Origin of the sequence: Actinoplanes hulinensis (assembly GCF_019429605.1) — a bacterium.
GTDB classification, from domain to species: domain Bacteria; phylum Actinomycetota; class Actinomycetes; order Mycobacteriales; family Micromonosporaceae; genus Actinoplanes; species Actinoplanes campanulatus.
Map to the genome: position 1 here is coordinate 220,014 of NZ_JAHXZI010000009.1, position 109,949 is coordinate 329,962.

The 109,949-nt window shown below is 70.8% G+C and carries 123 protein-coding genes and 1 riboswitch (2 of these 124 cut by a window edge); of the genes, 63 read left to right on the top strand and 60 right to left on the bottom strand.

Annotated elements, in window-relative coordinates:
* Positions 1-157, top strand: the 3' portion of a protein-coding gene (locus KZ829_RS18880) for a SigE family RNA polymerase sigma factor (RefSeq protein ID WP_308285561.1). Its footprint begins 338 nt before the window's first position; the window shows 157 of its 495 coding nt (coding positions 339-495); its start codon lies beyond the left edge, outside the window; it ends in the stop codon at positions 155-157.
* Positions 158-160: 3 nt separating this feature from the next.
* Positions 161-988 carry a hypothetical protein gene (locus tag KZ829_RS18885; RefSeq protein WP_220145229.1) on the top strand — a complete coding sequence of 276 codons (828 nt, stop codon included), beginning with the start codon at positions 161-163 and terminating at the stop codon, positions 986-988.
* 170 nt (positions 989-1,158) lie between these two features.
* Here the strand turns inward: KZ829_RS18885 and KZ829_RS18890 are convergent, their stop codons facing one another.
* Positions 1,159-2,115: a helix-turn-helix transcriptional regulator gene (locus KZ829_RS18890; RefSeq protein ID WP_220145230.1), complete on the bottom strand. Its 957-nt coding sequence runs from the start codon at positions 2,113-2,115 to the stop codon at positions 1,159-1,161.
* Between the two features lie 36 nt (positions 2,116-2,151).
* On the opposite strand from KZ829_RS18890, the gene KZ829_RS18895 reads away from it, so the two are divergent.
* Positions 2,152-2,607, top strand: coding sequence for a RidA family protein (locus tag KZ829_RS18895; RefSeq protein ID WP_308285562.1), 456 nt, complete (start codon positions 2,152-2,154; stop codon positions 2,605-2,607).
* An 81-nt stretch (positions 2,608-2,688) separates the two neighbouring features.
* Here the strand turns inward: KZ829_RS18895 and KZ829_RS18900 are convergent, their stop codons facing one another.
* The 6 genes from KZ829_RS18900 to KZ829_RS18925 form a co-directional block, all read right to left on the bottom strand.
* Positions 2,689-6,021 (bottom strand): MGH1-like glycoside hydrolase domain-containing protein, encoded by a 3,333-nt coding sequence (locus KZ829_RS18900; protein WP_246635845.1) that lies wholly within the window; start codon positions 6,019-6,021, stop codon positions 2,689-2,691.
* Positions 6,018-7,448 carry a glycoside hydrolase family 43 protein gene (locus KZ829_RS18905; RefSeq protein ID WP_220145231.1) on the bottom strand — a complete coding sequence of 477 codons (1,431 nt, stop codon included), beginning with the start codon at positions 7,446-7,448 and terminating at the stop codon, positions 6,018-6,020. The genes KZ829_RS18900 and KZ829_RS18905 overlap by 4 nt, the downstream gene beginning before the upstream one ends.
* Positions 7,449-7,512: 64 nt before the next feature.
* Positions 7,513-9,933 (bottom strand): beta-L-arabinofuranosidase domain-containing protein, encoded by a 2,421-nt coding sequence (locus tag KZ829_RS18910; protein WP_246635846.1) that lies wholly within the window; start codon positions 9,931-9,933, stop codon positions 7,513-7,515.
* Between the two features lie 363 nt (positions 9,934-10,296).
* Entirely contained in the window at positions 10,297-10,542 is a 246-nt protein-coding gene (locus tag KZ829_RS44900) for a hypothetical protein (protein WP_220145233.1), read from the bottom strand.
* A 1-nt stretch (position 10,543) separates the two neighbouring features.
* The gene (locus KZ829_RS44905; RefSeq protein WP_220145234.1) at positions 10,544-10,939 is read right to left on the bottom strand and encodes a maleylpyruvate isomerase N-terminal domain-containing protein; all 396 of its coding nucleotides are present in this window, start codon (positions 10,937-10,939) and stop codon (positions 10,544-10,546) included.
* Positions 10,940-10,950: 11 nt separating this feature from the next.
* Entirely contained in the window at positions 10,951-11,559 is a 609-nt protein-coding gene (locus KZ829_RS18925) for a TetR/AcrR family transcriptional regulator (protein ID WP_308285563.1), read from the bottom strand.
* 38 nt (positions 11,560-11,597) lie between these two features.
* Here KZ829_RS18925 and KZ829_RS18930 point away from each other — a divergent pair, with 38 nt between their 5' ends.
* Together KZ829_RS18930 and KZ829_RS18935 are read left to right on the top strand one after the other, a co-directional pair.
* Entirely contained in the window at positions 11,598-12,452 is an 855-nt protein-coding gene (locus tag KZ829_RS18930; protein WP_246635848.1) for a Vgb family protein, read from the top strand.
* A gap of 235 nt (positions 12,453-12,687) precedes the next feature.
* Positions 12,688-13,701 (top strand): hypothetical protein, encoded by a 1,014-nt coding sequence (locus KZ829_RS18935; RefSeq protein WP_220145236.1) that lies wholly within the window; start codon positions 12,688-12,690, stop codon positions 13,699-13,701.
* Here the strand turns inward: KZ829_RS18935 and KZ829_RS18940 are convergent.
* Together KZ829_RS18940 and KZ829_RS18945 are read right to left on the bottom strand one after the other, a co-directional pair.
* Positions 13,626-14,129: a hypothetical protein gene (locus KZ829_RS18940; protein WP_220145237.1), complete on the bottom strand. Its 504-nt coding sequence runs from the start codon at positions 14,127-14,129 to the stop codon at positions 13,626-13,628. The genes KZ829_RS18935 and KZ829_RS18940 overlap by 76 nt on opposite strands.
* 223 nt (positions 14,130-14,352) lie before the next feature.
* Positions 14,353-15,891: an MDR family MFS transporter gene (locus tag KZ829_RS18945; RefSeq protein ID WP_443611884.1), complete on the bottom strand. Its 1,539-nt coding sequence runs from the start codon at positions 15,889-15,891 to the stop codon at positions 14,353-14,355.
* Positions 15,892-16,099: 208 nt separating this feature from the next.
* Between KZ829_RS18945 and KZ829_RS18950 the strand changes: the two genes are divergently transcribed.
* Together KZ829_RS18950 and KZ829_RS18955 are read left to right on the top strand one after the other, a co-directional pair.
* Entirely contained in the window at positions 16,100-16,651 is a 552-nt protein-coding gene (locus KZ829_RS18950; RefSeq protein WP_220145238.1) for a TetR/AcrR family transcriptional regulator, read from the top strand.
* 483 nt (positions 16,652-17,134) lie between these two features.
* Positions 17,135-21,703 (top strand): discoidin domain-containing protein, encoded by a 4,569-nt coding sequence (locus tag KZ829_RS18955; RefSeq protein WP_220145239.1) that lies wholly within the window; start codon positions 17,135-17,137, stop codon positions 21,701-21,703.
* Positions 21,704-22,045: 342 nt separating this feature from the next.
* On the opposite strand, the gene KZ829_RS18960 is transcribed toward KZ829_RS18955, so the two are convergent.
* Both KZ829_RS18960 and KZ829_RS18965 read right to left on the bottom strand, forming a co-directional pair.
* Positions 22,046-22,528 carry an HAD domain-containing protein gene (locus KZ829_RS18960; protein ID WP_308285564.1) on the bottom strand — a complete coding sequence of 161 codons (483 nt, stop codon included), beginning with the start codon at positions 22,526-22,528 and terminating at the stop codon, positions 22,046-22,048.
* Positions 22,529-22,550: 22 nt separating this feature from the next.
* A complete protein-coding gene (locus KZ829_RS18965) occupies positions 22,551-23,129 on the bottom strand; it encodes a class I SAM-dependent methyltransferase (RefSeq protein ID WP_220145240.1) in 579 nt (192 codons plus the stop codon).
* An 86-nt stretch (positions 23,130-23,215) separates the two neighbouring features.
* On the opposite strand from KZ829_RS18965, the gene KZ829_RS18970 reads away from it, so the two are divergent.
* On the top strand, positions 23,216-24,073 hold the full coding sequence (locus KZ829_RS18970; RefSeq protein ID WP_220145241.1) for a helix-turn-helix transcriptional regulator: 858 nt from the start codon (positions 23,216-23,218) through the stop codon (positions 24,071-24,073).
* Here KZ829_RS18970 and KZ829_RS18975 read toward each other — a convergent pair.
* The 3 genes from KZ829_RS18975 to KZ829_RS43110 form a co-directional block, all read right to left on the bottom strand.
* Positions 24,070-24,639 (bottom strand): TIGR03086 family metal-binding protein, encoded by a 570-nt coding sequence (locus KZ829_RS18975; RefSeq protein ID WP_220145242.1) that lies wholly within the window; start codon positions 24,637-24,639, stop codon positions 24,070-24,072. The two genes, KZ829_RS18970 and KZ829_RS18975, sit on opposite strands and share 4 nt — an antisense overlap.
* A gap of 66 nt (positions 24,640-24,705) precedes the next feature.
* Entirely contained in the window at positions 24,706-25,194 is a 489-nt protein-coding gene (locus tag KZ829_RS18980) for a suppressor of fused domain protein (RefSeq protein ID WP_220145243.1), read from the bottom strand.
* Positions 25,191-26,357 carry a S8 family serine peptidase gene (locus KZ829_RS43110; protein WP_220145244.1) on the bottom strand — a complete coding sequence of 389 codons (1,167 nt, stop codon included), beginning with the start codon at positions 26,355-26,357 and terminating at the stop codon, positions 25,191-25,193. Before KZ829_RS43110 ends, KZ829_RS18980 begins: the two co-directional genes overlap by 4 nt.
* Positions 26,358-26,436: 79 nt before the next feature.
* A riboswitch (adenosylcobalamin (AdoCbl) riboswitch) is annotated at positions 26,437-26,587 on the top strand.
* A gap of 7 nt (positions 26,588-26,594) precedes the next feature.
* Here KZ829_RS43110 and KZ829_RS18990 point away from each other — a divergent pair.
* The 4 genes from KZ829_RS18990 to KZ829_RS19005 are packed head-to-tail and all read left to right on the top strand — an operon-like array spanning position 26,595 to position 28,499.
* A complete protein-coding gene (locus KZ829_RS18990) occupies positions 26,595-26,789 on the top strand; it encodes a CbtB domain-containing protein (RefSeq protein WP_220145245.1) in 195 nt (64 codons plus the stop codon).
* Positions 26,780-27,502, top strand: coding sequence for a CbtA family protein (locus KZ829_RS18995; protein ID WP_220145246.1), 723 nt, complete (start codon positions 26,780-26,782; stop codon positions 27,500-27,502). The genes KZ829_RS18990 and KZ829_RS18995 overlap by 10 nt, the downstream gene beginning before the upstream one ends.
* Positions 27,499-28,041, top strand: coding sequence for a histidine phosphatase family protein (locus tag KZ829_RS19000; protein WP_220145247.1), 543 nt, complete (start codon positions 27,499-27,501; stop codon positions 28,039-28,041). The genes KZ829_RS18995 and KZ829_RS19000 overlap by 4 nt, the downstream gene beginning before the upstream one ends.
* The gene (locus tag KZ829_RS19005; RefSeq protein WP_308285565.1) at positions 28,038-28,499 is read left to right on the top strand and encodes a GNAT family N-acetyltransferase; all 462 of its coding nucleotides are present in this window, start codon (positions 28,038-28,040) and stop codon (positions 28,497-28,499) included. Before KZ829_RS19000 ends, KZ829_RS19005 begins: the two co-directional genes overlap by 4 nt.
* 118 nt (positions 28,500-28,617) lie before the next feature.
* Here KZ829_RS19005 and KZ829_RS19010 read toward each other — a convergent pair whose 3' ends face one another.
* Positions 28,618-28,770 carry a hypothetical protein gene (locus tag KZ829_RS19010; protein WP_220145248.1) on the bottom strand — a complete coding sequence of 51 codons (153 nt, stop codon included), beginning with the start codon at positions 28,768-28,770 and terminating at the stop codon, positions 28,618-28,620.
* Between the two features lie 394 nt (positions 28,771-29,164).
* On the opposite strand from KZ829_RS19010, the gene KZ829_RS19015 reads away from it, so the two are divergent.
* The 3 genes from KZ829_RS19015 (at position 29,165) to KZ829_RS19025 (ending at position 31,247) form a co-directional block, all read left to right on the top strand.
* The gene (locus KZ829_RS19015) at positions 29,165-29,761 is read left to right on the top strand and encodes a DUF6193 family natural product biosynthesis protein (RefSeq protein ID WP_220145249.1); all 597 of its coding nucleotides are present in this window, start codon (positions 29,165-29,167) and stop codon (positions 29,759-29,761) included.
* Positions 29,762-30,033: 272 nt separating this feature from the next.
* Positions 30,034-30,960, top strand: coding sequence for a phytanoyl-CoA dioxygenase family protein (locus KZ829_RS19020; protein ID WP_220145250.1), 927 nt, complete (start codon positions 30,034-30,036; stop codon positions 30,958-30,960).
* Positions 30,961-31,049: 89 nt separating this feature from the next.
* Positions 31,050-31,247, top strand: coding sequence for a hypothetical protein (locus tag KZ829_RS19025; RefSeq protein WP_246635849.1), 198 nt, complete (start codon positions 31,050-31,052; stop codon positions 31,245-31,247).
* A 232-nt stretch (positions 31,248-31,479) separates the two neighbouring features.
* Here the strand turns inward: KZ829_RS19025 and KZ829_RS19030 are convergent, their stop codons facing one another.
* Positions 31,480-32,058, bottom strand: a complete 579-nt coding sequence (locus KZ829_RS19030; protein WP_220145251.1) for a TetR/AcrR family transcriptional regulator — start codon at positions 32,056-32,058, stop codon at positions 31,480-31,482.
* A gap of 100 nt (positions 32,059-32,158) precedes the next feature.
* On the opposite strand from KZ829_RS19030, the gene KZ829_RS19035 reads away from it, so the two are divergent.
* Both KZ829_RS19035 and KZ829_RS19040 read left to right on the top strand, forming a co-directional pair.
* A complete protein-coding gene (locus KZ829_RS19035) occupies positions 32,159-33,100 on the top strand; it encodes an SDR family NAD(P)-dependent oxidoreductase (protein ID WP_220145252.1) in 942 nt (313 codons plus the stop codon).
* Between the two features lie 18 nt (positions 33,101-33,118).
* Entirely contained in the window at positions 33,119-33,799 is a 681-nt protein-coding gene (locus KZ829_RS19040) for an NAD-dependent epimerase/dehydratase family protein (protein WP_220145253.1), read from the top strand.
* Positions 33,800-33,968: 169 nt separating this feature from the next.
* Here the strand turns inward: KZ829_RS19040 and KZ829_RS19045 are convergent, their stop codons facing one another.
* Positions 33,969-35,072 carry a hypothetical protein gene (locus tag KZ829_RS19045; protein ID WP_220145254.1) on the bottom strand — a complete coding sequence of 368 codons (1,104 nt, stop codon included), beginning with the start codon at positions 35,070-35,072 and terminating at the stop codon, positions 33,969-33,971.
* Positions 35,073-35,093: 21 nt separating this feature from the next.
* Entirely contained in the window at positions 35,094-35,855 is a 762-nt protein-coding gene (locus KZ829_RS19050) for a DUF4158 domain-containing protein (protein WP_220145255.1), read from the bottom strand.
* A 433-nt stretch (positions 35,856-36,288) separates the two neighbouring features.
* Between KZ829_RS19050 and KZ829_RS19055 the strand changes: the two genes are divergently transcribed.
* Both KZ829_RS19055 and KZ829_RS19060 read left to right on the top strand, forming a co-directional pair.
* Complete coding sequence (locus KZ829_RS19055) at positions 36,289-36,792, top strand: hypothetical protein (protein WP_220145256.1); 504 nt, start codon at positions 36,289-36,291, stop codon at positions 36,790-36,792.
* A 193-nt stretch (positions 36,793-36,985) separates the two neighbouring features.
* Positions 36,986-37,531: a hypothetical protein gene (locus KZ829_RS19060; protein ID WP_220145257.1), complete on the top strand. Its 546-nt coding sequence runs from the start codon at positions 36,986-36,988 to the stop codon at positions 37,529-37,531.
* A 332-nt stretch (positions 37,532-37,863) separates the two neighbouring features.
* Here KZ829_RS19060 and KZ829_RS19065 read toward each other — a convergent pair whose 3' ends face one another.
* The 3 genes from KZ829_RS19065 to KZ829_RS19075 form a co-directional block, all read right to left on the bottom strand.
* Positions 37,864-38,301 carry a DUF4259 domain-containing protein gene (locus KZ829_RS19065; RefSeq protein ID WP_220145258.1) on the bottom strand — a complete coding sequence of 146 codons (438 nt, stop codon included), beginning with the start codon at positions 38,299-38,301 and terminating at the stop codon, positions 37,864-37,866.
* Between the two features lie 41 nt (positions 38,302-38,342).
* Positions 38,343-39,053, bottom strand: a complete 711-nt coding sequence (locus KZ829_RS19070; protein WP_220145259.1) for a hypothetical protein — start codon at positions 39,051-39,053, stop codon at positions 38,343-38,345.
* 301 nt (positions 39,054-39,354) lie between these two features.
* On the bottom strand, positions 39,355-39,777 hold the full coding sequence (locus KZ829_RS19075) for a DUF4259 domain-containing protein (RefSeq protein WP_220145260.1): 423 nt from the start codon (positions 39,775-39,777) through the stop codon (positions 39,355-39,357).
* Positions 39,778-39,819: 42 nt separating this feature from the next.
* Here KZ829_RS19075 and KZ829_RS19080 point away from each other — a divergent pair, with 42 nt between their 5' ends.
* Together KZ829_RS19080 and KZ829_RS19085 are read left to right on the top strand one after the other, a co-directional pair.
* The gene (locus KZ829_RS19080) at positions 39,820-39,996 is read left to right on the top strand and encodes a hypothetical protein (protein WP_220145395.1); all 177 of its coding nucleotides are present in this window, start codon (positions 39,820-39,822) and stop codon (positions 39,994-39,996) included.
* Between the two features lie 452 nt (positions 39,997-40,448).
* Positions 40,449-40,937, top strand: coding sequence for a hypothetical protein (locus tag KZ829_RS19085; RefSeq protein WP_220145261.1), 489 nt, complete (start codon positions 40,449-40,451; stop codon positions 40,935-40,937).
* Between the two features lie 40 nt (positions 40,938-40,977).
* Here the strand turns inward: KZ829_RS19085 and KZ829_RS19090 are convergent, their stop codons facing one another.
* The 7 genes from KZ829_RS19090 to KZ829_RS19120 form a co-directional block, all read right to left on the bottom strand.
* A complete protein-coding gene (locus tag KZ829_RS19090) occupies positions 40,978-41,808 on the bottom strand; it encodes a nitroreductase/quinone reductase family protein (protein WP_220145262.1) in 831 nt (276 codons plus the stop codon).
* Positions 41,809-42,264: 456 nt separating this feature from the next.
* Positions 42,265-43,041, bottom strand: coding sequence for a sulfite exporter TauE/SafE family protein (locus KZ829_RS19095; RefSeq protein ID WP_220145263.1), 777 nt, complete (start codon positions 43,039-43,041; stop codon positions 42,265-42,267).
* A 69-nt stretch (positions 43,042-43,110) separates the two neighbouring features.
* On the bottom strand, positions 43,111-43,689 hold the full coding sequence (locus KZ829_RS19100; RefSeq protein WP_220145264.1) for a rhodanese-like domain-containing protein: 579 nt from the start codon (positions 43,687-43,689) through the stop codon (positions 43,111-43,113).
* A 40-nt stretch (positions 43,690-43,729) separates the two neighbouring features.
* The gene (locus KZ829_RS19105) at positions 43,730-45,124 is read right to left on the bottom strand and encodes an MBL fold metallo-hydrolase (RefSeq protein ID WP_308285566.1); all 1,395 of its coding nucleotides are present in this window, start codon (positions 45,122-45,124) and stop codon (positions 43,730-43,732) included.
* 76 nt (positions 45,125-45,200) lie between these two features.
* Positions 45,201-45,464 (bottom strand): metal-sensitive transcriptional regulator, encoded by a 264-nt coding sequence (locus KZ829_RS19110; RefSeq protein ID WP_223150701.1) that lies wholly within the window; start codon positions 45,462-45,464, stop codon positions 45,201-45,203.
* 148 nt (positions 45,465-45,612) lie between these two features.
* Positions 45,613-46,581, bottom strand: coding sequence for an aminoglycoside phosphotransferase family protein (locus KZ829_RS19115; protein ID WP_372453879.1), 969 nt, complete (start codon positions 46,579-46,581; stop codon positions 45,613-45,615).
* Positions 46,463-47,422 carry an EamA family transporter gene (locus KZ829_RS19120; RefSeq protein ID WP_246635850.1) on the bottom strand — a complete coding sequence of 320 codons (960 nt, stop codon included), beginning with the start codon at positions 47,420-47,422 and terminating at the stop codon, positions 46,463-46,465. Before KZ829_RS19120 ends, KZ829_RS19115 begins: the two co-directional genes overlap by 119 nt.
* A 70-nt stretch (positions 47,423-47,492) precedes the next feature.
* Here KZ829_RS19120 and KZ829_RS19125 point away from each other — a divergent pair, with 70 nt between their 5' ends.
* Positions 47,493-48,356 carry a LysR family transcriptional regulator gene (locus KZ829_RS19125; RefSeq protein ID WP_220145265.1) on the top strand — a complete coding sequence of 288 codons (864 nt, stop codon included), beginning with the start codon at positions 47,493-47,495 and terminating at the stop codon, positions 48,354-48,356.
* Positions 48,357-48,377: 21 nt separating this feature from the next.
* On the opposite strand, the gene KZ829_RS19130 is transcribed toward KZ829_RS19125, so the two are convergent.
* Complete coding sequence (locus tag KZ829_RS19130) at positions 48,378-49,325, bottom strand: DUF1152 domain-containing protein (protein WP_220145266.1); 948 nt, start codon at positions 49,323-49,325, stop codon at positions 48,378-48,380.
* Between the two features lie 89 nt (positions 49,326-49,414).
* Between KZ829_RS19130 and KZ829_RS19135 the strand changes: the two genes are divergently transcribed.
* Both KZ829_RS19135 and KZ829_RS19140 read left to right on the top strand, forming a co-directional pair.
* Entirely contained in the window at positions 49,415-49,888 is a 474-nt protein-coding gene (locus tag KZ829_RS19135; protein ID WP_220145267.1) for a GNAT family N-acetyltransferase, read from the top strand.
* Positions 49,885-50,397 carry a hypothetical protein gene (locus KZ829_RS19140; protein WP_220145268.1) on the top strand — a complete coding sequence of 171 codons (513 nt, stop codon included), beginning with the start codon at positions 49,885-49,887 and terminating at the stop codon, positions 50,395-50,397. The genes KZ829_RS19135 and KZ829_RS19140 overlap by 4 nt, the downstream gene beginning before the upstream one ends.
* On the opposite strand, the gene KZ829_RS19145 is transcribed toward KZ829_RS19140, so the two are convergent.
* From KZ829_RS19145 to KZ829_RS19155, 3 genes are read right to left on the bottom strand one after another with little or no spacing between them, the layout of a single operon-like run.
* The gene (locus tag KZ829_RS19145) at positions 50,336-50,986 is read right to left on the bottom strand and encodes a maleylpyruvate isomerase family mycothiol-dependent enzyme (RefSeq protein WP_308285567.1); all 651 of its coding nucleotides are present in this window, start codon (positions 50,984-50,986) and stop codon (positions 50,336-50,338) included. The two genes, KZ829_RS19140 and KZ829_RS19145, sit on opposite strands and share 62 nt — an antisense overlap.
* A 50-nt stretch (positions 50,987-51,036) precedes the next feature.
* The gene (locus KZ829_RS19150; RefSeq protein WP_220145270.1) at positions 51,037-51,915 is read right to left on the bottom strand and encodes a helix-turn-helix domain-containing protein; all 879 of its coding nucleotides are present in this window, start codon (positions 51,913-51,915) and stop codon (positions 51,037-51,039) included.
* A gap of 42 nt (positions 51,916-51,957) precedes the next feature.
* Positions 51,958-52,182, bottom strand: a complete 225-nt coding sequence (locus KZ829_RS19155; protein ID WP_308285568.1) for a hypothetical protein — start codon at positions 52,180-52,182, stop codon at positions 51,958-51,960.
* A gap of 288 nt (positions 52,183-52,470) precedes the next feature.
* On the opposite strand from KZ829_RS19155, the gene KZ829_RS19160 reads away from it, so the two are divergent.
* The 5 genes from KZ829_RS19160 (at position 52,471) to KZ829_RS19180 (ending at position 55,393) form a co-directional block, all read left to right on the top strand.
* Positions 52,471-52,692, top strand: a complete 222-nt coding sequence (locus KZ829_RS19160) for a hypothetical protein (protein ID WP_220145271.1) — start codon at positions 52,471-52,473, stop codon at positions 52,690-52,692.
* A 31-nt stretch (positions 52,693-52,723) separates the two neighbouring features.
* The gene (locus KZ829_RS19165) at positions 52,724-52,960 is read left to right on the top strand and encodes a hypothetical protein (RefSeq protein WP_220145272.1); all 237 of its coding nucleotides are present in this window, start codon (positions 52,724-52,726) and stop codon (positions 52,958-52,960) included.
* Between the two features lie 179 nt (positions 52,961-53,139).
* Positions 53,140-54,015: an alpha/beta fold hydrolase gene (locus tag KZ829_RS19170; protein ID WP_220145273.1), complete on the top strand. Its 876-nt coding sequence runs from the start codon at positions 53,140-53,142 to the stop codon at positions 54,013-54,015.
* 6 nt (positions 54,016-54,021) lie between these two features.
* Positions 54,022-54,675, top strand: a complete 654-nt coding sequence (locus tag KZ829_RS19175; protein ID WP_220145274.1) for an alpha/beta hydrolase — start codon at positions 54,022-54,024, stop codon at positions 54,673-54,675.
* Positions 54,676-54,766: 91 nt separating this feature from the next.
* On the top strand, positions 54,767-55,393 hold the full coding sequence (locus tag KZ829_RS19180; RefSeq protein WP_220145275.1) for a DUF6882 domain-containing protein: 627 nt from the start codon (positions 54,767-54,769) through the stop codon (positions 55,391-55,393).
* 138 nt (positions 55,394-55,531) lie between these two features.
* Here the strand turns inward: KZ829_RS19180 and KZ829_RS19185 are convergent, their stop codons facing one another.
* The gene (locus KZ829_RS19185) at positions 55,532-56,314 is read right to left on the bottom strand and encodes a hypothetical protein (RefSeq protein WP_220145276.1); all 783 of its coding nucleotides are present in this window, start codon (positions 56,312-56,314) and stop codon (positions 55,532-55,534) included.
* A gap of 157 nt (positions 56,315-56,471) precedes the next feature.
* On the opposite strand from KZ829_RS19185, the gene KZ829_RS19190 reads away from it, so the two are divergent.
* Positions 56,472-56,687: a helix-hairpin-helix domain-containing protein gene (locus KZ829_RS19190; RefSeq protein WP_220145277.1), complete on the top strand. Its 216-nt coding sequence runs from the start codon at positions 56,472-56,474 to the stop codon at positions 56,685-56,687.
* A gap of 1 nt (position 56,688) precedes the next feature.
* On the opposite strand, the gene KZ829_RS19195 is transcribed toward KZ829_RS19190, so the two are convergent.
* From KZ829_RS19195 to KZ829_RS19210, 4 genes are all read right to left on the bottom strand, one after another.
* Positions 56,689-57,165 (bottom strand): NUDIX hydrolase, encoded by a 477-nt coding sequence (locus tag KZ829_RS19195; protein ID WP_220145278.1) that lies wholly within the window; start codon positions 57,163-57,165, stop codon positions 56,689-56,691.
* Between the two features lie 124 nt (positions 57,166-57,289).
* Positions 57,290-57,892 carry a ribonuclease FAU-1 family protein gene (locus KZ829_RS19200; protein WP_220145279.1) on the bottom strand — a complete coding sequence of 201 codons (603 nt, stop codon included), beginning with the start codon at positions 57,890-57,892 and terminating at the stop codon, positions 57,290-57,292.
* Positions 57,893-58,013: 121 nt separating this feature from the next.
* Complete coding sequence (locus KZ829_RS19205) at positions 58,014-58,487, bottom strand: HIT family protein (RefSeq protein WP_308285569.1); 474 nt, start codon at positions 58,485-58,487, stop codon at positions 58,014-58,016.
* Positions 58,488-58,542: 55 nt separating this feature from the next.
* Positions 58,543-59,010, bottom strand: a complete 468-nt coding sequence (locus KZ829_RS19210) for a DUF1707 SHOCT-like domain-containing protein (protein WP_220145281.1) — start codon at positions 59,008-59,010, stop codon at positions 58,543-58,545.
* A gap of 92 nt (positions 59,011-59,102) precedes the next feature.
* On the opposite strand from KZ829_RS19210, the gene KZ829_RS19215 reads away from it, so the two are divergent.
* From KZ829_RS19215 to tnpB, 3 genes are read left to right on the top strand one after another with little or no spacing between them, the layout of a single operon-like run.
* Positions 59,103-59,681 (top strand): IS607 family transposase, encoded by a 579-nt coding sequence (locus KZ829_RS19215; RefSeq protein ID WP_220145282.1) that lies wholly within the window; start codon positions 59,103-59,105, stop codon positions 59,679-59,681.
* Positions 59,678-60,019: a helix-turn-helix domain-containing protein gene (locus tag KZ829_RS19220; RefSeq protein WP_220145283.1), complete on the top strand. Its 342-nt coding sequence runs from the start codon at positions 59,678-59,680 to the stop codon at positions 60,017-60,019. Before KZ829_RS19215 ends, KZ829_RS19220 begins: the two co-directional genes overlap by 4 nt.
* On the top strand, positions 59,934-61,058 hold the full coding sequence (gene tnpB / locus KZ829_RS19225) for an IS607 family element RNA-guided endonuclease TnpB (protein WP_308285570.1): 1,125 nt from the start codon (positions 59,934-59,936) through the stop codon (positions 61,056-61,058). Before KZ829_RS19220 ends, tnpB begins: the two co-directional genes overlap by 86 nt.
* 17 nt (positions 61,059-61,075) lie before the next feature.
* On the opposite strand, the gene KZ829_RS19230 is transcribed toward tnpB, so the two are convergent.
* Both KZ829_RS19230 and KZ829_RS19235 read right to left on the bottom strand, forming a co-directional pair.
* The gene (locus KZ829_RS19230; RefSeq protein ID WP_220145285.1) at positions 61,076-61,900 is read right to left on the bottom strand and encodes a hypothetical protein; all 825 of its coding nucleotides are present in this window, start codon (positions 61,898-61,900) and stop codon (positions 61,076-61,078) included.
* A gap of 53 nt (positions 61,901-61,953) precedes the next feature.
* A complete protein-coding gene (locus KZ829_RS19235) occupies positions 61,954-62,937 on the bottom strand; it encodes a hypothetical protein (RefSeq protein WP_220145286.1) in 984 nt (327 codons plus the stop codon).
* Positions 62,938-63,253: 316 nt separating this feature from the next.
* Between KZ829_RS19235 and KZ829_RS19240 the strand changes: the two genes are divergently transcribed.
* From KZ829_RS19240 to KZ829_RS19265, 6 genes are all read left to right on the top strand, one after another.
* Positions 63,254-63,790, top strand: coding sequence for a sigma-70 family RNA polymerase sigma factor (locus KZ829_RS19240; RefSeq protein ID WP_220145287.1), 537 nt, complete (start codon positions 63,254-63,256; stop codon positions 63,788-63,790).
* Positions 63,774-64,829, top strand: a complete 1,056-nt coding sequence (locus KZ829_RS19245) for a hypothetical protein (protein ID WP_220145288.1) — start codon at positions 63,774-63,776, stop codon at positions 64,827-64,829. The genes KZ829_RS19240 and KZ829_RS19245 overlap by 17 nt, the downstream gene beginning before the upstream one ends.
* A complete protein-coding gene (locus tag KZ829_RS19250; RefSeq protein WP_308285571.1) occupies positions 64,826-65,716 on the top strand; it encodes an ABC transporter ATP-binding protein in 891 nt (296 codons plus the stop codon). Before KZ829_RS19245 ends, KZ829_RS19250 begins: the two co-directional genes overlap by 4 nt.
* Positions 65,713-66,552, top strand: coding sequence for an ABC transporter permease (locus tag KZ829_RS19255; protein ID WP_220145290.1), 840 nt, complete (start codon positions 65,713-65,715; stop codon positions 66,550-66,552). Before KZ829_RS19250 ends, KZ829_RS19255 begins: the two co-directional genes overlap by 4 nt.
* A gap of 47 nt (positions 66,553-66,599) precedes the next feature.
* A complete protein-coding gene (lexA, locus tag KZ829_RS19260) occupies positions 66,600-67,229 on the top strand; it encodes a transcriptional repressor LexA (RefSeq protein ID WP_220145291.1) in 630 nt (209 codons plus the stop codon).
* A 184-nt stretch (positions 67,230-67,413) separates the two neighbouring features.
* Complete coding sequence (locus tag KZ829_RS19265; protein WP_246635852.1) at positions 67,414-68,295, top strand: tetratricopeptide repeat protein; 882 nt, start codon at positions 67,414-67,416, stop codon at positions 68,293-68,295.
* 20 nt (positions 68,296-68,315) lie between these two features.
* Here KZ829_RS19265 and KZ829_RS19270 read toward each other — a convergent pair whose 3' ends face one another.
* From KZ829_RS19270 to KZ829_RS19285, 4 genes are all read right to left on the bottom strand, one after another.
* Complete coding sequence (locus tag KZ829_RS19270) at positions 68,316-68,885, bottom strand: class I SAM-dependent methyltransferase (protein WP_220145292.1); 570 nt, start codon at positions 68,883-68,885, stop codon at positions 68,316-68,318.
* On the bottom strand, positions 68,885-69,169 hold the full coding sequence (locus KZ829_RS19275; protein ID WP_220145293.1) for a putative quinol monooxygenase: 285 nt from the start codon (positions 69,167-69,169) through the stop codon (positions 68,885-68,887). Before KZ829_RS19275 ends, KZ829_RS19270 begins: the two co-directional genes overlap by 1 nt.
* 88 nt (positions 69,170-69,257) lie before the next feature.
* Positions 69,258-70,931 carry a methyl-accepting chemotaxis protein gene (locus tag KZ829_RS19280; protein ID WP_246635853.1) on the bottom strand — a complete coding sequence of 558 codons (1,674 nt, stop codon included), beginning with the start codon at positions 70,929-70,931 and terminating at the stop codon, positions 69,258-69,260.
* 98 nt (positions 70,932-71,029) lie between these two features.
* Positions 71,030-71,776, bottom strand: coding sequence for a TetR/AcrR family transcriptional regulator C-terminal domain-containing protein (locus KZ829_RS19285; protein ID WP_220145294.1), 747 nt, complete (start codon positions 71,774-71,776; stop codon positions 71,030-71,032).
* A gap of 80 nt (positions 71,777-71,856) precedes the next feature.
* On the opposite strand from KZ829_RS19285, the gene KZ829_RS19290 reads away from it, so the two are divergent.
* Together KZ829_RS19290 and KZ829_RS19295 are read left to right on the top strand one after the other, a co-directional pair.
* Positions 71,857-72,765 carry an ATP-binding cassette domain-containing protein gene (locus tag KZ829_RS19290; RefSeq protein WP_220145295.1) on the top strand — a complete coding sequence of 303 codons (909 nt, stop codon included), beginning with the start codon at positions 71,857-71,859 and terminating at the stop codon, positions 72,763-72,765.
* A complete protein-coding gene (locus KZ829_RS19295) occupies positions 72,762-73,541 on the top strand; it encodes an ABC transporter permease (protein ID WP_220145296.1) in 780 nt (259 codons plus the stop codon). Before KZ829_RS19290 ends, KZ829_RS19295 begins: the two co-directional genes overlap by 4 nt.
* A 5-nt stretch (positions 73,542-73,546) precedes the next feature.
* On the opposite strand, the gene KZ829_RS19300 is transcribed toward KZ829_RS19295, so the two are convergent.
* Positions 73,547-74,638 (bottom strand): hypothetical protein, encoded by a 1,092-nt coding sequence (locus tag KZ829_RS19300; RefSeq protein WP_220145297.1) that lies wholly within the window; start codon positions 74,636-74,638, stop codon positions 73,547-73,549.
* Positions 74,639-74,766: 128 nt separating this feature from the next.
* Between KZ829_RS19300 and KZ829_RS19305 the strand changes: the two genes are divergently transcribed.
* The 4 genes from KZ829_RS19305 (at position 74,767) to KZ829_RS19320 (ending at position 79,154) form a co-directional block, all read left to right on the top strand.
* The gene (locus KZ829_RS19305; RefSeq protein WP_220145298.1) at positions 74,767-75,735 is read left to right on the top strand and encodes a hypothetical protein; all 969 of its coding nucleotides are present in this window, start codon (positions 74,767-74,769) and stop codon (positions 75,733-75,735) included.
* Positions 75,736-75,739: 4 nt separating this feature from the next.
* Positions 75,740-77,617, top strand: coding sequence for a caspase family protein (locus tag KZ829_RS19310; RefSeq protein ID WP_220145299.1), 1,878 nt, complete (start codon positions 75,740-75,742; stop codon positions 77,615-77,617).
* A 117-nt stretch (positions 77,618-77,734) separates the two neighbouring features.
* On the top strand, positions 77,735-78,076 hold the full coding sequence (locus tag KZ829_RS19315; RefSeq protein ID WP_220145300.1) for a hypothetical protein: 342 nt from the start codon (positions 77,735-77,737) through the stop codon (positions 78,074-78,076).
* A 64-nt stretch (positions 78,077-78,140) separates the two neighbouring features.
* Positions 78,141-79,154 carry a hypothetical protein gene (locus KZ829_RS19320; protein WP_220145301.1) on the top strand — a complete coding sequence of 338 codons (1,014 nt, stop codon included), beginning with the start codon at positions 78,141-78,143 and terminating at the stop codon, positions 79,152-79,154.
* Here the strand turns inward: KZ829_RS19320 and KZ829_RS19325 are convergent.
* Together KZ829_RS19325 and KZ829_RS19330 are read right to left on the bottom strand one after the other, a co-directional pair.
* The gene (locus KZ829_RS19325) at positions 79,132-79,776 is read right to left on the bottom strand and encodes a hypothetical protein (protein ID WP_220145302.1); all 645 of its coding nucleotides are present in this window, start codon (positions 79,774-79,776) and stop codon (positions 79,132-79,134) included. The genes KZ829_RS19320 and KZ829_RS19325 overlap by 23 nt on opposite strands.
* Positions 79,773-80,393: a lipoprotein gene (locus tag KZ829_RS19330; RefSeq protein ID WP_220145303.1), complete on the bottom strand. Its 621-nt coding sequence runs from the start codon at positions 80,391-80,393 to the stop codon at positions 79,773-79,775. Before KZ829_RS19330 ends, KZ829_RS19325 begins: the two co-directional genes overlap by 4 nt.
* A gap of 27 nt (positions 80,394-80,420) precedes the next feature.
* Here KZ829_RS19330 and KZ829_RS19335 point away from each other — a divergent pair, with 27 nt between their 5' ends.
* Complete coding sequence (locus tag KZ829_RS19335; protein WP_220145304.1) at positions 80,421-81,083, top strand: nuclear transport factor 2 family protein; 663 nt, start codon at positions 80,421-80,423, stop codon at positions 81,081-81,083.
* Positions 81,084-81,355: 272 nt separating this feature from the next.
* Here KZ829_RS19335 and KZ829_RS19340 read toward each other — a convergent pair whose 3' ends face one another.
* A complete protein-coding gene (locus tag KZ829_RS19340) occupies positions 81,356-82,012 on the bottom strand; it encodes an HAD family hydrolase (RefSeq protein ID WP_220145305.1) in 657 nt (218 codons plus the stop codon).
* Between KZ829_RS19340 and KZ829_RS19345 the strand changes: the two genes are divergently transcribed.
* On the top strand, positions 82,011-82,220 hold the full coding sequence (locus tag KZ829_RS19345) for an NAD-dependent epimerase/dehydratase family protein (protein WP_220145306.1): 210 nt from the start codon (positions 82,011-82,013) through the stop codon (positions 82,218-82,220). The genes KZ829_RS19340 and KZ829_RS19345 overlap by 2 nt on opposite strands.
* A gap of 62 nt (positions 82,221-82,282) precedes the next feature.
* Here KZ829_RS19345 and modA read toward each other — a convergent pair whose 3' ends face one another.
* On the bottom strand, positions 82,283-83,041 hold the full coding sequence (modA, locus tag KZ829_RS19350; RefSeq protein ID WP_220145389.1) for a molybdate ABC transporter substrate-binding protein: 759 nt from the start codon (positions 83,039-83,041) through the stop codon (positions 82,283-82,285).
* A 176-nt stretch (positions 83,042-83,217) separates the two neighbouring features.
* Between modA and KZ829_RS19355 the strand changes: the two genes are divergently transcribed.
* The gene (locus KZ829_RS19355) at positions 83,218-84,348 is read left to right on the top strand and encodes a molybdopterin molybdotransferase MoeA (RefSeq protein ID WP_220145307.1); all 1,131 of its coding nucleotides are present in this window, start codon (positions 83,218-83,220) and stop codon (positions 84,346-84,348) included.
* Between the two features lie 137 nt (positions 84,349-84,485).
* Here the strand turns inward: KZ829_RS19355 and KZ829_RS19360 are convergent, their stop codons facing one another.
* The 4 genes from KZ829_RS19360 to KZ829_RS19375 all read right to left on the bottom strand — a co-directional run bounded on the left by KZ829_RS19360 (position 84,486) and on the right by KZ829_RS19375 (position 90,183).
* Complete coding sequence (locus KZ829_RS19360) at positions 84,486-84,932, bottom strand: group II truncated hemoglobin (protein ID WP_220145308.1); 447 nt, start codon at positions 84,930-84,932, stop codon at positions 84,486-84,488.
* A 40-nt stretch (positions 84,933-84,972) separates the two neighbouring features.
* A complete protein-coding gene (locus tag KZ829_RS19365; RefSeq protein WP_220145309.1) occupies positions 84,973-86,121 on the bottom strand; it encodes a DUF8189 domain-containing protein in 1,149 nt (382 codons plus the stop codon).
* A 74-nt stretch (positions 86,122-86,195) separates the two neighbouring features.
* The gene (locus tag KZ829_RS19370) at positions 86,196-88,988 is read right to left on the bottom strand and encodes an AfsR/SARP family transcriptional regulator (protein ID WP_220145310.1); all 2,793 of its coding nucleotides are present in this window, start codon (positions 88,986-88,988) and stop codon (positions 86,196-86,198) included.
* Positions 88,989-89,100: 112 nt separating this feature from the next.
* Positions 89,101-90,183, bottom strand: a complete 1,083-nt coding sequence (locus KZ829_RS19375) for an alpha/beta fold hydrolase (protein WP_220145311.1) — start codon at positions 90,181-90,183, stop codon at positions 89,101-89,103.
* Positions 90,184-90,189: 6 nt separating this feature from the next.
* Here KZ829_RS19375 and KZ829_RS19380 point away from each other — a divergent pair, with 6 nt between their 5' ends.
* The 7 genes from KZ829_RS19380 (at position 90,190) to KZ829_RS19405 (ending at position 97,018) form a co-directional block, all read left to right on the top strand.
* On the top strand, positions 90,190-93,111 hold the full coding sequence (locus tag KZ829_RS19380) for a helix-turn-helix transcriptional regulator (protein WP_220145312.1): 2,922 nt from the start codon (positions 90,190-90,192) through the stop codon (positions 93,109-93,111).
* The gene (locus KZ829_RS19385; RefSeq protein ID WP_220145313.1) at positions 93,108-93,713 is read left to right on the top strand and encodes an HXXEE domain-containing protein; all 606 of its coding nucleotides are present in this window, start codon (positions 93,108-93,110) and stop codon (positions 93,711-93,713) included. The genes KZ829_RS19380 and KZ829_RS19385 overlap by 4 nt, the downstream gene beginning before the upstream one ends.
* Positions 93,714-93,796: 83 nt before the next feature.
* Complete coding sequence (locus KZ829_RS44040; RefSeq protein WP_281428165.1) at positions 93,797-93,925, top strand: hypothetical protein; 129 nt, start codon at positions 93,797-93,799, stop codon at positions 93,923-93,925.
* A complete protein-coding gene (locus KZ829_RS19390) occupies positions 93,925-94,440 on the top strand; it encodes a hypothetical protein (RefSeq protein ID WP_220145314.1) in 516 nt (171 codons plus the stop codon). Before KZ829_RS44040 ends, KZ829_RS19390 begins: the two co-directional genes overlap by 1 nt.
* A 300-nt stretch (positions 94,441-94,740) precedes the next feature.
* Positions 94,741-95,322: an RNA polymerase sigma factor gene (locus KZ829_RS19395; RefSeq protein WP_220145315.1), complete on the top strand. Its 582-nt coding sequence runs from the start codon at positions 94,741-94,743 to the stop codon at positions 95,320-95,322.
* A complete protein-coding gene (locus KZ829_RS19400; protein WP_220145316.1) occupies positions 95,315-95,767 on the top strand; it encodes a hypothetical protein in 453 nt (150 codons plus the stop codon). Before KZ829_RS19395 ends, KZ829_RS19400 begins: the two co-directional genes overlap by 8 nt.
* Before the next feature lie 21 nt (positions 95,768-95,788).
* On the top strand, positions 95,789-97,018 hold the full coding sequence (locus KZ829_RS19405; protein ID WP_220145317.1) for a S8 family peptidase: 1,230 nt from the start codon (positions 95,789-95,791) through the stop codon (positions 97,016-97,018).
* Here the strand turns inward: KZ829_RS19405 and KZ829_RS19410 are convergent.
* The gene (locus tag KZ829_RS19410; protein ID WP_220145318.1) at positions 97,015-99,609 is read right to left on the bottom strand and encodes a CHAT domain-containing protein; all 2,595 of its coding nucleotides are present in this window, start codon (positions 99,607-99,609) and stop codon (positions 97,015-97,017) included. The genes KZ829_RS19405 and KZ829_RS19410 overlap by 4 nt on opposite strands.
* Positions 99,610-99,719: 110 nt before the next feature.
* Between KZ829_RS19410 and KZ829_RS19415 the strand changes: the two genes are divergently transcribed.
* Positions 99,720-100,283 carry an O-methyltransferase gene (locus KZ829_RS19415; protein WP_220145319.1) on the top strand — a complete coding sequence of 188 codons (564 nt, stop codon included), beginning with the start codon at positions 99,720-99,722 and terminating at the stop codon, positions 100,281-100,283.
* Positions 100,283-100,891, top strand: coding sequence for a DUF4253 domain-containing protein (locus KZ829_RS19420; RefSeq protein ID WP_220145320.1), 609 nt, complete (start codon positions 100,283-100,285; stop codon positions 100,889-100,891). Before KZ829_RS19415 ends, KZ829_RS19420 begins: the two co-directional genes overlap by 1 nt.
* Positions 100,892-101,018: 127 nt before the next feature.
* On the opposite strand, the gene KZ829_RS19425 is transcribed toward KZ829_RS19420, so the two are convergent.
* Positions 101,019-101,765: an alpha/beta hydrolase fold domain-containing protein gene (locus KZ829_RS19425; protein ID WP_308285573.1), complete on the bottom strand. Its 747-nt coding sequence runs from the start codon at positions 101,763-101,765 to the stop codon at positions 101,019-101,021.
* A 163-nt stretch (positions 101,766-101,928) separates the two neighbouring features.
* On the bottom strand, positions 101,929-102,414 hold the full coding sequence (locus tag KZ829_RS19430) for a DUF1877 family protein (protein WP_220145322.1): 486 nt from the start codon (positions 102,412-102,414) through the stop codon (positions 101,929-101,931).
* A 130-nt stretch (positions 102,415-102,544) separates the two neighbouring features.
* Here KZ829_RS19430 and KZ829_RS19435 point away from each other — a divergent pair, with 130 nt between their 5' ends.
* Entirely contained in the window at positions 102,545-103,291 is a 747-nt protein-coding gene (locus tag KZ829_RS19435; protein WP_308285574.1) for an SAM-dependent methyltransferase, read from the top strand.
* Positions 103,292-103,411: 120 nt separating this feature from the next.
* On the opposite strand, the gene KZ829_RS19440 is transcribed toward KZ829_RS19435, so the two are convergent.
* Genes KZ829_RS19440 through KZ829_RS19450 form a run of 3 tightly spaced genes read right to left on the bottom strand, consistent with a single transcriptional unit; the run spans position 103,412 to position 104,785 of the window.
* A complete protein-coding gene (locus KZ829_RS19440) occupies positions 103,412-103,858 on the bottom strand; it encodes a nitroreductase family deazaflavin-dependent oxidoreductase (protein ID WP_220145323.1) in 447 nt (148 codons plus the stop codon).
* A 49-nt stretch (positions 103,859-103,907) separates the two neighbouring features.
* Positions 103,908-104,441, bottom strand: a complete 534-nt coding sequence (locus KZ829_RS19445) for a histidine phosphatase family protein (protein ID WP_220145324.1) — start codon at positions 104,439-104,441, stop codon at positions 103,908-103,910.
* Complete coding sequence (locus tag KZ829_RS19450; protein WP_220145325.1) at positions 104,438-104,785, bottom strand: DoxX family protein; 348 nt, start codon at positions 104,783-104,785, stop codon at positions 104,438-104,440. Before KZ829_RS19450 ends, KZ829_RS19445 begins: the two co-directional genes overlap by 4 nt.
* A 201-nt stretch (positions 104,786-104,986) precedes the next feature.
* Between KZ829_RS19450 and KZ829_RS19455 the strand changes: the two genes are divergently transcribed.
* The 3 genes from KZ829_RS19455 to KZ829_RS19465 all read left to right on the top strand — a co-directional run bounded on the left by KZ829_RS19455 (position 104,987) and on the right by KZ829_RS19465 (position 106,849).
* Positions 104,987-105,463 (top strand): macro domain-containing protein, encoded by a 477-nt coding sequence (locus KZ829_RS19455; protein ID WP_220145326.1) that lies wholly within the window; start codon positions 104,987-104,989, stop codon positions 105,461-105,463.
* A 44-nt stretch (positions 105,464-105,507) separates the two neighbouring features.
* Positions 105,508-106,179, top strand: a complete 672-nt coding sequence (locus tag KZ829_RS19460; RefSeq protein WP_220145327.1) for an alpha/beta fold hydrolase — start codon at positions 105,508-105,510, stop codon at positions 106,177-106,179.
* A gap of 118 nt (positions 106,180-106,297) precedes the next feature.
* Complete coding sequence (locus KZ829_RS19465) at positions 106,298-106,849, top strand: thymidine kinase (protein ID WP_188124545.1); 552 nt, start codon at positions 106,298-106,300, stop codon at positions 106,847-106,849.
* On the opposite strand, the gene KZ829_RS19470 is transcribed toward KZ829_RS19465, so the two are convergent.
* A complete protein-coding gene (locus tag KZ829_RS19470; RefSeq protein WP_220145328.1) occupies positions 106,846-107,577 on the bottom strand; it encodes a Rossmann-fold NAD(P)-binding domain-containing protein in 732 nt (243 codons plus the stop codon). The genes KZ829_RS19465 and KZ829_RS19470 overlap by 4 nt on opposite strands.
* A 47-nt stretch (positions 107,578-107,624) precedes the next feature.
* On the opposite strand from KZ829_RS19470, the gene KZ829_RS19475 reads away from it, so the two are divergent.
* Positions 107,625-108,035, top strand: coding sequence for a winged helix-turn-helix transcriptional regulator (locus tag KZ829_RS19475; protein WP_220145329.1), 411 nt, complete (start codon positions 107,625-107,627; stop codon positions 108,033-108,035).
* Positions 108,036-108,270: 235 nt separating this feature from the next.
* On the top strand, positions 108,271-108,663 hold the full coding sequence (locus KZ829_RS19480) for a VOC family protein (protein WP_220145330.1): 393 nt from the start codon (positions 108,271-108,273) through the stop codon (positions 108,661-108,663).
* Between the two features lie 264 nt (positions 108,664-108,927).
* Here KZ829_RS19480 and KZ829_RS19485 read toward each other — a convergent pair whose 3' ends face one another.
* A protein-coding gene (locus KZ829_RS19485) for an adenosine deaminase (RefSeq protein ID WP_220145331.1) crosses the window boundary here: on the bottom strand, positions 108,928-109,949 show its 3' portion. The gene runs 7 nt beyond the window's last position; 1,022 of the gene's 1,029 nt are visible here — the last part of the coding sequence; its start codon lies off the right edge, out of view; the stop codon is at positions 108,928-108,930.

Below are 109,949 nucleotides of genomic sequence, written 5' to 3' on the forward strand. Positions count from 1 at the left end.
GCGGGCCGCGGTGGTGCTGCGCTATCTGGAGGATCTGCCGGTCACGGAGGTCGCCGCCCTGCTCGGCATCACCGAGGGCACGGTCAAGAGCCAGACCGCAAGGGCCATTCAATCCATGCGTACGGCGTTGCACGGCGCCGCGCTCACCAGGGAGTAGCCGATGCGGGAAGTCGACATGCGAGAAGCGCTCGAGACGTACGCGAGTGACGGCGAACCGGCGATGGGCCTGACCGCCGCCGGGATCCTGACCGCGGGCCGGCGTTCGCGCCGTAACCGGCGGCTGGCCGGTGTCGCCGGCGCCGGGCTCGTGGCCGTGCTGGCCGGGATGGGTGGGGTCATGGTGTCCGGCACTGATGACACCGGTCCGGCGTTCGGGGCGGCCGGTCCGTGCCCGTTCCCGCCCGGCACTCGCCCGCCCGGGGCGTACGCGGCCGACAAGCCGCTGTCGCCGGAGCTGGTGGAGTGGGCCGCCACGAGCGTGACCTGTCATCTCAACGAGGAGCTGCCCCGCCTGCTGCCCAAGGCGCGATACGCCCAGGTGCCGGGTGTGGAGGCCGGGCCGTTGATCGGGTTCGGTCTCGGTGGCGAACCGCCGTGGGGTAACCGGGTGGATGCGCTGGCCCTGGTCCGCGACGCCGAGGGAACCGGCGACCTGACGGTCACCGTCGGCGTGGCGGACCCGTCGACGGGTGCCGAGGCGGAGGACGAGTGCCGGCGTACGCGGGTCGGGAGATGCACCGTGCGCAACGGCCCGGACGGGGTGACCGTGCTGGTGGGCACCGAGGCCGACGACACTCCCGCCGGCGAGCCGCGCAACTGGATCGTCCGGGTCTACCGGGGACACAGCGAGATCTATGTGCAGGCGTCGAACACCGATCGGCAGCCGGTCGACAGTGGCGCCCCGGCCAGGACGCGCCCGGAGCCGATCCTCTCCGAGGACCAGGCGGTGGCGCTGGCGCTCTCCCCGGAGCTGTTCCTGTTCCCCTGAGGACCACGGGCGAACGCTGAGGCCGGCATTCGCCCGCGGTCCTCAACCCTGACGTGGCTCAGCTGTGGAATCCCATGTGTGACCCGGGACGGGTTCGTGTCGCTGTGTGTCGGGGCAGCGGTAGCGGGGGACGGATTCGGGCAGTGGGGTGTGGTGACCGCGCTGTTTCTCTAGGCCGGAGTTCGGTAGCGGGAGGCGAGGGTGGTGGCTCGCTCGTGCAGGGCGGCGCGCAGAGACGGCGGGGCGAGGGCTTCGGCGGCGGTGCCGAGTTGCCACAGCGCCCAGACGGCGTGACGCAGGTCCTGGTAGGTGACGTCGAGGCGGAGCCGGCCGTCGGGGCCGGGGGCTTCGGCGCGGACGGCGACGGCGGTGGTGAGCAGGTCGTCGCGGCGGCTCGGGTCGACCAGGACCTGTACGGCGATGTGGTCGTCGGACAGGAACCGGGCGGACCGTTCCCGCCAGGCCCGGTCGAGGTCGACCCGGTCGTCTCGCTGGGCCGGTTCGGGGAGTTCCTCGGCGGCGAGGACGCGTGACAGCCGGTAGGTGCGGTCGGCGCCGTTGCGGGTGGCCAGCAGGTAGCCGCGGTCGCGGACGGTGACCAGGCCGATCGGGTCGACGGTGCGCCATTGCGGGGGCCGGCCGGTGGCGGCGTAGTGGATGCGCAGCCGGTGCCCGGCGAGCACGGCGCGCCGTACCTCGGTCAGGGTGGCGGTGGGGATCGGGTCGGTGACCGGGCGGCGCGACAGCAGGTCGGTTTCCGGTTCGACGAGCAACCGTTGGGCGGCGTCGCCGGCGAGGGCCTGGTGGCTTTCCGGGAGCGCGTCGACGATTTTGCGCATGGCGGAGGCGAGGGCCGGGCCGAGGCCGAGCCCGGATCCTGCGGTGAGCAGGGCGAGGGCTTCGTCGTGGTTGAGGCCGGTGAGTGGGGTGCGGAAGCCGGGGAGCAGGGCGAATCCGCCGTGGCGGCCGCGTTCGGTGTAGACCGGGACGCCGGCGGCGGACAGGGCTTCGATGTCGCGCAGCACGGTCCGGGTGGACACCTCCAGCTCGCGGGCCAGGGTGTCGGCGGTCAGGCGGCCGCGCCGGCGCAGCAGCAGGACGAGGGAGACCAGCCGGTCGGCGCGCATCCGCGAACCCTATCGGAATACATGACAGGAGGTGTCGTGATTGACGGGCAGGCTCGCCATTGCCCGTACGAAATGGAATGGAGCTTCAAGGTGGCAGTGCAGCGAGTGGCCGTCAATCCGTGGCCGTGGTCGGTGGCGTTGGGTTTCAACCAGGGTGAGCTGGTGTCCGGGCAGACCCGGACGCTGTATTGCTCGGGGCAGACGGCGATGGACGCCGACGGTAGGCCGCAGCATGACGGTGACATGGCCGCGCAGGTGACGACGTGTCTCGACAATCTGGAGGCCGTGTTGACGGCGGCGTCGATGTCGTTGACGAATGTGGTGCGGCTCAATGTGTACACCGTCAATGTTGACGAGTTGTTCCCGCACTACGGGGTGCTGGCGTCACGGCTTGCGGCGGCCGGGGTGGCGCCGGCCACGACCATGCTGCAGGTGACGCGGCTGGCGCTGCCCGGTCAGCTGGTGGAGCTGGAGGCGACGGCGGTCGGGTAGCCGATGTGGGCCAGGCCGGCGGCCGGCCGGGGTTGAGCCGGTGCCGCCCGGGACCGAACCGGCCCCGGGCGGCACGACCCGTCAGGGTGCGAAGGCTTTCACCTCCAGCAGGCCGACGGAGGCGGCGCCGCTGGTCAGGGCCACCCTCAGGCGGGTGGTGCCGACCGGGCCGAAGGTGACGGTGTTGTACTGGTTGGCGGCGATCGGGTAGCCGCTGGCGGACGGCACGTCGACGTAGGCGCTGCCGTCCCAGTACTGCAGTTTCCACGAGGCGGGCAGGTCGATGCCCTGGTTGTCGTCGAAGAAGTACACCTGCGCGGATCGCAGGTTCTGTGCGGTGGGCCAGGTGAGTTCGGCCCACTGCTGGCCCTGGTTGGGCCAGGTTCCCCAGCGCGGGTTGACGGTGTCGTTCGACGACGGTGGTTCGGCGCCGTCGTTGATGGCGGCGACGCTCTCCCACGCCGAGGTATAGGAGGCGCTGGGTGTGGCCGAGGCCGCGAGGTTGGGGTTCGGTGGCGGCACGGTGCCCTGCCCGTACACCTTCACTTCGGTGAGGCCGGTTTTCGGCGTACCGGAGGGTTGGGTGAATTGCAGGCGCAGCCTGGTGGTGTTGACCGCGGTGAAGGTGACCTTGTTCAGGTTCGCTTGCGGTGCGGCCGGTGTTTTCGCCTGTGAGGCGGTGTTCACCCAGGCGCTGCCGTTCCAGTACTGGACGTTGTAGGCGGTCGGTGGCCGGTAGCGGTTGGTGGCCCGGTCGTTGCGGAAGTGGATCCAGGCTTCGCTGACCGTGCGCTCGCTGCTGAAGGTGATGTCGTAGGTGTCGGTGGCGTTGGCGCTGCCGTAGCTGCCCCACAGCGGTGAGTTGGTGGGCAGGCCGTCGACGGCGCCGCCGGCCGACGTGCCGGAGGTGGTGTAGGAGGCGGACACGGTCGCGCCGCTGGCCAGATTCGGGCGGGTGGAGCTCAGGTCGACACCGGCCTTGGCGAAGACGTCGACCATGCGGCTGCTGCTCTGCACCACGTTCTGCGGTGCTTGCAGGGCCGGGAACGCGGTGCTGAACGCGACCGTGCCGGTGGTGGTGACCGCGCCGGTGGCCGGGTTGTAGGTGAACGGCGCCAGCTGGTTGAGCGTGGCGACGCGGGTGCCGTCGAGGTAGATGGAGTAGCCCTGCGGCACCCCGTTGTACCTGGTCACACCGTCGGACGGGTCGTCCCAGACGATCGACAGGTTGGCGTTGCGGTAGCGCAGGTTGTTGACCGCGAAGTGGCTCCACCCGATGTTGATCGGGGACAGCTGGATCTGGGTGTCGTTACGCGGCCGGAGCCCGGCGACGTCCTCGATGATCGTCCAGTTGCTGCTGCCGAGGATGTTGTGGTGGATCCACGACCGGTAGGTGACGGCGCTGCCGTTCCAGTCGGCCCAGAACTCGTTGGCGTCCGGCCAGTTGGTGTCGCCGCCGACGTACTGCGCCCAGGCGTTCCAGTAGAGCAGTTTCTTGTAGTCCTCGCTGGTCATCCACGTGTTCGGGTAGTTGCGCAGCACCTGGGAGTAGAGCCGGAACTGCACGGTGGAGTTGATGGTGGAGAAGTTGTTGCTGCCCGGGTTCCCGGCGGCCGCGGCGGCGGCCTTGTCGACCTGGTTGGCGGTGTAGAACGGGAAGATCGGGTATTGGGCGGCGTCGGCGAACAGTCGCAGCGCCTCCCGGTACTGGGCGGTGTTCGGCATCAACCCGACCGCGTACGGGTAGTAGTTGTTGATCTCCTTCCACGGCACGTGTGTATTCGTCGACACGTGCTTGTGTTCCAGGAGCTGACGAGACGGATTCCACAACGTGTTGATGACACCGTTGCGGATGCGGTCGGCGAGTGTCTGCATCTCGGTGGCCTTGGCCGTGTTGCCGGCCAGCGTGTAGGCGTCGCGGGCGGCGTTGGCGGCGCTCCACACGTAGGCGGTCTCGGCCCGGTCCAGGTTGCCGGCGCGCCAGTGGAACGAGACGGCGTCGGCGTCGTTGCCGGTCATCGCGCCCCAGTCGTACTCGATGACGCCGTTGTTGTTGGTGTCGTAGGTGGCGAGCTGGCCTTTCGCGTCGCCTTCGGCGTAGCGGGCGAAGTTGGTCAGCATGGCCGGCTGGCCGCCGTGGATCTGGTAGGCGCGCCAGGCGGCTTCGGCGATGTACTGGGTGTACGAGTTGGACCAGTTCTCCGGGTCGCCGGGGTTGTCCATGAACCGGCCGTTCGCCGAGTACTGGCCGACCGCCAGGTAGGGGCCGTAGGAGTATTCCGGGCTCCGCAGGTACTTCAGGTCGTCGATGTGCATCGGCTGGGTGAGCGCGATCGCGTTGTTGTAGCCGGTGACGCCCTCGATCGACTGCGGGAACTGGAAGTCCTGGCCGGGGATGTCGGCGTCGAGGTGGTTGAACCGCATCAGCCACCAGCGGTAGTAGATGTTCTTCTTGATCGCGGCGTCCGGGACGTCGATGTAGGGCACGTTGTCGGCCCACCACCGGTTGTAGTCGCGGACGTGGGTGGCGAACGCGTCGGCGGCGCTGCGGGCCCGGTAGGCGTCGTACTCGGTGCGGGAGGCGGGGATCTCGGTGGCGACCAGGCCGAGCTGCACCTTGGCGGTCACGGTCTGCCCGGCGCCGACCGTGACCGACCGGGTGAGGCTGCTGCCGGAGGCGGTGAAGCCGTCGCCGGAGAACCGCGGGTACAGCGTGGTCAGGTTGTTCTTGACGGCGCGGGTGCCGGTGAGCTCGCTGCCGCTGACGGTGGTCGCGTACGGCGAGGTGGCGGTCAGCGTCAATGTCGACGACGCGCTGCCGGTGTTGACGACGGCGACGTTGGTGATCAGCACGTTGTTGTGCGTGATGAACTTGGTGACCTCCAGGCGGATGCTGCCGCTGGTGTGCACGCTGCGCCAGTGGCTGGGGGTCTGCCGCCGTTGGGCGACCTGTTCGGTGAACGTGCCGGTCGACGCGGTGATCGCGTAGGCGTTCTGGCTGGAGATGTTGTCCCAGTAGGCGGTGTTGCCGCCGAACCCGATCACCGCCGGGTTGTGCGTGTACATGAACGCGGCGCGGCCGCGGCTCATCAGCCAGGTGCCGGCCGGATCGTTGCCGGTGCGGGCCAGCAGCCGGTCCATCCAGAAGTCGGTGCCGGCGGCCTCGGCGTCGTAGATGGCGCGCATGGTGTCGCCGGTGGAGTAGCCGACCGGCGGCGCCGGGATCGAGCCGGCGTTGCCGAAGGTGGGGAATCCGATGGGTTGCGCCGCGTGCGCCGGCCGCGGGCTCACCGCCAGCGACGCCAGGATCAGAATCAGGATCGAGGTGTACGCGCGGAGCCGGCGCACGACCGCACGCGCCCCGGTCCCGCCGGATCCGGCCCGGTCACGTCGTCTCTTGAAGGGGCCGCTCATGACTGGAACGCCTTCCACTCGAGCACACCGGTCGAGTAGCCGCTGCGTGACGTGATCTGCAGCCGCAGCCTTGTCGTGTTGACCGCATTGAACGTGGTGACGTTCTCCACGTTGCCGGCGACGCCACATGTTGACTGGCCGGTGACGGCTACATATTGACTGCCGTTCCAGTACTGCAGTGCACATGAGGCGGGCAGGTCGATGCCCTGGTTGTCGTCGAACCAGTACACCGAACTCTTGTTGATCGACTGGGCGGCCGGCCACTGGTATTCGATCCACTGGGTGCCCTGCTGCGGCCAGTTGCCGTAGGCGAGGTTCGACCGGTCCTGCGAGTTGGCCGGTGTCCCGCCGTTGTTGATCGCCGACAGGTTCTCCCACGCCGACACGTAGGACGTGGACGCGGTGGCGGACGGCCCGAGGTTGGTGCCGGTGCCCCCGCCGCCGCCGGGGTTCGCCGGCGGCCCGGTGGTCGTCTGCACGACCGGCTGGATCGTGCCGTCAGCGTTGAAGTACAGCCGGTCGACCGCCACCGACCTGCGGAAGTTGCCGCCGCCGGGCGCGTTGGCGTTGTGGTAGACGATGTACCACTGCCCGTTGAACTCGACGATGCCGGCGTGGTTGGTCGTCGACGACACCTGCCCGAGCACGATGCCCCGGTGTGTCCACGGGCCCATCGGGTTGGTCGCGGTCGCGTACCGCTGGCAGGCGTAGTTGGAGTTGGTGACGCAGCCGCTGGTGTCGTTGGCGGCGTACATCATGTAGTAGAGGCCGCCCCGTTTGAACATCCACGGCGCTTCCCAGAAGTTCGTCAGCCCGGTCGGTGTGACCACCGACCCCACCGTGTCGATCATGTTGCTGGCCAGCCGGACGGCACGGGGCCCCCAGTAGCCGCCCCAGTACATGTAGGCCTGCCCGTCGTCGTCGACGAACACGGTCGGGTCGATGTTGAGGCCCGACGAGTTGGCGGTGCCGTCGCTGATCAGCGGCCCGCCCTTCGCGTCGGTGAACGGCCCGAGCGGGCTGTCGCCGACGGCCACGCCGATGTTCATCCACCCGGCGCCGTTGCCGTTGATCGACGTGTACCAGTAGTACTTGCCGTTGCGGGGCTCCACTTCGCTGGCCCACGCGTCGGCGCCCGCCCACGGAAACGTGGCGATGTTGGCCTTCGCGCCGTGGTGGGTCCAGGTGGCCGCGTCGGTCGACGACAGCACGTGCCATTCGCGCATCTGGAAGTTGGTGCCGCCGGTGGGCGCCTCGTCGCGGCCGGCGTAGATGTACATGGTGTTACCGACGACCAGGGGCGCCGGGTCGGCGGTGTAGATGCTGGTGATGATCGGGTTGGCGGCCTGTGCCGGGGTGGCGACGGCTATCGCCGCGGCTGCGGTGACCAGCGCACATACTGCCGCCGGCCATCTTCTTCTGGACATCCGACTCTGCCTTTCTCGACGAGCCTTGCAACGGGGACGGGGAGGTAGGGGGCCGCGCGGCGGTTCACTGGCCGGTGGAGTGCAGCTGGGCGATCTCGGCCGCGGTCAGCGCCCGGCTGTGGATCCGGAAGCTGTCGACGGCCGCGGTCAGGTACGGGTCGCCGGTGTACTGGGAGCGGCCGATCCAGTTCTGGGTGGTGGACGGCAGCGCGGACGGCCGTACCGTCAACGCGCTGTTGCGGGCCACCTCGGCGCCGTTGACGTAGAGGATGCCGAGGTTGCCGGTGTGGGTGACGGCGACGTGGGTCCACGTGCCGGTGGGCAGGGCGGCGGGCGCGTTGATGCGCTGTTCGCCGCCGGAGCCGGTGCTGGTGATGGCGTACCGGGCGGTGCCGGCGCTGCTGCGCGGGGTGAGGAACAGGTAGGCGCCGGTGCCGGTGCCGAAGTCGAAGACCCGGGTCCAGGTGGCGGCCGTGTCGATGCGGACCCAGGTGGCGATGGTGTACGCGGTGACGCCGGCGACGATTCCGGCGGGCAGGCTGACGTGCCCGTTGGTGCCGTTCAGCAGCACGGCGTTGCCGCTGCGCCCGGTGGTGCGGGTGACGCCGCCGGCCAGGGTGCCGGTCCAGCCGTTGCCGGTGGCGTCGGCCACGGTCGTGCCGGAGGCCTCGTCGAACGGGTAGCGGGCCTCGCGCGGGGTGGTGCTGGTGACGTTCCAGTAGACGGAGTAGCGCTGGCCGTGGGTCTTGTAGAAGGGTCGCAGCAGCACCGATCCGGCCGTGTACTCCAGGGGTGTGCCGGTCGGCTGCGGGGTGCCGGACAGGGTGGGCAGGGCGGTCAGGTTGTTGGTGCCGAACTGTCCGGCGAGCACGATCGGCCCGTGTCTGACCGCGCGTACCGACGGGTTGTCCGGGGTGGGTTCCAGGGCCAGCGCCATGGGCAGGGTGACGTCGACGACGTCGCCGCCGGCCCAGGTGCGGTTGATCGACAGGTAGGTGCCGGGGGTGGGCGTGCCGGTGAGCACGCCGTTGAGGCGGACCTGGGCGCCGCTGGTCCAGGAGGGGATGCGGATGCGCAGGTCGATCGCGCCGGAGCCGGTGACGGTGAGCCGGGTGGTGGGGCTCTCCGGGTAGGTGGTGTCCTGCTGGACCGTGATGCCACGGCCGGGCCACGTCAACGTGGACGAGATGAACAGGTTGACGTACAGGATCGTGTTGTTGACGAAGTAGATGCTGTCGGCGAACTTGGTGTTGGTCTCCATGCCGGTGCCGTGGCAGCAGGTGAAGTTGTCGTAGTCGTTGCTGTACGTCTTGATCCCGCCGGCACGCAAAGGCACGTAGTAGCAGTGGTGGCCGTGCGCCGAGTTCGGGTTCTGTGCGCCGAGCAGGTGATTGTAGAGCGCCTTCTCGTAGAAGTCCATGAGTTCGGCGGCCCGGCCGGGGTCGGTGAAGAACAGCTGCCGGGTCAGTTTCAGCATGTTGTAGGTGTTGCAGCATTCGCAGGTCGAGTCGGACAGTTCGGCGGCGATACGGTTCGGGGCCTGGAAGTACTCGCCGTTGGAGTTGCCGCCGATGGCGTACGAGTGCTGGCGTACCACGAAGTTCCAGAAGTTGACGGCGATGTCGCGGTAGCGGCTGTCGCCGGTGGCGTGGAACGCGCGGATCGCCGCGATCGCCTTGGGGATCTGGGTGTTGGCGTGGAATCCGGCGAGCGCGTCCACGCCTGCGGCGAGCGGGTCGAGGATCTGGGCGTGGTCGAAGTACTGGGCGGTCGTCAGGTGGGCGGGGTCGTTGCTGAGCTGGTACAGGTTGAACAGGGTCTCGCCGATGCCGCCGAATTCGACGCGCAGCATCTGCTGCCGTTGGGCGAGGGTGAGTCGGCTGTTGCGGGTCTGGATCCAGGCGGCTTTGCGCTGCAGGACGGTCAGGGCCTGGGCGTTGCCGGTGAGCTGGTGCCAGTCGAGCAGCCCTTGCACGATCTTGTGGAGGGTGTAGTAGGGCGCCCACACCTGCTGGCCGGTCTCGACCCGGTCGATGAACGATTCCGGGTACGCCGACAGGTAGCCGTTGGGCCGCTGGCAGAGCGCCAGCTGGGCCACGAGGTAGTCGCCTTTGGCCTGCAGGGTGGTGTCGCCGGTGCCGGCGTAGGCCTGGGCGAGGGCGGTGAGCACGTGGCCGGTGGAGTGGCCGCGCAGTTCGGTGGACGGTGATTCCCAGCCGCCGCACGGGGTGGCGGTCGAGGTGAGCCCGGCGGTGAGCCGGAACATGTGCAGTAGCCGGTCGGCGTTGAGGAACCGCAGGTAGGTGTGGGTGCGGGCGGTGTTGTCGGTGAAGGGGCCGGCGCCGAGGCGGACGGCGGTGAGTGGGAGGCCGTACGCCGAGACGCCGATGTCCGCTCGGGCGGCGTGGGCGGTGCCCGCGGGTAGGATCGCGCCGGCGGCGCCGGCCGCCGAGGCGATCAGTACGGTACGACGGTTGAAACGCAAGAGAACACCTCTGCAATCGACAGACTTCGATGCATGAGCGGGGTTCTCGCCCACAGGTTTTCCCTGTTTCGTGAGCGTGCGGAGCCCATGGGCGATCCCGGCCCATCCGCCCCCGTGATGCGATGCGCCTGCGGCACACGCTGCCTTACGAAAAGGTTTTCGGCAAGATGTCGACCGCGTTACGAAATAGAACTTGGTCGACGTCACCGCGACGAAGCACCGGTTCAGCACAGCCCGTCCAGATTTGAACGACCCGGCCGGCCCGCGACTGTCCAGGGCGACGGTGGGAGCGGTCAAGCCGGGGCAGGCCCGCCGGCGGTGGCCCAGCCGCCCGGGCAGGAGCAGGGGCGGGTGGAAGCGGGCCTACGGCAGGCGGCGGTCCAGCATGGCCACCCCCGGACCGTGCAGGTCCGGCAGCGCCGCCCGCCGCCCGGCCAGCGCCAGCATCATCGCTTCGCCCGGACCGCGCACGACCGGCCCGTCACCCCACGCCCAGTCCAGGTCGGTGCTCTCGAACCTCAGCCCCGCCGGGCGGCGCCGCGGCGTGAAACCGACCGCCCGCCCACCGACCAGGAAGTCGAGGGAGATCCGCAGCCGCTCCGGTCGCAACTCACCGGTCAGGCCCAGCGGCCGCCGGATGTCCTGCTGATAGATCTGCAGATCGGTGAGCGCCCCCGGATAGCCCACGATCGGCGGCCGGAACGGGTTCTCCGCATGCGCGCGCAGGATCGCCGCGAGTTCCCGGGCCGGGCGTGTGGCGGTCGTGGCGGCCAGCCGCGCGTTCGCCTTGTGCACGTTGAACCCGCTGCGCGCCAGCATCCTCAGCGTTGAACCCGCTGCGCGCCAGCATCCTCAGCGCGGTGCCGTTCCCGGTGGCGACCACGGTGACCAGATGCCCGACAACCTCCTTGACCGTCCACGCCGAACACAGGCTCGGCGCGCGCAGTTGCCCGGGTGTCAGCGTGTCGGTGAGGTCGGCGAGGCTGCGGCGTTCGTCGGCGATCATCCCCGTGATGCTCACCCGGGCGACACTGCTCCGGTGACGAAGGCTCCGGCCCGTGCCGCGACGGCCGTGTCCGCGGCCGCCCGCTCGGCCAGCCCTTCGTCCGGGCCGGTCCGCAGCAGCACGAGCTCGTGATACAGCGGGGCGGTCGCGGCGACCAGCAGCCGCCGGGCGTCGGTGCCGGCCGGGATGTCGGCCCGGTCGGCGGCCCGGGCCACGATCACCGCGCACCGTTCGTACCGGTCGGCCCAGAACGCCCGCAGCGCCTCGGCGGCCCGCGCGGACCGGAACGACGCCGCGATCAGCGCCGTGGTGATCGGCGGATCGCCGGTGAGCGCGGCGAACACCTCCCGGTTCAGTGCGGCCAGGTCGCCGTCGAGGGTGCCGGTGTCCGCCGGCCGCCAGTCGTCGCCGGCCGCCGCGGCCAGCACGTCGGCGAGCAGCCCGCCGACGTCGCGCCAGCGCCGGTAGACGGTGGTGCGGTGCACGCCGCAGCCGGCGGCGACCGTGTCGATGCTCAAGCCGTCGTAGCCGTGGTCGACGAGCTGGGTGACGACCGCGTCCAGGACCCGGCGGCGGACGTCGGCGCTGCGGCCGCCGGGGCGGCGGATCGGTCGGTTCACGCTTCCCACCCTAACGCAACATGTGTAGCGTTAGGGTTATGGATATGGTCACCACCCCACCCGGTCCGTATGCGATCACCACCGGCCCCGACCGCGCCCTGTGGTTCACCCTCGTCCACAGCCATCAGGTGGCCCGGCTGAAACCCGGCGGGCAACCACAGACGTACGACCTCGGCCCCGCCACCGGCCCGATGATCATCACAGTGGGCCCGGACGGCGCCCTCTGGTTCACCAGCCGCTCCCACCACATCGGCCGGCTCACCACCACCGGCGACATCGCCCTGTTCACCTCCCCCACCCCGGAGTCCGGCCCCTACGGCATCACCACCGGCCCCGACGGCGCGCTGTGGTTCACCCAGTCCACCGCCGGCCGGATCGCCCGCATCACCACCACCGGCGACATCACCGAATTCCCGGCGACCGGCGGTTTCCCGTCAGCGATCACCGCCGGCCCGGACGGCGCCCTCTGGTTCACCCGCAACCAGGCCAACACCATCGGCCGCATCACCGCCACCGGCGAGGTGACCGATTTCGATCTGCCCACCGCGCAGGCCGGCCCGGTCGGTATCACCGCCGGCCCCGACGGCGCGCTCTGGTTCACCGAGATCCTCGCCGGCCAGATCGGCCGGATCACCACCGACGGCACGATCACCGAGTTCCCGCTGCCCGACCGCGCCGGCCGCCCGCACGCCATCACCACCGGCCCGGACGGCCGCCTCTGGTTCACCGAATGGGCCGGCAACCGGCTCACCACGATCACCGTCGACGGCCACATCGAAGGCCATGACCTGCCCCTGCCCAGCAGCGAACCCCACGGCCTCACCCTCGGCCCCGACAACGCCGTCTGGACCGCACTGGAGATCGGCGCCCTCGTCCGCTCCCCCACCACCTGAGCCGCGAACCCCGCCAACCGCTCAGTGCCATCGCGAATTCGAGAGTTCCGCCGGGTTCCGGGATTGCCACCACCGACTGCTTCCGATACCGGCTCTGTCTGTTCGGGCTGCGGCTGACCTGCAGGTGGACGAAACAACAGATCATCGGCAGGTTCCCCGGGCGGTACCGACACACGGGAACCGTGATATGACATGCCGCGGGCTGCCCGTCCGACAACAGCCGAGAGGATGCTCCGTGAGACTGGCGACGACGGCCGAGTTCAGGCTGCCGGGCAGGGCGGACGGTCCGATACGCGCGGGGTCGTGTCTGATATCCGGCGCCGGGGTGTTCTACGCGGTCGTGTGGTGGGACGGCGGCGCTCGGTACGCGTTGGTGTCGATCGCCGACCGGGTGGTTCAGTCGGTGCTGCTCGACGAGTTGGGTGAACCGTTCGACGTGGCCTATGACGCGCCGGCGCCGGTGCTGCTCGACGACGGCGCATTGGGCGTGATAGTCGATGCCGGCACGCTGCGGGTGTACGAAACCGATCTGCGGCTGCGGCACGAGATCGCGATCGTCGGCGACGACGTGCTGAATCGCTTCGCCAGACACGGGCAGCGACCGCGGGTGACCGCCCACGCGAGCCGAGGCGCATTCGCGGCCGAGCACGTGGTCGTGCTCGATGAGCCGATCACGGTTGGCAACCCGCGATACCTCGCATTCCTGCGCATCGGCGAGACGAACGCGGCCTGGACGCGGATCAGGACTCTCGGCCCGGACGGGTTTCCGGTCGACCGATTCGGCGATGACGAGCTGAACGAAAGCCCCGACGTGTCGGTCAATGGCTGCATCGTCGGTGATGCGGTCGGCTACGGCGACAGTCTGCTGGTCTGCGTGGAAGGCTCGGACGCTTCGAGTGTGCGCAAGTACGGGGCCGACTTCTTCGCCATCACCCGGGTCACGACGGATGGGACGGTGACCGAGCCGCTCTATCAACAATCGGGATGGAAGCGCCGGCCGGGCAAGCACGGCATCAACGGCAAGGTCACCTCCTCGGGTCGCTATGTGCTGCTCACGCCGGTGTTCGCGGCCGGTGAGTGGAAGGGCAGGCAACGCCTGTTCGATCTTGAGACAGGCGAAGTCATCGAACCCGTCCTGCCCCACGGTGCCGCCAAGATGCGGATCGTCGACCATCACGAAGCAGCCTTCTGGCTCAGCGACGGCGCGCAGCGAATCCTGTGTGCCGAGGCTGAGGAACCACACGGATAGGTCGTCACGGACGGATTACTCATTGCGGCCATCTCGTCGATGCTCTCGTCCCAGACGGCCAGGAACTTGGCTTTCCACCCGGCAATGGTGTCAGGGTCGGCCAGGCTGGCCCCGATGTAATTCTGCTTCGCGATAAGGTGGAGCAATTCGAGGTTGCAGGGCGCGGCGACGCCCCAGTACTCGTCAGAAATCCGTGCACACGACTTCGGAAATTGACATCTACCGCCCACGGGAAGGCCCAGGCGTACCCGGACGCCGTCGAGCAGGCCCACACAGAGCACGCGCAGCGCATCGGCGATGGCCTCCCTGCGATCGTGCGTCCCCGGCCCGCCCGCGTCCTCGACTCGATCGGCCCCGAACTGGCCGCGCGGATTCAGGGCCGCGCTCTCGACCGGCCCGGGTAACCGCTCCCGACTTGCATATCCCACATGCCGGAACTGCGGTGAACCGTGAAGTGACCTTCCGCCGACCTGATCCCTTGAGGCAATCACGCCAGGTGCGGGCCTAGATCAACTACTTGGCGTTGTTATTGGTCTGGAACCTACGGACGGACGGGTGAGCTGAGCCGTTTCCTTTGAACGCGGACGTAGCCCCGGACCGGTCGCGATTGACCGGTCCGGGGCTACGTCGTTGGTGGGTCAGGCGCGGCCGTCAGGCCGTGACCGGGGCCTTCGCCTCGGCGGGCGTGTCGCCGGCGTCCTGCGGCTGGTCCTTGTCGGCGGCGAAGCCACGCAGCGGGACGTGCCGGATGGCCAGGGCGACCAGGAGTCCCGCGGCGGCGATGATCGCGGCCCAGGTGAAGACGGCGCCGACGCCGTCGGTGACGGCCTGCTGAAACAGGTGCCGGGCGGCCTCGGGCAGGCTGCGCAGCAGCTCCGGGGTCATCCGCGCCGCCGAGTCTCCCGCGTCACCGGTCGCGGCCACGCCGGCGTTCGAGGTGATGGACCCGGTCAGGGTGTGCGCGTAGATGGAGCCGAGGATGGACACGCCCAGGGAACCGCCCATGTTGCGCAGGAAGGTGGCCGCTCCGGTGGCCGCGCCGATGTCGCGCAGCGGCGCGCTGTTCTGGGCGATGAGCATGGTGGTCTGCATGAGGCAGCCCATGCCGAGGCCGAGCACGACCATGTAGAGGGCGGTGACGGTCTTGCTGGTGTCGGTGCCCATGGTGGCGAACAGGGCGAGCCCGGCGGCCATGAGGACGGTGCCGACGATCGGCAGGACACGGTAGTGGCCGGTCCTGCTGATCAGGGCGCCGCCGGCGAGGGAGGTCACCATCATGGAGACCATCATCGGCATGAGCAGCAGTCCGCTGTTGGTGGCGGACGCGCCCTGCACGAACTGCTGGAACTGGGGCAGGAACGTCATCCCGCCGAACATCGCGAAACCGACGATGAAGCTGAGCGTGCCGGCGAGGGTGAAGTTGCGGTTGCGGAACACCGTCAGCGGCATGATCGGTTCGGCGGCGCGGCGCTCGACGACCACGAACGCGATGAACGCGGCCACGGTCAGCGCGGCCAGGCCGAGGATCTGCGGCGAGCTCCAGTCGTACTCGGTGCCGCCCCAGCTCGTGATCAGCACCAGTGCGGTGATCCACGTGGTGAGCAGCGCCGAGCCGGTCCAGTCGATGCGCGCCTTGCCGGTGCCGCGGGGCAGTTTGGCCAGGGTGAACCAGCAGACGGCCAGGGCGACCACGCCCAGCGGCAGGTTGACGTAGAACGCCCAGCGCCAGTTGAGGTGGTCGGTGATGAAGCCGCCGACGAGCGGGCCGCCGATCATCGCGGCGGGCATGACCGCCATCATCACGCCCTGGTACTTGCCGCGCTCGCGGGGCGGCACGATCTCGGCCAGGATGGCCATGACGCCGACCATGAGGCCGCCGGCGCCGAGGCCCTGCAGGGCGCGGAAGCCGACCAGTTCGGCCATGTTCTGCGACATGCCGCACAGCACGGAGCCGATCAGGAAGATCGCGATGGACGTGATGAAGGTGATGCGGCGCCCGAGCAGGTCACCGAGCTTGCCCCAGATCGGGGTGGCCACGGTCGAGGCCAGGATGTAGCCGGTGGTGACCCAGGCCAGGTGGTTGAGACCGCCGAGATCGCCCAGGATCGTGGGCAGGGCCGGGGCCACGATCATGTTGTCGAGCATGGCGAGCAGCATGGCGATGGCCAGCCCCGCCGTGGTCGCCAGAATCTCGCGGTGGCTGAACCTTGGTGGTGCGGTGTCCGTGGGGTTGGACGTCACGGTGCCTTGCCTTCCTTCGACGATCGCGTTGCCGCTCGGCGGTGGACTCGCGGGCACTCACCCGCATCCTTTACTTGCCGACAGGTAAGTTGTAACTTACCGGTCGGCAAGTTAGCAACTATGCTGAGGACAACCGGACAGAGGGAAGAGGGCAGGCGTGTCGAGACGGCAGAGTGACACCAAGGCCGACATCCGACGGGTGGCACTGGAGCTGTTCACCCAGCGCGGCTACGAAGCCACCTCCCTGCGCGAGATCGCCGAACGCCTGGGCGTCACCAAAGCGGCCCTGTACTACCACTTCCACAGCAAGGAAGACATCGTCCGGTCCCTGTTCGGCGAGCACCTTGCGGCCCTCGACGACCTGGTCGCCTGGGCCAAGCAGCAGCCCCCCGGCCCGGCCCTGCGCACCGAGGTCATCGACCGGATGCTGCGCCTGAGCCTGGAACACGGCCGGCAGACCATGCAGTTCGCCCTGGCCAACCAGCACGTCGTCCGGGATCTGCATCCCGGCAAGGAGAACATGTTCGAGCGGCTGCGCACGCTGTTCGAGGTCGTCACCGGCCCGGACGCCACCATCGAGGAGACCCTGCGGATCCGGGTCGCGCTGCTCAGCATCAACACCACCGTGTTCGCCGCCCAGGGGCTCGGCGCCACCGACGAACAGATCACCGCCGCCGCCCACGACGTCGCCCACCGGCTCATCCGGTAACGGTGACCCGTATCTCGGCGATCTTGGGCTGCGGGGTCACCGTGACGGCACCGAAAATCGCGCCACCTGGGAGAACAGGTGGCGCGGCATCACTCACAACCGGCTGGCTCCGGTGCCCTGCGCTGTGCCGGGACGCGACCGGGCCGTCCGCCGTCGGTTTCCCATGCGTCTTCGGGTTCGTTGCCGACGGCTGCCCCAGATGCTGGTGCAATGACGGCGCGGATGATGTTCCGGGCCTGGACGAGGGTTCGTGGTGGTAGCGGCCAGCATCATCGGCCTGGACATCCTGCTCACCGGGCCGGCCGCCACCGTCAACGCAACACGGCCATGAACCAGCGGCAGGCGAAACGGCCGGCTCATGGGCAGCGGGAGCCTACGTCACCGAAGCCGCGAAACTGTACGTGATCAGGATCTGACAGTCTTTCGGCGGACGGCGTGGCCGTTTGATCGGCCCCGACCGGACCGATATATGAGCCTGCGGGCATGTTGCTTTCACGTTTTCGCCGCGTAGGGCTGGCGGCCATGGTGATCAGCGTTCTTGCCCTGCTCGGCGCTGCGCCGGCATTCGCGGCGGACACGCCGACAATCCCGGCCACCGTTCAGCACGTGGTCATCGACGAGACCGATCTCGATTCGGCGCAGGGCATCGTCCTCCAACTCGGCCTTCTCACCGTGCCCGTCGACGAGCCCGCTTTGGCAAAGCTCGCCGGCGGCACCCGCGTGCTGGTCGCGGTTCCCGGCGCATCGACTCCCGAGGAGGCCGCGGCGGTCCTGAAGAAGAGGCCTGAGGCGGTGACCGCGGTTGAGGTCGTTGCACAGCCGGGCCCGTCGGTCGGTGGTCACGGCACGGTGGTCCACAACGTCACGGTGGTGCCGTTCACCTGGGAAGGCGCCACACCGTTCACCCGTACACCCGAAGCCATGGGGGATGCGGCCCGGCAGGGTCTGGAGGCCTGGGCCGACCTGGGCCGCGGGGCGATCACGCCCGGCACGGTGACCGTGTTGGACCCGGTCGTCACCGCGCCGCCCGTCCCGTGCAATTTCGGCAACTATGCCAGCGTCGCGAAGACGGCGCTGGGCCGTGGCCCGTCGGGTCCCACCGAGCACTTCCTCTACGTGCCGAGCCAGGGCTTCGGCTGCGGCTGGGCCGGGATGGCGTATGTGCCCGGCAACGAGCTGGCGGCGTCGAAAGACACGTTCAGCAAAACAGTGATCGCGCACGAGCTCGGCCACAACTTCGGGCTCGGGCACGCCATGGCCGACTCATGCCTTTCCGTCGGCTGCCCGCCTCGTTCTGAAGACGAACCCGGCACCTGGTTCGAGATCATGGGCGGCGGCCAGTACGACTATTCCAACGTCGTCCAGGCCAGGATCCTGGGTGCGATATCGGACGCCGACATCCCGCTGATCACCGCACCTGGCACGTACCAGCTGACGTCGATCCTGGAGAACTCCGGTGTGCGGGGCCTGCGGTTCGACCGGGCAACCGGCCCGGATGCCTACTTCGAGTACCGGCCCCGCTCGGACACCGGCATCGCCCTGCAGGACTGGTTCGGCGGTCTCCTGGCGCACCGGCGGGCCTCCTCGGAAACGGACCGCAAATCCATGATGTTCGACCTCACCCCGGGGCTGGCCAAGATCGGTGAGGCCCTTCAGCCGGCCCTGCTACCCGGAAACACGTGGCAGGTGCCCGGCACGAACCTCAGTGTGCGGCTGGTCTCCGCGGACGGCACGACCGCCACCGTGCAGGTCACCGACACCACCGCCGACACCCAGGCCCCAGCCGCGCCCTCGAACGTGACCGCGCCGGTGCCGGGCAGCGGCTGGATCACCACCCAGGAGTTGCCGGTGACCTGGACCCCGGCACCGACCGCCGAAGAAGACGGCGTCGTCGGATACCGGGTAACCATCCGCAACGCAGCCGGCGAACAGTGGGTGACCAGCGCTCGCGCCGACCAGAGCTCCGTGACGATGACGATGCCGGCAGAGCGGATGTGGCCGGCAGGGAAGGCCACGGTCGCGGTGCAGGCCTTGGACGCGGCCGGTAACGCCAGCAGCGACTCCACCCTGGCCACCGGCATCGACTACACCGCGCCCGGCTGGGCCACGATCCGCAAGCCCGCCTCGCTGGGCACCGTGTACGGCGCGCAGTACGAGCTGACCTGGGACACCCCGCCCGAGACCGGATCTGGAATCGGCAAGTACGAGCTGCTGATAGACGGCGCCGTGGTCAAAACGGTTGACGGCGACGTCAACAGCGCGATGCTGCCGACCCCCAAGGCGGGCTATCACACCACCGCGGTCCGGCCCATCGACATCGCCGGCAACGTGGCCACCGCGTACCAGATCGCCTTCTACTCCGGTCTGGTCGTCCCGAAGGCCCCGGTCTTCACCAGCCCCACGGCCGGGGAAATCGTGAACGACAAGCAGGTGCACCTGACCTGGACCCAGCCGGACGAGGCCGATGTCGCCTCCTACACGCTGACCGTGGACGGCACCGAGGCCGGCTCGGCGCCGGCGGGCACCGACCGCGAGTTCACGCTGACGCTGCCCAATGGCGACCACGACATCACGCTGACCGCGGTCAATCCGCAAGGCTCGAAGTCTTCCACGCCGCTGGCCGTCACTGTGCGCGACAGCAGCGTGCCGCAACCGGCCGCGCCGGAGGGCGTGCACATCGAGGGCTCGAGCACGGGCTGGGCGACCAGCCCGACGTTCCACGTTTCGTGGGCCCCGGCGCAAAGCGCGCAAGCGGACGGGGTGACCGGGTACCGGGTGACGGTGATCGTGGCGGACGGAACGCAGAAGGTGGTCACCGTCCCCGCCGATCAGACCTCGGCGCCGGTGACCCTGCCCAGCGGCTGGCCCCTGGGCGCGATGACGGTCAAGGCGCGGGCCTTCGACGCTGCCGGTAACTCCAGCACGTCGGCCTCCCTGGCCAGCGGCTACGACAACTCCCCGCCCACCTGGGCCACGATTCGCAAGCCCGCCTCCCAGGGCACCGTGTACGGGGCGGAATACGAGCTGGCCTGGGACACCCCGCCAGAGCAGGGATCCGGGCTGGATCACTACGAGCTGCTCATCGACGGGGCCGTGGTCAAGACGGTTGACGGCGACGTGAACAGCGCGATGCTGCCGACCCCCAAGGCGGGTTATCACACGACCGCGGTCAAGCCGTATGACAAGGCCGGCAACACCCACGAGTCGTACCAGATCGCGTTCTACTCCGGCCTGGTTGTCCCGAAGGCGCCGGCGATCACCAGCCCGGCGCCGGCGGAGGCCGTCAAGAGCGGCCAGGTGCGCCTGGCCTGGACCCAGGCCGACGAGGCCGATGTCGCCTCCTACAAGGTGACCGTGGACGGTGCCGTGGTCGCCTCCGCGGTGCCGTCCACCGATCGCGAGGTGACGGTGACGCTGAAAGACGGTGACCACGACATCACGCTGACCGCGGTCAACCCGCAGGGCTCGGCGTCCGCGCCGGTGTCCGTCAGTGTTGACGACCCCGACGTCCAGGCACCGGCCGTGCCGGTGAACGTGACCGTCGCGGAGGGCGGCGGGTGGACGAACACGCTGACCTTTCCGGTCGGGTGGACCGCGGCGCAGACCGCAGAGGCCGAGGGCGTGACCGGGTACCGGATCACGGTCCTGGCCGCGACCGGGCAGTCGGTGGTGATCACCGCCGCCGCCGGCGACACCTCGGCAACGGTGGCCCTGCCCTCCGGCTGGCCCCAGGGAGCGATGATCACCAAGGTGGTGGCATTCGACGCGGACGGTGACGCCAGTACCGCGGCGACCCTCGCCGGCGGCTACGACACCACCACACCTGGCTACCCGAACATCAGCCGGCCCGCCGCGTGGAGCAACGTCTACGGCGCGACCTTCCAGCTGTCCTGGGCCACGCCGACCGAGACCGGCTCGGGGGTAGGCAGCTATGAGCTGCTGGTCGACGGGGTCGTCGTCAAGACGGTTCCCGGCGACGTGAACAGCACGACGATGCCGACACCGAAACCGAAGTCAGGCACCTACAACACCACCGCGGTGCGGGCCGTCGACAAGGCCGGCAACGTCGGGTCGGCCTACCAGATCGGTATCTACTCCCAGCTGGCCGCCGCGAAGGCCCCGGTCATCACCAGCCCGACGCCGAGGCAGTATCTGACCAGCAACCAGGTGCACCTGTCGTGGACCCAGGCCAGCCCGGCCGACGTCGCGTCCTACACGCTGATCGTCGACGGCACCGAGGTCACACCGGCTCCGGTGCCCACCGACACCGAACGGACACTGACGCTGGCCGACGGTGACCACACCATCGTGCTGACCGCGGTCAACGCGGCCGGTTCCGCATCCGCGTCGGTGTCCGTCATCGTGGGCCGGCCCGACACCACCGCGCCCGCCACCGTGACCATCACCGCGCCGGCCGACGGTGCCACCGTGACCGGCGCGGCGTTCGAGGCGGCGTGGGACACCCCGGCCGAGACCGGCTCCGGCCTGGACCGCTACGAACTGGTCATTGACGGGAGTGTGGTGAAAACCGTCGCGGCCGGCACGAACACCACGACTCTGACCACCCCGGCCACCGGCAGCCACACCCTTGCGGTCCGAGCCTATGACCGGGCCGGGAACGCGAACTCGGCGACGACATCCCCGATCACCTTCACCACCGAGCTCGTCAACCGGGCTCTCACCAAGCCGGTCACCGCCTCCTCCACCTACTCGGCTACGTACACCGCCTCCAAGGCGGTCGACGGCAACACCAGCACCCGCTGGGCTTCGGTCTCCGGCGTCGACCTCGTCTGGACCCAGGTCGACCTCGGCGCCGCCGTCCCGATCAGCCGGGTCCTGCTGCGCTGGGAGACCGCCTACGGCAAGGCCTACAAGATCCAAACGTCCGACGACGGCACCACCTGGACCGACATCTACAGCACCACCACCGGCGACGGCGGCATCGACGACCTCACCGGCCTGACTGGAAGCGGCCGCTACCTGCGCATGTACGCCACCACCCGCGGCACGAAATACGGCTACTCCCTCTACGAACTGGAGGCCTACTCCTAAACGGCGGACGGTGGTTGCCCGGGCCCGATACCACTGCGGGCAGCCACCACTCAACTGACGGCTCGGCCGGGAGCGATCCTGGCCGACCAGCACCGGCGTGGAGCATTCCACGCCGGTGTCAGCCGCCGGGCGGTGCACCGACGACACGTCACGTCGGCCGCATGGGTGCTCCACTGCGGGGGCGTGCCCGACGGCGCCTGCTCGGGGCTGGTTCCCCGCCCGGCCGCAGCCGGCGAGGGCCACGGCGAGCAGACAGAGACCGGAGACGATACGTCGCATGACCGGCATTCTGCCCGACCCGCGCACACCGACACATCTGGCGACACTCAACCGCAAAACGGCTCAGAGTGAGCAGAACGCCTCGATGGCGTCCAGATGCTCCGGTTGCAGGCCACGCCCCGGTTTCGGCGCGATCAGCAGACCGTTCCCGGACAGCTCCTCAAACACCGGCCCGCCAACCGGCACCACCTCGTCGTCGGTCCAGATCAGACGGCGGCCCTCAGCGACCACCGCCCGCGCCGCCGCCAGCTTGACCGCCGGTGCCTGCACGCTCGAGATCGGATGCGTCCACGCCCGCTCCAACGGCGGCAACCCGAACAGCCGTTCGATCTGCTCCGCGTCAGCACACCATGTCGTGCACCACCGCATCACGACCAGCCCACTGCTGTGCAGCGCCCGCAGCCGGCTGACCAGGGCCGGCGCCCACCGGATCCGGTAGGCGACCCCATCACTGACCGCGATGCCGCTGCGCGGCGCGGCACCCCAGCCGGGCCGGGTGGCGTTCAGAACGCCGTCGACGTCGAGCAGCCACACCGGCGAGATCACTCCGCCGACTGTAGCGGCCGGCTTACACCGCCCCGGCCGTGAACAACGTGTACCGGCCCAGCCGCCACACCCGCCCGCGCCCGGTCACCGCGGCCGTCACCAGCCCCGCCTGCGTGAACACCGCCGCAGTGAGCCCGGTCGACCGGCCGTGCCCGTCGATGTCGGCCACATGCAACCGGCCACCCGGCCGCAACACCCGCGCCACCTCCCGCAACGCCCGATCCCGGCCGCTCGCGTCGAGGTGGTGCAGCATCAGCGACGACAACACCACATCGAAGGCATCGTCGGTGAACGGCAGATCCCCCGCGTACGCCTGCCGGTAGTCGATCGGCGCCCCGGCCCGCGCCGCCTTACGCCGGGCCCGCCGCAGCGCCGCCGGATCCGGGTCGATGCCAGCAGCGTCCACCCGCGGGCCGAGGCGCGCCTGCACGGTCAGCAGATTCCCGGTGCCGCAGCCGATCTCCAGCACCCGGTCGCCGGCCCGCAGCCCGGCCTGCTCCAGCAGCCGCCGGTGCAGCCGGCCCGCCCCGGCCAGACGGCTCAGCGGGTCGTACAACGGCAGCAGCCACGGCTTACCAGCAGCCGGCAGATAATCGGTCATCACAGCACTCCCCTACGACAGGATTCGGTCGTACTGTCAGCGTCGTGCACGCTTCGACAGGCGACAACGACCGATCTTCGGCGAGAATGCGACGTTCTTCGGTTCCGCTGGTCGGCTTCCCGCACCAGGCCGGCCAGCCGCCGGTCGCCGTGATCCGGCTGCCCCGCCACGACGTGCCGGTCACCGCCCACGCCCACGACTTCCTGACCCTGTTCTACGCCAACGCTGCCGCGGACGACGTTGTCATCGACGGCCGCCGCTTCACCGTGGCACCCGGCGACCTGTTCGTCCTCGCGCCCGGCCAGGTCATCGCGTTCACCGGCGCCACGCCCGCCGCCACCGACGGCTGGGTCGTCTGGTTCCCCGCCGACACCGTCCGCGGCGGCGCCCACGTGTCCTGGCGCGCCCACCCGCTGCTGTTCCCGTTCGCCGCCGGCGCCGACCGCCCCCAACGGCTGCGGATCGCGCCGGCCGACCGGCCCGCCTGGACCGACCGGTTCACCGCCCTGCACACCGAACTGACCGGCCGCCGCGACGGCTACCGCGAAGCCGCCCTCGCCCACCTCACCCTGCTGCTGGTGGCCGCCGCCCGGCACACCGCCGACGTGCCCGGCCAGCTGCGGGCCGCCAGCGAACCCCTGCTCGCCGCCGTCTTCGACATCGTCGAAAACCGGTACACCGGGCCCCTGTCGCTGACCGACGTCGCCGCCGAAGTCGGCCTCACCGCGGGTCACCTCACCACGGTCGTACGCGAGAAGACCGGCCGCACCGTCCAACAGTGGATCACCCAGCGCAGGCTGCAGGAGGCCCGCCGTCTGCTGACCGAAACCGATCTGCCGGTCGCCGCGGTCAGCCGCCGCTGCGGCTACCCCGACGTCTCCTACTTCACCAAACGGTTCCGCCTCGAACACGGCGTCACCCCGGCCCAGTGGCGCACAACCTAACCGGCCTGCCACGACGGATCACGCCCGGTCAGCGCCAGCAGCTGCGCGAACCGGTCCGCTCCCGCGCCGACACTCACCGCCGGCCCGAACGCACCCATCTGCCGGCCCATGTCCCCCATCGAGTCCAGGAACTCCGCCGTCGGCGGCAGCAACGCCGGATCCACCTCGTACGGCTGGCCCGTGGCGTGCGCCAGATCCCAGCCGTGCACCACCAGGTCCACCACCATCATCAGACCGAGCGTGTGCTGCGGCAGCCCCATCCCCGGCGACACCCCGTCCAGCACCCCCGGATCCGACCACGCCGCGACCATCGCCTCGGCCTCCGCCGCGAAATCGTCGCGCCACGCGCCGGTCAGACTGTCCGGAGTGACACTCCAGTCGACCTCCGCCCGGGCCGCTACCAGCTGAAAGTTTCGGACCACCTGAAACAGATGATTCAGCAGGTCACGAACTTTGAACTCGGCACACGGCGTGGCATGCCCGAGCTGCTCGTCACGCACCCCCGCCACCAGAGCCGAAACGGCGGGCACGGCACGCCCCAGCAGGTCACTGATCTCGGTAGACATCCACCCAGACTAGAAACCCCCGCCGCCCGCAGCCAGCACCCGGCACCACCCGGACGGGTGAACGCGTCACGCCCGAGCGGGGTCGGTCACCATCAGCGGATCCTCCGGAACGTCCACCCGCCCGTCGGCCTCCGCCGCCGTCACCCCCACCAACTGCAGGAACCGGCTACCCAACTGCGGATCCTCGGTGAGGATCAACACCGTCAAACCGGTGTCCGGGCCGTCCGTGTGCGGAAAACCCGTCACCGGGCCACCCCAGTTGATCCACTGACCGTCCTCCACCGGACCGTCCAGCGACGCCACATACGCCGCCACCTGATCCAGCAACACGAACGGCCACTGTGGCGGCTGCTCCTCAACGCCGCGGGCCACCCGCACCGTCAACTCGAAACCCCAGCGCTCACCCAGCCCGTACCCCACCAGATGCCAATGCCCGGCCGCCGGATACGCCGACGCCGCCCGCAACCGGTAACCCTCAGCCGGATACGTCACATGCCACGGCTGCTCATCCGGATACAGCCCGCCCAACGCCTCGGTGACCGCGTCCCACATCATCCCGGCATTCGATCATGACCGGCCCGCCAACCGCGACGCCGACCCCGGCCGGCGACCACCGCCACCACACCGGCCAGCACCGCCAGCCCCGCACCACCGGCCGCGAACCAGCCCGCCCGCACCCACTCCGACGAATCCGCCGCCCGCCCCGGCGCCGCCACCACCGCGGGTGAGACCGCGGCCACCACCGGGCCCGCCTCCTCCGTCAGCGCCCGATACGGATTCAGCAGCCCGTACCCGTACTCGTCACTGCGCACACCACCCGGCGCCGGATCCACCGACCGCAACAACCGCCGGGTTATCTGCGCCGCACTCTCCCGCGGAAACCGCTGCCTCAGCAGCGCCACCGTCGCCGTCACGAACGGCGTCGCGAAACTCGTCCCCTGCACCACCTGATGACCGGCCACCGGCGACGCCACCGTCACGTCCCCGAACGCCACCAGATCCACATGCTCACCGACCTGCGAATACGACGCCCGCAACCCGTCCGCACCGACCGCGCCGACACCGATCACCCCCGGATAGTCCGCCGGATACACCACGCCGGCGTCCGGGCCGTCGTTACCGGCCGCCGCCACCACGATCACCCCGGCCGCCACCGCATCCGCGATCGCGGACTGCACCGCCGGGCTCTCCTGCGGCATCACCAGCGAAATGTTGATCACCTGGGCGCGACCCGGGCCCGCCGCCCACCGAATCCCCTGCGCGAACGTCTGCGCACCACCACCCGACGACGCCACCGCCGACTCGTCGATGTCCTGCTGCTCACTCACCCGCACCGGCACGATCGTCGCCCCCGGCGCCAGACCCTGCACCCCACTGCCCGCATCCGCGCCCGCCGCGATGATCCCGGCCACCCCCGTCCCGTGACCCACACAGTCCCGGCGGCCCGCGAACTCGTTACGCAGAAAATCCCGGCCCGCCGCCACCTGACCCCTGAGCTGCGGATGCCGCGCATCGACCCCGGAATCGACCACCGCCACCCGCACCCCGGCCCCGGTCGCCAACCCCGCCAACCGCGCCGGCGCGTACGCCCTCAACTCCGCCGGCACCGCCGACACCACCGGCTTCGCACCCAGGCACTGCGCCGCCCACACCTGCTGCGGAACCGGCACCGCCACCGACACCACCAGCCCGGCCACCACCGCCACCGGCCACCGCACCACGACACACCCCCGACCCCGTAGACCGGCGTGGATGCTACCGCCCGACGGTTGTGCCCGGCCCACCCCGGCCGATAGGTTGAGAATCCAATCTGCGGTGCGCTGAGGGAAATCCGGTGAAACTCCGGTGCGGTCGCGCCACTGTGAACCAGCCCCACGGGGCCGGTGAGTCAGGACGCTCACGCGCCGCAGGCCCCATCGATCGGGACGCGTCATCCCGTAGGAGGTTGATCCGCCATGCCCAAGGCACAAGCGCTCACCACCCCCGCCATCTCCACCAAACTGCTGGCCACCGCCGCCGGCTTCACCGGCATCATGCTGCTGCTGGCCTACCTCGTCGCCTTCGACCAGGGCGCCCTCTCCCAGTCCGGCATGTACCTGCACGAACTCATGCACGACGGACGGCACCTGCTCGGTGTCCCGTGCCACTGACCCCCAGCTACCCACAACTGCTGCTGAGGGGACTACTCGCCGGGCTCATCGCCGGACTGCTCGCCGGAACATTCGCCTACCTCGCCGGTGAGCCGCACATCAACGCGGCCATCGCCATCGAAGAAGCAGGCGCACCCGCCGGCGAGACTCTCGTCTCCCGCGACGTCCAGTCCGGGCCCGGCCTGTTCCTGGCCACCGGCCTCTACGGCATCGCACTCGGCGGCATCCTCGCCACCGCCTACACCGTCCTACGCCGGCGCCTGCACACCGGCAGCGACACCACCGCCGCCCTCGGCCTCGCCACAGCCGCCCTGACCGGCATCGTCCTCGTGCCCTACCTCAAATACCCACCCAACCCACCCGCTGTCGGCGACCCGGCCACCATCGACCAGCGCACCGCCGCCTACCTCGCCGCGGTCGCCCTCGGCCTGGTCGCCGTCTGGGCCGCAACCCTCGCCGCCCGCACCCAAACCCACCCCTGGGCCCGCGCCACCGCCGCCGCGGCCGCCTTCCTGGTCGTCGTCACCATCGCCTACACCCTCCTTCCCACCTTCGACGAGGTCCCCGCCGACTTCCCCGCAACCCTGCTGTGGGACTTCCGGATCACCTCACTCGGCACCCAGACCATCCTCTGGACCACCCTCGGCCTCGGCTTCGCGGGCCTGCTCGCCCGCCTCGCCCACCGCACCGAAACCCCCGTCACAGTTCCGTGACCGGCCTACGCCTGATCGCCGCCGGACACACCCGCGCCCTGCGCCGGGCCGTGTTCGGCGGCGACGACCCTCTCGACGAAGCCGCCCGCAACATCGCCCGCACCCTGCACATCCCCGGCAACGGCCCATGGGTCAGCGCACCCTCCCACGCCGCCCGCGAAACCGCCGCACTGCTCGGCGCCACCCCCGGCATCGACCCGGCACTCGCCGACCCCGACCACGGCACCTGGACCGGCCACACCCTCGACCAGATCGACCCGGCCGACCTGCACACCTGGCTCACCGACCCGGCAGCGGCACCCCACGGCGGCGAAACCCACACCCAGCTCCTGGCCCGCGCCACCACATGGCTGCGCAACCAGCATCAGCCGGCACTCACCGCCGTCGCCCACCCCATGACCATCCGCGCGGTACTCGCCGCCGCCCTCGACCTCCCGGCAACCGCCATCCGCCGCCTCGACGTCGCCCCACTCGCCGTCACCCGCCTCACCCACCACCCCGACGGCTGGCACCTGCACCTGCCACAATCCACCCCGTGACCCTGCGCATCACCATCGACGACCTCACCGGCCCCGACATCGCCGCCCTCCTGCAACAACACCTCGACGACATGCGCGCCACCAGCCCACCCGACAGCAAACACGCCCTCGACCTCGACGGCCTCCGCACACCCGACATCACCCTCTGGACCGCCCACGACGGCCCCCACCTCGTCGGCTGCGCCGCCCTCAAACACCACGACCCCACCACCGCCGAAATCAAATCCATGCGCACCGCCACCACCGCCCAACGCCGCGGCGTCGCCACCACCCTCCTACAACACCTCATCACCCAAGCCCGCCACCGCCACTACACCGACCTCTACCTCGAAACCGGCACCGCCGACTACTTCGCCCCCGCCCGCGCCCTCTACCAGCGCTTCGGCTTCCGAACCTGCCCACCCTTCGCCCACTACCAACCCGACCCCCACAGCACCCACATGCACCTCACCCTCTAAACCCTTTCCGGTACGCACGACCCAGCCCCCGCCGAACCACACCTCCCGCCGCACCACGCGACCAACTGCCCGCGCACGCCCGCGACGCACCATCCGGGCTGAGCGCCCCCGGTCACCCTCACCCCAAACCCCACGCCTCGTGCGGGCGCGGCCCGCAGAAACGCAGCGACCACACGAACATCTCGAGCAGTGGTTCGAGAACCTCGATTCGTTGCTCGTCGCCAGCGGTGAGCAAGGCCGCCTGCACACGGTCGTGCAGGCGGTTCCACATGTCCTCGCCGATGTCCGCGGAGCAGACTGAGCGCCTCCCGGCCGACCTCCCAGTTGCCGGTGATGACCAGCAGCTCCAAAATCGGTGAGCAGTCGTACTCCGCGAGTGCGTACAGCAGCGTTCCGCGGCTGCGTGCCGTGCGCGGATCGGTCAGCAGCGTGGCTTAGGTCGTGAGTACGGGCCCCGAATGTCGATGATCTTGGGGGCCACCGCGCTTCCACTGGTTTTCGTGGTCGTGAGTTTCGGACCGCGGTCGGCGCCGACGCTCTGTGGCTCAGGTTCGGATGGGTCCGTGCGGATGCAGCTGACTTTCACCTGAGCGTGTCTACTCATCTGCGGCAAACACCGCTTGTCGGGGTCTATGGCGCCGCGGGGCTCATGACAAGATTCCCGGATGCGTGAGGCCGACGAACTGAACCGGCGAACTGGTCTCGAGAGGCTGAGCGGCGGCTCGGACCGTTTCGGCCCGGTCGCAGCCTTTCTGTTTACATCCAGTGGCCACCTCAGCGTTCGCGCCGGTTGCGGCGGAGGCTACGAGGTGATGGTCTGGGCCTACGGCGGTGACCCGGCCGCAGCGGGTCGGACGGGCGACCTGGACGAGATCGCCGGCGCCATGCTCGACCTGCACGACGGCCGTTCCGCGGAGGAGCTTGCCGAGCGCCACACCTACCTTGCCGTCACCGAGCCGGGTGCCGCGATCGAAGCGCTCTGGCACATCATCACCGAACACGACGCGGAAGTCACTGTGCCGCTCGCCCGCGCCGCCGCAGCGAACCCGGTACTCCGCCGTGCGTGGCCGTGGATCAGTCACGGCACCCTGAACCTGTTCGACCGTCGTGACCGGCCCAGCCTGGTCAAGCGCGGCCTCGCGTTCCACCCGGCGGTGGGCGGGTTCATGGTGCGCCCCTACGGCGGCGAGATGCACGCCGCCGAGCCAACGGAGACTGCGGTCGCCCGGGCAGCCGAGACAGTCGCCTCCTGGGAGGACTGATCGGCCCTGATTTCGGAGCCGGCGGGGATTGTCGCCGGTTGTTTCACGATCTTGGCGGCCAGCATGTGTAGCGAAACCGGCCATGGCAGCTTCGCCTCAGACCCTGCCTAACTGCGGACGAAGTTCATTGGTGCTCGGACACTTCGGTGGCACAGGACTTGGGGTCCCAGTGGTACGGGCCGAAAAAACAACGGATATGGGCTGACCAGGGAACGCGGTAGCGCTACGGAAAAGCGGTTGCCTGGCGATCTCGCCTCACCGACCCTGGCCCGATGGACCTCAAAGACGCGGCGCAGGCCTGGCAGACCGACGGTTTCGTGATCCTCCCAGGCTTCCTGCCTGCAGAGGAGTTGACATCAGCGGTACGGGAACTGGACCTGTTGTTCCCCTCGGCCGACGGATTCCATGACGGCACTGATCCGCGTCACGCGCGTTTCATCGGCGACGAGTTCGCCGGGATTGACACCTTCCCGTTCGCCAGCGCGGAGATCAGCCTGGTGGCTCTGAACCGTCGCATCCTGGCGTTGGCCAAGGCCCTGCTGGAGGAAGACGATGTTCACCTCTACGGCGCGGAGGCCTGGGCCAAGTACACCGGCGCCTGCGACTACGACCAGGCCCTGCACCGCGACTATCTCAACCACACCGTGCTGGTGCCCAGTACCACGCCGGGTTGCCAGCAGGTCGAGATGTTCGTCTTCCTCAACGACGTTCCCGACGAACTCGGGCCGCCGCATCTCGTTTCCCGTAAGCACACCGCGGACCTGCCCGCCGTTCCCAACTGGTTGCTGCGGCCGGGCCAGCAAGGTACCGATCGCTTCACGGCCGAGGCCGATCCACAACTCTACGAAGCGGAAGTCTCCGGTGCCGGGCCGGCGGGAACCGTCATCGCTTTCGAGCCGGGGACCTTTCACCGCGGTACACAGCTGAGCGCACCTCGGGGAGCGCGGTACAGCATGCATCTGTGCTTCCGGCCGGCCGGCCTGCAGTGGGGACAGCGGGTCGGTTGGGCGGCGAAGAGCTTCACGAGCGAGTGGGTCGAGTTCGTCAGCCGCGCCACCCCGCAGCAACTGCAGACTGTCGGCTTCCCGCAGCCCGGACATCGTTACTGGACGCCTGAGACCCTGGCAGGCATGGCCCTGCGGTATCCGAGGCTCGACCTTTCGCCCTGGCGCCCGGCGAGTCAGGCAACGCAGCTCTGACGACAGACCACGAGGTCTATCGCAGACGACCGTTTCCGAGCCACCGGCTGATCTGGACCGACGACGACGCCGTACCCACCAGCGGACCGGTGCACGACGAACTCGTCGCCACCGGCCGCGCCCTGCTGATCGCACCCTTACCCAACCGGGGCCTGCAACCTGGGCACATCGACGCGATCGAGGCCTCATCTCCGGAGCAACCCGTGCCGGACACCGGCAACGCCGACGGCCCGGATGCTTTAGAGATCGCCCGCCGCCTGCTGGGCGACACGGCGCTCGGGGCCTAACGTTCGGGAGAGTCCCGCTAAGGGTGATCTTGGTCAGGGTCCTTCGGCGCGTTGACGACGTAGACCTTGTCGCCGCCGATCAGCGGGGCGTCGGCGGGGCCTTTGAGGTAGGGCGCGATCGGGGCGTTGCGAACGAACGTGCGAGTGCGGCCACGAGGCGCTGTTGTTTCGGACGGAGGTGAAAGGCCACCGTCGCTTCGCCGTTGTAGCGGTGGGGTGAAGCAGGAGGCAGCTACGGAGCGAGGGTGGCAACTCCGGTGCCTGCCTGGTCCAGACACTGCTTGAGGCGCTGGAGGTAGGTGTCGAAGTCTTCGTGGTCTTGCCAGCTCTGGTAGGCGGTGACGCAGGCGGCGAGGGCCAGGTTCAGTTGCAGGGTGGCGATCATGGAGTCGCCGCCGGGGGCTTGGGCCATGATCCAGGCGAGCAGGTCGGTGCGGAGCTGTTCGCCGAACGCCTGGCTCGCCTGGGCGAGAGCCGGTGATTGCGCCTTCAGTCGGCGGTGCAGTGCCATGTGCTCGCGTTGGGCTTCATTGACGTCGAGCATGATCGCTGTCAGAGCGTCCCAGAGCGGCTCGCCGGGCTGGCGGGACTCCAGCAGGGTGCGCCACTGGCCGCGGGCTTCGGGGTCCTGGTCGAACAGTAAAGCTTCCTTGCTGGCGAAGTAGTTGAAGAAGGTGGCCCGGGACACATCTGCGGCGGCTGCGATCTGCTCGATCGTGGTGGTCTCGTAGCCCTGTTCGTCGAACAGTCGCAGCGCGGCGGCTCGGATGGCACGCCAGGCCGCCAGCTTCTTGCGTTCTCTCAGACTCAACGTGCCTCCTTCTTCGCCGATCATACTTCTTGCATCAATCTAACTTTAGACGAGTCTAGAAATGTGCGCTACAGTGGCGACGGCACCCCGGTGCACCTGCTTGAAGCACCGCAACAGACCCCAGCAAAGTCAGGCTTATCCCTGCCGGGGTGATCGCGAGGTGGCCGCAAAGCGCCCCGACCGACGCCACCCATTACCGGAGAACATCATGAAGACGATCATCATCACCGGTGCCAGCGATGGCATCGGCGCAGCCTCAGCGCGCCAGCTCAAGCAGGCCGGACATCATGTCGTGCTCGTGGGCCGCTCGCCGCAGAAGACGGCAGCCGCAGCCGAGGCGATCGGCGTGCCCTTCCACGTCGCCGACTTCACCGACCTGGCGCAGGTCCGCCGGCTCGCCGATGACCTGCTGAAGGCGTACCCGCAGATCGACGTTCTCGCGAACAACGCCGGGGGCCTGTTCGGCCCGGAGACCACCACCGACGGGTTCGACAAGACGCTTCAGGTAAACCACCTGGCACCGTTCCTGCTGACCAACCTGCTGCTGGACCGGCTGCTCACCTCGAAGGCCGCGTTGATCCAGACCTCCAGCGTCGGCGCCAAGGCGTTCGGCCACCTCGACCTCGACGACCTGAACAACGCCAAGAAGTGGAGCGCCAACAAGGCGTACGGCGACGGCAAGCTGGCCAACATCCTGTTCACCCAGGAACTGCACCGCCGCTACCACGCCCAGGGCCTGTCCGCTGTCGCCTTCCACCCGGGCAATGTGGCCACCAACTTCGCCAGCGACACCCCCAGCCCGATCCGCTTCATCTACCGCACACCGCTGTCCCGGCTGATCCTCATCAGCGCCGACAAGGGCGGACAGGCGCTCACCTGGCTGGCTGACGGAACGCCCGGAGTCACCTGGCAGTCCGGCGGATACTACGAGAACAACAAGATCGTCCCGGAGAAGAAGATGCACCCGCAAGCCCGCGACGCCTCCGTCGCCCGCGACCTCTGGACGAGCAGCGAAGCGCTGCTTCAGATGACCAGCGCATAACGAGGAGACCGAAACCGCATGCGCATCATCGTCTTCGGCGCCACCGGCATGGTGGGCCAGGGAGTTCTGGAAGCCTGCCTGCGCGACGGCGCCGTGACTGAGGTCCTGGTCGTCGGCCGCTCGTCCACCGGCCGCACCCACCCGAAACTCCGCGAGATCCGGCACGCCGACTTCACCGACTTCACGCCCATCCAGGACCAGCTCACCGGGTACGACGCCTGCTTCTTCTGCCTCGGCGTCTCCGCCCTGGGCATGAGCGAGGCCGCGTACCGGGCCATCACCGTCGACGTCACCCTGGCCGCCGCCCGGACGCTACTGGCCGCCAACCCCGAACTGACCTTCTGCTACGTCTCCGGGGCCGGAACCGACGGCACCGGAAAGACCCGCATGATGTGGGCACGCGTCAAAGGCGAACTCGAGAACACCCTGCTGCAGATGTCACCACGGGCACACATGTTCCGGCCCGCCTTCATCCTCCCGCTGCCCGGCGGCAAGGCGAAAACCAAGTCCTACGTCCTGCTGTACCGGATCGTGACACCGCTCTACCCCGTGCTCCGGCGGCTCGCGCCACGGTTCGTCACCACCAGCCTGATCCTCGGCGAAGCCATGCTCGAAACCGCCCGCGGTAACGCCCCGCACCGGGTCCTGGAAACCGGCGACATCAATGAGGTGGCCGCCTCCCAGACCCCGGCATCATGACCATCCGGACAGCCTGGCCGCCCGAGTCGTCCTCGGCATGGGCAAGCACCGATCTCTCTCGTGCTGGGGCCAGCCTGGCTGGCGCCACCGGGGACGCATCTCACCTATCACCCCAACGCGATCGGCTGACGACGCGCGGTCCAGCACCGCGTTCGCCTGGCTCTCGGGTCTAACCTTCGGGAGAGTCCCACTGGGGGTGATCTTGGTCAGGGGCCTTCGGTGTGTTGACGACGTTGACCTTGTCGCCGCCGATCAGCGGGGCGTCGGCGGGGCCTTTGAGGTAGGGCGCGATCCAGAGCGGGCGGTGGTCGCCGAGCGAGGGGTACCACTGGTTGCGCCAGTGGCCGCGGACGATCCACCGGTGTTGCCAGTCGCGGCCGGTGCCGGTCTGGTCGGCGTCGCGGGCGGCGGCGACGGTGCGTCGCAGCCGGATGATGCGTACATCGCGGGGCGGGAGCCCGGCGCGTTCGGTGCGTCGGCGTTCCGGTCGCGGCGTGGTCTGGTCCTCGGCCTCGGCCAGGTTGGCCTGCGCGGCGAGCTGGAAGGTGGCGAACACCAGCCGTGTCCAGGACAGGGTGCCGTGCTGGTCGTCGACGCCGGTGAGCATGTACTCCTCGGGCGCAGCGCCGTCGGGCCGCCAGGCAATCGCGGCCTCGTTGTCGACCGGCAGCGGCGGCAGCATGGCCCGGGCGTGGACGGCCGCACCCGGGTGGCCGGCGAGCAGGTCGTCGGTGGTCTTGTCGGTGACGGCGTAGAAGGACATCCACAGGCCGCCGGCTTTCCAGTGCGGGTTGTCGACCGGCCCCCAGGAGACGGCGACGATCCGGGCCTGGTCTTCGTAGGCCTCCCGGCCGATGCGCCGGAACTCGTCGCCGCCGTGAACGTCGGCCAGCGCATCGACGATGTCGTCGCGGCGGGCTTCTTGCGCGTCGTAGGCGGCGATCGGCTCGGCGAACACCGCGAACCCGGTCTTCGAAGGCAGGTCGGTGGGCCGGGGCGCGAACGCGGGCATACTCGGGTGTGCGGCGTTGAGCAGGGCGCACAGGTCCTCGTCGACGTACCAGAGGTCGCCGTCGCGTAGCCGGGAGGTCTCGGCGGCGGCCAGCGCCGGGGCGACGCGTTCGGGCGGGCCGGGCGGCCTGAGCTGCTGCTGGCCCATGAGGATGGCGTTGTAGTAGAACTGTGTGCCCTGTGTTCCGCCGTACCAGTCGGCGAGGTCGCGGCGCAGGCCGGGCACGTCGCCTGCGGTGTAGCGCGGGCCGGATTCAGCCATGGGTCGGGTCTCCGATCGAGGTCAGGCGGCGCGGGTCTGCGCGGCGACGGTCCGGAACGGGTAGGTGTACTCGGCGCCGCAGCCGGCGCACCAGGCGCGGAACAGAGCGCTGGTCGGGGTGTCGGCTTCGGCGGGCTCGACCTCGTAGCGCACGCCGCCACAGGTCCAGCTGCGAACGGCGCTGGCCTTCCGGCACCCGCAAGATCTGTTCCAGGTCACCGGCCTGCTCCGCGTCGACCGCACCGGACAGAGCCGCGTACAGTCGTGTCTCGGCCGTCTTCCGGGCGCTGGCCACGTCATCGCGCAGCGTCGTAACCCCGGGCAGCAGTACCCGCTCGGGGCCACCACCGAGTAGAACAACGCCTTCGGCCCGTCGCCGGTCGCCCACGCCTGATCGCCCACCCACGCCAGCAGTGAGTCCTTCACCGAGGGGTACGAGTGGTAGCCGTACACCTTGCAGATCTCCGCCTGATGCTCGAACCGGGTCGGCTTGCGTTCCAGGTACGCCTTAACGCACGACGGGTCGGCCACCTTGATCTGCGAGGCCACGTAGTCGACCACCACGCTCGGCACGTCGAGCGGATCCTCCAGGAACCGGCCGAGATGGCGAACCGTCACCAGTTGCAGGCTGAACCCCAGCCGGTTGTGATCACCGCGCTTGGACGCGATGAGGTCTCGGTCCGCGTCGTCCAGGAAGAAGAACCGTTCGAGGACCGCCTGCTCCGGCGGGCCGGTGAACCGGCCGTAGACCACCTCTTCGTCGGGAGTCAGAAAACTTCTCACGCCACATCAACGACCGCCACTATCGACGGTTATCGCTTGATCTTGGTTAGCGTGACTTTCCCGAACGTTAGTCCCCGAGCGCCGACACTGCGTGACCCCAGCGGCAGCGGGCGCTGGCGGCTGCCCGGACGTCGACGGTGCTCGGGACTGACTCCCGCTCACCGTCTCGATGCGTCGCGCCTGTGGCGCTGGGGTGTACCTCGACCGGAAAGAATAGGGCCCTTCCCGGTTGCTTTGCTCGATGATGGAGTGTGCTGCGTTTTCGGCATGCGAAGTGGGGGTTGTCATGAGCGCACCGGGGACGGATGCGGTGGCAGCCAGCATCTTGGCGCTGGCCCCCGTCGCGTCGTTCGTGACCCGGCGGCGGTGAGGCGGCGTGGGGCTCTCTTGGTGTACGGACGTGGGTGCCGCGGACTGGATCACGGGGTCTGCCGTGCCGTTCCCAACTCTGGTCACGTTCGGACCGAACGGGTTCGAGGCGTACGCGCGGCTGCGCTACATCCCGGACCCGCAACGGCCCGGGCAGAAGGAGACGGACGTCGACCTGCCCGACGACCATCCCTCGGACAGTGAGCAGGCGGCCCGGGTGCTGGACGTGTTGGCCGGGTTCACGACCACGCCGCAGGAGTGCTTCTTCGCCGCGTGGGAGGGCTACCCCGACCTCTCGCTGCCGCGAGGCGTGCCGCTGTTCGAGGTGCCGAACCGGCGGTTCGCGTTACTTAGGGGCCCGCTCAATGCCACCCGGGCGTTCTTCGCGGACAAGCAGCCACCCGCGTACGTGTGGCCGGCCGACCGCCGCTGGTGCTTCACCAGCGACGTCGACCCGCACTGGGCCGGCATCGGCGCCCCAGGGGCGGCGATCGACGCGCTCACCGTCGCCCCGACCTTCGACGTGGTGCCGGCCGACCCGGCCGGCGCGCAGCCGTTCTACTACTGACGCCGGGCGCGCCGACAGCACGGGAACGGCCAGGTCCCCGTCGCACACCAGAACCAGCAGATAGCACCCTCCCCGGACGATGCGAAGGTCGATCATGGCCCGTGCGTGCTGGCCAGCGTCGTGCTGAACGCCGGCCTTCCCGACGGTGAAGTACCCGCCCGCGGCATCGACGGCGGTGCTAGCGTCACGGGTCGTGAGACGCGTGACGATCGTCCTGGTCGTGGTGGTGGTCGGACTGTGCGCCGGGATCGGTGTCTACGGGCAGGTGCGCCGCCATCACCGGGAGGCCGCCATCGAGCGGGCACGTCAGGCGCGTACCCCGCTGCAGAAAGCGGCGGTCGGCATCGACCTGGCCCGCCGGGTCGGGGACGCCAGGCACTTCGCCGTGGTGCCGGAACGCCTGCCACCCGGTCTGGTCACGATGGAGCCGATCGGTGACGTCATGGAGGACGGGGTGATGGACGTCTACTCGTTTGGGGATCTGAAAGCGGTGGTCAAATATACGGCCGTGCCCGGAGACCGGCCGTGCGGTGAGCACACCTGCCTCCGCGACACCGAGGTCGGCTTCGTGACCGACGAGGCGCCGAGCCTGCGGCACGCCTCGATCTGGCTCACCGGGCAGGCGTCGTCGGCGGGGCAGGAAACCGAGGTCCGGCAGTTCTGGGCGAAGACCACATGGGTGCCGACCGCGGAGGCCGAGTGGTTCACCAAGCTCGCCTACGAAGGTGACGTCGGCTGAATCGAAGGCGAGCAGCGAATGTCATGGAAGCCGAACTCGCGACAGTTGAATAGACGCTCTCACCGGTACCGGCACTCATCTCGCCGCCCGGCCTCCGCCGCTGGTCGAGCCGTCCGTGGCGCTCGAACTCACCGACATTGATCTAGTCGGTCACCCCGAGCCGGCTCCGAAACTCGCCTCCATACGGCTCCGACTCTCGACTCTCGCCGACACAATCAACCACTTCAGCGGCTAACACTGGCTGTCCGTTGTCAGCGAACTATGTCCATGTCGGTGAAGGCTGTCCGATCAGCGGTCTTTGCCAGTTAACCGTGTCTCGGTGAGGACGCCGGTCAAAGATCGAAGAGCGATTCCTGTTGTGGCGGGTTGAGGATTCCGCGCAAGTCGAAGATGCTCCGTCGCCATGCAGGTTCCTGGCCGGCCTCCTCCCAGTACTCGGGAAGCCATGATGGTGCCGTGATCACGCGGTCCAAGGTCTCGATTGCGAGGTCGCGGAGGTAGGCCGGGAACTGCGGCATGGGTGTGGTCGGGCCTGGTCCGTAGGTTGATGGGACGTTGGCGCCGCCTGGGTGTTGCGCGGCGATCAGAGCTGCGGCCGCGACGGCTCGTTGGGCATCGGAGAACAGCGGATCGTCCGCTGTTGCCTTGGCGACACGTTCCAGAACGCTGCCGACCATTTCAATACGTGCTTCGGTTGAAGCGTCGTCCAGCTCGATGGCGAAGTCTGCGGCGTCGTCGTTGTCGAACGGCTCGACGTCCCAGGTGCTCATAGCTTGGCTGGCCTCCCCATTCTCCTGGGATGATCTTCTCACTATGGGTTGGTCGTCGCGAGAGGTGGCGATGCCTCGGGCGCGAGTTCGGTGAGCCAGCTGTGGTCGTATCCGAGTTGGTCCCAGCGCGATTGCAGCCATCGCCGTTGCCGGATGGTCGAGGTGAGCCACTGGTGGCGCAGTCCGTCGGTCAGGTTGACGCGACGACCGGGTTCGAGCCATTGGGGCAGGTTGCGGAAGATGTCGGCGATCTCGTTGGCTTGTTTCCGCCGCGCGGTGGCGTCGGGCGATGGGTCATCCTGGGACACCGCGGTGAGGAAGCGGATTTCGAGGAACGCCAGGTGCAGAAGGCGGGCGGTGGCTTCTTCCATGGCTTCCTGCGCTGGGAGGTCCGCGGCCGGAGCCGGCGGGATCTCGTCGATGATGCGTGGCGTCCAGGCGCCGGTCGTGCGGCGGGTCGCGATGTAGGTGCGGACGGCGGGATAGGACGGTGTGGCGTCGTGTTCGTCGTGTAGCCGCTGCCAGATGGCCTTGGCGGTGATCCGCGGGTCGGCGTCCAACATCGCGTCGATGTGTTCGCGGAGTCCGTGCAGCACCGTCGGCTGCCGTTCGATCTTCTTGCGGGCTGGTGGCGTATCGGATTGCAGGTTCAGGCCCTCGGCGTCCCGTTCATTGCCGCCCGCGCCGCCGCGATCCGTCAGCACGTGCTCGACACGCCCGCGCCGATCGTCGCGGGCGCGCTCGGCTACCACCAGGTCACCGCCACCCGCCTCGCCGCTGAAGCCGGCACCACCTGGTCCAACTACGCATCGGGGCGATGATAGATAGCGCATTCAAGCCGGGCTACCAGTCGTGCTTGTCCATGAAGTTGATGTCGCCGAGCACCGTGCGACACATGCGCGTGCTTGACACCAGCGCGGGCCCGGTCGCGATCGGACTGGCTCTGTCAGCGGCACCGTTCGCTCTTACTGATCTGCGGTCTCGCCAGCATCGATGCCTGGACGCCTGCCGGATCGCCGTTGCGTCGTCGAGCACGGCGATGAACCTCGCAAACTAGCCCAAGGACGAGCGCAGGGCTGCGGCGATCACGTGAGCTGCGCGGGCGCCCTCGCCGTCCTCTTCGCCGTCGATCCAGGTGTCATACCAGTCGTTGCCAGGACGCAGCATCAGTTCCAGGCCTGCCAGCGCCTGAGCCCGCAATTGGACGTCAACGCCGCTGATCACGACCGCAGCCTCGGCGCCGTGCCCGATGTCGTCCAGCTGCTTGGCGCCACCTGGCACGCTCAGCGCCACAACCGCCGCCGCATCCACGACGTCCTGCTCGAACCAGTCGAAGCCGCGCTCCCCGATCCGGGACGCGCCGACGAGGATCTCGCGCAGCATCGCGCGCCGCTCATCGTCAGTACTCCCGGCTAGTAGGTCGAGCAGATCCTGGCCGGAATCGCTCGCAAACGGTGCCGGTCCCCATGTCGCCATGCGTCGCAGTACAGCACGGCGGGGCAGCTCAATGCGACCGTGGTGACAGCCTCACCGGAGCCCGAGCCGATCGCGGCCCTGCTGCTCGAATACCTCAGCCAGCGCACCGATATGCGCACCGCCACCAATCGCGAGGCGTGCTGGCTGTTTCCCGCCCGCCTCGCCGCCGAGTCCGGCACGACCTGGTCCAGCTATGCGCCCGGTGACCACGGAAAGTAGCTGACTCAGCCGGTCGGTGCCCTCATCCGAGCCGAACACGCAACAGTTGATTAGGCGGTCTCACCAGTATCGATGGCCGACAGCCGCACGGTTGGTTGCGGAGCCCCGTGTGCTGGTGATTGTTCACGAGTTCGGGTCCCACCCGAGGCGGTTCCTCGATCGGGTGGATTCGATGTTCGTGAGTTTCGGTCCCACTCGCGCCGGTGGGAGCATCGGCTGGTCTGGACGGGAGCCCGCCGATGCCGCCGATGTCGGAGGTCGAGGTGTTCGCGGCGATCCGGCGCGATTCACGGGTTGGCATGTCGGTGCGCGCGCTCGCACGCACGTGCGTCCACACCAGCCTCGTCCACGGAACCCCCCTGCCGTGCGAACCGCTATGGAGCAACGGGAAGTAGTGATCCCGACCGGGAAGACGATAGGCAACACCACCGGCCACCCGCCTTCATGGACACATGCCCGCCTCTCGCGCGCGACGAAGACTCATCGCCCTCGCCACCACCGCCGCAGGCCTGCTCATCGCCCTCATCGGCGTCCGCAGCCTCGACGACCTCACCTTCGAACTCAGCACCGAACTGGCCGCCACCGCCCTCGTCGCCGCCTTCTGGCTCCTCATCCGCCTGGCAGCCCCACCCCGCGCCACCTGCCCCCACTGCGGAAACCACAAGACGATCCTCCGCGCCGCCTCCACCACCGGACACCTGCAACACATCATCGGCCTCGGCGCCGTCGCCCTCGGCGGCTGCCTCGGCCCGATCATCCTGATCGGCGGCTACACCGACCTCGACCAGGGCAACCACGACAACATCCCCCTGCTGCTCACCCTCGGCTCACTCACCGCGCTCGGCTTCACCGTCGGCCTCCACTGGGTACGCCGGCACCGCCGCCGCCCACCGATCAGCTGCAAGGAATGCGGCTACCACTGGCCCACCACCACCCGCTGAACGCCACCGGCGACTCTCGCCGGTGGCGTTCACACCCGAATCAGACCCCGTCGAGCACCGGAATCAGCGCCTGCTCCTCGTAATCCAGATGCTTCTCCAGATCCGACGTCAGCGCATCCACCTCAACGGCCAGCGCCTCCCGCGACAGACCCGGATCCGCCAGCGCCGACCGCAACCTCTCCAACAGCCCGGCCACCACCTCATGCTCGTCCCGCAACCGCGCGAGCACCGGCCCCAACTCCGGGTACGCCTTTTCCAATCCCGGGAACATCCCCTCGTCCTCCCGTACGTGATGACCGTGCAGATTCGCACACAGGGTCAGACAGTTCACCCGCAGCTGAGCACCCAGCACCGGACCCGAGCCCGCCACCTCCGCCCGGATCACCGCCAGCTCCCGGCGAAACGCGTCATGCACCACCCGCAACGCCTCACCCGGCGACGACGCGTTGAACCCCGGCGGACCAGGAATCGCCGCAAGCGCCACCACCGGCAACTTCCGCCCGGACTGCCGCTCATAATCGGCCCAGCCCTGCTCCTGCTCGGCCGCGCGAGCGAACGTCTCGTCCCGCTCCGCACCGGACAGCACGGTGGCGGTCGCCCGGTAGGAGAACGCCCCGTCCTCGACGGTGACGACCGGATCGGCCAGCAGGTTGTGCACCCACGCCGGATGACGGGGCGATCCGCCCGCCGACCCGATGACCAGGATCCGCTCACCGTCGGGCAGATACCCCAGCGGCACGGTGTGCCGGCGGCCGCTGCGAGCCCCGGTCGTGGTCAGCAGGATCAGGCGGGCGCCCTCGAACATGCCGCCGACGCGGCCGTTGTTGCTGCGGAACTCATCAATGATGGAAGTGTTGAAATCGTTCGGCATTATCCGCTTTCAAGAGTCGTGACCTGCAGGAACCGTAGGTACACGACACAGCGGCGGAGCACGGGCGGCAACAGGCGACCGTGGCGGCCGCCCGGCGCTCAAGCGTCAGCCGGGTGCCCCACTCGGTAATGGCCCAAGGCCGACCCGGCAGTCACGACGCCCACCCTAGCCGATCCCCGGGGTCGTCGGCGAAGCCGTCCTTTGTGTTTTTGATTGGGGTGCGGCTTGCCGCACTACCTGTAAGCCATCCTAGGATGGAACGGGACGCTTCCCGATCTTTGTTCTGCTGTCGGTGGGGCCGGGCGGTCCGGGTGCGGTAGCCGCCGACGAGCTTTCGGACGCTGTGGCCGATCTGGCAGTAGACGATCAACTAGCCGACGAGCAGTGCGGCTACGGACGTCGGTCCCCTTCGGTGCCGTGGTGTGTGCCGTCGTCCCGGGTCTCCTCCGAAGGCGGTCAGGCCGTGACGGGGTCGACGATCGCCTGGATGGCGACGAACCCGGCGATGGCGAGGACGAGCCAGGCGAAGACGCGCTGCAGCCGAAGGGTGGGCAGCCGGCCGGCGAACCGCCCGGCCACGAGAGAGCCGGTGACGGCGGCGAGGGTGAACACCGTGGCGACACGGTAGTCGATGGCGGCGTCGCCGGCGTGCGCGGCGAACCCGGCGGCGGAGTTGACCACGATGATCACCAGCGAGGTGGCGACCGCGGCGAGCATGGTCAGGCCGAGCAGCAGGACGAGCGCCGGAATGATCAAGAAGCCGCCGCCGACGCCGAACAGCCCGGTCAGGAAGCCGACGCCCAGCCCGGCGGCGATGGACTTCGGAAGACAGCCGCGCCAGTTGACGCCGCCACCGGGCAGGGCGCAGTCGCCGCCGGAGTAGCCGGTGCCGCCCAGCATCCGCCACCCGGCGACCACCATGAGCACAGCGAAACCAGCCAGGACCAGGCGGGGATCGAGCAGCCGGTTGACCGCGGCGCCGGCGAACGCCGCGGCGGCACCGGTGCCACCGACGATGGCGGCGATACGCCACCGCACCAGCCCGGCCCGCACCCGTGGTAGCAGGGCGGTGGCCGACGAGACACCGACCACGAGCAGCGACGTGGGCACGGCCGCGGCAAGGGTCAGACCGGCGCCGTAGACCAGTGCGGGGAGGGCGAGGATCGAGCCGCCACCGCCGAGCAGGCCGAGCAGGATCCCGATGAGCGCGCCGAACCCGATCGCCGCGATCATGACCGGTCCCGGCCCGGCCGGCCCGCACGGGCCGGCCGGAAACGGATACCGCGAGGACACGGCACGCGACTACCGCCGATCGCCGGTCAGAGCGGTGACGACCTGGTCGAGGTCGGTACGCGGGCCGCGGTTGTAGGGCAACGTGGCAAGCAGCATGCCCATCGCGCAGCTGTTGCTCAGCCCCGCGAACGCCAGGCCCGCGCCGATGAACGCGGCCACCCACTTCACCGGCTCCACGAGGGTGCTGACGAGCACCGCGGTCAGGACGATACCGCCGGCCACCAGGCGGACCTGCCGTTCCAGGTCCCAGCGCGGCGTGCCGGCGCTCACCGGCGCCCGGGCGGCCTGCCAGGCGGCGATGCCGCCGGTGAGCACCCGCAGGTTCGGCAGGCCCGCGCCCGCCAGCGCCTGTTCGGCCTGGGCGGCGCGCTGCCCGGACCGGCAGACGAGCACCACCCGCTCGTCGAGGTGGTCACGGAGCTCGTCGCGGTGCTCGCGCAGCAGGTCGAGCGGCACGTTGTAGGAACCGGGGATGTGCGCGGTCTCGAACTCGGCCGGGGTGCGCACGTCGATCAACCGCGGCGCGTGGCCGGTGGTGATCAGATGGTGCAGGGCGGGGACGTCGAGTGCGGCGGTGGGCGTGGTCATGTGGTGCCGGTGCTCCTGTTCAGTTGTTGGGAACGATGGTTCAGTTACCGGGAACGATGGCCAGGCCGGCCTTGACGGCGTCGGCGTAGGCGTCGTCGATGTGCACGACCTGCCTGCCGGCGCGCCGCAGCAGGCTGCCGGCGGCCGCGGCGCGGTAGCCGGAGCCGCAGTGCACCCACACCGCGCCCGGGGGCACGTCGGCGAGCCGCGCGGGCAGATCGGGCAGCGGGATGTGCACCGCGCCGTCGATGTGGTCGGCGCGCCACTCGTTGGTCATCCGTACGTCGAGCAGCACGTCCACGGCGGGCAGCCCGTGCGGCGGGGTGCCGGTACGGGCGGCGGCCAGGTCGGTGAAGGTGGCAGTGCTGAGCCGGGTGAGGCGGGCGCCGTCGCCACCGGCCCACTGCTCGGGGCTGCCGGTGGCCGCGGCGGCGGGCCGGTCGATGCCGATCCGGGCCAGTTCGCGCTGCGCGTGCGCCACCTGTTCCGGGTCGTCGCCGAGCAGCGTGATCGGCGCGCCCCACGGAGCCATCCAGGCCAGCCAGGTGGACATCGGACCGTCCAGGCCGAAGCTGAGCGTGCCGGTCAGGTGCCGGTGCGCGAACGCCTTACGCGAACGCAGGTCGACCACCCACTCGCCGTCGGCGATCCGGGCCGCCAGCTCGGCCGGGTCGGCGGCGGTGACCGGGGTGAGGTCGATCAGGTCGGCGCCGGCGGTGTTGCGGGCGCCCATGTGCGCGTAGTACGCCGGGTAGGCGTCCAGGCCGGCCAGGGTGTCGCGGACGAAGTCGCCGGTCTCCAGTCGCAGCGCCGGGTTGGCGGTGCGTTCCCGGCCGATGGTCGACTCCGGCGCGTCCGACTGCGTCGCGGAGCAGAAGCTGCCGAAGCCGTGGGTGGGCCACACCCGCGCGCCGTCGGGCAGCAGGTCCGCCAGCCGCCGCACCGAGGCGTGCTGGTGCTCGGCCAGGGTGTGGGCGTGCTGCCTGCCGAGCAGGTCGGTGCGGCCGGTGGTGCCGAACAGCAACGACCCGCCGGTGAACACGCCGGCCGGCCCGTCGTCGCCGTCGAGCACGTACGACAGGTGGTGGAAGGTGTGCCCGGGCGTGGCCACGACCCGCAGCCGCATACTCGCCGATATCGCGATCTCGTCGCCGTCGGTCACCGGCCGCCGGTCGAAGCCGACCTCGTCGTCCGCGGCCACCAGGTACGTCGCGCCGGTCAGCCGGGCCAGGGCCAGGCCGCCGGAGACGTAGTCGTTGTGCAGGTGCGTCTCGGCGACGTGCGTGATGCGCACGCCGAGCCGGCCGGCCAGGGCCAGGATCCGGTCGATGTCGCGCTGCGGGTCCACCACGAGCCCTACCTGCCCGTCGTGGGCCAGGTAGCTGCGGTCACCCAGGGACGAGGTCTGCACGACCTCCACACTCAGCTCAGTCACAGCGCAACTCCAATCAGTGAATACCCCCGGGGGTATGCAACAAGCACAATGCGATCAGGTTCTCAGCCGAGGTCGGTCAGGAGAGGGACAGGAAGAGCTTCTCGAGTTCCTCTTCGCTCATCGGCGGCTCCTCGCCGCGCTCGCGGGCGGCCTGGCATTCCCGCATACCCGTCGCGATGATTTTGAAGCCGGCCCGGTCGACCGCGCTCGACACCGCGGCCAGCTGGGTGAGGACCCGCTTGCAGTCCTCCCCGTTCTCGATCATCGAGATCACCGCGCCGAGCTGCCCCTGCGCCCGCTTCAACCGGGTCAACGCGTCCCTGAGCAGGACCGGACTCATCTCCACCAGCACCCACCTCCTCCGCCACCATACCCCAGGGGGTATCGGTTCGACCTCTCTCGTCGGCGCAGCCGACTGGTAAAGGGTGCGGCTTGCCGCACTCCCCCTAGTGCGTCCTAGGAAGATAGGTTGTCGCCCACGCCCCGGCTCAGGCCGCGTCCGCCCAGTCGACGATCACCTCGAACATCGGGGCGCGGCCCGCGAACATCGACTCCCAGTCCCGGGTGTCGTAGCCCCTACCGCGCGGCTGGGCCGACCACGCCGACACCAGCATCCGCGGGGCCAGCCAGAAGTACTTGGCCGCGCCGGTGATCATCACGGCCTGGCGGGCCTGCCCCCACGACATGAGGTCGCGCATGCCGCGGGCATAGCCGTCGATCACCGCCTCGAGGACCGCCGGCAGCAGGGACACGTCCACGTGACCGTCCCAGAACGTGTCCAGCGCCAGGTTCGCCGCGTCCTCCCCCACAGCGCCGGGTCCCGCGTACGCCCAATCGAAGAGCACCATCCGCGGACCGGAACCGATCAGATTCATCGGCCACACGTCGTGATGGCACAGGGTGCGCGGCAGCGCGTCCGCGGCCTCCAGCAGCTCGTGCCGGCGCTCCCACAACCGCCGCAGGCCGGCGCGCAGCGCGGGCGGCCAGGCGGCCCGCGCCGCCGGATGATCCCAGTCCAGGTCGTCCGGGACCGGCTGGGCGAGGGTGTAGTCGCGCAGCCAGTCGCGGGCCAGCCAGCCGATCGCCGGCGGCCTTCCGGCCCATCCGGCCTGCGCGACCCCGAGACGGTACGCGAACTCGCCCAGCTCACCCGCACTCCACCGCATCCCGGCCGTGCCCTGGACGTCCTCCATCACCATGCCGACCCCGCCGTCGGCGTTCTCCGAGATGTCGTACAGCTCCGGCGCGGCGATCCCGGCGGACGCGAACGCGGTGGCGGCCAGCCCCGTCCCGTACGCCAACGGCTCCCGCCGCCAGTAGTTGAAGTGCCCCGGCTCGTCACTGGCCGCCAGATGCGCGGCCGCCCCCGCACGCCGCGGCGTCACCACCTTGAGGACGCGCCCGTCCGCCAGCCGCCAGACGCCGCCGGTGACCTCGTTCGCCGTGCTGTGCTGCAGCAGCTCCATGCCCGGCATTCTGCCGAACGGCGAGCACGTTCACCGCCACCACCACGGCGATGCCGATCCACTCGTGCACGGCCAGCACCTGTCCGAGAAGGACCAGCCCGGCCAGGGCCGCGAACACCGGGTGCACGCTCATCACCACACCGAAGTACCGGGCCGGGACGCGGCGCAGCGCGATCAGGTCGGCCGCGTACGGCACCACCGAACTCAGCACCCCGGCGCCGACCGCGAACAGCAGCGCCGTACCGGTCAGCCGCCCCTGCGCGACCAGCAGGACCATCACCGGCAGGTACATCAGCGCCGACACACTGGTGGCCGCGGCCGGCGCCTGCAGCCCCGGCAGCCGTGTCCCGAGCAGCCGGTTGAGCAGGATGTACGACGCCCAGCAGCACGCCGCCAGCACCCCGCAGCCGATGCCCGGCCAGTCGCTGCTCCCGGACGGCAGCACCAGCACGTACACCCCGACGCCGGCGCCGGCCGCGCACAGCAGGTCGAACCGGCTGCGGGAGCCGGCCAGCGCCACCGCCAGGGGCCCGAGGAACTCCAGCGTCACGGCCAGGCCCAGGCCGATCCGGTCGACGGCCGTGTACAGCGACAGGTTCATGGTCGCGAACACCAGGCCGAGCAGGAGCGTCGGCCACCACTGCGCCCACGTGAACCGCCGCGGGTCCGGGCGCGCCACCGGCAGCAGGACGGCCGCCGCCACGAACTGCCGTACCGCCACCACCCCGGCCGGGCCGATCGCGCCGAACGCGTGCGCGCCGACCGCCGCGCCGATCTGGTTGCTGGCCGCGCTGCCCGTCATGATCGCCAGCCCGCCCGCCGTCGTCGTCATACCCCGCAGTCTCGGCAACAGCGGGCCGCGCCGGGAAATACGCTTCCCGGCAGATCTATACGCTGAACGTATGGATCTGCAGCTGCGTCACCTGCGGGCACTCGTCGCGGTCGCCGACACCGGCACGTTCACCGACGCCGGCACCGAGCTCGGCGTGTCCCAGGCCGCGGTGTCACGGGCCATCGCCGCGCTGGAGGAGGCGCTCGGCGTACCCGTGCTGGAAAGAACCACCCGCCGGGTCGCGCTGACCGCGACCGGAACCCAGGTCCTGGCCGGCGCCCGCCGCATCCTCGACGAGATCACCCACCTGCGGCGTCTCGCCGAGAGCCGGCGCGGCGAACTGCGTATCGGATACGCATGGGCCGCGCTGGGCAAACACACCCGCCGCCTGCAACGGGCGTGGGCCACCGGCCATCCCGGCACCCCCCTGGTCTTCGTGCACACCAACACGCCCAGCGCGGGTCTGAGCGACGGCACCGCCGACGTGGCGGTGATCCGCCGCCCGCTCGACGACCCGCGTTTCGCGACCGCGCTGATCGGCGCCGAGACCCGCTGCGCCGCCGTCGCCACCGACAATCCGCTCGCCCGGCGCCGCACCCTGCACCTGCGCGACCTGGCGCGCTATCCGGTCGCGATCGACGCGCGCACCGGAACCACCACTCTCGACCTGTGGCATCCCGGCCCGGAACCGGCGGCGATCCGCACCACGCACGGTGTCGACGAGTGGCTGACGCTGATCGCCGCCGGCCAGGCGGTCGGCGTCACCTCCGAGGCCACCGCCAACCAGAACCCGCGCCCCGGCGTCGCCTACCGCACGCTGCGGCAGGCGACCCGCATCGACGTCTGGCTCGCCTGGTGGCGCGACGACCCGCCGGCCGGCCTCGACGATCTGGTCCGGCTCAGTCGCGCCGCTTATGCTTCCGGTCTTCCTTGAGGGGTACGCGCTGAGCGCGCTTCAGTGTGGGAACGGGACCCGGGGGCGCGGGTCGATCTCGTCGCGGAACCGTTCGATGAGGTGGCTGACCTGGAGCATGTCGTCGGTGCCGCGGATCCGGTCCAGGTAGAGCGACCGGGCCGCCAGGCCGGGCAGGTCGAACGTGAAATACATCGCCATCAGCGGGTTCACGAACAGCGGCGTCCCGCCTGCGCGGCCGTCCAGCGGCACGTCCCCGCAGGCGCCGGTCAGGGCCGCGGCGATCTGGCCGTTGACGATGCTGGACCGGCCGGGCGTGCTCGTGCAGGCGTGTTCGACGGCGTCACGGTAGAGGGCCGCCTCCCGGCCGTGCGACGGCACCGTGAACGCGCCCAGGTAGTGGCCGTCGCGGTCGAGGGCGGCGATGTTCTCCAGCACCTGCACGTGGTTGATGCCGTGGTAGGCGTCGATGCCGAACCCGATGGACGCCACCAGCCTGGTCGGCACCGGGGTGGCGGCCACCGCGGCGAGGCTCGTCGCGTCCTCGACCGGGGTGCCCAGGGCGGCCTCGTCGCCGCGCATCAGGATGTCGGTGCCGCCGTCGACCAGGATGATCGCATCCAGGTCGAGCCGTTTCGCCAGCCGGCGGTAGGCGGCGCGCAGTGGGCGTACGCCGGTGCGGGGGAAGGCGTGGACCGTGGACGGCAGGCTGTGCAGGGCCAGCCAGCGGGCCAGGGTCCGCTCCGGGAAGTAGTCCTCCGGGCCGACGGTGCCGGCGGTGATCGCCGCTACCCCGGGTTCCCGCCAGACGGTCTTGTCGAGGGCGTGCAGGTTCACGATCGAGAGGCTGCCGAAGTGGACCGTCCGGCCGGTGCTCTGCAGGGCCAGGGCCAGCGGTAGCCCGGCGTAGACGTCGAACCCGCCGCCGGCGCCCGCGATCAGCACGCGCCGCGCGTCGGACAGCGCCTCGAAGAACGGCAGTCGCCACACGTGCCCATGATCGTGACTCGTGCCGTGGCGCGCACCTCCTATAGCATCCTAGGAGGATAGGTTGGGACCTGTTCGATAGAGTTCCGGCTATGGGAGCGCTGCGGCTCGAGCCGATGACCCACGAGCAGTTCCGGTCCTACCGGGAGGAGACGATCCGCTCCTACGCCGCCGATCTGGCCGGCACCGGCCTCACTCCGGAGGACGCGCTCACCCAGGCCGAACAGAGCACCGCCACCCTGCTGCCGGACGGGCTGGCGACACCCGGCCATCACCTGTGGACCGGCTGGGACGGCGACCTCGAAGCCGGTGTGCTGTGGATGCGGGTCCGCACCGAGGCCGACGGCCCGCACGCGTTCATCTTCGACTTCTTCATCCACGAGGCGGTCCGCCGCAAAGGGTACGGCCGGGAGCTGATGCGGGCGGCCGAGGCCCGGTGCCGGGAGCTCGGCGTCGTGTCGATCGGGCTGCACGTCTTCGCCCACAACCCGGGCGCCCACGCCCTGTACGAGCAGATGGGCTTCCGGACCACGTCGTACAACATGGCCAAGAGCCTCGTCCCGTGACTGATGGGCTGGACGCCGCCCGCCGGGGCCGGCCGCACCACCCCGACCGCGCGACGGACGGGACCCGGTTCGAGGTGTTCGTGGAGCGGCTGGACGCCGTTTCGTGGGGCCGACTGCATCACGCCTACGGCATCGCCGACGACGTGCCGGGCATGCTGCGGACGCTGCGCGACCCCGACCCTGAGACACGGGGCGACGCCCTCGGCGGGCTGCACGCCACCGTCCTGCATCAGGGCACCCGGTTCCAGGCCAGCCAGGCGGTGGTGCCGTTCCTCGTCGCGTTGATCGACGATCCGGCAACGCCCGACCGGGGCGACCTGCTGCGGTTGCTCACCGGCATCGCGATCGGCGACCGGCGCGACGACCGGCACGGATCGGGCCCTCGCACCAACGCTGTGGGAGCGTCCCGCACCGGATGTTCGTTCACCGCGTGGGAAGGCGGGGTGGTCAGCCCAGGGTCAGCGGGCGTAGGCCGGCCGCGTCGAGGCGGTCCCGCTCGGCGGGGGTGAGCGGGGCGCGGCCGGTGGCCTTGCGGATCACCGTGAGTGGGTTCCAGCCGACGGCGGCGACCGACTCGCGCCACGGCGGGCCGAACAGCAGGGCGAGCACCCTCTCCGCCGCCGGCTCGGTGAGCCACGGCGGCACGCCGGCGGCGTCGGCCACGTCGACTCCGTGGACCGTGGCCTCCACGATCCGGGTGAGCAGGAAGTCGCCGAGCAGCATGGCGTCGCCGTGGCGGGTTCGCACCAGACGGTCGTCCGGTTCGGGAGAGCAGACCGTGCGCACCTGGGCGGAGACATCGGCGAGGCGGGCGGCGAGGTCGCCGGTGACGGCCTGGGCGGTGCGCACCCGTTCGGCGTTGGCCTCGGCGCCGAAGCGGTCGTCGGCGCGGTAGTAGCCGGTCGCGCTCACGTCGGCGGTCCTGGGCTCGGGCGCGGCGACCATCGCGGGCACCCGGCCGAGCACGGTGATCACGTGCCCGACGACGTCGCGGACCGTCCACGGCGTACAGCGGGTGGGCAGGTCCCAGGCGGACGGTGGCAGGGCACGCAACGCCCGCACGAAGGCTTCACACTCGGCGTCCAGCGCCGTTCGCACTGAGATGATCATGAGAGGAGCAGCATACGGCCGTAATGCCCCCGGGATCGTCACGGGTTGAGCAGCATGCGGGCGTAGTGAGTCTGGTACCTGTCCAGGGTGGGCTCGGCGTCGGCGGTGGCGACCCGTTCGATGGCGTCGAAGACCCGGCGGTAGCTGCGGACGATGCGGCGGCCGCGGGAGATCATGCTGGTGTTGAAGAGGTCGACCAGGACGCAGCGGTCGTCGGCCAGGTAGAAGCCGTGGTAGGGCGCGATGGGCCACTCGGCGTCGTCGGGGACGATCCGCAGGGTCACGTTCGGGTAGGCGGCGACCTCGCGGATCCGGCCGATCTGGGCGATCATCTCGGCGGGGCGGCCGATCCGGTTGCGCAGGACCGCTTCGGTGATCAGGAAGACGAAGGCGCGGTCCGGCAGGAGCAGGATCTGGTTGCGGTTCATGCGGGCGGTGACCGCCTCGGAGACCGCGACCGCGGAGTCGGCGACGCGGGCGTCGTCCAGCTCGGTGTGCAGGTCGGACATGACGGCCCGGGCGTACTCGCTGGTTTGCAGCAGGCCGGGCACGACCGCGGGCTGGAAGACGCGGTGTTCCAGGGTGGAGACCTCGAGCTGGCGCAGGTCGCGCTGGCGTTCGGCGAGGCCGAGGTGGGCGGGCCGCCAGTCGGTGAGCCGGTTGTCGGCGTGTTCGGCGCGGGTGACGAGCTCGTCGACCTCGTCGGGCGGGAGACCGAGCTCTTCGGCGAGCAGGCGCACGTCGGCGGGTTCGGCGGCGACGGCGCCGGTCTCCAGCCGGGAGATCTTGGCCTGGCTCATCCCGACGCGTTCGCCGAGGGCCTGGCCGGGGATCCGCTTGCTCTTGCGCAGGCGGGCGAGGACGACGCCGACGGGTTCGTCGGTGGTCTGGCCCGGGGAGTCGGGCGAGCCGCTCATGTGTGGTGACCCGCCTCCCTCCACGCGCGCTTGGCTCCGATCTTAGGTGTCCGCCCGCACTGCGGCGGCGAGCAGTTCCGCCGGGATCTCGACGAGTTGCTCGCCGTCGGGCAGGTCGAGGTCCACGCTGTCGGCGGAAACCGTGTATCCCTGGACGATCAGGGTGCCCCGGTCCGTGCGGTAGACGGTCGGGCAGCTGCCGCCGCCGCAGAGCGTGGTGAGCAGGGTCAATTCGGGCGTATCGCCGCTATTATCGTGATTTGACACGGCCTCTGATGATACGCGGCCTTGCGAATATTCGGGCCGGACCTCACTCAAACACACCCAAAGGCGTAGCCGTGTCATCGGTTCGGGCGATTACGCGCTCCGCGCACGCTCAGCTCATTCATTCTCGCGAATAGGCGTTGTGACCTTCGTGCATAGAGCCGCATATTCATGGCAGAGAGACACGGAATCGTCACGACATCGCGGTCGGCAGGTTCTCGACATCGGGGTCATGGCTCTCGGTAGGTGCATATGCGTCGCGACCCGGCATCGCCTGGATCGGAGGCCACCATGCTCTTCCCCACCTCACTGTCGGCGCTGCTCGACGAGCCGTTCCTCTACCTGGCCGTCGCCGCCGTCTGCCTGCTCCTCACGCTCCGCGCTCTCCGCTCCCTCCGGCGGGTGCTCCTGCCGACCGGGACGCTGCTGCGGGCCGGCATCGCGGCGTCCCTCGTCGCCTTCACCACCACCCTGGCGCTGGCGATGGTCGCCGCCGCCGCGCTCGCCCGGTGAACCCGCGGGACGTGCCCGGAGGAGGAAAACCATGATCGAGTACGCCGTACCGGCCGCCGTGGCAGCCGTGGTGGTCCTGGTCGTCCTCACCGAGATCGCGGCGGCGGTGCTGCCGATCGTGATCGTTCTGCTGTTCGTGCCACCGCACGAGCGGGAGAGCCTGGCCCGGCTGCTCGCCGCCTGCGACAGCTCACGCCGGCTGCGCCTGTGGCCGGCGTTGCGGGCCGCCGTCCGCGCCCGTCGCAGCGGGATGGAGCGGGTACCGTGACCACCGATTCACCCCGGCGGGCGCGTTGCGGCCGCGAGTGGGCAGGGGCTCGCGGGCCTGGTAGCCACGGCTCACGTAGCCCGTACGAGAAACAGGTCTTAAGGGCTTTCCCTGACAGGGATTGATTTGAATGCGTGAGAGAGTGCGGAGGTCCTGTCTCCTCGTCGGAAGGACCTCTCGTGCGACGACTCGCCGTACGTGTCACCGCCGCGCTCGCTCTCGTCGCCGCTGTCGCCGTCGCGCCGCAAGCGGCGTCCGCGGGCGGCGCGGCGCCACCGTTCTCCTGGTCGGCGTGCACCGAACCGCTGCTGATCGGGTTCGACTGTGCCACCTACGAGGTGCCGTTGGATCATGACAAGCCGCGTGGGGCGACCACCACGATCGCGCTGTCGCGGCGGCCGGCCGGGGATCCGGCGCACCGGATCGGAACCATCTTCGTCAATCCGGGTGGGCCGGGCGGCGCGGGGCGCAACATGGTGCGCGCCGCGGCCCGGATCGCGTCGCCGGAGGTGCTCGCCCGGTTCGACCTGGTCGGGTTCGATCCGCGCGGGATCGGCGGAAGTGACCCGATCCAGTGTTTCGGGACCGACGCCGAGGCCGAGGCGCTGTACGCGCGGATGACCGGTGTGCCGATCACCCGGGAACAGATCGCGAGCACGCTGGCGGCCAACCGGGAGTACACCGCGGCCTGCGAGGACAACATCGGGCCGCTGCTCACGCACATGAGCACGCTCAACGTGGCGAAGGACCTCGACCTGCTGCGGCAGGGCGCCGGGGACGACCGGCTGACCTACATCGGCTACTCCTACGGGACGCTGATCGGCGCGACCTACGCCAACCTGTTCCCGAAGAGGGTGCGGGCGGTCGTCCTGGACGGCAACGTCGACCCGGATCAACGGACCAACCACCGGCTGGCGAACAAGTTCGAGCGGGCCGGTGGGTTCGAGATCGCCCTGGACGGGTTCCTCACCGAATGCGACAAGGCCGGGGCCGCCTGCGCGCTCTCCGGGGACGCGCGCGGCAAATTCGACCGGCTGCGCGACCGGCTGCGATAGGGGCCGGTGGAGATCCCGGGCCTGGGGACGATCACCCTCGACGACCTGACCGGGTTCACCGGGCAGACCCTCTACAACATGGCGAGCTTCCCGGACGCCGCGCAGCAGATCCAGGAGGTCTACGACCTGGTCTTCGGCGACCCGGCCGCGCTGCGGACCGCCGGCGTCCGCCTGCCGTCGGCCCCGCCCGCGCGGGGCTGGCTCACCGACGACGCCTACAGTTACACCGGCAACGACGCGGGCTTCGCGGTGAACTGCGCGGACGCGCCGCTGCCGCGGAACCCGGCGCTCTATCCCGGGTTCGCGGTGGCCTTCGAGAAGGCCCATCCGACGTTCGGCCGGGCGGAGGCGTTCAGCGAGGTCGGCTGCGCCACCTGGCCGAAGATCACCGAGGCGTACGACGGACCGTGGAACCGCCGGACCGCGGCGACGATCCTGGTCGTGAACCCGACCTACGACCCGGCGACCCGGCTCGACTTCGCGGTCCGGATGACCCGTCAGCTCGGTGACGCACGGTTGCTGACGCTCGACGGCTTCGGTCACACCAGCAACTACAGCGCGTGTGTTACCAGCTGGTATACCCGTTATCTGATCGATGGCGACCTTCCTCCGAAGGGCACGCGGTGCGCTCAGGACCGGGTCCCCTTCCCGGCTGTCTGAGAATTGGCGGCGCCGGTGCCGACCCAGGCGGTCGGTACCGGCGGACCCGCATGTCACACTGCACCGGCTACCTTGATCGAAAGGCCGGTACGTGTCCTCGTTCGATGACCTGTTCGCTCAGCATGTCGCCACCGGCATGGCTCGGCAGCTCGACCTGAATGCGGGCATGGTGACGTTCGGCAACGATCTTCGCTACCCCATCCAGCTGCTGGGCACGGAGAGTCATGCGGACGGCACCTGGTTGTGGGCCTGGGCCAATCAGAGCGCCGGCGTCTCCCCGCACCTGCTGGAACTCGCCGGATGGCTGCGCGAGCACGGGCGCATCCACAACGTCCGCGAACTCACCGAGCCGGCGCTGCGCCTGGACCGCACCGACGGCCACCGCATCGCGCTGGTCGCCTCCGGGCTGACCGGGCGTTCCTACTACCGTGGCGCCTACCAGGGCGGCGCGATCTTCTTCCACCTCGAGAACCTTCCCTCCCGGGTACGCACAGCGGTCCCACCCGAGCGCACCTTCACCGTCCTCGGACAGGTGTTGCAGGCCTTCGCGGTCGACCATCGGACGGTCGTGGTGTCCTTCCTCAAGCAGCAGGGCTGGCGGGTCGACGACACCCCCGGCGGCGTGATGGGCCGGCACCCGGACAACTCGACGGTTCGTGTCACCTTCGACCACCTGGGCCGGGTCAGCGATCTGACCGGTCAGGTGCAGCCCCGCTGACCCGCGAGGCGAGCGCCGCGCCGACCGCCTCCTGAGGGGTTGTCCATGCGGACGTTGGTAGGTGCGGCCGGTCCCCAGCGCAGCGACGAGCACCGACAGGACCTGGACGCGGCTGCGTGAGCGCTGTTGATGGACGGGTCACAGACCGATGGCTGCGGCCGCGAGCTCGTACCGCCGAGCTTCGTCCTGCAGATCGGCGGTCTCACCTCCGGACACGACTCGCTCGTTTGTCGTGGCCAGCCGGAACAGCAGGGCCCGTGCTACCGCCGCCGCCGATACGTCCACCGTCTCCCACAGCGACGCGGGTGCGTCGTGCCAGCAGAGCGCGTCAGCCACCACGATGCCTTCGGCGTACGCGGGCGGCCGCCAGTAGGGCGAGACATCGATGACGGCCGGCGGGAGCCCGGACGCGAACAGGACGTTCTTCGTCAGGTCCCCGTGCACGAGCTGTGGGCGCCCCAACGGCTCGAGCGCGTCCTGCAGCCGGCGGGCCAGGGCGGCGAACTCCGGCAGGAACCGGACAGCCCGTTCGCCCCAGGCCGCTCTGTCCGCCTGTGCCCACCAGTCCTGTCGCGTATCGAGAAAGGCCGGCCGGCCGATATGGGCGACCGCCCGGTGAAACGCTCGGCCGGCGGTGAGGATCTCCTGCCACGTCGACACGGCGCAGTAGTCCGGTTCGGTGCCCTGGACCCGCCGCGTGGCAGACCATCCCTGCACAGCCCAGGCACCGTCACGGGCGCGGACCGGCGCTGCCAGCCGGAAACCGTCACCCGTCACGTCGGCGAACGCAGCGGCCAGCCACTCGTGCAGGGCGCCCCCGTCCGGCTTGAGTACCAACTCCTCCGCAGCCCACGAGGTGCCTTGCCCACCAGCCAGAGACCGGGCGGGCCCGTCGGCACCGAACGCGTGCAGGACAGTCAAGGGAGGATGATCGGGAGACATTCGGTGCACGGTAGAGGGCGGCCGCCGTTCTATCGACGAGATTTGCACGGAGGGCATCCGATCACGCCGCAGCCAACGCGCGGTCGGCCTCGTCTGCACCCACACCGGAGGCTGGTCATGCGGCTATCGTGTCCGGGTGAGCACCCGCGATGCGCCGGCGAGGATCGGCGACCTGCCACCGATCGGGCGGCCCGCCAACAGCGCCCTGCTGGCCGCCGGCGTCACCACCCTCGCCCAGGTCGCCACCCATCGACCGGCCGAGCTTCTGGCGATGCACGGGGTCGGGCCGAAAGCGATCCGCCTGCTGTCCGAGGCCCTCGCCGACCACGGCCTGACCTGGGCCGGCGAGTAGGTCAACGCGAACCGGCGAACCACGGGTCGCCGTCGCCGGCCAGAGCGAGCGCCAGGCAGCGCGCCTGGTGGGCGGGCAGCGGCGGCATCGAGTCCGGCGTGAACCAGCCGACCTCGACGGACTCGTCGTCGTTGACCCGGGCCTCGCCGGAGACGACCCGGCACCGGAACCCGAGGGCGAGCCAGTGGACCTGGTCGCCATTGGGGGCCACGGACAGGTCCAGTGCCTCCACCGACAGCAACCGCTCGACCTCCACCACGACACCCGTCTCCTCGTAGACCTCACGCCGGGCGCCGTCGGCCGGCTGCTCGCCGGGCTCAAGGCAGCCCGTGGCGAGAGCCCACTCCCCGTTGTCGGAGCGGCGGACCAGCAGCACCCGATCCCGTTCGTCGAGAACCACGGCGATGACGCCACTCAACGGCAGCGGGGCGTGACCGATCTTGGCGCGCAGGGCGACGACGAACTCGGGTACGGGCATGCGCGCCACCCTACGAAGGCCGCACCAGCGGGCGGGGTGGCAGCCATGGACGGGAGACGTCACCATGTCATCGAGCACGGCTACCAGCCGCCGGACGATTTCGTTGAGGCGATCTGCCGCTGATCTACCGCTCCGGGGCGGCGAGCGGACCCCATCGCGGGTCCGGGCGGAAGTCGGTGAGGCAGCCGTCGAAGGGGTCCTCTCTCGCCTCGATCAGGCCGGCGAGACGCTCGCCTTCGGCGCGGATCGCCGCCGCCCCCTGGGTGTCGTAGTAGTGGGGATGGCCGATGCGCTCGGCGAACTCGTCCTCGTCCTTCCACCGCCACGCCCGCTGCGGGGTGGCCACGATGTCCAGCACGTGATCGACGGTGTCCACGCCGCCGGGGCGCCGGGTGCACGGGGCTTCGAGGTTCACGTACCAGCCGTCGAAGACGCCGTCGCGGAAGAACCACCACACCGAGTGGGCGGCGCCCGGCGGCATCAGGATCAGCACGTCCGCACCGGTCCAGGCGGCCGAGGCCAGAACCGGGTCACGCATCCGGTCGAGGGTCACGTCGTGCAGCGTCCGGCCGTCCGCGTCGGTCATCCGCAGATAGCCGCCACCCAGCGGATGCCACAGCAGCAGCCCCGCCGCGTCGTCCGCCACCACCCACAGCGGCTGCTCGAACGTGCACCGCCCGCCCCGGAAGTAGCGGCGCGTCACGATGCCGCCTGCCTCGAAACCCAAACCAGTCAACCCCTTCACCGGTACGACGTGAGCGCGTGATGGAGGATCGCGAAGGCGTCACCCTGCAACTGGGTGACCGCGATGTTCCCGGCTCGGCCCAGCACACGGGCCCGCTCGCCGGTCATGCCCGGGACTCCAGGTGCGGGCGCAGGCGGGCCGCGTAGGGCTCGCGGTGCTCGGCGGTCATGAAATCGGGCAGGGGCCGGGCACGGTACAGGTCGTCGCCGTCGTACCGGGGCAGGACGTGCACGTGGTAATGCCAGACGTCCTGGTTGCCGGCGGGCTCGTTGTGCTGGCGCACTGAGGTGCCGTCGCAGCCGTACCCCTTCTTGAGGGCTATCGCGATCTCCCGCACCAGGTCGTGGACCGCGTGGCCATCGCGGGCCGGCAGGTCGTAGAGGTTCTCGTGGTGGGCGTTGGGCACCACGAGGACGTGGCCGGGGTTCTTCGGCCACCAGCGTGGCGAGATCACGGCGGTCGCCAGCTCGCCGCGGTGCACGACGGCACGCTGGGCGCCGGGATCGCGCGGGTCGTCACCACCTGCCACCAGGCGGCAGAACGGGCAGGCGTAACCGTCCGGCTCATGGTTGAACACACCGACCTCCATCGCTGCGGAGACCGTGACGTTAGCCGGTTTCCGCAGCGGCGAGCTATCCGATCATCAGGGCTGGTGGGGTCTCGGTGGTGCTGTGGTAGTTGCTGACCGCGTAGCGGCCGGGCAGCAGGCGCAGGTCGGTGTGCATCGGGTAGTTGATCCAGCCGTCGACCGGGACCTCGCTGACGACCGTGCCGTCCACCGGGGACAGGGTGTGCAGCACGCCCAGGTAGGTGAACGCCACGAAGCGGTTGGCGTCGGCGAGGGCGTCGCCGAGCCAGGTGACCGCGTTGCGGCGGTCCGCGGCCCGCACGCGCAGCCGGTTGGTCCAGTCGCGGACGCCGGGCCGGTCCGGCAGGTCGGCCACCAGCCCGGCCAGGATCTGCGGGTCCCTGGCGCGCTCCGCCGTGCCGGTTCGGGTCTCGTGTTCGGCGGCGTCGATGCGGCCCTCGGCCAGGGCGAGGTCGAGCAGATCGGTGGTGTGCTGCCGGTCGGCGTGCGAGGCGCGCGGGAGATCGGTCACGGCCGTCGATGCTAAAAGATCGACGCCAGGGGGTAACAACTGCTCGCTTTGTGGTCGTCAGTAGTGCTCACTAGTCGGCTATAGTAGCCGTCGTGAACCTCAAGGAATGGGCGGCAGCCACCGGTATCTCGTACGCGACCGCGCGTCGGCGCTACGAGTCCGGGACGCTGCCCGTTCCTACGTACCGACTCGGCCGGCTGATCATGGTCGGTGAACCGCTGACCGGCGCGACCACGGCCGCGGAGCAGACCGTGGTGTACGCCCGGGTGTCGTCGGCCGACCAGAAGCCCGACCTGGACCGGCAGGTCGCCCGGGTCACCACCTGGGCCACCGGACGGCGTCTCGCCGTGGACCGCGTGGTGACCGAGGTCGGTTCGGCGCTGAACGGGCATCGCGAAAAGTTCCTCGCGCTGTTACGCGACCCGCGGGTGACGACCATTGTGGTGGAGCACCGCGACCGGTTCGCCCGCTTCGGCGCCGAGTACGTGGAGGCCGCACTGACCGCGCAGGGGCGCCGGCTGCTGGTGGTCGATCCGGCCGAGGTCGATGACGACCTGGTCCGTGACGTGACCGAGATCCTGACGTCGCTGTGCGCCCGGCTCTACGGCCGCCGTGCCGCAGCGAACCGTGCCCGCCGCGCGGTCGAGGCCGCGACCGGGGGGCCGGCGTGAAGACCATCCAGGCGTACCGGTTCGCGCTCGACCTGACCCCGGTGCAGGAGCGAACGGTTCTCGCCCACGCCGGGGCCGCCCGGGTCGCGCACAACTGGGCGCTCGCCCGGGTCAAGGCCGTGATGGACCAGCGCGCGGCCGAGCGCTCCTACGGTGTGCCGGACGAGTTGTCGACGCCGTCGCTGTCGTGGTCCCTCGCGGGGCTGCGCAAGGCGTGGAACCAGGCGAAGTCCGAGGTCGCGCCGTGGTGGAGTGAGGTGTCGAAGGAGGCGTTCAAACACCGGCCTGGACGCACTCGCGCGCGGCTTGAAGAACTGGGCCGACTCCCGCTCGGGTAAGCGAGCCGGCCGACCGGTCGGGTTTCCCCGGTTCAAGTCCCGCCGTCGTAGCACCTCATCGGTGCGGTTCACCACTGGAACGATCCGTGTCGAGCCCGACCGGATGCACGTCGTACTGCCCCGGTTGGGCCGGCTGAAGCTGCACGAGTCCGCCCGCAAACTGGCCCGCCGCCTCGACAACGGCACCGCCCGGATCATGTCCGCGACCGTCCGCCGCGACGGTGGCCGGTGGCACGTGTCGTTCACCGTCGAGGTCGAGCGTGCCGAACACGCCCCGGCCCGGCCCGGCGCACCGGTCGGGGTGGACGTCGGCATCAAGCACCTCGCCGTGCTGTCCACCGGCGAGCTGGTCGAGAACCCGCGCCACCTCGTGGCCGCGCAGCGACGGATACGCATCCTCGGCAGGGCGCTGTCGCGCAAGACCGGCCCGGACCGGCGCACCGGCCGACGTGCGTCGAAGCGGTGGGAACGGGCGGCTGCTCGGCTCGGCCGGGCCCACGCCCGGGTGGCGAACCTGCGCCGAAACGGCCTGCACAAGCTCACCACCCGCCTCGCCACGACGTACGGCACCGTGGTGGTCGAGGACCTGAACGTCGTCGGCATGCTCGCCAACCGGCGCCTGGCCCGGCACATCGCCGACGCCGGTTTCGCCGAGATCCGCCGCCAGTTGGCGTACAAGACCATGTGGAACGGTGGGCGGCTCCTCGTGGCCGACCGCTGGTATCCATCCAGCAAGACCTGTTCGGGCTGCGGCGCGGTGAAAACCAAACTCGCCCTGCACGAGCGCGAATACCGGTGTGAGGCATGCGGCCTGGTCATCGACCGCGACCGTAACGCCGCCCTGAACCTTGCCGCCCTGGCGGCTGAGTTCGACACCGCCGGGAGTGGCCCGGTGGCTGGACGTGGAGCCGACCGGAAGACCCGCGTACGCGGGCAGGTGGCCGTGAAGCGTCAACCCGGCACCACGCCAGCGGGTCAGACCGGGACCGTCCCGCCGCAAGGCAGGACTATCGATCGTGTGCTCGCTAAAGCGCACTGAAAGGTAACGGTACGGGGTCAGGTCCGCTGGTTGCGCCGGTACACCACCCGCCACGTCTCGGTGTCGTCGCCGGGGGTGTCCGACCAGGGCGGGATCTCGCCGCCGGCGGCCGCGGTGAGGAAGCTGTCCGGCTGGAGCAGGCCGTCCTGCCAGGTGGCGAGTTGCCGGGTGAGTGTCTGGTGGGTGAGCGGATGCCACTCCCACAGCCAGGAGATCATGTCGTCGGCGCGCTGCTGTTCGCGGCCCGGCGTGACCTTGGCGAACAGGTGGGTGAACTCGGCGAACGCGTCCGGATCGCCGAACTGGGCGGTCATGGCGACGGCCTGGGCGCCGAGGACGACGGCGGTCCGTTCGGCGAGGCGGGACCGGTTGACGGCGGTCTCCGGGACGCCGGCGCGGGACAGCAGGGTTCCGTACAGGCCGGGGTGCAGGGCCGGGATGGTGCGCGGCCGGCTGGCGACGACCAGTTGGTTGATCTGTTTGGCGAGGGCGCCGGCCTCGGCACGGTTCTCGAAGTGCAGCCGCAGGCTCATCCGGTCGAGCACCAGCACCGAGTAGTGCTTGCCGTTCTCGACGGTCGCGCCGGGGACCTCGGCGATCGGGGTCTCCCGGACCAGGATCTCGCCGCCGCGGGTCATGGTGAGCAGCCGTTCCCCGGTGACCACGATCGTCCAGAGGCATTCGAGGTCGTCGACGGTCACGGCCACGATCCGCTCGCCCGGCCGCACTGCCTTGTGGACGCCGTCCTGCCCTTTGGCGAGGGCTTTGCGGGCGCGGCGGTGGCTGGTGGCGAGCACATCGGCGAGGGCCGGATCCAGCTCGGCGGTTCGGAACAGTCCCACGAGGCCTCCAGTACATGAGTGGCATTCCTCGTGTACTGGCGGACGAGGCGGGCCTATGGGTGCAGTGGATCCCAGTGGGCGGCGTAGCGCAGCAGGGAGCGGGCCAGGTCGGGGTGCGCGGCCGCCCACCGGGTGTCGAAGAGAAAGAGCTGGTCGTGGCCGAAGAAGCTGTCGATGTAGCGGGCCACCTGTGCGAGGTGCGGGCTGACGTCGGTCCGCGACTCGGCGGCCGGAGTCTCGGGCAGCCATTTGAGGATCTGCTCGTGGTCCGGAGCCGCCCAGCCCGGGCCCGACAGGTCGTAGCCGCCGAGCGCCGCGTAGCGGCGCATCGCCGGGACCATGTCCGTCTCGCCGGGACCGACGAGGGACCGGATGAGGCGGGCATCGTCGGTCCAGCCGTCCGCTGCGGTGTCGTCGGTGCTGGTCAGGTGGGTGGCCAGGCCCGGCAGCAACACGCCGGGGAAGACGATCGCGCCGTGCAGGTCCAGGTTCCGGTCGCGGTGGCCGATCTGCTTCCAGCAGTTGCGGACCGCGAAGACGGCATCGGGTCCGGCCACGGGGCCGACAGCCCGGACCGGCACCGTGTGGGTGAATGCCGTGCCGGGCGCGGCGGCGTCGGCGGGAAGCGGCCAGGTGTCGTGCAGCAGGTAGGCGATGCGGTCCGCCGCGTCGGTGACCAGCGCGTCGTCGAGGAAGTAGTAGGCGAGGTCCACTTCGTCGTCATCGGTGCGCACCCGCAGCGAGAGCTCGTCGAGCTGGATGAAGTTCTCGTCGTCGTCGGCCTCCACCCAGAGGTGCTCGAGCAGCAGCTCCCGCAGCTCGCCGATGGTCGCCGGGCACGGCAGGTCGTGTTCCGCGATCGCCTCGAAGATCGTTTCGAAGCCGTAGGCGCCGCCGTCGAGTTCGGTGTCGATCAGTGTCTCCGGGTCCTCGTGGTGCCAGGCGCGCTGGAACCAGCCGAGAACCGTCGTGCCGGGCACGTGGTGGACGTGTTTGCTGTAAGGAGAATCCCCGCGCCAGCGGACGACGAAATACACCGGCTGAGCTTAGATGTGCCGATGGGATCCTTTACGTCCTGATGCACAGTCCGTCGGTCGGGCCGCTGACCTGGGCTCTGGTCGCTGAGCGGCTGCCCGGGGCGATCGGGGTGGGCTGTTCGTGCCGGTGGTCGTGGGCGCGCTCACCCGTACCGTGAAACCTGTGTCTTCGTCGACGCGGCGCTGCCCGGCCGAGGAAGCGTGACCGAGGTCGCCTCGCCCGGGGCCGCATCTGCATCAGCTGGTGGATCCGGACGGTGTCGCGGCGGCGGTCCGGAAGCTGTCACATTCGGCGTAGCGGTGGTGCTTCCCTGATGTGAAGCAGTTGTTGACCGAGCGGGAGGGCGCTGTGCCGGCCTCCGTGCGTTCCGATCTCGAACACATATTCCGCTCCGCGTACCCCAAGGTGGTCGGGGTGGCGGCCCGGGTGCTGGGGTCGCGGGACGAGGCCGAGGATGTCGCCCAGGAGGCGTTCCTGGCGTTCGGCCGCAGCAGTGTCCCGGCGGGTGAGGCGGTGGGCTGGCTGTGTGTGGCGGCCGCCCACACCGCGCTGAACCATCTGCGTTCCGGGCGGCGGCGGGCCTCCCGGGAGGAGGCCGCCACTGACGGTGGTCACTCGACCGCGCCGGATGTCGCCGACGCGGTGGTCACTCTCGACGAACGCCGGAGGGTACGCGCGGCGCTGTCCCGTCTCCCCCGCAGGCAGGCGATCGCCCTGGTGTTGCGGCACAGCGGCCTGAGTTACGCCGAGGTCGCGGCCGCTCTCGAACTCTCCCCCGGCAGCGTGGGCACCACCGTGCGGCGCGCCGAGTCCGCTCTTCGTAAGGAGTTGGGTCATGCCTCACCCGAGTGACGGTCTGCTGCGCCGTCTCGTCGACGAGCCGGACGGGGTCGCCGACTCCGACCGCGAGCATGTGACGTCGTGTGGGCAGTGCCGGTCCCGTCTCGTCGAAACGGAGGCCGAGGCTCTGCTGGTCGAGTCGGCGCTGCGGTTCGACGTGGAGCCGGACGTGGACGCGGCCTGGAATCGCCTGGTCACCGGGGAGCCGGTGGCCGCGCCGGTACGTCACAGGCGCAGGTTCGCGGTGCGCAGCCCGTTCGTCGCCGTGGTCGGGGTGGTGGCGCTGCTGGGCGGGGCTTCGGCGGCCGCGGCCGGGGACTGGTTCCAGATCTTCCGGACCGAGCACATCGCGCCGGTGACCGTGGAGCAGGCCGATCTGGTCGCGCTGCCGGATTTGTCAGACTATGGTGTTATGACCGTCACGGAACGGCCGAATGTCCGCAATATCGAAGGCGCCGGTGAGGCGCGCCGGATCACCGGACTTCCCACTCCGCTGGTCAAGGAACTGCCGCGCGGCGTGACCGGGCAGCCGAGGTTCGTGGTGGGCGATCAGATAAAAGGGATTTTTACCTTTGATCAGGATAAGGCGGAGGCAGCTCTCGGCCAACCGCTCCCCGAACCGCCCGCCGGACTGGAGACCAGCCAGTTCAGCCTCACCGCCGGCCCCGGTCTGGCCGCCGTCTGGTCCGAGGCCCGCGGCGTGCCGGCGCTGATCGTCGGCCGGGTGAAGGCGCCGGCCGCCTACTCGACCGGGGTGCCGTTCGAGACCGGCCTCGACTACCTGCTCACCCTGCCCGGCCTGCCGGCGACGGTCGCCGACCAGTTGCGGAGTTTCAAGAACGCCACCACCCTGCCGCTGCTGGTGAGGTCGGCGACGCAGGTCAGCTTCACCACGGACGTCAACGGCACACCGGCGACCGTGCTGGCCAGCCGGGACGGGGCCGTCTCCACGGTCGTCTGGGTGGAGAAGGGGCACGTCAACGCGGTCGGCGGCACGCTCAGCACCGACGAGGTCCTCGACGTGGCCCGCAACCTGCGATGGAAGCAGTGACCGACTCCCCCGCCGTGTGGGCCTCCCACCTGCGCAAACGCTACCGGAAGCGGGTCGCGGTGGACGGCGTGTCGTTCACCGTGGCCCGGGGCGAGGTGCTCGGGCTGCTCGGGCCGAACGGGGCCGGCAAGACCAGCGTCATCAAGATGATGCTCGGCCTGGTCCGGCCGGATGCGGGCGAGGTGATGCTGCTCGGCCGCCCGAACACCGATCCACGGTCCCGGGAGAGGGTCGGCTATCTGCCCGAACTGTTCCGCTACCAGCCGTGGCTCACCGCCGACGAGGTCCTGGCCCTGCACGTACGCCTGGCGGGGGTGACCGTTTCGGATCGCGAACGTCGTGACGGGCTCGGCCTCGTCGGTCTCGCGGACCGGGCATCCGACCGGGTGGGCGGCTTCTCCAAGGGCATGCAGCAGCGGCTCGGTCTCGCGGTGGCGCTGGTGGCCCGGCCGGAGCTGGTGGTGCTCGACGAGCCGACCAGCGCCCTCGACCCGCTGGGCCGCGCCGACGTCCGTGACCTGCTGCTGTCGCTGAAACAGCGGCGGGTCGCGGTGCTGCTGAACTCGCATCTGATCGGTGAGGTGGAGCGGGTCTGCGACCGGGTGCTGATCCTCGACCGGGGCCGGGTGGCGGCATCCGGCACCCTGGCCGAGTTGCTCGGGCGCCGAAAGCTGCGCCTCCGTCTCGAAAACGTCCCGGACGGGCTGCTGGACCCGTGCGAGAGAAGCGGTGACCAATACACCGTCGCCATGCCCGACGACGTCCCCGCGCTCGTCGCCGACCTGGTCGAACACGGGGTACGGGTGCACGCCGTGGAACCGGCCCGCGCCACCCTCGAGGAGCGGCTGCTCGACATCCTGCGCACCCACCCGGAGGAGCACCGGTGACCGTCCTGACCATCGCCACGCTGACCCTGCGGGAGGCGTCCCGGCGCCGGGTGCTGCGGTCGCTGGCCGTCCTTACCGTGCTGCTGCTGGCGCTCAGCGCGTGGGGCTTCTCCCGGATCGACGCCGAGTTCGGGGGCCTGACCAGCGGTGAGGCCAAGGTCGCCGGGTCGACGGTGCTGAACCTGGTGATGTTCGGTTACAGCCTGATCGCCGCGCTGGGCACCGCCTTCCTGGCCGGGCCCAGCCTGGCCGGGGAGGTCGAGTCCGGGATCGCGCTGGCCATGATGACCAGGCCGATCCGCCGCTGGTCGGTGCTGCTCGGCAAGTGGCTGGGCCTGGTCGCGTTCGGATCCGGGTTCGTGGCGGTCGCCGGGGTGTCCCAGTTCCTGATCGTGTACCTGACCGTCGGCTACTGGCCGCCGCATCCGGTGACCGGCCTGCTGCTGCTGGCGGGGCAGACGGCCGCGCTGCTCACCCTGGGTCTGCTGTTCGCGACCGCGATCTCGCCGATGGCGTCCGGAATCGTGGCGGTCGGCCTGTTCGGCGCCACCTGGATCGCCGGGGTGGTCGGGTCGGTCGGCGAGGCCCTCGGCAATCCGAGCCTCGCCCAGGTCGGGGTGGTGTCGCGGATGCTGCTGCCCACCGACGGGCTGTGGCGTGGCGCGATGAACGCGTTCCAGGATCCGGCGCTGCTCGCCCAGATCGGCACCGGCGTGGAGGAGTCACCGTTCCTGAGCATGGCGCCGCTCACCCCCGCCTACCTGACGTGGGCGGCGATCTGGACACTGCTGGTGCTGGGCCTGGCCGCCCTCGGTTTCCAGCGCCGCGACCTGTGACGGCGCGCCGATTTCGCCACGGGGGACGAATGGGGCAAGATCACCAGATGCTCGACGAGGACCTGCCCGCGCTGCCCGACCGCCTCCAGCGGATCCTTCTGGCGATCCGGGACTCGGTCGTCAAACACGGTTACGCGCCGTCGACCCGGGAGATCGCGGACGGGCTGGGCATGTCGGCGTCCACGGTGAGCCGGCATCTGCGCACGCTGGAGGAGTTCGGCTACCTGCGGCGCGGGCGTGGCGTGGCGCGGCCGGTCGACGTCCGCATGTTCCTGGAGACCGAGCCGGTGCGGTCCGACGACACGGTCGGGGTCCCGCTGGTCGGCACGATCGCGGCGGGCGCCCCGATTCTCGCCACCGGCGACGACACCGAGGAGTTGCTGAACCTGCCGCGCGACCTGGTCGGCCGGGGCACGCTGTTCAGCCTGCGGGTGCAGGGCGACTCGATGGTCGACGCGGCCATCTGCGACGGCGACATCGTCGTGGTCCGCCAGCAGTCCGAGGCGTGGAACGGCGACATCGTCGCCGCGATGATCGACGACGAGGCGACGGTCAAGGTCTTCCGGCGGCGCGGCGGCCACGTGCTGCTCGAGCCGCGAAACCCGGCTTACCAGCCGATCCCCGGCGACGACGCGGTCATTCTCGGCAAGGTCGTCACGGTCCTGCGCCGCATCTGACCCCTCCGCTTGAGCCGCGGTCGTTTGACGTCTTTCCGACTGTCCGACCCCGTCTCGACGGCCACTGGTGTATCGATGATGACCGCCGGGCACCACCTGGATCGCTGCCCGAGGCCACATCCTGTCGGGAACACTCGCCGCCGCGGACCCGTACAGCCGGATCGAGGCGAGGAGGTGACCGGACATGGACGGATCCGAATCTTCCCAACCACAACCCCGGATCGACGGCATGGTGCCGATCAACTTCGGCCGACATGTAGAGGTGCATCGTCTCGCGGTCGCCGGCGGCGAAACGCGGATCGCCCGCGCCACCGGTAAGGGGCTGGGCCAGGTGCTGTTGCCCAGATCCCGGTTCGCCGAGGCGCATGCCATCGCTACCGCGACGCTGACCCTGGGCCCGGACGCCGGCGCCTTCTACGATCGGGGCTGGGCCCGCCGGGCGACCGGCCGGCCCCAGCCGGCACTGGACGACTACCAGCAGGCCCTGCACCTGTACCAGCGGGTCGGCGATCACGGCAACGAAGCCGCCACCCTCAACAACATCGGCAACGTGCACAACGGGCTGGGCGACCGGCGACAGGCGCTGGACTACTACCAGCAGGCCCTGCCCATCCTGCGGGAGGTCGGCGACCGGACCGGCGAAGCGGTCACCCTCAACAACATCGGCCTCGCGCATGACGGGCTGGGCGACCGACAGCAAGCGCTCGACTACTACCAGCAGGCCCTGCCCATCACCCGGGAAGTCGGCGACCGGGCCACCGAAGCCACCACCCTCAACAACATCGGCAGCGTGTACGGCGGGCTGGGCGACCGGAGGCAGGCATTGGACTACCTTCACCGGGCCCTGCCCATCAGCCGGGAGTTCGGCGACCGGGCCGGCGAAGCGGTCACCTGGTACAACATCGCGATGATCCACCGGGCTGACGGCGACCTCGCCCTGGCCGTCGCCGAACTCGAACGCGTCGTCGACCTCGACCGGCAGGTCGAGCACCCCGACCTGGCCGACGACACCGCCATGCTGGAGCAGGTACGTCACGAACTGGCACAGAGCCACACCGAATTCTGATCATTTGCCGGCCGGGAAGGTCAGGTGCGGGTGGTGCTGGTGAGGTAGCCGGGGAGGCGGATGTGGTCGCCGTTCCAGAATGCGGCCACCTCGGTCGGGGTGACCCGGGTGTTCGTCCAGTCGGGGGCGGTGAAGACCGACCGCAGGTAGTCCTCGGTGACGCCCCAGCCCTGGCCGGCCTCGACGCCGATGGCCAGCACGAACAGGCTTCCGCCCGGGACGAGGAGGGTGGGCAGCAGGGCGAGGTAGCCTTCCACCCCGCCCCAGCGGTGCAGGCTGTGCAGCAGGCCGGAGTCGAACACGATGTCGAACGGATCCATGGCCAGCTCGATGACGTCGCAGACCCGGAAGTCGACGGTCACCGCGGCGGCGACCGCTTTGGTGCGGGCGCGTTCGATCGCGACCGACGAGATGTCGACAGCGGTCACCTGGTGGCCGCGGCGGGCGAGGGAGATCGCCAGTTCGCCGGTGCCGCAGCCGAGGTCCAGGACGGACGCCCCGCGCGTCACCACCGCGGCGAGCGCGGGCTGCGGTCCGCCGATCTCCCAGGGCGTGGCGCCCTCCTGGTAGATCTCGTCGTAGTCGGGCATCACGGCTCCTCGACGCCGCTGATCCGGTATTTACGGACGTCGGCGGCGGTGATCGGCGGCGGCTCGGGCCCGTCCCCGCCGGTTTCGCGGAAGCGGTGCAGGTGCTCGTCGGACTCCCAGCGCTCGTACACGTTGATCCGGGTGGGGTCGATCGGGTCGGCCGCCTGCGCGAAGTCGAGGCATCCGCCGGTCTCGCGGGCCAGCCGGGCCACGTCGGCGACGGCCGCCAGGTAGTCGTCCCGGTCGGCCGGGTCGACGTGCAGTTCGCCCGCGATGATGATCAAAATGCCTCCCGGGTCCGCCAACCGGCCTCTCTGCGACTTTATCCGCGTCGAGGGCCGGGCCGCGATCACGGCCCGGCCCTCGACGTGGTCAGTACCGGTACTGCGCCACGAGGCTCTGCAGCTCGGTGCCCATGCGGGCCAGGTCCGCGCTGGCCTGCCTGGTGTCCTCGACACCGGTCGCGGCCAGCTGTGAGGCCTCGGCGACACCGGCGACGGTGGTGGCGATCTCGGTGGCGCCCGCCGCGGCGTCGGCGACGCTGCGGCTGATCTCGCTGGTCGTCGCGGCCTGCTCCTCGACGGCACTGGCGATCGTGGTCTGGTAGTCGTTGATGCGGGCGATCACGTGGGTGATCTCGCCGATCGCCTCGACCGCGCCCTTCGCGTCGGTCTGGATGGCCTGCACCCGGCGGGAGATCTCCTCGGTGGCACGGGCCGTCTCCTGGGCCAGGTCCTTGACCTCGGTGGCGACGACCGCGAAGCCCTTGCCCGCCTCGCCGGCGCGGGCGGACTCGATGGTGGCGTTCAGCGCGAGCAGGTTCGTCTGCTCGGCGATCGCGGTGATCACCTTGATCACGGCGCCGATTTCGGACGACGACACGCCGAGCTTCGCCACGGTGGCGTTGGTGTTGCCGGCCAGGATGACCGCGTCTTCGCCGACCCGGGCCGCCTCGGTGGTGTTCTGGGAGATCTCGTTGATGGAAGCGCCCATCTCCTCGGTGCCGGCCGCGACGATCTGCACGTTGTGCGACACCTGGTCCGCCGTGTCGGCGACCTGGGTCGCCATGCGGCTCGCGTCCCCGGAGCCGACCGCCACCTGGTCGCTGGTGACGGACAGTTCCTCGGATGCCGCGGCGAGCGTGTCGGCGTTGCCGCCCACGGCGCGGACCAGGACCAGGCTGCGTTCCAGTTCCTCGTTGAACGCGTCGGCCAGTTGTCCCAGCTCACGGCTGCCGGCCGGCTGGAGCCGGAACGACAGGTCGTAGACGTCGCGTTTGCGGAGCGCGTCGGTGTAGCGGACCACGATCCGCCCGACCTTGGACTGCAGCAGGAACACCACGCCGCCCATCACCAGCGGCAGCAGGACGGCCAGCGCGATGAGCAGATGGATGGCGTTCTGGATCGACTGCTCCGCGTCGCTGACGACGGCCGCGGCCCGGTCGTTCAGCAGTTCCTGGAAGTGCTGGAGCGGCTCGGTGATCACCGCCTTGTCCGCGTGGTACTTCTCGTCGAACATGATCGTCCGGGCGACCGCGAGCTTCTTCGCATCGCTGAGCGCCGCGTCAGCCTCGGACAGTTCGACGTCCGCGATCGCCGGCGGCATGTCCGCCTCGGGCACCCCGGTCGCTTCGAGGACCAGCCGCTGTGATCGCGACTCGGTCTCGACCAGCGCGTCGGAGTTCGCCTTGGCCTCGTCGACCAGCGCCAGTTCGTCCGGGGTGGCGCCGAGTTCCTCGAGCTGGCTCACCGCCTGGTCGCGGGTCCTGGTGGTGTCGATCTCGTGCCAGTACGCGCCGAGGTGTTCCGCCTCGGTCGTGACGGCGTACTGACGGGCCTGGTCGGTCAGGAAGTCGGAGGCGCCGAGAAGCCGCACCCCCAGCGCGGCGAACCTGTCCTGGCGGTCGGCGGCCGTCTGTTGGTCGTCGACAGCGTCGCTGGTCAGGCTGACGCCGAGGACCAGGAGGCCGGTGATCAGGCCAAGGCTGCCGACGGCCACCTTGCTGACGGTGGATTGCCGTACCGCGGCCCGCTTCGGGATCGACAAGGGGCTTCTCCTCGCTGTCGCTTCGGGAACGTCTCCCGCAGCGATCGGCCGTCGCCACGACCGAATGAGGCGCGTCTCACGTAGTGAAACCCTGGTAGTCAGGTGAGTCGGCGCAGCAGGGTCTCCACGCCGTCGAGGAGGCGGTCGAGGCCGAAGCGGAACGAGCGGGCCGGGTCGCCGATCGCGTTGTACTCCTGGCCGGCGGCGGTGCCGACGCGCCCGGAGAGCGGGTAGGCGCCGGGGGGCATCACCCTCTCCAGGACGGGCGCGTTGGCCTCCCACCATTCGGCGTCGCTGATGCCGGATTCCTCGGTGGTGCGGCGGGCCAGGATCGACGTGCGGGCGGAGCCGGCCGTGAAGTCGCAGACCATGGTGAGCACCTGGTCCATCTCCAAATCGGCGAGCCCGTAGCCCTCCATGGCTTCTAGCTGCCACTCGTAGCGGGCGGAGCCGTGCGGGCCGATCCACGGCCGGCTGGACTCGACCTGGAGCAGCCACGGGTGGCGATGGAACTCGTCCCACATGTGCCGGGCCACCCCGGCCAGGCGGTCGCGGAGCGGGCCGGCCGGGTGCGGTGGGTGCGGGGTCTCGCCGATGACCTCGTCGACCATGAGGCCGATCAGTTCGGAGCGGCCCGGCACGTACGTGTAGATGGACATCAGTTTGAGGCCGAGCCGGTCGGCGACCTTGCGCATGGAGAATGCGGGCAGGCCGTCCTCGTCGGCGACCGCGATCCCGGCCCGGATGACCTCGTCGACGCTGACCCGCTGTTTCGGGCCGCGGGTGCCCTGCGGGGTGCCCAGCCGCGAGCGCCACAGAAGGTTCAAAGTCCGGTCCGGTTCCATTGGCACAGACTACCCCGTGAGGTGTACGGTGTTCCGCGCCACGATTTTCCGTAAGGCATACGGAGTTAAGGAGCTTTCCTGTGGACACCCTGCTCGCCGAGGGACTGCGCAAGAGATATGGCGACCTCGACGCCCTGGACGGCTTCGACCTGCACGTGCCGGCCGGGGTCATCCACGGCCTGCTCGGGCCGAACGGCGCCGGCAAGACCACCGCGGTGAAGGCCCTGACCACCCTGATCGACCTGGACGGCGGAGTCGCCCGGGTCGCCGGCTTCGACGTCCGCGGTCAGGCCAGGCGGGTGCGCGCGAGCATCGGCCTGGTCGGGCAGAACCCGGCGGTCGACGAGATCCTCGGCGGCCGCCAGAACCTGGTGATGTTCGGCCGCCTCTACGGCCTTTCGAAGGCGGACGCCCAAGCCCGCGCCGGCGAACTGCTGGACCTGTTCGACCTGACCGCGGCGGCCGAGCGGGCCGTTTCCACGTACAGCGGGGGCATGCGCCGCCGCCTCGACATCGCCGCCGGGCTGGTGCTGACCCCGGCCGTGCTGTTCCTGGACGAGCCGACCACCGGACTCGATCCGCGGGCCCGCAACGAGGTGTGGACCAGCATCCGGGAGACCGCGGCCCGCGGCACCACGGTCCTGCTCACCACGCAGTATCTGGACGAGGCCGACCAACTGGCCTCGGAGATCTCGGTGATGAACCACGGCCGGGTGATCGCCGAGGGCAGCCCCGAGGCCCTGAAACGGAAGATCGGCGGCGACCGGGTGACCGTCACCCTGCACGGGCCGCTCGACGAGGCCGCCCGCGCGCTGGGCGGAACCGTCGACGAGGAGACCCGGACGGTCACGGTCGAGGTGACCGAGGGCCTGGCCGCGATCGTCCGCACGCTGGACGCGCTGGACGCGAGCATCGAGGACCTCCAGCTGCGCCGCCCCACCCTCGACGAGGTGTTCCTGACCCTGACCGAGAAGGAGCCAGTCGAATGACGACACTGCGCGCGGGCTGGATCATCACGCAACGGGACCTGGCCCACTGGGTGCGCCAGCCCTGGGGGCCGATCTTCGGCCTGATGTTCTCGATCATGCTGCTGCTGGTGTTCGGGTTCCTGTTCGGCGGGGCGATCAACGTGCCCGGCGGCGGGGACTACATCGCCTACCTGCTGCCCGGCATGATGGCGCTGAGCATGCTGTTCGGGGTCGAGTCGACGGCCACCGCGATGGGCAACGACGCCCGCAAGGGGATCACCGACCGGTTCCGGGCCATGCCGATCGGCAGCGCGTCGGTGGCACTGGGGCGGGTCGGCGCCGACATGGCCAACTCGACGGTGGAACTGCTGGTCATGCTGGTGGGCGGGCTGGCGGTCGGGTGGCGGATCACCGGGGATGCGGCTGCGGCCGCTCTGGCCGTACTCCTGCTGTTGCTCCTGCGGTTCTCGATGCTGTGGATCGGGATCTTCATCGGCCTGCGGTTCCGTGGGGAGGGCGCCACGTCGGCGGTGCAGGTGCTGGTGTGGCCGATCGGGTTCCTGTCGACGGCGATCGTGTCGGCCGAGACGATGCCGGGCTGGCTGGGGGCGATCGCCGCGTGGAATCCGCTCTCCGCGACGGCGACCGCGGCCCGTGAGCTGTTCGGCAATCCGACCGGCGTGACCGGCGGGGTGCTCGCCGATCACGCGGTGCTGCTGGCGGTGGCCTGGCCGGTGCTGCTCACGGTGATCTTCGCGCCGTTGTCGGCCCGCGCCTACCGGCGGCTACGGGCGTAGTCGAATCAGCCGAGGGTGCGGCGCAGGCCGCGCCGCACCCCACCGGCCCGGCTGCGGATCCGGGCCAAGATCGTCGGTTCCGGTACGGGCACCTGCTGCCGTAGTTCGTCGGCGTGCCCGAGCATGCCCACGATGGTCTCGATGGCGGCGTCCAGGATCTGCCGTTCGTCCAGCTCGTCCGGGGTGGGCGTCTGCCTCGTCGCCGACGGCCGCAGCTCGGACAGGTCGCCGACGATGTGACACGGGTAGTCCTGGAGCTCCTTGATCTGCTGCTCGGCCAGGTCGGCGATCCACTCGGCACGGTCCAGGCCGACACCGAACCGCATGTCGTTGTCGCGCCGTTGCAGCACCGCCCGGACCAGATGCTGGTGCACCACCCGCTGATAGGGCATCCGGTGCGGAAAGCGGTCTCCGAGCGCCAGGTTCACCCGCCGCAGCAGCTCGATCTCCGGCGCGCCGAGCGACGGGTTGGCGGTGGGCGCGGTCATCTCGCAGACCCCGTCCGGAATGTTGATGATCCCGGCGAACCGCTGCCACAGCAGCTCACGCGGCGCGCCCGGCGGCGGGACGGTGACGATGTGCCGGCGCTCCGGCGGCACCAGGTCACCCCAGCGCAGGAACATCCGGTTGGCGGTGTGGTGCTCCCAGAACCCCTCGAACCTGCCCAGTTCGACGGCCGTGACGAACTCCTCGAACCGCCAGGTGCTGCGGGCCCGGATGCTCTGCTGCCACATCGACGGGAAGGTCCGCCACAGGTCGCGGGCGGCGACGATGACGTGCACCTCGGCCGGCGCGAGGCTCTCCACGGCCCGTCTGGCCTGCTCGGCGTCGGCGGCCCCGAAACCCTCGTTGGTGAGCACGACATCGCCCGGCCACCTGGCGTACGTCTCGATCAGCCGGTCCCACGTCCAGTACGCCTGCGGGTCACGCCACGGCACCTGCCGCAGGTCGGTCATCGCCTGGTCGTGCGCCGTGAACGAGACCGGCAACAGGAAGCCGGCCCGTTTCAGCCGCTCGGTGTTGTTCCAGAGCACGTCCTGCACGAAGGTGCTACCGGTCTTGGGCGCACCGATGTGTACGAAAACGCGCCGTGGCATCCGGCCTCCACCTCATCCCGTCCCGAACCCGTTGAATGATCAACAACGTTGGTGAAAGGTTGATGACACACTCCCGTATCAAGTGTTTACGTCAGGTGACTGTCGTACCCGGCGGACAGAATGTCGGCGTGATCTGCTTCGTCTACCGCTCCCCCTACGAGGGGCTCCTCGGCAAACACGTCCGCTGGCTGCCCGACGCCACCGTCCTCGACTGGTTCCGCCGCGGCTGGACCGAGGCGCTCTCCGACCCGGACGCGTGGGTGAAGGCCGAGCTGGGCGCCGACGTCTACGGCCTCGATTCGATCTTCGAGGAGGCCAGGGAGCGGTCACTGCCGTCGCCTGCCTCCATGTCCGAGCTGCGCAAGGTCCTCAAGAAGCATCTGTACGTCGAGGGCGCCGTGAAGGTCGACGACCACTCCGTGCGCGCGTCCACCGACGACGACGAGGTGCCGCTCGCCTACTTCTTCCTGGACCAGAGTCTGGTGGCCGCCGAACCGGCGCGTATGGCGTACGCATTGCAGGAGCAGTGGCCACTGCCCTCCGACGCGCCGGAGGAGAGCGACGACGACCCGGTCACCACGGTCGCCGTGTCGGCGCTGGGCGACGCCGACTGGGACACCCAGGGTTACGTGGTTCGGCTGCCCGGCGTCCGGCTGCCCGATCTGCCCGCCTGGCTACGATCCGCTGACGTGCCGAAACACTGGCCGGAGGAGTTGACCCTGCTGCGCGCCGCGGTCGGCCCGCACGACACCGGCCTGGAACCGGCCCTCGACCGGATCAACCGGTGGGGCGCGTGGAACGACCAGTACCTCGACATCCAGGGCCTGGACGGCGCCCACGAGGAGGCCCACCGCATCGTCCGGGAGGTGATGGCGCAGGTCGCCGGCCACGACAGGATCCCCGGGCCGCTGGGCCGCCGCCGCCCGGCCGACGGCCGTGTCGCCGTCGCCGGCCACCTGGCGCAGGGTGTCTTCCACCTGGACGAGACCTTCGGCTACCAGCAGTGGTTCGTGTTCGACGATGTGTGGGCGGCCCACCACCACTATCTCGCGAAGTCGCTGACCCGTTGGTTCAAGGGCAGGTGGGATCTACTTTGAACGGATGGCGGGTGACGTCTATCTCCTGTTGGTGGGCATCAACGACTACGGCGGCCGGGCGGAGACGCTGAACGGCTGCCTCAACGACATCGACGGCTTTCGGGAACTACTGCTCGACGTGATCCCGCGGCCGTGGCTGCGGATCCGGGAGCTGCGTGACGCGGAAGCCACCCGGCAGGCCGTCATGGACGGATTCACCGAGCACCTGGCCCAGGCCGGGACCGGTGACGCTGCGGTCTTCTACTTCGCCGGGTACGGGTCGATGGAACCCGACGGCGACCAGCGGACCATCGTGTGCGCCGACGGCCGGGCTCCCGGCGTCCCGGACCTCTCCGAGGGCGAGATCAGGGCCCTGATCGCCGAGATCACTCCCGGCGGTGCGCACGTGCTCATCATCCTGGACTGCGGCCACACCGAATACGGCATCGCGGCGTTCAACACGCTGGCGCGCGGGCTCCGGCCGGACCCGGAGCCGCGCCGGACCTCCTACGACGGGGACCACAACCCGCCACACGTCGTCCTGTACGCCGGTGCGCCCTCCCAGCCGGTCGTGGAGCAGCCGATCGACGGCCGCGTCCAGGGCGCCTTCTCGGCGGGGCTGCGCAAGGGACTGGCCAAGCCGGGGCCGTTCCCCTACCACGCCCACATCAACTGGGCCTACTACGAGGTCGCCGAGGTGGTCGCCCACGCTCAGGAGCCGGTCGGGTACGCCGTGCCGCCCGCCTCCATGGAGGAGCTGACGCTCGGCGGGCTGCTCCGGCCGCGCACGCCCGGCGCCTGGCTGGAAGGGTGCCGGGACCAATGGTGGATCGACGTGGGCCCGGCACACGGCATCCTGCCGCCGGTGGAGGGCCGGACCACGGTCGTGGCGGTCCGGCCGCAGCAACCGGAGGGCGCGCCGCCACTGAGCCGGGCCCGGGTGACCGAGGTGGAGGCCCGGCACTGCCGGGTGACCGTGGATCCCGGCTGGGACCCCGACCCGGGCCCGCGCTATCCGGCCACGGTCGTCGACCTGCCGTTGCCGCCGACCCGGTTCCGGCTGGACGGCCCGCCCGCGGCGGCGGCGCTGGTCCGTGCCGCTGTCACCGGGTCGCCGCACGTTCGGGAGGAGCCCGGCGGCGAGTTCGTGGTCTACGCCCGCCACGGATGGCTGACGATCGCCGGGCCCGATGGCACACCGCTGGCCGCGCCGGCTCCGGCCACCCCGGAGGGCGCCGCCGTCCTCCGGGAGCGGCTCGACCACCTGGGCCGCTGGCAGGTCGTCAAACAGCTGGACAATCCGGTGTCGACGATCGCCCGCGGGCAGGTGCGCCTGCACCGGACCAACCACCACCGCCGGCCCATGCTGGACACGTTCCAGTCATGGCCTACCGGACCGTGGGACGGCCATCCCGTCGACCTCGGTCATCACCCGGCCGCGGGCGGCTGGTCGCCGTATCCAGCGGACCTGTCGGTAGGCAACGAGACCGACCGTCCCCTGTACTGCGCGTTACTCGCGCTGACCGGCGATCTCCGGATCCACGACCGGCTGCTCCCCACCCGGCTGCTCCCACCGCATTCCGGCGTGGACGTCTCCGAGGCCTTCGCGGTGGCCGGCGTCATCCCGGAAGACCGCTGGAACGGTCGTGCCGTCGTCGAGGAGTGGTGGAAGATCATCGTCTCGGAGCAGCCGTTCGACTCGGCCGCCTTCGAGCTGCCCCGTCTCGGCGAGCCCATCCCCGCCCGGTCGGAGGCCGTCCGGGGCAGCCGCAGCGTCCTCGACCGGCTGGCGGTCCAAGCCGTCACCCGCGACGAGGCGACCGAACCGGACGGCGGCCCGGAGTGGGCAACCGCCCTGCTCACCGTACGGCTCCACCGGTCTCCCGAGCCGTTCAGACGGTGAAGCCACCATCCTGGTCGACGCTCGCGCCGGTGAGCCCGATCGGCCGGCTCTGGCGGCGATCAGACCTCGCGGTTGACCACACCCCACCTGTGGATCTTGATCGGGTACCGTGCCCGGATGCAGCGAGCAGCGATGACGACACCGTACGGCACCCGGGTACTGATCACGATTCAGGCGGTGGTGGTCGCCGCCTACGGGTACGGCCTGATCGCGTTTCTCAGCACCGACGCCGAGTACTTCCCGGAGCAGGCCCCGCCGACGTGGGCGCTGCCGGCCGTTCTGGCCACCCTCTTCGGGCCACTGCTGGCCGTGATCACGCTGCTGGTGGCGGGTCTACTGCTGCGCCGCCCGTCCCACCGTAACCCGCTGCTGATCGTCGCCACGGTCGCCACGGCGCTCGCGTTCGTCGTCATGGTGTCGCCGCTGGGCTGGGAGGTCTTCGACTGGTACGTCTCCTGATGGTGATCGTGTGTTTGAATAGCTGACCGTCGCATCGATCTTTGATGATCAACGGGGAGCTGCATTGAAGCGTAGGAATGTTTTCCTGGCCGTGGCCGCCGCCGGAGTGGGCGCGCTGGTGGCGCCGTCGCCGGCGTTCGCGGCGGGCCCACCGGCCCTGGTGACGAACCCGGCCCAGGCCGACCGCGCGTTCGTTCTCTGGCTGTCGGTCCACGATCCGCGCAGGTCCGTCCGCGAGGCGGCCACCGCGGCCCTGGCCACGGCCGCGCAGGTCACGGCGTTTCTCGCCACCGGCTACCAGGCCGCGCTGGACCAGGCGGCACAGATCCGGGCGAGCCACCTCGACTTCGCCAACGGTAGGGCGGCCGCGCATCCGGCGTCGTCGTTCCCGTGGGTCGCCGCGGCGGCCCGGCGCGCGATCGAGGGCACCGATGCGGAGCGGGCCGAGTTCGCCGGCACCGGCTACGCGGCGGCGCTGCGCGACGACCAGGCCGGGATCGCGTACGACGACGGCGCGGCCCTGGTGACCCCGGCCGACTGGGACTTCCTCTCGACCCTGGTCACCCTCGACGCGGGCCCCGGCATCCATCAGCGTGCCCGGTTCGTGGACACCGACGCCGACCTGGCCGAGTTCCTGCGCCACGGCCTGCTCAGCGCGGCCGCCGTGGACCTCGAGCTGCTCCGGGAGCAGTACGTCGCCGACGAGTGGGCGAAGTGGCCGGAGGTGCGGTTCCGGACCGTGCAGGCCACCGAGATCGAGCAGGCCGCCCGGGCGGGCGCCGCGAGCCCCGCCGCCGCCGTGCAGGCGTGGCAGCAGCTGATCGAGCGGTTCAACCGGCAGCCGGCGCACTGGTCCCAGGGCCAGCGGCTGGCGCGGACCCGAAGCGAGGCGTGGGGCCGCGTCTCCCAGCGGGCCGGCGCGTCGTCGACCCCCTACCTGGACCCGGTCGTCGGCGAGGCGGCGGCCGTCCGCGGCCGGTGGGTCACCGAGGCCGACAACGCCGCCGAACGGTCGGTCTGGTGGACCACCCTGATCCGGTACGCCGAGGACACCGTCATCGACTGGATGCACTCCTGACGGGCGCCAGAATGCGGTCGGCGAGGGTGTCACCGCGAACGAAGGCGGCCGGTTCGTCGTCGTCGGAGTAGTCGTCGGGGTGCAGGATCCGTTCGGCGATCGGCTGGGCGGGGCCGGGCACCCCGGCCGTCCGCAGGGCCTCGGCGAGGCGGGCGACGACGTCGGAGTCCGGCGCCTCGAAGTGGACGATCATCGGGGCCAGGAGCAGCAGCAGCCGGGCGCCGATGATCGGCTCGGGCTGGCGGGCGGCGAGCGCGGCCACCTCGTCCCAGGTGAGGCCCCGCCCGAAGGCGCCGCCCTCGTCGGTGGCGACGGTGATCGCCTCCGCGCCGTCGGGCACGAGCAGGTAGTCGACGCCCTCGTCCTCGTCGAGGTTGCGGTAGACGACCGCGAGCCGCGCGTCCCGGCCGGTGTCGAACGTGAACACCGGCCATGCCGCGTGGTCGGTGAGCCGCCGGTAGGTGGCCTCCACGTCCTCGAACGGGACGCCGAACAGGTCGGCCACGTCCTCCATCGGGTCCATCAGGTGCGGACCGAGGTGGGCCGGCCAGAACGCGGCCGCGCCGAGCAGGGCGCCGCCGTCGTCGAGCGGGCCTCCGTCGTACCCGGGAATGGTCTTCATGAATTGATCGTCAGGGTGCGCTCGGCGAGCTGGAACGCCGGCAGCATGCCCGGATGCTCGTCCGCTCCGAACGGGCTGAGCTGCACGACCATGGCGCCGTCCTTGGTGTTCAGGGCGAACGCCGAGTACTTGCTCTGGTGGTCGAGCTCCTTGCTGTAGGACTCCCAGGTGACCTCGGCCGCCTGCCCGCCGCCGATCTGCACGTCGGAGTAGCTGACCCCGGACACCTCCTTGCCGCGGGCGCTCGCCTTGACGAACATCTTCAGGTGGTCGCGGGGCGCTCCGGACAGCCCGCCGGCGACGTGCACCCGCAGGAAGCCGATGTTTCCGGCCGGTTTGGCGTCGACCTCGCAGCGGACGGTGAAGACACCGACCCGGGCCAGCTCGGCCAGCTCACCGAGGGCCTCGACGTCGACCGCCTTCGGCTCCCAGTCCTCCGCCAGCTCGAACGAGACCGGCAGCTCGCAGGCGCTGCCCGCGGCCCCGACCCGGACGGCGGCAGTGGCGGCGGCGCCGGCGGGGGCGGACGGCGCCTCCGCTTGCGGGGTGGACGACGAGGCGCTGGAACAACCGCCGACGGCCAGAAGCGCGCCAACGGCAACCTTGGAGATCTTCACGAGCACGGGAGCTTATAGGGTCGCCGGATGGGGACTGCGGAGACCGCCCGTCGATGGGCGCGGGTGTGGCGGCGGGCCTGGCCGGAGCAGGACGTGGAGGCGATCGCCGCGTTGCAGGCCGAGCACGGCGATCACTGGGCGTCGATGTTCCGGCACTACATGGGACGGGACGGTCTGCGGGCCTACCTCGCCGAGTGTTTCGCCGAGGAGACCCGCCCGGCCGAGGTGTGGTTCGGCGAGCCGGTGGTCACCGGCGATCTCGCCTCGGTGGAGTACTGGGCGGTCACCTACCCGGGCGGGGAGCCGCTGACCATCTCCGGCTGCACGGTGCTGCTCGTCGGCGCGCACGGCCTGATCGCCGAGTCGCGGGACTACTCGCACGCCCAGCCGGGCGCCGTCGCGCCGCCGGCCCGGCTGTTCCTGCCCGAGGTGTTGCGCGGCGGCCTCGACGTCCTGCGCCGCGCCTACCCGGACGGGCTGCCCGGCGGCGACTACCGGCCGTTGCTCGCCGCCCTCGACGAGGATCTGTCCGACCGTAATCTGGCCGCGCTGGTCGCCGCGTTCCTCGGCGGCGATCCGCTGCGGGTCGGCAACGACCTGGCCACCCTCGGAGGCGACCGGCCGCCGTCAGCGGACGTCGCCCGGGTCCGCGAGACCCTGCTCACCGCCGGCTGGGCGCCCACTGCCTGATTTGTGGTCGAGGTCCGCGTTTCGCTTTCGCCCCTTTCTGGTACGCGAGTCCTCGTCCCGCCTCTGTCAGGGCCGTTCCGTCCGGTCGGCGCGATCTTGCTGCCCGCTCCGGCCTGTGCCGCGCCCGCCGGGCGGAGATCGGTGGCCGGGCGCACACGTTCGGGCGGTCCAAGCCGTGATGGCCGCACACGGACGACGTCGCGTGTGCGGCCATCACGGCGGTACGGCTGAGAGCGGGCCCCCCGGGTGCCTGACCGGCAGGAGCGTGACCTTCAGAAGGTGAGCTCGTCGAGAGTGCGGACGCGGCGGACCCCGGCGTCCGGGTGGGCGTCCGCCCGGTCGAGGAGCACGGCGGCCAGGCCGGCGTTCTGGGCGCCGAGCACGTCCTTGCCGAGCGAGTTGCCGACCATCAGCGTCTCGGCCGGGGCGGTGCCGAGCAGCCCGACCGCGTACCCGAACGCGCGTGGATCCGGCTTGCCCGCGGGCAGCACCGACGACGCCACCAGCAGGTCGATCTCGCCGGCCAGGCCGAGCCGGTCCACTTTGCGGCGCTGCTGGCCCTCCTCGCCGTTGGTGAGGATGCCGACGGTCAGCCCGGCCACCCGGGCCCGCCGCAGCGCCGGCACCGCGTCGCCGAAGATCGACCAGCCGGCCTCGTACCGTTCCAGATATCCGGCGAACAGCTCGTCCGCCTCGGCGTCGGTCATCCTCCGGCCGAGGAACTCCCGCACCCGGTCGCGCCGCTGCCCGGTGAAGGTGACCTCCCGCCGCTGGTAGCGCGCGTAGTGCCGGTGGGAGATCCCGGACCAGCGGCGGGCCACCCCGGTATCGGTGACACCGAACGTCGCGGCCCACGCCACGACCGCGGCGTCGGAGGCGCTCTCCTGGTCCACCAGGGTGTCGTCGAGGTCGAACAGCACGGCACGCATGTTCCGTAGCGTATGGGGGACGGATGACGGCAAGACCGACGACAGTCCGATTCTTGTTCTGGGCGGCACCGGCACGGTCGGCAGCCGGGTGGCCGCACGATTGCGTGACGACGGCCGGGAGGTCCGGGTCGCGAGCCGGCACGGTGAGCACGGTTCGACTGGGATGATCCTGGGACGTGGGCGGCCGCGCTGTCCGGCGTACCGGTGATGTTCGTGCTTTGCCCGATCGCTGCGGGATGCGAGCGGCGCCGCGGCCCGGGGCGTGTGGTCCTAGGGTGCCTGGAAACCGGCTTCGGTGAGGACCTCGACGCCGGCGGCGGAGAGCACGTAGTCGATGAACGCCTGCCCGCCGGTGGTGTTGGCGGCACTCTTGAGCAGGGCGATCGGGTAGTCGTTGATCGCCTTGGCGGACTCGGGGAACTCGATGCCGTCCACGTCGGCGGCGGACGCCCTGGCGTCGGTGCGGTAGACCAGGGCGGCGTCGACCTCGCCGAGTTTCACCTTGGACAGGGCGGCCTTCACGTCCTGCTCCAGGGTGACCGGGGTCAGTTCGACACCGGCCGCCTCGAGGGCGGTCTTGGCGGCGGTGCCGCACGGGACGGTCTCGGCGCAGAGCGCCACCTTCAGGTCGGGTTCGGTCAGGTCGGCGAGCCCGGTGATGCCTTTCGGGTTGCCCTTGGCGACGGCGATGACGAGCTGGTTGCGTACGAAGGTGACCGGGTTTTCGGCACCGGTGACGGCCCGCATGTTCTTCGGGGAGGCGGAGGCGAACACGTCCGCCGGAGCGCCCTCGTTGATCTGGGTGGCCAGCCCCGAGCTGCCGCCGAAGTTGAAGGTGACCTTGCTGCCGGGGTGGGCGGCCTCGAACTGCTTGCCGAGGGTGGTGAACGACTCGGTGAGCGAGGCGGCGGCGAAGACGGTCACCGCGCCGGTCTTGCCGGCGCTGTCCCCGGCGGTCTCGTCGCCGCAGCCGGCGAGCCCGAGGGTGAGGAGAACCGCGAGTCCGGCCGCGGTGGCGAAACGTTTGATCACCGGCCCACCTTAGCGGCAGACATGTGCGGCTGCATCTCGCTGGTGTGGCCGCATCTGCATAGAGGGTCAGCCATGTGACGCCGCAAATGCGGGTGACGCTACGGGCCTCGGCGAAGATCATGCCTGGCCGTAGGCTAGGGCCGTCACGAGTAGGCCGTACGCAGGGAGAGATCGTGGGAACCCCGTGGGATCAGGCGTACGTGATCGCCGGGGACGCCGCCGATCCCCTGCCCGGCCGGACCGTGCCGGTGGAGGAGGCGCTCGGTCAGGTGCTCGCCGCACCGGTCCGCTGTGTCCGGCCGGTGCCGGCGTTCGACAACGCGGCCATGGACGGTTACGCGATCGCCGGCGACGGGCCGTGGACCGTACGGGGACGGGTGCTCGCCGGTCACGCCGCCGGAGAGCCGCTGAGCCCCGGTGACGCCGTGGAGATCGCGACCGGGGCGCCGGTGCCGGACGGGGCCGAGGCGGTGCTGCCGTACGAGGAGTGCACGGTGACCGCGGGCGTCGTGCACGCGGCACGCGGGCGGCGGGCCCACATCCGGCGCTCCGGGGACGCGCTCGCCGCCGGGGCGGTGGTCGCCCCGGCCGGGCGTGTCGTGACGGCCACCGTGGTCGCGGCCGCCGTGCAGGCGGGGGCGCAGACGGTGTCCACGCATCGGCCGCCGGCTGTGTCGCTGCTGGTCACCGGCGATGAGGTGATCACCAGTGGGGTGCCGGGGCCGGGCCAGGTGCGGGACAGTTTCACCGGGCCGGTCGCGGCGGTCACCGCCCGGGCCGGCGGCTGTTTCCAGGACAGCCGGCATCTGCCCGACGACCCGGACCGGCTGGCCGCCGCCCTCGCCGGGTCCGGCGCGGACGTGATCGTGGTGAGTGGATCGTCGTCGAAGGGGGCCGCCGACCACCTGCACACGCTGCTGGCCGTGGAGAAGGCGACGTGGCTGGTGCACGGCGTGCGGTGCCGTCCCGGGCACCCGCAGGGCCTGGCGGTGCTGCCGGACGGGCGGTTCGTGGTGAGCTTGCCGGGGAACCCGTACGCCGGCCTGGTCGCGGCCTTGACCCTGCTCGAACCGCTGGTGGCGACGCTGGCCGGACGCCCGCCGGGCCCGCTGCCGACCGCCGCGGTGACCGGCGGCACCCGGCTGATGCCCGGCGGCGTCCGCATCGTCGCGGTGACCGGCGGCCGCATCGCGGGCCCGGGCGGTTCGGCGGGCCTGCACCTGGCCGCCACCGCCGACGCCCTGGCCGTCCTGTCCGACACGTGGACCGACGGCGCCCCCGCCCCGCTGCTCGCCCTGCCCTGAAATCCGGGTGAGGATCCACCCGGGGTGCCTTTAGGATCGTCGGCAGCGGTGGGCGGCTCCTCGCGGCGCTTCCTTCTTAAACAGACATTTTGGTAAAATGCCCTATAGCGTCGCGGCTTTCCGCCCACCGCTTCACCTCAGCCGTGCCAGCGCGGCACCTCCTGACAGGGGTGCAGGTCGGTGTCGGCGGTGGCGTGCGAGTTCTGGACGGCCACCTCGGTGCCGAAGTCGAGGTAGTCGCGCAGCGCCGTCCGGGTGCGGGCGTCGCCGGGCAGGCCGGTGCGGTCGGCGGCGGCCAGGAAGAGGTCGATGAAACGCTGCCGCTGATCCTCACGGATCGACTTGCCGCGATGGGCTTCCAGGAGCGCCGGAAAGCCTCCGAGATCATCGGTGTACGTGGTGGGCCCGCCGAACACCTCGGCCAGGAACGCGGTCAGGTGGCCGATGTGTTCCGGGTGCCCGTCACCGAAGAGCGGGTGCAGGAGCGGGTCGGCAAGAACGGTCGGATACCAGTCGGCGACCAGACGGTGCAACGCACCGTGGCCGCCGACATGTTCGTACAATGTGGTCTCAACGCCGGTCATGATTACACAATTACACGCCCCTTCAACTGTGGCAATGCCGTCAGCCCTGCGCCGGGCCGTTGATCGGCGCGAACCGGTCGAAGCCGCCGACGAAGTTGACCTGGATCAGGCCGTAGAGCCGGTTGTCGGTGCCGCGGACGAACACCTGGTCGGCCACCGTCCGGCCGGCGAACGGCGCGGCCCCGGTGGAGACCGGGTTGCCGGTGCCGATACCGCGCAGGTTGATGTAGCCGCCGAACCTGACCGCCCCGGGCGCACGACGGTTCAGATAGATGTTGTTGGTGGTGCCCCGCACCCAGAACTGCACCCCGCCGTCGGAGGCGACCGCCGCGGTGAGGTCGCTGTTGGCGACACCGCCGAGGTCGACCCAGCCGGGGCTGTCGAAGTTCCAGGTGAACACTCCGTTGCGGGGCGCGCCGCGGACGAACAGCTCGTTGCCGCGCAGTTCCTGGGTGCCACCGTTGGACAGCAGCTCCGGGTTGCCGGTGGCGACGAGGTCGCCGACCGGCGTCCAGCCGGACACCACCCCGTTGGTGTTGTTGAACAGCATCGAGTACAGCCGGTTGTCGGTGCCGCGCGCCACGAGCCGCAGGTTGACGGTGAAGTCGAGCGGCCCGGTGACCGCCGCGGCGATCTCGCTGGTGATGACGCCGCCCAGGTTGACCCAGCCTTGCGGGCTGCCCTGGATGAGCAGGTTGGTGTAGACGGCGCCGTCCTCCAGGCCACGGGCGAAGATCCGGGTCTGCGGCGGCTGGGAGCCGCGCGACGGGATCTGGACCGCCGCGATCTCGCTGGAGATCAGCAGCCCGGGGATCACCTCGAAGCCGCTGGGCTGGTTGAAGGCCGCGCCCAGCGCGGTGACCGGCCGGTTGAAGACGTCCCGGCCGAACACCTGCGCCCCGTCCGGGGTCAGGACACCGGTGGGGTCGCCGAGGATGACCTGTCCGGTGGAGACGAACGGGTCGTAGGTGTTGGCGGTCGGGTTCCCGCGGCTGTACAGCATGGTGCCGTCCAGTCCGCGGGAGACGATGAACCGGCCGAACGGATCGGCGGCCGGGGTGCTGAGCGCCGTGACGTCCGAGGGCAGCGGGGCCGCGGCCGCGACGGCCGGCGCCGGGACGATCCCGATCACCGTGGCCGCGGTCACGCCGGTCAGCGTGTACGTGAGGGCTCTGCCGAGCTTGAGCATTCTTCCTCCCCGTTTCGGGTTTCGCGTTCGGGAGGAAGCCTGGCCGCGGCGGCTTGCGGAAATGTTGTGGACGGTCAGTGGCCCGGCTCGGCTTCGCCTTCGCCGATTCCGGCTCGCGCCCGGGCCTGCTGGTCACGGGCGCCGGTCCGCACGGCCAGTTCAAAGGCGCGGCGGTACGCGGACAGCGCCCGTTTCCTGTCGCCGCACGCGTCGTACGTCTCGCCGAGGCCGTTGAGCGCCGACGCCTGCCCGAACCGTTCGCCCAGGTCGTCGAAGATCTCCAGGGCCTGCCGGTGGTGTTCACGGGCCCGCCCGAAACGGCCGAGCCGCCGCTCCCCCACGCCGAGGCTGTCCAGGGTCCAGGCCTGGCTGCTGCGGTGCCCGAGTTCCCGGAACAGCGCCAGGGCCTGCCGGTGCCCGTCGGCGGCCGCCGCGTGCCGGCCACGGTGCGACTCGACCTCGCTCAGGCTGTTCAGGGCCCACGCCTCGCCGAACCGGTGCCCGGACCGCCGGTGCATCGCCAGCGCCCGTTCGGCGTGCCCACGGGCGGTGCCGACGTGGCCGAGCCGCGCTTCGACCGAGGCGAGCCGGGTGCGCACGTGCGCCTCACCGGTGCGGTCGCCGAGCCGCCGGAACCGGTGCAGCGCCTGTTCGAACCGCTGAGCGGCGCTCTCGTACCGGCCGAGTTGTTCCTCGATCATCGCGAGGTTGCCGAGCGCCCGGGCCTCCCCCACCTCGTCGCCGGCCCGCGACGAGAGCCGCAGCGCCTCCTCCAGGCGCTCGATCGCGACCGGGTGCCGGCCCTCCTGCGCGTATGTGTAGGCGAGGGCGTTCAGCGCGTACGCCTCACCGGGTTCGTCGCCGAGGTCCCGGGCCGCGGCGCGGGCCGTCTCGAAGACCACCACGGCGGCGCTGTGCTGGTCGCCGTCGAGGTAGCGGTACAGGATCGCCGCGAGCCGCACGGTCACGGCCGGTGCTCCGTGGGCCGCGGCGTGCGCGGCGACCGCGGTGAGGTTCGGCAGTTCGGTGTGCAGCCAGTCGCGTGCCGCCTCCGGTCCGGCGACGTCCGGCACCGGCCCGGTCGCCGTCACCGGTGGCCGCCGGCCGGCCTCGCCGGGGTAGAGCACCTGCATCGCCGCCGAGGCCGCGCCCAGGTAGTGGTCGTGGAGGCGGGCCAGCGCGGCCGGGCCGTCGGCGGCCCGTTCGGCGGCGTACGCCCGTAGCAGGTCGTGCAGCCCGTACCGGTCGTCGGCGACCCGGTGGATCAGGTGCGCCCGGGTCAGGGCGGCCAGCGGCTCACGCACCGGGCGGCCGGACAGCGCGGCGGCGGCGAGCGCGTCGATCCACGGGCCGGGATGCAGGCCGAGCAGCGCGAACAGGTCCACGGCCGCGGCCGGCAGGTGCCGCAGCGACCAGGAGAAGACGGCCCGGACCGCGGCCCGCGGATCGCCGCTGTCGCTGAGCAGGTCGAGGCGGCGCTGTCCGGCCAGCTCGGTGGTGAGGGCGCGGAGGGTGGCGTCCGGCCGGGACGCGGCGAGTTCGGCGGCGATCCGCAGCGCCAGCGGCAGCCGGGCGCACTGTTCGACCAGCGTCGCGGCCGCCGCCGGCTCCCGGGTGACCCGCTCGCCGACCAGTTCCCGCAGCAGCCCGGCCGCGTCCGGCGCGGTCAGCACGCCCAGGGGAATCCGCCGGGCGCCATGCACCGAGACGAGCCCGGCCAGTGAATCACGGCTGGTCACCAGGACCGCGCAGGTGGGGGCGCCGGGCAGCAGATGGCGAACCTGCTCGACGGTGGCGGCGTTGTCGAGCACCACGAGCATGCGGTGGCCGGCCAGCTCGGTCCGGTACTGGGCGGCCCGCTCGTCGAGCCCGGCCGGCGCGGCCCGCCCGTGCGGCAGCACCGATGCGAGCAGGATGCCGAGCGCCTCCAGTGGTGTCACCGGCTGTTCGGGGTCGAAGCCGCGTAGGTTGACGTACAGCTGGCCGTCGGGGAACCGGTCGCGGGCCCGGTGCGCCCAGTGCACGGCCAGGGCCGTCTTGCCGGCGCCGGGTGTGCCGGTGAGGCAGACGATCGGCGATCCGGTCCGGTCCAGTTCGGCCAGTTCGGCGGCCCGGCCGGTGAACGCGGGCACGTCCCCGGGCAGCTGCGCCGGAACCGGCCGGGTCACGGCGATCCCCTCGTTACGCAGCACCGCCTGGTGGGCCGCCCGCAGGGCCGGTCCCGGGTCGGCGCCCAGCTCGTCGCGCAGCAGGCGGCGGATCCGGTCGTAGCGGACCAGCGCGTCGGCCGGGCGGCCCGCCGCGTGCAGGGCCCGGATCAGCGCTTCCCCGGCCGGTTCGAATGTCGGCCGCTCCTCGGCCAGGTCGCTCAGCGGCATCAGCACGGTCTCCACACGGCCGGCCCGGATCTCGGCGTGTGCCCAGGCGACCACGGCGTCCGCGTGTTCGTGCCGCAGCGTGCGGCGCATCCGGTCCGCCCACGGGCCGTTCACGCCGGTCAGCGGCTCGCCACGCCACAGGTCGAGAGCGGCGCCGGCTTCGCCGCGCGCCAGCAGGGTGCGAAACCACAGCACATCCACCTGCTGCGGGTCGGCGTCCAGCAGATAGCCACCTGACGTACGGATGAGCGGCTGATCGTCGGCGGCGCCGAGCACCCGGCGCAGGCGGGCGACGTAGGCGTACACCGACCGGCGGGCGCCCGGCGGCGCGGTCTCCCCCCAGACCCGGTCGATCAGGGTGTCCAGGGTGACCGGCCGTCCCGCCTCGAGCAGCAGCACCGCGAGCACCGCCCGCTGGCGCGGCTCCCCGGCCGGCACGGGCCGTCCCTCCACCAGAACCTCGACCGGTCCCAGCACCCGAAACTCCATGCCCCACCATATAGACATCCATCATCCGATAGCACGGGCGTCCAGTCCGGCCGGCGCACGGCGGTGGCCTGTCGCGCCGGGGCGCTCTTCGGTCCGCCTGCCGGGGCGGGCCTCAGTCCCGGAGGAAGTCGGTCAGCAGCGGGTTGACCTGTTCCGGTGCGTCCTCGTGGACGTTGTGCCCGGCGCCGGGGATCACGTGGACCGTGGCGCCGGGGACGCGTCTGCCGTACTCGTGGGCGTAGGCCGCCGGCAGCCACTGATCCGCCTCGCCCCAGATCACCAGAGTGCGGGCGCGCATCCCGCTGAGCCCGGCGTCGGTCGCCGTGTAGTCCTGGGTGCGGACGAGCCGCAGGAACGCCTCCCGCCTGTCCGGGCGCGACATCCAGTGCCAGTTCTCGTCCACGACCTGCGCGGTGACCCGGTCCTGGTGGGCGAAGGCGCTGCGCAGGCTGGTCTCGAAGTCGGCGCGGCGCATGAGCTTGACCGCGAGTTCACCCACGACCGGGACGGAGAACATCGCCGTCTGTGAGGCGAGCGGCTTGTCCAGGCCGGGGGAATCGAGCAGCACGAGCCGGTCGACACGGGCCGGGTGGTGCTGTGTGTAGTACAGCGACCAGGCGCCGCCCCAGGAGTGCCCGGCCAGGGAGACGGTGGACAGCCCGGCCGCGTCCAGAAACGTTCCGAGCGCCCCGGCCATGGCGGGGATGTCGTAGGCGAAGTCGCCCTTGACCGTGGTGTAGCCCTGTCCGGGCAGGTCGACGGAGTAGACGGTGTGTTCCCGCGCCAGGGCCGGGATGGTGTCACGGTAGGAGTAGAGCCATTGCGCGCCGCCGGCCACCAGCACCACCGGCGTGCCCTGACCGGTCTTGCTGTAGTGGAACCTGGCCAGCGGGGTGTCGAGGTAACCGCTCTCGTACGGTGAGCGGTAGCCGTCGACCGCCGGGGGCCGCCAGCCGTAGGCTCCGAACAGGGTCAGGGCCAGCAGCGCCGCGATGCCGGCCGCCACCCATCGCAGCGGGCGCCACCGGCGCTTCGGCGGTGCGAAGGAGGCGTGGGGTGCGTCGTCGAGGTGAACCATGCCCATGAGGACGATCGAGTGGCCGGTCGTGTGACAGCTGCCGATCGTCTCCCGGATGAGTGCGGTCCGCTCCGCCGCGTGCCCGGGTCCGATGGAGACCGTCGTGAACTCACCCATGGTTAGATGGCAGCGGCAGTCGACGTGCCACCGGCCCGGCTGCGACGGCTGATCCTCGACGGCGCCCGTAGGATGCCGGCCGCCGAACGCCCGGCGCCGGGGGACGGTTCGGCGTCTCCCGCGCCACCGTCCATCGCAGTATCAGGACTGGGCGAAGTTCTGCGACAACCTGGAACGGGAGTGCCGATGCTGTACGGGCGGGAAGCGGAACTGGCCGTCGTCGACGAACTGCTCGCCACCGGGTCCGGTGCACTGATCGTGCGCGGCGAGGCGGGCATCGGAAAATCCGCACTCCTGGCCTACGCCGCCCCGAAACCCGGTGCCCGTGTACTGCGGGTGACCGGCACCGAGTCCGAGGCCGACCTCCCGTTCGCCGCCCTGCACCTGCTCCTGCGGCCGGTCCTCGATCGGCTCCGGGCGCTGCCGGCGCAGCAGTCGGAGGCCTTGCGCGGCGCCCTGGGCCTCGGCGACACGTCCCCGGGCGACCGGTTCCTCGTCGGCCTGGCCACCCTCAACCTGCTGGTGGATCTGTCCGAGACAGCCCCGGTGCGCTGCCTGGTCGACGACGCGCAATGGCTGGACGGCGAGTCGGCCGACGCCCTGATGTTCGCCGCCCGCCGCCTGCACACCGAGCCGGTCATGATGCTGTTCGCGGCGCGGGACGGCTTCCCCACCCGTGGACTCACGGAACTGCGGCCGGCGAAACTGACACCCGACGCCGCCCGGAGGCTGCTGGCCCGGCACGCGGCGGACCTGCCGCCCACCGTCCGCGACCAGCTCGTCCACGAGGCCCAGGGCAACCCGCTCGCGCTGATCGAGCTGCCCCGCATGCTCACCGGGGACCAGCGCAACGGCGCTGTCGACCCGCTGTCGTTCGCGCCCGGCACGGCACAGCCGGTGGCCGACCGGGTGCTGCTCGGCTTCCGGGACCGGATCGCGGCGCTGCCCGCGCCCACCCGTACGTGCCTACTGCTGGCCGCCCTCGATCACGGCGACGCGTCATCGCTGGCCCGCGCCGCCGACCGCCTCGGCACCTCGCCCGCCGACCTCGCCGAGGCCGAACGGGCCGGGCTGGTCCGGGTGTCCGCGGCAGGCGTCGTCTTCCACCATCCGCTGGTACGGACCGCGGTGCTGCTGGCCTGCGACATCGCCGACCGGATCGGGGCGCACCGGGCCCTGGCCGAGACGGTCGGCGACGACCGGCGCGCCTGGCACCTGGCCGCCGTCACCTCGCTGCCGGACGAGAACCTGGCCGAACAGTTGGAGAACCTGGCTTTGCGTGCCCGGCTGCGCGGCGGGCAGACGGCGGTGTCAGCGGCCTACGCGCGGGCCGCGGAACTGTCCGCCGACGCGGCCGAGGCGGTACGACGGTGGACCGCGGCCGCCAGCGCCGCAGCCGAGGCGGGCCTGTGGCGACGCGCCGGCGAACTGGTCGTCAAGGCGCGCCGGGCGGCCGAGACCACCACACCGGCGAGGGCCGTGCGGGCCGACCTCGCCCACCTGCGCGCCGGCCTGGCAGTCGAGGCCGGCCGGCCGCTGGACGCGGTCCGCCTGCTGCACGACGGTGCCGAGGCCGCCGACGACCCGGGCACCCGGCTGTCCCTGCTCGGCATGGCCGGCTACTACACCTGGGCCAGCGCCGCCCACCCCGATCAGGTGCCCCTGGCCCGCCGCACCGTGCGACTGTGCCCGGACGGCGACGGGCTGGCCGGCGTCGTACGCACGATCAACGACGCGTTCCGCCAGATCCTGGCCGGCGAACCGGTGACCACCGACGTGTTCCAGGTGCTGGAACAGGCCGACCGGGTGCCGTTCGAACTGCGCTTCCTCGTGCTGTTCCAGGCGATCGTCCGCGCCGAGCACGACCGGATGCTCACCGGCGCCATCGACATCGTCGAGGACTGCCGCACCCAGGGCCGCGTCGGGCGCATGCCGCAGGCGATGACGCTGCTGGCCATCGCCCAGCTGATGGACGGCAGGCATCCCGCGGCCCGGTCGACCGCGGCCGAGGGCATGGTGCTGGCCACCGACGTCGGCCGGCCGTTCTGGCGCGGCTACCTCGCGGGCGTGCACGCGTGGCTGTCAGCGGTCGCCGGACGGGAGCAGGAGTGCGAGGCCCTGACCGACGAGGCGATCCAGGAAGCCGACCAGCGCCAATGGATGCCGGGCGCCTGCTGGGCCGAATACGCCCGGGTCGGCCTCGACCTCGGGCTGGGCCGGTACGGCGCCGTGCTGGACCGGGTGGACCGGGCGATGCGCGGTCCCACCCGGCACGCCTTCATCTGGCGCTACTGTTGGCCCGACTACGTCGAGGCGGCCGTACGTGCCGGGGAGCCACACCGCGCCCCGGACCGGCTGCACGCGTACGCGGAATGGGCGGAAGCCACCGGCCGGGCCGGGACGCTCGCCATCCTGCACCGGGCCCGGGCGCTGCTGGCCCCCGAGGACACCGCCGGCGACCTGTACGAGCGGGCACTGCTCCTGCACGCCCGGAGCCGTCAGCCGTTCGACGAGGCACGTACCAGCCTGGTCTACGGGGAATGGCTGCGCCGGCACCGCGGTCGCGCCGAGGCGCGACCGCATCTGCGGGCCGCCATGGAGGCCTTCGACCGGATCGGCGCCGCGCCCTGGTCCGCCCGTGCCGCCACCGAACTGCGCGCCGCCGGGCTCGCCCTGCCGGACCGTTCCCCCATCGCCGGCGCCCTGGCCACCCTCACCCCACAGGAGCTCCAGGTGGTACGCCTCGCCGTCACCGGAGCCTCCAACCGCGAGATCGGCGCGCAACTGTTCCTGAGCCCGCGAACCGTCGCCTCCCACCTGTACAAGGCATTCCCGAAACTCGGCGTCACCTCCCGGGTCGAACTGGCCAGGTTCAGTCACCTGACGGAGGCGGCGCCCATCGCCATCTCCCTAGTGTCCGGACCATGACCAAACGACCTGAGCTCTTCTCGGCGACCGTCATGGCGGTCCTGGGCGTGGCCTTCTGCTCCTGGGCGCTGCTCACCCTCCCTCTACAGGGCGCCGCCGTGCTCGTCCTGGCGACTCTGCTCGGCTGGAGCGGCTGGATCGCGTTCAGCTACACCCGGCCGGTACGTTCCCGCCGGGTGATCGCCGTCTACCTGTGCGCGGTCGGCTTCCAGCTCATCCACATGGCCGAGGAGTACACCGGCGGCTTCCCCCACGAGATCGTCGAACTGTTCGACTCACCCCGCGACTGGCCGGAGAACGAGTTCCTGCTCGTCTTCGTCTTCGGGTTCGGCGCCCTCTACTTCTTCGCCGGCGCGGGCGCCCTCTACCGCATCCGCGTGGCCAACTTCTTCCTCTGGTGGTACGCGCTGGGCGCCGGACTGCTCAACGGCATCGCCCACTTCGTCTTCCCCATCATCGCGGGCGGCTACTTTCCCGGCCTGTACACCGCCACCGGCCACCTGCTCATGAGTGGCCTGCTGATCTACCTGCTGGTCAAGGAGAGCCGCGACCTCAAAGCCGCGGACCAGCGTGAGCCGGCTCTCGCCGCGGCCTCCGGGTAGGTGTTCGTGGAGGACACCGTGGCGATGTCCGGTGACCTGGCGGAGGGTGCCGCCGCTTGATCAACAGCGGTAGAGTGCCCGCCATGCGCGCGCTCGCCGATCTGATCGACACCGAGGATTCCGCCTGGCCGGAGATCCTGAACGCTGTCGCGGGCAAGGACCTGAACACGGTCTCCCGCCACCCGGTGCCGATGGCCGAGGCCCTGTCCTGATGCGCCGCGTCTGGCTCCTCCTCGCCGCGCTCGTAGCCACCACCGGCCTGACATTCGGCGCCGCGGTCTGGTTCGGTGTCCCCCTCGACGGCGGCCGGCTACGCCAGATCCCGCTCGGCCAACCGGTCACCGTGACCTTGCCGGAACGCGGCGCGATGCTCTGGGTGACGACCAAGGGCGGCCACGTCAGTTGCGAGTTCGTGGGCGCCCCGCCGGAGCAGGGCTGGTCCAGCCTGATGCTTCTCGATCAGAGTCTTTCGGCACGGGCGGACGGCCGGACCTGGCACCCCGCCATGCTGCTGACGGCGGGCGTGCCCGGCGATTACACGCTCATCTGCACATCGAGCGAAACGTCCCTGGCCGCCGCCGAGGCGCCTCTGATCCGCGACACGGCCACGCGGATATACGCCCTGCTGGCGGCGGCGCTGCTGACCGCGGTGGGGCTGGGTCTGGCCGCCGTCGCCGCGTGGCGCCCGCGCCGCGTCACCTGGCCCGCGCAGCCGCAGGGCCAGTGAGTGCTCTAGGTCCGCGTTCCCAGAACCAGCGCAGCGCGGCCCTGCCCTGACACAGCCTGACGGTCAGGCTGGACCCGGTGTTCTTACGGACCGGGTGGAGCGAGTTGATCCGGGCGTCGAAGGCGTTGGGAGCGGCCATGGTGCTTCTCCTGCCTCTAAAGTGGCTGACCGGCAGACCACATCGGGCGGCGCTCACCGGGCGCTCAATCGGTGTGTCAACCCCTGCCTGTCGGTTGGGCGACAGTCCCTGGTGCGGGCCCCTCGGGGCCGGTTACGCAGAGGCGACCGAAGGAGACTCCGATGGAGCCGAACGAGACGGCCGCGCTGGTGCACCGGGCGGCCGCCGGTGACAGTAGCGCCTGGGAGGCGCTGGTCAGGGCGTACGCGGGGCTGGTCTGGTCGGTCGCGCGGGCGCACCGGCTCGGTTCCGCCGACGCCGAGGACGTGGCGCAGACGACGTGGGAGCGGTTCGCCCGGTCGCTGGACGCGATCAAGGAGCCGGAGCATGCGGGCGCCTGGCTGGCGACGACGGCGCGGCGGGAGTCGCTGCGGGTGCTGACCGCCCGCAACCGGGTGACGCCGACCGGGGATCTGGCGTGGACGGGGGCGTCGCCGGCTGCCGAGGACGTGGTGGTCGCCGGGGACGAGGAGGTGCGCCGGGCGGAGCTGGCCGGCCGGGTGTGGCGGGCGCTGGACCGGCTCGGTGACGCCTGCCAGCAATTGTTGCGGGTGCTGATGGCCGAGCCGCCTCCGTCGTACGTGGAGGCCGCCGCCGCCTTGGACATGCCGATCGGGTCGCTGGGCCCGACCCGTCGCCGCTGTCTGGAGAAACTTCGCCGTCTCGTGGATGTATCAGAGGCGCGGGGGCGTGCTCATGAGTGACATGGAACTCGACACCGTGCTACGGGGGCTGATCGCCCGGGCGGATCCGATGCCCGAAGCGGTGGAGCGGTACGCGCTCGCGGCGTTCGCGTTCCGTACGGCCGACGAGGACTTCGCCGATCTGGAATGGGACTCGTTGATCGACACCGCGGCGCTGACCCGGGGCCCGGACGACACCAGGATGCTGGTGTTCGGCCCGGCCGGCCCGGACGGCGTCCGCATCCATCTGGGGGTGACCCGCACCGCGGGCGGGTTCGAACTGGACGGGTCGGTCGAGCCGGCCGGTCACACCGAGGCCGAACTGCTTCATCATGGGGGCACCGTGCGCCGGCCGATCGACGCCGCGGGCGGGTTCGATGCGGACCTGCCCGCGGTGCGGTCGTTCCGGGTACGGCTGCGGGGCGCCGCCGCACCGATCGTCACCGGATGGGTGGCGATCGGCTGACGCCGAGAGAGCGAGAGAACAATGCCCGAGCCGACCGAATTCCCGAATCCGTGGCAATTCGATCCACGTATCCGCCAGAGCGGCAACGTCTACTACATGGCCGACGAGGTTCTCGTCGCGACCCCCGACGTGGGGGTGGTCCAGGGAGAACTGGAGAACGAGCTGGGAGCCCGCCGCCCTCAGGTGGCGGGCCGCAGCATGTCCCGCGTGACCCGGTTCGTCCTGCCGGGCGCCGGCGACGGCCGTGCACGCCGTTCCACACTGGACGCGCCGGCGATCGTACGGCGGCTGCGGAACCGTCCGGACCGTCCGCGGGTCGGCCTGAACCACGTCTTCGCCGGCAACGGGATCTTCACCGGCCAGCCGAAACTGCACGGTGGCGCCGGCACGGACCCGCGGCCCACCCCCTACCCGCTTCCCGCGCCGGAAGCTCCGGTGGAGGGCAGCCGTCCGGTGAAGGTGGCGATCCTGGACACCGGCATGGATCCGGCGTCGCTGGCGCTGCCGATCTTCGCCCGGCACGCGTTGCACGGCACGCACGAGCCGGACACCGTCTACGAGAACCCGGCGACGCACGCGATCAGCCTGATGGGCGGGCACGGCACCGCGGTGGCCGGGATCGTGGCCCGGTACGCGCCCAACGCCGAGCTGACGTCGATCCAGGTGCTGAACCAGTTCGGCGTCACCGACGAGCTGAACCTCACCGCCGCGATCGGACGGGCCGCGGCGGCCGGGGCCGAGATCGTCGTCATGTCGCTGGGCGGCGCCCTGCTGCCGGAGGAGAGCGTCGACGAGCTCGCCACCATGTTCGACGTCCTGCCGCCCGGGACGGTGCTGGTCGCCGCGGCCGGCAACACCGAGACGGAGATCGAGGACTACTTCCCGGCCCGGGCCGGCCGGGTGACCTCGGTGGCCGCCATCGACACCACCGGCGGCCAGAAGGCCCCGGCGTCGTTCAGCAACTCCGGGAACTGGATCACGGCGTGCACGCCCGGCGTGGGGGTGCACTGCGCGTACCCGACCGGCACCTGGAACTACACGGCCAGCGGGGTGCCGGTCGTCTCGAACGGCTACATCGCCTGGAGCGGCACCTCGTTCTCGGCGCCCTATCTGGCGGCCCGGATCGCGGCCGGCACCATGGAGAACGGGACGGCCGCGGACGCCGCGGAGAAGCTGAAGGCCGGCCTGACCGGCGGGTTCCGGCGGTACGGCGGCTTCCTGGACGCGCCGCCGGACTTCCTGGCGCCCTAACCGGCGCCGTAACACACGAACGCCGCCGCGGCCGGATCATCGACCGCGGCGGCGTCCTGTGCGGCGGCCAGCGCGGCCGCCGGTCCCCGCCCGGCGCGCAGCTGTTCGTGCAGGTGGAGCATCACCTCGAGGGTGGCGCCGTCGCGGACCGGCGCGACCGTGGCGATCACCGACCGGGCGCCCATCGCGAGCAGCGCCGCCGCGAACCCCATCAGCTCGTCGCCGCGGTGCACGGTGGACAGGCCGGAGTCGCAGGCGGACAGCACCACCAGGCCGGGCGGGCGGCGCAGCGTCTCCAGGTCGTAGGCGGTGAGCGGCCCGTCGCCCAGCCGCAGCGCCGAGAACTGCGGATTGTCGGCGCGGAAGGTGCCGTGCGCGGCGATGTGGACCCGCCCGGCGCCGTCGACGGCCCGCAGCACCCGGGTCACCGCGGCGTCCGGGCCGGTCAGCGCCGGCGTCCCGGGATAACTGGTGGACAGCGACCCGATCTCGTCGGCGGCGCCCGGCAGGCCCGGCCCGGCGACCAGGACGGTCCTATCGCCGGCCGGGACAGCGGTGACGGCCCGCAGCCAGGTGGCCGCGCTGGGCACGACCGTCACGGCACGGTCCCGGCAGCCGGGCAGCATCCGCCACGGCACCCCGTGCAGCCGCCCGGACGGCACGATCACCAGCCCGGCGTCGCCGATCCGCGCCCGCAGCGGGCCGAACAGCATCCGGTCCAGACGGTTCGCCCCGGACCGCACCGGCAGGTCACGCACCGCCATCCGGTGCAGGGCGAACCGCAGCGCCCGTACCTCGGCGTTGATCTGCTCGACCGGCCCCAGCTCGTGCCGGCTCAGCCGCCCGCCGGCCAGCACCACGGCGTGCAGCGTGCCGGCCACACTGATCAGTTCGATCAGGACCCGGCCGGCCAGGTGGGTGGTCAGGGCCGCGGGGCCGCATCCGGCCGCGTGTGCCGAGCTTTCTCCGGGCCGGGTACGGCGTACGCGCTCGCGGATCGACCGTTCCAGCTGGGTCTGGCGCTGGCTGTGCCGGCGCGCGTCGCGTCCTTCGGCGAGTGCCTGTTCCCGAACGGCTACGACCGACCGCAGTTCGGCGATCTCGGCTGCCAGCCGTGGATCGGTGGGCGGCCGGGCCGGGCGCAGTTGCTGGGCGGCGGCCCGGCCGCGTTCGGCCCAGGTGAGCATGTCCCGCGCCGACCCGTCCGCCACCGCCAGCGACAGGGCGGTGGCGACCAGGTCGAGGCCGTGTTCGGCGGCCCGCACCCGCAGTTCGGTGGCGCCGAGGGTGAGCCGGTGCTCGTCGAGCGCCCGCAGCCCGGCCCGCAGCGCCGCCTGGGCGCCGCGCCGGTCACCGGCGGCGATCCGCAGCAGCGCCTCGGCGTGCCAGGCGCTGACCCGCTGGGCGGCCGGCCCGCCGGACCGGGCCCGTCCGGCCTGCCGCAGCAGTTCGGTGGCCTGCGCGGTGCGGCCGGCGGCGAGCGCGCAGCGGGCGGCGATCAGGGTGGCGTCGGCGGCCGGGGCGGCCCATCCCGCGGTGCGCAGTTCGGCGGCGGCGGCCAGCGCGGCACGCAGCACGGCCGGCCCGCGCTGGCCGTCCGCCCAGTCGGTGCGCAGCAGCGTGTAGCGGGCCACCGCCGCCCAGCCGGGCCGGGCCTGCTGGTCGAAGGCGCGGCCGGCCAGGCGGGCGGCGTGCCGGGCGGACTCCAGGTCGCCGCAGGCCAGCGCGGCGGCGGCGAGCAGCAGGCGGGCCTCGGCCAGGTCGGCGGCCATCCGGCGGCGGGTGAGTTCGGCGACGGCGGCGGCCGCCACGTCCCGGGCCTCGTCGTGCAGGCCGGCCGACAGCAGCACGTCACACCGGTCCATCATGATCATCGCCGGGGACAGGTGGTGGGCGGTGTAGTGCTCCTCGGCCGCGTCCAGGTGGGTGAGCGCCGTGACGATCCGGCCGGCCCGCCCGGCCGCGAAGCCCCGGTTCCAGCGCACGTCGGCGACCGCCAGATCCTGCTCCAGCTCGCGGTAGAGCCGCTCGGCGCGGACCAGGTCGGCCTCGGCGGCGTCCGGCCGGCCCCGGTACGCCTGGAGCACACCCCGGTTGTTCAGCAGTTTCGCCTCCCACAGCAGGTCGCCCTCACGCCGGAAGACGGTCAGGGCGCCGCCGTACTGGCGCAGCGCGGCCTCCAGCAGGCCCTGCCGCTGGGCGACGACGGCCAGCTGATGCCGTAGCCGGGCCGCTTCCAGTCCCTCCAGGTGCGCGGCGGCGGCCTCACCGAGGCGTACCGCTTCGTGGATGTCACCCTGATCGGCGCGCACCAGGGCGAGCGTCATCCGGGCCCGGGCCGCGTGCACCGGAAGCCCGGCGCCGTCGGCGACGGCAACCGCCCGCCGCAGGTGCCGGGCGGCCGAGCGCACGCTGTGGGACTCCCGCCCGGCCAGGCCGAGCACCCGTTCGGCGGCCGACTCGGCGGCGGCGTCCCCGGCCCGGCGCGCGGCGGCCCGGACCCGCAGCGCCGTGGCCCGCGCCCGCCAGGGGTCGGTGGGGACCAGCCGCATGGCGGTGCCGGCCTCGTCTTCCAGATCACGTTCCCGCACTGTGGACTCCCGACACTCGGTCTATTACCGGACGCTTAAGAAGGCGGCGGACGCAATGGGGTTTACGGTAGCCTCCCGATGATCATTGCAGCGCTGTAAAGGAGTCCCCCGTGCCCGTGCCCGCCCTGGTGGCCGCGGCTTGGCGCCGTGCCGCCGAGCTGGACTTCCCGATGTCCTGCGAGGACCCGGCCGGCCCGCTGCTGGCCACCCTCGCCGCCGCGGTCCCGTCCGGCGGCCAGGTCCTGGAGTTGGGCACCGGCGCCGGCGTGGGAACGTCCTGGCTGGTCAGCGGCCTGACCGGCCGCACCGACGCCACGGTGACCACGGTGGAGCTGGACGCCGGCCTGGCCGCCGCGGTCCGCGCCTCGGACTGGCCGCCGTTCGTGGAGATCCTGACCGGCGACGCCTGCGCCCTGCTGCCCACCCTGGGCACCTTCGACCTGATCTTCGCGGACGCGCTGGCCGGCAAATGGGAGGGCCTCGACCTGACGCTGGCGGCCCTGTCCCCCGGCGGCGTCCTGATCGTCGACGACATGGACCTCGCCCGCTACCCCGAACCTGAGCACCGGGCCATCGTCACCCGGGTCGAGGAGTCCCTGGCCAACCACCCGGACCTGGTGTCGGTGCAACTGCCGGCCGGCTCCGGCTTCACCATCGCCACCCGCCGCCGCTGATGGAGCCGGTCGACGTCCACGGTGAACGGGTCCTGGTCCAGCCGGTGAAGGGCGACGGCCTACGGATCTGGCGCCGGGCCAGGGAAACCCACCCCGACCGCTATCCGGTGCTGGTGCTCGACGCCGAGGACGCGCTCGAACCCGACTACCGGCACCGCGACTCGCCCGCCGACATCCTCGCCCGGGCCGACCGGGTGGTCCTCCCGGCCCCACCGCCGCGTGATCGTGGCACCGGCGACGAGGGCTACCACCTCGACCGGTACGACGTGGCGCATCACGGCGAGCCCGAACTCCTGGTCCTGCTGCCGCGCCCGGAGCCGTGGGCGGCGTTCGCCTACCTCGACTCCTGGTGCCACCTGAGCGGCTGGAAGCCGGAGGTGCTGGTCGCCGCGGCCCGCGACTGGCACACCCGCTACGGCGCCGAACCCACCGTGATCGGCCTGGCCTGCGGCTTCGAGGTCTCCCGCCCGCCGACCGGCCCGGCCGACGCCGAACGCCTCGCCGCCGAACACCAGCTCTTCGCCCCATTGACCGCCGGCACCACCGAGCTGGCGTACGCCCGCGCGCTGCCCCAGCTCCGCCGATGGTGTCTCTACAACCGCCCGTGAGGTGATGTCTCTCCGCTTCGGTTCCTGATCTGTCCGCCAGTATGGGGTGACGATGTCGCCGGTTCCCGGAGGCGGCATGGCTGTCTTGGAAAGCAGATCGGCAACCGCACCGGCACCGCCGGCACGGTCAGGGGCGGGTCATGCGGGTGCCGGCCTGGATGTGGGTGACTATCGCCTCGCGGCCGGGGCCGGCCTCGGGGACCGGGAGCAGCGGGTAGACGTGCAGGGCGCCCGGTTCCTCGTGGTAGGTCAGCGGGATCGAGGACGGCAGGCGGTCGCGAAGCCGGCGGCAGTCGGGCAGGGTGATGTCTCGGGTCCCCACCAGGATCTGCAACGGCGGCAGGCAGGACAGGTCGCCGAAGAGCGGGCTCAGGCGCGGGTCCTGCAACGGCAGCGAACCCGCCCACGCGGCGGCCAACGGGCGTAGGCCGGGGCGCCGCAACCAGGGATCGTGGGGTTCGATCAGGTCGACCTCGGGGTTGCTGATCGACAGGTCGAGCCAGGGGGCGATCGCGGTCAGACCGACCACTCCCCCGGCCTCGCCGGACACTGCTTGGGCGGCGAGCAATGCGAGGCCTCCGCCGGCGGAGTCGCCGGCCAGGTAGCAGCGGCGGCCCTCGGCCACCAGGTCGGCGATCACGGCGGTGACGAACGACAGGGCGGCGAGGCCCTGGTGGTCCGGCGCGAGGCCGTAGATGGGCACGGCCACCTCATGCCCGGTACGCGCGGCGATGTGCCCGATCAACGACCAGTGCTGGCTGACGATCTCGCTCGTGTAGGCGCCACCGTGCAGGTAGATGACGGTCACCCCGGTGTCCGGGCCGGACGGGCGGACCCGGTGCAGGTCGAAGCCGTGCGTCCGGGAAGTGCTCACCTCGTACCGTCGAATGATCGCCGAAGGCGGCTCGGAAGGCCCTTTCGGGCGCGCGAGCGTCCGCAGCCCGGCCTCTTCGCTGATGAATTTCCGCTGGTAGGCGAGCCGCGTGAAGGCCGCCACCACATTCATCTGCCAACTCGCCACAGTGACTCCCGGCTGCTCAGGTCGCGGTGAAGACGACGGCGCGTCCCGCGGCGGCGGCGCGCTGGTAGAAGTTGACGACATCGACGAAATCGGTCCAGAGGTAGGCGAAGTCGTCGTCGCCGAGCGGGCCGTCGTAGTCGCTGCCGGGCAGCAGGGTGTCGAATCGTCGGCGCAACCCGGCCCGGTCGATGTCGCGCAGCGCGGCGGCCACGTCACGGACCTGGGTGGCGTCGACGTACACGACGTAGTAATCGTCGTGCATGCCGTGACCGCCGAGGATGGCGTGTGACAGCGGGTAGTCGCCGGCGTCCGGGTCGAGGCTGCCGTCGGTGAGGCAACGGTGGATCTCGTCCCAGTCCTTGTCGGTGTCGACCTTGAGCTGGTCGTCGTCCCAGTTCTCCTCGATGTCCCCGAGCAGCTCGCCGACCGCGTCGTCGTCGCCGTCCGCGTCGAGCAGGGCCTTCTCCTGATCCGCGGTGATCGCGAAATGCACCCCCAGCATGTCGCCGATCATAGGGCCGATCGAGCGGGGTAGGTTGTGGGCCTTCTACGACTTCCGGGGGTGGCTACTATGCGTGTTCGCGTCGGTTCCGTTCAGATCATCGTTGAGTCCGACGTGAGGAATCGTAGAAGTGGATCTGCCACGTAGTTTCGTCGTCCGGGAGCGGGATCACCGCATTCACGACCCGTTCACACCCGCCAAGCTGGCCGTTCTCGGGGAGGCGATCCGGCTGCGGCCGGGGATGTCGATCCTGGACCTGGCCTGCGGCAGCGGTGAGATGCTGTGCACCTGGGCCGAAAAACACCACATCACCGGTACGGGTGTGGACATCAGCACCGCCTTCATCGCCAATGCCGTGGCGCGCGCCGCCGAGCTCGGTGTCGAGGACGGGTTGACGTTCACCCACGGTGACGCCTCCGGTTTCGTCGCCGCCGAGCCGGTCGATGTGGCCTGCTGTGTCGGGGCGACCTGGATCGGCGGCGGTGTCGAGGGGACCTTGGCGCTGCTGGAACGCAGCGTGAAGCCGGGTGGCCTGCTGCTGGTCGGCGAGCCGTTCTGGCGGGAGGATCCGCCGGATCAGGTCGCGGTCGAGGGCAGCGGCGCCGGTTCTCGGGAGGACTTCGGGGACCTGCCGGGCCTGGTCGAGTCGTTCCGGGGGTACGGCTGGGATCTGGTGGAGATGGTGCTGGCCGACGAGGACAGCTGGGACCGGTATGTGGCCGCCCAGTGGTTCACGGTCCGCGCATGGCTGGACGAGAATCCGGACGACGAGCTGGCCGCCGCGTTCCGCGCGGAGCTGGACACGGCGCCGCTGAACTATGTCCGCTACCAGCGGCGCTACCTGGGCTGGGGTGTCTTCGCCCTGAAGCGCCGCTGAGTCTCAGGCGGTCCGGCGTCCAGCCCGACCACCGGGTGGGACGCCGGGCCGCGCCGCTGAGTCTCAGGCCGGCGTTCCAGAACGACCACCGGGTGGGACGCCGGGCCGCGTGGCTGAGTCTCAGGCGGTCCGGCGTTGCAGAACGACCACCGCGGTCGGGGTGGGACGCCGGGCCGCGTGCTCGTCGAGGCTGTCGTCGATTTCGCGCCAGCGGTCCCAGAGCCGGTCCCGTTCGTCGCCGACGGCGGCGCGGCCGTGGACCGGGCGGGGGCCGTCGGACAGTTCGACTTCGGCGTCCGGGTGCGCCTGGAGGTTGAGCCACCAGGCGGGTTCGGGGGCGCCCCACCCGTTCATGGCGAGGGTGACGAGGTTGTCGCCGTCCTCGAAATATCCCAGGATGACGGACCGTGGCTCCCCGCTGCGGCGGCCGATGGTCGTCAGCCGGAAATGGCCGTAGGTCTGGGGTTTGGGCTGGTTGAGGCTAAACCGCGCCCCACCGATCCGGTAGAGGGCCCGGTGCACGGCCCAGGCCGTTCGAATGAACCATCGTGGCGGGAGTCTGCGCATGGTCGCCTCCGCGATTCGACTGTCGCCGATGCTATAACCCGGTATCCAGTCACGAGTTGAAGCTGATCATGGCGGGTGGGCGGCCGCTGGACCAGCGCAGCACGGTGACGGCGCAGTTCTCCTGGTAGAGGCTCATCCACCGCCAGTCCGGGGCGTCCATCACGTGCCGGACGAACCAGCCGATCACGAAGTTGTGGGTGATCAGCAGTTCCCGCCGGTCGGTGTCGCCGACGACGCCGAGCTGCGCGACGGCGGCCCGCAGCCGGATGGCGTCCGGATCGCGCTCTCCGACGGGCACCCCGTCGAGCCAGGAACGCCAGCGCTCCGGATATCCCGACCGGTCCGAGGGGTACGGGGTCCGGTCCAGCATGTGGTCGCAGGCGTGCCGGGGTGCGGGAACGTGTCCGGCGATGATCTGGGCGGTGGCGGCGGCCCGGGGCAGTGCGCTGTGGTGGATCGCGTCGAAGGTGACGGCGCTGAGGCGCCGGCCGGCACGGTCGGCCTGTTCGCTGCCGAGCGGGGACAGATCGCCGTCGTCGTCGGCGAGACCGTGCCGGACCAGATAGAGGTCGGTGATCGTCATAGGTGGAGCACTGTAACCACCAGGGTCGCGACGTTGGTGGCGAAGAAGACGGCCCAGCCGATCAGGTTGCGGGAGCCGACGCGGAGGTGGGCGATCAGCGCTCCACTGAAATAGAGGACCAGGCCGACGGCCGCGAGAAGACCGATCACCGGTACGGCGAAGCCGGTGAGAAGGCCGGCCGTTCCCGCGGCGAGCAGGGATCCGAGGACCGGCACGTACCTGCGTGGGATGCGTTTCATGTCGGCCTGTGCTTTCGGGTACTCGTGGCCGATCAGGTAGAACGTGGCGGCGCTGCCGTTGAACAGGGCGGCGACGGCGGTGAGAACGATGTGGGCAGTGGACATGCCGACTGGACGAGACGGGTGGACCGATTGTGACAGTCGGCGCATGAGTTCCTCATGCCCTCGTTCGGGTTGCCGTGGTAGCCGGTCAGGCGGCGGAACCGCGGATCGACGGGTGGTTGACGGGGCTGAGCGGCCGGCAGGGATTGCTGATCATGGCTATTCCGATCGCGGTGCTCGTCACCCGTACGCGAAGATCTGTTGATGTTGGAATTGCGGATCGTCAAGGGTGACGCCACCAGCCCGCAGGCGAAGGGTCCGAAGATCATCGCGCATGTGAGCAATGATCTCGGCGGGTGGGGCAAGGGGTTCGTGCTGGCGCTGTCGAAGCGGTGGCCGGAGCCGGAACGCGCGTTCCGGCGCTGGCACCGGGAGCGGGCCGGCAACGATTTCGGGCTCGGGGCGACGCAGTTGGTGCAGGTCCAGCCGGATCTGTGGGTGGCGAACATGGTCGGCCAGCACGGTCTGAGGGCGGGCAGCGGTGGGCCGCCGGTGCGCTATGAGGCGATCGGGAAGTGCCTGGAGAGCGTCGCAGCGCATGCGCTGGAGCTGGGCGCGTCGGTGCATATGCCGCGGATCGGGTGTGGCCTGTCCGGCGGGAAGTGGGAACGGATCGAGCCGATGGTCGTCGCGTCGCTGTGTGAACGCGACATCCCGACGACGGTCTACGACTTCGACTGAGCATCAGGACGTTGATCGTCCGGAATCCATCATAGGTTTAACCGGTGACAACGAATCGGATTCTTCTCCTCGGTGGACTGTGGCTGGACGCGTCGGCGTGGGACGGCGTCGTCGCGAATCTGAAGGACGCGGTGGCGGTGACGCTGCCCGGACAGGGCGACGGGAACGCGGCGGCGACGCTGGACGACCAGGTGGCGGCGGTGCTGGCGGCCGTCGACGCGGAGCCGGGGCCGGTCGTGGTGGTGGGCCACTCGGGGGCGTGCTCGCTGGCGTGGATGACTGCCGACGCCCGGCCGGAGAAGGTGGCGAAGGTGGTGCTGATCGGCGGTTTCCCGTGGGCGGACGGCCAGCAGTACTTCCCGTTCATCCCGCCCACCGACGGTGCGGTGCGGTTCCCGGGCTGGGAGGCGTTCGAGGGGCCGGACTCGGCCGACATCGACGCGGACGCGCGGGCCGCCTTCGCCGCGGCGGCGATCCCGGTGCCCGAAGGCGTGACCGGTGGGACGGTGCGGCTGCGTGACGACCGCCGGTTCGACATCCCGATCGTGGTGGTCTGTCCCGAGTTCTCCCCGGAGCAGGCGCGCGGCTGGATCGACAGCGGCGACGCGCCCGAGGTGGCCCGCGCGAAGCACGTCGAACTGGTGGACATCGACTCGGGGCACTGGCCGATGCTGACCCGCCCAGCGGAGCTGGCCCGGATCCTGGCCCAGGTCTGACGGCTGCCGTCCGGGGGCCGGTGCCAGGGCGTATCTGATGGATCACCCAGGGCTGCGGCGTGGTCCACCGGACAGGCCCTAGTCCTTCGACGGCGAGGATCATGGGACGGTCTAGAGCATGGACCTGACCGTGATCCTCGGCCCGATGAAGGGCGGCAAGTCGCTGGAGATGATCAGCCTGCTGTCCCCGTTGCAGTACGCCGGCATCCCGCACCGCGTCTACCAGTCCGTACGTCACGGCCGGGACACGGCGGTGACGTCACGTTCCGGTGGCAGCCTGCAGACGGTCAAGGTGCACACGTTGGCCGGTGCTGCTGACGGTGGTGTTGAGGTGATCGGTGTTGACGAGATCCACATGTTCACTGTTGACGACATCAATGTGTTGGGGGCCGCTGTCCGCAACGGGATCAAGGTGGTCGTGGCCGGGATCGACCTCGATCACCGCGGTCAACTGTTCGCACCGGTGCGTGCGCTGTTCGAGCTGGCGCCGGCCGAGGTGATCTACCGGCGGGCGGTGTGTGACGTGTGCCGGTCGCTGGACGCCACACACACGCAGGTGCTGGAGCACGGCAAGCCGATGATCCGCGAGCTGGCCCCGTCGACGGCTCTGCCGGACGACGGCACCTACACCTACGAGGCACGCTGCCGCCGCTGCGTCGTCCTCCCCTAGATCATTTTCGCGAGCAGGGCGTAGAGGCGGGCCGCGCCGGCGGCTCCCGGCAGCGGGATCGGGACGTTCCTGCGCAACGCGGTCAGGCTCGCCGTGGGTGGGTGGTTCAGCAGCCTCTCCAGGGGTACGGCGGCCGCGGTCGCCTTCTGTGCGAACAGTGCCGCCGTCACCCCGAGCAGGGCGCGCGCCGGCTGGTTCAGGTGCCGGTGCATGCCGCTGTCGACGAACAGCGGGTTGTAGAGGACGTACCGGATCGGGGTGTCCGGGTAGTTTTCGGCGAAGCCGGCGCCGAGCAGGTCGTTGGCCCGTGCACCCTGGCGGATCGCCCGGAACATCCGGTAGCCGTCGGTGAGGTGCGGGTCGTCCCAGTGGATGCGGCCGCCGGGGATGCCGCCGACACCGCACAGGTTGAGGATCACCGGTTGCCCCGCCCGTTCCAGGGCCGGCCGGAGCCCGTCGGCGAGCAGGTAGCGGGCCAGCACGTTGATCGCGAACGACTGCTCGAAGCCGTCGGCGGTGACGATCCGGCGCGGGGAGAACCGCCCGGCCGACAGCACCAGGGCGTCGATCCTCTCCGGTAGGCGGGCGATCAGCGCCCGGGTCTCCTTCACCGAGGTGAGGTCGGCGTCGGCGCTACCGATACTGATCACGTTCCAGCCGGTGGCGAGCCGGTCGGCGAGAGCCTTTCCGATGCCGCGGGTCCCGCCCGCGATGACCGCTGTGCGCATACTGGCATCGTCGGCGGCCCGGACTCCGCCGGAAAGAGGGCACATTCATGTCACCGGTCCTGCCCCTGCCCGTGACCTCGGCCGATCGTGAACTCTGTGTGGCGACCGACATCCTGCGGCGGGTCGGTGAGAAGTGGAGTGTGCTGCTGCTGGCGGTGCTCCAGCACGGGCCGCGCAGTTTCAACCAGCTCGATCGTACGGTCGAGGGGCTGAGCAGGCGCATTCTCACCCGTACGCTGCGGGCTCTGGAGGGCGACGGGCTGATCAGCCGGCGGCCGGCCGGTGACCGGATGGAATATGCCCTGACCGATCTCGGCCGTTCGCTGCTGCCGCTGATCGTGGCGATCGGCGAGTGGGCTGTCGAGCACGCCCCGCAGATCGAGGCGGCCCGTCAGCGCAGCGGCTTGCGGTCCGACGGCGCAGCCACCCCTTCAGGCCCTCCTCGGTACGCGGGATGAAGTAGGGTCGCCCGGCCCAGGTCCGGCACCCGCCGTCCTGCTCGGTCCAGCAGCGCAGCGACGCCCAGCCGGCGACGGCGCCGTCCGGTGCGGTCGCGGTCGGGAACCAGTCGTCGTCCGGCATACCGCCCAGTGAATCAGAGCATCAGCGCCGGCCTCCACTGCGGAGATCCCTCCCCGCTACCACCGCATCCACGATCACGCAGCCGATCCCGGGATCTGCGAAGATCAAGTGATGACCGCCTTCATCTCGCACACCACGGTGGACTCCCTCGACGCGTACGCGCAGTCCCGCTGGTGGCAGAACGTTCTCGACTACGTCGAGGACCCTGAGGACCCGAACCTGCCCGGCCACGTGGAGTGCATGATCTTCTCCCGGGACGGCCGGCACAGGCTGCTGTTCATCGAGGTCCCCGACGCCAAGCAGATCAAGAACCGGATCCACTTCGACCTGCGGCCCACCGAGGACGGCCGCGAGACCGAACTGGCCCGCCTCCTCGAACTCGGCGCCACCCAGGTCGCCGACCGGCGCAAACCCGACGGCGGCGGCTGGGTGGTCCTGGCCGATCCGGAGGGTAACGAGTTCTGCATCCTGCGCAGCGAGGCCGAACTCCGCGCCGCGCAATGACAGCGAGCCCGCCCCGGCCTGTGCCGCGCCCGCCGGGCGCGGATCACTGGCCGGGCGGGCCCGGCCGGACCTGTCGCAGCTTTCGGTCACCCCGGGTGAGTGGTCACGGCTCCGCGCGGGTCGGTGAGCCCACGCGGTCGCGGTGTCGTGGTCGCCCACCTGGCCTGTTGGCGTGGTGGCCGCGCACGTGGCGTCCTCCGTGTGCGGCCGCCACGGCTCAGAGCCAGGTCCTCGACCGCCGGATCTGGTGACCGGGCGGCGCCGTCACGGTTTCCGGTGGGTGACATAGGTGTCGATCTCGGCCAGGAGTGCGGCCTTGCCGGGGGCGTCGAGGAAGGAGTGGCGCACCGCCTGCCGGGACAGTTCGGCGACGCCGTGTTCGTCGAGGCCGAGCAGGCCGGCGGCCACCTGGTACTCACGGTCGAGGGTGGTGGAGAACATCGGCGGGTCGTCGGAGTTGATGGTCACCGGCACGCCGGCGGCCACCAGCGCGGGCAGCGGATGCTCGGCGAGCGACGGCACCGACCGGGTGCACACGTTGGAGGTCGGGCACACCTCCAGCGCGATGGCGTGCTCGGCCAGGTAGGCCATCAGCTCCGGATCCTGGGCGGCGGCGATGCCGTGGCCGATGCGTTCCGCGCCGAGTTCCCGGACCGCCTCCCAGATGCTCTGCGGGCCGGTCGATTCGCCGGCGTGCGGCACGCTGTGCAGCCCGGCCGCCCGGGCGGCGGCGAAGTGTCCGGCGAACCGGGCGCGTGACACCCCGGCTTCCGGGCCGCCGAGCCCGAAGCTGATCAGCCCCTCCGGGCGGTGTTTGAGCGCGATCTCGAGTGTCGCGTCGGCGGCCCGTTCCCAGGGCGGCCCGGGAATGTCGAAGCACCAGCGCAGCTCGATGCCGTGGTCGCGGGCGGCCCGGCGGCGGGCGTCCTCCACCGCTTCGCAGTACGCCTCGGCCGGGATGCCGCGTTCGATGGACGAGTAGGGGCTGAGGGTGACCTCGGCGTACCGGACCGACTGGGCGGCGAGGCTCGCGCCGATGTCGTAGGTGAGCATCGCGACGTCCTCGGCGTCGCGGATCAGGTCCACCACCGACAGGTACACCTCGATGAAGTGCGGGAAGTCGGTGAACGTGAAGTATTCGGCGAGCAGTGCCGGGTCGGCCGGCACCGACGTCCTGCCGGCGTGCCGTTCGGCCAGGCGGGCCACGGTCTGCGGCGATGCGGAGCCGACGTGGTGGACGTGCAGTTCCACCTTGGGCAGGTCGGCGATGAAGTCGGTCAGGTCCC

What these genes read in the sequence shown, in the direction of transcription:
- KZ829_RS18885 (WP_220145229.1), top strand. Translation starts at nt 161, where the DNA reads ATGCGGGAAGTCGACATGCGAGAAGCGCTCGAGACGTACGCGAGTGAC.
- KZ829_RS18890 (WP_220145230.1), bottom strand. Translation starts at nt 2,115, where the DNA reads ATGCGCGCCGACCGGCTGGTCTCCCTCGTCCTGCTGCTGCGCCGGCGC.
- KZ829_RS18900 (WP_246635845.1), bottom strand. Translation starts at nt 6,021, where the DNA reads ATGAGCGGCCCCTTCAAGAGACGACGTGACCGGGCCGGATCCGGCGGG.
- KZ829_RS18905 (WP_220145231.1), bottom strand. Translation starts at nt 7,448, where the DNA reads ATGTCCAGAAGAAGATGGCCGGCGGCAGTATGTGCGCTGGTCACCGCA.
- KZ829_RS44905 (WP_220145234.1), bottom strand. Translation starts at nt 10,939, where the DNA reads ATGATCGCCGACGAACGCCGCAGCCTCGCCGACCTCACCGACACGCTG.
- KZ829_RS18930 (WP_246635848.1), top strand. Translation starts at nt 11,598, where the DNA reads ATGGATATGGTCACCACCCCACCCGGTCCGTATGCGATCACCACCGGC.
- KZ829_RS18955 (WP_220145239.1), top strand. Translation starts at nt 17,135, where the DNA reads ATGTTGCTTTCACGTTTTCGCCGCGTAGGGCTGGCGGCCATGGTGATC.
- KZ829_RS18965 (WP_220145240.1), bottom strand. Translation starts at nt 23,129, where the DNA reads ATGACCGATTATCTGCCGGCTGCTGGTAAGCCGTGGCTGCTGCCGTTG.
- KZ829_RS18970 (WP_220145241.1), top strand. Translation starts at nt 23,216, where the DNA reads ATGCGACGTTCTTCGGTTCCGCTGGTCGGCTTCCCGCACCAGGCCGGC.
- KZ829_RS18975 (WP_220145242.1), bottom strand. Translation starts at nt 24,639, where the DNA reads ATGTCTACCGAGATCAGTGACCTGCTGGGGCGTGCCGTGCCCGCCGTT.
- KZ829_RS18980 (WP_220145243.1), bottom strand. Translation starts at nt 25,194, where the DNA reads ATGATGTGGGACGCGGTCACCGAGGCGTTGGGCGGGCTGTATCCGGAT.
- KZ829_RS18990 (WP_220145245.1), top strand. Translation starts at nt 26,595, where the DNA reads ATGCCCAAGGCACAAGCGCTCACCACCCCCGCCATCTCCACCAAACTG.
- KZ829_RS19010 (WP_220145248.1), bottom strand. Translation starts at nt 28,770, where the DNA reads ATGTGGAACCGCCTGCACGACCGTGTGCAGGCGGCCTTGCTCACCGCT.
- KZ829_RS19015 (WP_220145249.1), top strand. Translation starts at nt 29,165, where the DNA reads ATGCGTGAGGCCGACGAACTGAACCGGCGAACTGGTCTCGAGAGGCTG.
- KZ829_RS19020 (WP_220145250.1), top strand. Translation starts at nt 30,034, where the DNA reads ATGGACCTCAAAGACGCGGCGCAGGCCTGGCAGACCGACGGTTTCGTG.
- KZ829_RS19040 (WP_220145253.1), top strand. Translation starts at nt 33,119, where the DNA reads ATGCGCATCATCGTCTTCGGCGCCACCGGCATGGTGGGCCAGGGAGTT.
- KZ829_RS19045 (WP_220145254.1), bottom strand. Translation starts at nt 35,072, where the DNA reads ATGGCTGAATCCGGCCCGCGCTACACCGCAGGCGACGTGCCCGGCCTG.
- KZ829_RS19065 (WP_220145258.1), bottom strand. Translation starts at nt 38,301, where the DNA reads ATGAGCACCTGGGACGTCGAGCCGTTCGACAACGACGACGCCGCAGAC.
- KZ829_RS19075 (WP_220145260.1), bottom strand. Translation starts at nt 39,777, where the DNA reads ATGGCGACATGGGGACCGGCACCGTTTGCGAGCGATTCCGGCCAGGAT.
- KZ829_RS19085 (WP_220145261.1), top strand. Translation starts at nt 40,449, where the DNA reads ATGCCCGCCTCTCGCGCGCGACGAAGACTCATCGCCCTCGCCACCACC.
- KZ829_RS19090 (WP_220145262.1), bottom strand. Translation starts at nt 41,808, where the DNA reads ATGCCGAACGATTTCAACACTTCCATCATTGATGAGTTCCGCAGCAAC.
- KZ829_RS19095 (WP_220145263.1), bottom strand. Translation starts at nt 43,041, where the DNA reads ATGATCGCGGCGATCGGGTTCGGCGCGCTCATCGGGATCCTGCTCGGC.
- KZ829_RS19100 (WP_220145264.1), bottom strand. Translation starts at nt 43,689, where the DNA reads ATGACCACGCCCACCGCCGCACTCGACGTCCCCGCCCTGCACCATCTG.
- KZ829_RS19110 (WP_223150701.1), bottom strand. Translation starts at nt 45,464, where the DNA reads ATGAGTCCGGTCCTGCTCAGGGACGCGTTGACCCGGTTGAAGCGGGCG.
- KZ829_RS19120 (WP_246635850.1), bottom strand. Translation starts at nt 47,422, where the DNA reads ATGACGACGACGGCGGGCGGGCTGGCGATCATGACGGGCAGCGCGGCC.
- KZ829_RS19125 (WP_220145265.1), top strand. Translation starts at nt 47,493, where the DNA reads ATGGATCTGCAGCTGCGTCACCTGCGGGCACTCGTCGCGGTCGCCGAC.
- KZ829_RS19135 (WP_220145267.1), top strand. Translation starts at nt 49,415, where the DNA reads ATGGGAGCGCTGCGGCTCGAGCCGATGACCCACGAGCAGTTCCGGTCC.
- KZ829_RS19150 (WP_220145270.1), bottom strand. Translation starts at nt 51,915, where the DNA reads ATGAGCGGCTCGCCCGACTCCCCGGGCCAGACCACCGACGAACCCGTC.
- KZ829_RS19160 (WP_220145271.1), top strand. Translation starts at nt 52,471, where the DNA reads ATGCTCTTCCCCACCTCACTGTCGGCGCTGCTCGACGAGCCGTTCCTC.
- KZ829_RS19165 (WP_220145272.1), top strand. Translation starts at nt 52,724, where the DNA reads ATGATCGAGTACGCCGTACCGGCCGCCGTGGCAGCCGTGGTGGTCCTG.
- KZ829_RS19195 (WP_220145278.1), bottom strand. Translation starts at nt 57,165, where the DNA reads ATGCCCGTACCCGAGTTCGTCGTCGCCCTGCGCGCCAAGATCGGTCAC.
- KZ829_RS19245 (WP_220145288.1), top strand. Translation starts at nt 63,774, where the DNA reads ATGCCTCACCCGAGTGACGGTCTGCTGCGCCGTCTCGTCGACGAGCCG.
- lexA (WP_220145291.1), top strand. Translation starts at nt 66,600, where the DNA reads ATGCTCGACGAGGACCTGCCCGCGCTGCCCGACCGCCTCCAGCGGATC.
- KZ829_RS19265 (WP_246635852.1), top strand. Translation starts at nt 67,414, where the DNA reads ATGGACGGATCCGAATCTTCCCAACCACAACCCCGGATCGACGGCATG.
- KZ829_RS19270 (WP_220145292.1), bottom strand. Translation starts at nt 68,885, where the DNA reads ATGCCCGACTACGACGAGATCTACCAGGAGGGCGCCACGCCCTGGGAG.
- KZ829_RS19285 (WP_220145294.1), bottom strand. Translation starts at nt 71,776, where the DNA reads ATGGAACCGGACCGGACTTTGAACCTTCTGTGGCGCTCGCGGCTGGGC.
- KZ829_RS19295 (WP_220145296.1), top strand. Translation starts at nt 72,762, where the DNA reads ATGACGACACTGCGCGCGGGCTGGATCATCACGCAACGGGACCTGGCC.
- KZ829_RS19300 (WP_220145297.1), bottom strand. Translation starts at nt 74,638, where the DNA reads ATGCCACGGCGCGTTTTCGTACACATCGGTGCGCCCAAGACCGGTAGC.
- KZ829_RS19310 (WP_220145299.1), top strand. Translation starts at nt 75,740, where the DNA reads ATGGCGGGTGACGTCTATCTCCTGTTGGTGGGCATCAACGACTACGGC.
- KZ829_RS19315 (WP_220145300.1), top strand. Translation starts at nt 77,735, where the DNA reads ATGCAGCGAGCAGCGATGACGACACCGTACGGCACCCGGGTACTGATC.
- KZ829_RS19325 (WP_220145302.1), bottom strand. Translation starts at nt 79,776, where the DNA reads ATGAAGACCATTCCCGGGTACGACGGAGGCCCGCTCGACGACGGCGGC.
- KZ829_RS19335 (WP_220145304.1), top strand. Translation starts at nt 80,421, where the DNA reads ATGGGGACTGCGGAGACCGCCCGTCGATGGGCGCGGGTGTGGCGGCGG.
- KZ829_RS19345 (WP_220145306.1), top strand. Translation starts at nt 82,011, where the DNA reads ATGTTCCGTAGCGTATGGGGGACGGATGACGGCAAGACCGACGACAGT.
- KZ829_RS19340 (WP_220145305.1), bottom strand. Translation starts at nt 82,012, where the DNA reads ATGCGTGCCGTGCTGTTCGACCTCGACGACACCCTGGTGGACCAGGAG.
- KZ829_RS19360 (WP_220145308.1), bottom strand. Translation starts at nt 84,932, where the DNA reads ATGACCGGCGTTGAGACCACATTGTACGAACATGTCGGCGGCCACGGT.
- KZ829_RS19365 (WP_220145309.1), bottom strand. Translation starts at nt 86,121, where the DNA reads ATGCTCAAGCTCGGCAGAGCCCTCACGTACACGCTGACCGGCGTGACC.
- KZ829_RS19370 (WP_220145310.1), bottom strand. Translation starts at nt 88,988, where the DNA reads ATGGAGTTTCGGGTGCTGGGACCGGTCGAGGTTCTGGTGGAGGGACGG.
- KZ829_RS19375 (WP_220145311.1), bottom strand. Translation starts at nt 90,183, where the DNA reads ATGGGTGAGTTCACGACGGTCTCCATCGGACCCGGGCACGCGGCGGAG.
- KZ829_RS19380 (WP_220145312.1), top strand. Translation starts at nt 90,190, where the DNA reads ATGGCAGCGGCAGTCGACGTGCCACCGGCCCGGCTGCGACGGCTGATC.
- KZ829_RS19385 (WP_220145313.1), top strand. Translation starts at nt 93,108, where the DNA reads ATGACCAAACGACCTGAGCTCTTCTCGGCGACCGTCATGGCGGTCCTG.
- KZ829_RS44040 (WP_281428165.1), top strand. Translation starts at nt 93,797, where the DNA reads ATGCGCGCGCTCGCCGATCTGATCGACACCGAGGATTCCGCCTGGCCG.
- KZ829_RS19390 (WP_220145314.1), top strand. Translation starts at nt 93,925, where the DNA reads ATGCGCCGCGTCTGGCTCCTCCTCGCCGCGCTCGTAGCCACCACCGGC.
- KZ829_RS19395 (WP_220145315.1), top strand. Translation starts at nt 94,741, where the DNA reads ATGGAGCCGAACGAGACGGCCGCGCTGGTGCACCGGGCGGCCGCCGGT.
- KZ829_RS19400 (WP_220145316.1), top strand. Translation starts at nt 95,315, where the DNA reads ATGAGTGACATGGAACTCGACACCGTGCTACGGGGGCTGATCGCCCGG.
- KZ829_RS19405 (WP_220145317.1), top strand. Translation starts at nt 95,789, where the DNA reads ATGCCCGAGCCGACCGAATTCCCGAATCCGTGGCAATTCGATCCACGT.
- KZ829_RS19420 (WP_220145320.1), top strand. Translation starts at nt 100,283, where the DNA reads ATGGAGCCGGTCGACGTCCACGGTGAACGGGTCCTGGTCCAGCCGGTG.
- KZ829_RS19430 (WP_220145322.1), bottom strand. Translation starts at nt 102,414, where the DNA reads ATGCTGGGGGTGCATTTCGCGATCACCGCGGATCAGGAGAAGGCCCTG.
- KZ829_RS19440 (WP_220145323.1), bottom strand. Translation starts at nt 103,858, where the DNA reads ATGCGCAGACTCCCGCCACGATGGTTCATTCGAACGGCCTGGGCCGTG.
- KZ829_RS19445 (WP_220145324.1), bottom strand. Translation starts at nt 104,441, where the DNA reads ATGACGATCACCGACCTCTATCTGGTCCGGCACGGTCTCGCCGACGAC.
- KZ829_RS19450 (WP_220145325.1), bottom strand. Translation starts at nt 104,785, where the DNA reads ATGTCCACTGCCCACATCGTTCTCACCGCCGTCGCCGCCCTGTTCAAC.
- KZ829_RS19455 (WP_220145326.1), top strand. Translation starts at nt 104,987, where the DNA reads ATGTTGGAATTGCGGATCGTCAAGGGTGACGCCACCAGCCCGCAGGCG.
- KZ829_RS19465 (WP_188124545.1), top strand. Translation starts at nt 106,298, where the DNA reads ATGGACCTGACCGTGATCCTCGGCCCGATGAAGGGCGGCAAGTCGCTG.
- KZ829_RS19470 (WP_220145328.1), bottom strand. Translation starts at nt 107,577, where the DNA reads ATGCGCACAGCGGTCATCGCGGGCGGGACCCGCGGCATCGGAAAGGCT.
- KZ829_RS19475 (WP_220145329.1), top strand. Translation starts at nt 107,625, where the DNA reads ATGTCACCGGTCCTGCCCCTGCCCGTGACCTCGGCCGATCGTGAACTC.
- KZ829_RS19480 (WP_220145330.1), top strand. Translation starts at nt 108,271, where the DNA reads ATGACCGCCTTCATCTCGCACACCACGGTGGACTCCCTCGACGCGTAC.